Annotated in this window: 91 protein-coding genes and 3 pseudogenes (2 of these 94 running past the window's edge); 40 read left to right on the forward strand and 54 right to left on the reverse strand. The window is 72.1% G+C overall.

The window, feature by feature from the left end:
- Positions 1–597, forward strand: the 3' portion of a protein-coding gene (locus PV682_RS20915) for an IclR family transcriptional regulator (RefSeq protein ID WP_319731983.1). Its footprint begins 201 nt before the window's first position; the window shows 597 of its 798 coding nt (coding positions 202–798); its start codon lies off the left edge, out of view; it ends in the stop codon at positions 595–597.
- Positions 598–654: 57 nt separating this feature from the next.
- Here PV682_RS20915 and PV682_RS20920 read toward each other — a convergent pair whose 3' ends face one another.
- The 6 genes from PV682_RS20920 to PV682_RS20945 all read right to left on the reverse strand — a co-directional run bounded on the left by PV682_RS20920 (position 655) and on the right by PV682_RS20945 (position 5,144).
- Positions 655–1,791 carry an aromatic ring-hydroxylating oxygenase subunit alpha gene (locus PV682_RS20920; protein ID WP_319731986.1) on the reverse strand — a complete coding sequence of 379 codons (1,137 nt, stop codon included), beginning with the start codon at positions 1,789–1,791 and terminating at the stop codon, positions 655–657.
- 34 nt (positions 1,792–1,825) lie between these two features.
- Positions 1,826–2,986, reverse strand: a complete 1,161-nt coding sequence (locus tag PV682_RS20925) for an NAD(P)/FAD-dependent oxidoreductase (protein WP_319731987.1) — start codon at positions 2,984–2,986, stop codon at positions 1,826–1,828.
- Positions 2,983–3,345, reverse strand: coding sequence for a bifunctional 3-phenylpropionate/cinnamic acid dioxygenase ferredoxin subunit (locus tag PV682_RS20930; RefSeq protein WP_319731989.1), 363 nt, complete (start codon positions 3,343–3,345; stop codon positions 2,983–2,985). The genes PV682_RS20925 and PV682_RS20930 overlap by 4 nt, the downstream gene beginning before the upstream one ends.
- 174 nt (positions 3,346–3,519) lie before the next feature.
- Positions 3,520–4,605 (reverse strand): S-(hydroxymethyl)mycothiol dehydrogenase, encoded by a 1,086-nt coding sequence (locus PV682_RS20935; protein ID WP_319731991.1) that lies wholly within the window; start codon positions 4,603–4,605, stop codon positions 3,520–3,522.
- Between the two features lie 141 nt (positions 4,606–4,746).
- Entirely contained in the window at positions 4,747–4,881 is a 135-nt protein-coding gene (locus PV682_RS20940) for a hypothetical protein (RefSeq protein WP_319731993.1), read from the reverse strand.
- Entirely contained in the window at positions 4,878–5,144 is a 267-nt protein-coding gene (locus PV682_RS20945; protein WP_319731995.1) for a hypothetical protein, read from the reverse strand. Before PV682_RS20945 ends, PV682_RS20940 begins: the two co-directional genes overlap by 4 nt.
- 134 nt (positions 5,145–5,278) lie before the next feature.
- On the opposite strand from PV682_RS20945, the gene PV682_RS20950 reads away from it, so the two are divergent.
- Positions 5,279–5,626 (forward strand): hypothetical protein, encoded by a 348-nt coding sequence (locus PV682_RS20950; protein ID WP_055718136.1) that lies wholly within the window; start codon positions 5,279–5,281, stop codon positions 5,624–5,626.
- A 28-nt stretch (positions 5,627–5,654) separates the two neighbouring features.
- Here the strand turns inward: PV682_RS20950 and PV682_RS20955 are convergent, their stop codons facing one another.
- From PV682_RS20955 to PV682_RS20965, 3 genes and pseudogenes are all read right to left on the reverse strand, one after another.
- On the reverse strand, positions 5,655–6,263 hold the full coding sequence (locus tag PV682_RS20955) for an OB-fold nucleic acid binding domain-containing protein (RefSeq protein ID WP_319731997.1): 609 nt from the start codon (positions 6,261–6,263) through the stop codon (positions 5,655–5,657).
- Positions 6,264–6,330: 67 nt separating this feature from the next.
- Positions 6,331–6,513 carry a hypothetical protein gene (locus tag PV682_RS20960; protein WP_319731999.1) on the reverse strand — a complete coding sequence of 61 codons (183 nt, stop codon included), beginning with the start codon at positions 6,511–6,513 and terminating at the stop codon, positions 6,331–6,333.
- 19 nt (positions 6,514–6,532) lie between these two features.
- Positions 6,533–6,799, reverse strand: a pseudogene (locus tag PV682_RS20965) (hypothetical protein); the annotation flags it as partial.
- A 152-nt stretch (positions 6,800–6,951) separates the two neighbouring features.
- Between PV682_RS20965 and PV682_RS20970 the strand changes: the two are divergent.
- On the forward strand, positions 6,952–12,756 hold the full coding sequence (locus PV682_RS20970; protein WP_319732001.1) for a WD40 repeat domain-containing protein: 5,805 nt from the start codon (positions 6,952–6,954) through the stop codon (positions 12,754–12,756).
- A 61-nt stretch (positions 12,757–12,817) separates the two neighbouring features.
- Positions 12,818–13,511: pseudogene (locus PV682_RS20975) on the forward strand (transposase).
- Here PV682_RS20975 and PV682_RS20980 read toward each other — a convergent pair.
- Positions 13,495–13,935: a winged helix-turn-helix transcriptional regulator gene (locus PV682_RS20980; protein ID WP_319732003.1), complete on the reverse strand. Its 441-nt coding sequence runs from the start codon at positions 13,933–13,935 to the stop codon at positions 13,495–13,497. The pseudogene PV682_RS20975 and the gene PV682_RS20980 sit on opposite strands and share 17 nt — an antisense overlap.
- A 102-nt stretch (positions 13,936–14,037) precedes the next feature.
- Here PV682_RS20980 and PV682_RS20985 point away from each other — a divergent pair, with 102 nt between their 5' ends.
- The 3 genes and pseudogenes from PV682_RS20985 (at position 14,038) to PV682_RS20995 (ending at position 15,974) form a co-directional block, all read left to right on the forward strand.
- On the forward strand, positions 14,038–14,889 hold the full coding sequence (locus PV682_RS20985; protein WP_319732005.1) for an alpha/beta fold hydrolase: 852 nt from the start codon (positions 14,038–14,040) through the stop codon (positions 14,887–14,889).
- A 258-nt stretch (positions 14,890–15,147) separates the two neighbouring features.
- A pseudogene (locus PV682_RS20990) lies at positions 15,148–15,558 on the forward strand (transposase); the annotation flags it as partial.
- A 209-nt stretch (positions 15,559–15,767) separates the two neighbouring features.
- Positions 15,768–15,974 (forward strand): antitoxin, encoded by a 207-nt coding sequence (locus tag PV682_RS20995; RefSeq protein ID WP_319732007.1) that lies wholly within the window; start codon positions 15,768–15,770, stop codon positions 15,972–15,974.
- 55 nt (positions 15,975–16,029) lie between these two features.
- Here the strand turns inward: PV682_RS20995 and PV682_RS21000 are convergent, their stop codons facing one another.
- The 4 genes from PV682_RS21000 to PV682_RS21015 are packed head-to-tail and all read right to left on the reverse strand — an operon-like array spanning position 16,030 to position 17,830.
- Complete coding sequence (locus tag PV682_RS21000) at positions 16,030–16,419, reverse strand: roadblock/LC7 domain-containing protein (RefSeq protein WP_319732009.1); 390 nt, start codon at positions 16,417–16,419, stop codon at positions 16,030–16,032.
- Between the two features lie 48 nt (positions 16,420–16,467).
- Positions 16,468–16,680 carry a hypothetical protein gene (locus tag PV682_RS21005; protein WP_319732011.1) on the reverse strand — a complete coding sequence of 71 codons (213 nt, stop codon included), beginning with the start codon at positions 16,678–16,680 and terminating at the stop codon, positions 16,468–16,470.
- Positions 16,677–17,480 (reverse strand): hypothetical protein, encoded by an 804-nt coding sequence (locus PV682_RS21010; RefSeq protein WP_319732013.1) that lies wholly within the window; start codon positions 17,478–17,480, stop codon positions 16,677–16,679. Before PV682_RS21010 ends, PV682_RS21005 begins: the two co-directional genes overlap by 4 nt.
- A complete protein-coding gene (locus PV682_RS21015; protein ID WP_319732017.1) occupies positions 17,477–17,830 on the reverse strand; it encodes a hypothetical protein in 354 nt (117 codons plus the stop codon). Before PV682_RS21015 ends, PV682_RS21010 begins: the two co-directional genes overlap by 4 nt.
- 148 nt (positions 17,831–17,978) lie before the next feature.
- Between PV682_RS21015 and PV682_RS21020 the strand changes: the two genes are divergently transcribed.
- Positions 17,979–18,344 (forward strand): hypothetical protein, encoded by a 366-nt coding sequence (locus PV682_RS21020; RefSeq protein ID WP_319732019.1) that lies wholly within the window; start codon positions 17,979–17,981, stop codon positions 18,342–18,344.
- 159 nt (positions 18,345–18,503) lie between these two features.
- Here PV682_RS21020 and PV682_RS21025 read toward each other — a convergent pair whose 3' ends face one another.
- Positions 18,504–19,550: a glycoside hydrolase family 5 protein gene (locus PV682_RS21025; protein WP_319732020.1), complete on the reverse strand. Its 1,047-nt coding sequence runs from the start codon at positions 19,548–19,550 to the stop codon at positions 18,504–18,506.
- 180 nt (positions 19,551–19,730) lie between these two features.
- Between PV682_RS21025 and PV682_RS21030 the strand changes: the two genes are divergently transcribed.
- Complete coding sequence (locus tag PV682_RS21030; RefSeq protein WP_319732023.1) at positions 19,731–20,648, forward strand: nucleotidyl transferase AbiEii/AbiGii toxin family protein; 918 nt, start codon at positions 19,731–19,733, stop codon at positions 20,646–20,648.
- A gap of 20 nt (positions 20,649–20,668) precedes the next feature.
- Here PV682_RS21030 and PV682_RS21035 read toward each other — a convergent pair whose 3' ends face one another.
- A complete protein-coding gene (locus PV682_RS21035; protein ID WP_319732025.1) occupies positions 20,669–23,830 on the reverse strand; it encodes an AAA family ATPase in 3,162 nt (1,053 codons plus the stop codon).
- A 213-nt stretch (positions 23,831–24,043) separates the two neighbouring features.
- Between PV682_RS21035 and PV682_RS21040 the strand changes: the two genes are divergently transcribed.
- On the forward strand, positions 24,044–27,295 hold the full coding sequence (locus PV682_RS21040; protein WP_319732027.1) for an AAA family ATPase: 3,252 nt from the start codon (positions 24,044–24,046) through the stop codon (positions 27,293–27,295).
- Positions 27,296–28,251: 956 nt separating this feature from the next.
- On the opposite strand, the gene PV682_RS21045 is transcribed toward PV682_RS21040, so the two are convergent.
- The gene (locus PV682_RS21045) at positions 28,252–29,553 is read right to left on the reverse strand and encodes an ROK family transcriptional regulator (RefSeq protein WP_319732029.1); all 1,302 of its coding nucleotides are present in this window, start codon (positions 29,551–29,553) and stop codon (positions 28,252–28,254) included.
- A gap of 253 nt (positions 29,554–29,806) precedes the next feature.
- On the opposite strand from PV682_RS21045, the gene PV682_RS21050 reads away from it, so the two are divergent.
- From PV682_RS21050 to PV682_RS21065, 4 genes are read left to right on the forward strand one after another with little or no spacing between them, the layout of a single operon-like run.
- On the forward strand, positions 29,807–31,186 hold the full coding sequence (locus tag PV682_RS21050) for an extracellular solute-binding protein (RefSeq protein WP_319732030.1): 1,380 nt from the start codon (positions 29,807–29,809) through the stop codon (positions 31,184–31,186).
- Positions 31,183–32,106, forward strand: coding sequence for a carbohydrate ABC transporter permease (locus PV682_RS21055; protein WP_407705710.1), 924 nt, complete (start codon positions 31,183–31,185; stop codon positions 32,104–32,106). The genes PV682_RS21050 and PV682_RS21055 overlap by 4 nt, the downstream gene beginning before the upstream one ends.
- Complete coding sequence (locus tag PV682_RS21060) at positions 32,106–32,993, forward strand: carbohydrate ABC transporter permease (RefSeq protein WP_407705711.1); 888 nt, start codon at positions 32,106–32,108, stop codon at positions 32,991–32,993. Before PV682_RS21055 ends, PV682_RS21060 begins: the two co-directional genes overlap by 1 nt.
- A gap of 40 nt (positions 32,994–33,033) precedes the next feature.
- Positions 33,034–36,087, forward strand: a complete 3,054-nt coding sequence (locus PV682_RS21065; protein WP_319732032.1) for an alpha-mannosidase — start codon at positions 33,034–33,036, stop codon at positions 36,085–36,087.
- Here PV682_RS21065 and PV682_RS21070 read toward each other — a convergent pair.
- The 5 genes from PV682_RS21070 to PV682_RS21090 are packed head-to-tail and all read right to left on the reverse strand — an operon-like array spanning position 36,059 to position 41,153.
- Entirely contained in the window at positions 36,059–36,919 is an 861-nt protein-coding gene (locus PV682_RS21070; RefSeq protein ID WP_319732034.1) for an STM4011 family radical SAM protein, read from the reverse strand. The genes PV682_RS21065 and PV682_RS21070 overlap by 29 nt on opposite strands.
- 8 nt (positions 36,920–36,927) lie before the next feature.
- A complete protein-coding gene (locus tag PV682_RS21075) occupies positions 36,928–38,214 on the reverse strand; it encodes an STM4012 family radical SAM protein (protein ID WP_319732036.1) in 1,287 nt (428 codons plus the stop codon).
- Positions 38,211–39,023 (reverse strand): STM4013/SEN3800 family hydrolase, encoded by an 813-nt coding sequence (locus PV682_RS21080; protein WP_319732190.1) that lies wholly within the window; start codon positions 39,021–39,023, stop codon positions 38,211–38,213. The genes PV682_RS21075 and PV682_RS21080 overlap by 4 nt, the downstream gene beginning before the upstream one ends.
- A gap of 1 nt (position 39,024) precedes the next feature.
- Positions 39,025–40,194, reverse strand: a complete 1,170-nt coding sequence (locus tag PV682_RS21085; protein ID WP_407705712.1) for an STM4014 family protein — start codon at positions 40,192–40,194, stop codon at positions 39,025–39,027.
- A gap of 5 nt (positions 40,195–40,199) precedes the next feature.
- Positions 40,200–41,153 (reverse strand): STM4015 family protein, encoded by a 954-nt coding sequence (locus tag PV682_RS21090; RefSeq protein WP_319732038.1) that lies wholly within the window; start codon positions 41,151–41,153, stop codon positions 40,200–40,202.
- 173 nt (positions 41,154–41,326) lie between these two features.
- Here PV682_RS21090 and PV682_RS21095 point away from each other — a divergent pair, with 173 nt between their 5' ends.
- Both PV682_RS21095 and PV682_RS21100 read left to right on the forward strand, forming a co-directional pair.
- Positions 41,327–41,653, forward strand: a complete 327-nt coding sequence (locus PV682_RS21095) for a hypothetical protein (protein ID WP_319732040.1) — start codon at positions 41,327–41,329, stop codon at positions 41,651–41,653.
- A gap of 12 nt (positions 41,654–41,665) precedes the next feature.
- Positions 41,666–42,769, forward strand: a complete 1,104-nt coding sequence (locus tag PV682_RS21100) for a DUF6745 domain-containing protein (protein WP_319732043.1) — start codon at positions 41,666–41,668, stop codon at positions 42,767–42,769.
- Positions 42,770–42,792: 23 nt separating this feature from the next.
- On the opposite strand, the gene PV682_RS21105 is transcribed toward PV682_RS21100, so the two are convergent.
- Complete coding sequence (locus tag PV682_RS21105; RefSeq protein ID WP_319732045.1) at positions 42,793–43,317, reverse strand: hypothetical protein; 525 nt, start codon at positions 43,315–43,317, stop codon at positions 42,793–42,795.
- 267 nt (positions 43,318–43,584) lie between these two features.
- Between PV682_RS21105 and PV682_RS21110 the strand changes: the two genes are divergently transcribed.
- Positions 43,585–44,511: a GNAT family N-acetyltransferase gene (locus PV682_RS21110; protein ID WP_319732047.1), complete on the forward strand. Its 927-nt coding sequence runs from the start codon at positions 43,585–43,587 to the stop codon at positions 44,509–44,511.
- A 68-nt stretch (positions 44,512–44,579) separates the two neighbouring features.
- On the opposite strand, the gene PV682_RS21115 is transcribed toward PV682_RS21110, so the two are convergent.
- Together PV682_RS21115 and PV682_RS21120 are read right to left on the reverse strand one after the other, a co-directional pair.
- The gene (locus tag PV682_RS21115; RefSeq protein ID WP_319732049.1) at positions 44,580–46,853 is read right to left on the reverse strand and encodes a M4 family metallopeptidase; all 2,274 of its coding nucleotides are present in this window, start codon (positions 46,851–46,853) and stop codon (positions 44,580–44,582) included.
- 214 nt (positions 46,854–47,067) lie between these two features.
- Complete coding sequence (locus PV682_RS21120) at positions 47,068–47,328, reverse strand: hypothetical protein (protein WP_319732195.1); 261 nt, start codon at positions 47,326–47,328, stop codon at positions 47,068–47,070.
- A 165-nt stretch (positions 47,329–47,493) separates the two neighbouring features.
- On the opposite strand from PV682_RS21120, the gene PV682_RS21125 reads away from it, so the two are divergent.
- Entirely contained in the window at positions 47,494–51,159 is a 3,666-nt protein-coding gene (locus PV682_RS21125) for an SdrD B-like domain-containing protein (protein WP_319732051.1), read from the forward strand.
- Positions 51,160–51,223: 64 nt separating this feature from the next.
- Here PV682_RS21125 and PV682_RS21130 read toward each other — a convergent pair whose 3' ends face one another.
- The 6 genes from PV682_RS21130 to PV682_RS21155 form a co-directional block, all read right to left on the reverse strand.
- A complete protein-coding gene (locus PV682_RS21130; protein WP_319732053.1) occupies positions 51,224–53,263 on the reverse strand; it encodes a galactose-binding domain-containing protein in 2,040 nt (679 codons plus the stop codon).
- Between the two features lie 216 nt (positions 53,264–53,479).
- Positions 53,480–55,489: a helix-turn-helix domain-containing protein gene (locus PV682_RS21135; protein ID WP_319732055.1), complete on the reverse strand. Its 2,010-nt coding sequence runs from the start codon at positions 55,487–55,489 to the stop codon at positions 53,480–53,482.
- A gap of 153 nt (positions 55,490–55,642) precedes the next feature.
- Positions 55,643–56,554: a YceI family protein gene (locus PV682_RS21140; protein ID WP_319732057.1), complete on the reverse strand. Its 912-nt coding sequence runs from the start codon at positions 56,552–56,554 to the stop codon at positions 55,643–55,645.
- A gap of 125 nt (positions 56,555–56,679) precedes the next feature.
- The gene (locus PV682_RS21145; RefSeq protein WP_319732059.1) at positions 56,680–57,753 is read right to left on the reverse strand and encodes a maleylacetate reductase; all 1,074 of its coding nucleotides are present in this window, start codon (positions 57,751–57,753) and stop codon (positions 56,680–56,682) included.
- A complete protein-coding gene (locus PV682_RS21150; RefSeq protein ID WP_319732061.1) occupies positions 57,750–58,601 on the reverse strand; it encodes a dioxygenase family protein in 852 nt (283 codons plus the stop codon). Before PV682_RS21150 ends, PV682_RS21145 begins: the two co-directional genes overlap by 4 nt.
- A 9-nt stretch (positions 58,602–58,610) precedes the next feature.
- Positions 58,611–60,353 (reverse strand): FAD-dependent oxidoreductase, encoded by a 1,743-nt coding sequence (locus tag PV682_RS21155; protein ID WP_319732063.1) that lies wholly within the window; start codon positions 60,351–60,353, stop codon positions 58,611–58,613.
- A gap of 338 nt (positions 60,354–60,691) precedes the next feature.
- Here PV682_RS21155 and PV682_RS21160 point away from each other — a divergent pair, with 338 nt between their 5' ends.
- A complete protein-coding gene (locus PV682_RS21160; protein WP_319732065.1) occupies positions 60,692–63,718 on the forward strand; it encodes a beta-N-acetylglucosaminidase domain-containing protein in 3,027 nt (1,008 codons plus the stop codon).
- Between the two features lie 49 nt (positions 63,719–63,767).
- On the opposite strand, the gene PV682_RS21165 is transcribed toward PV682_RS21160, so the two are convergent.
- Entirely contained in the window at positions 63,768–64,556 is a 789-nt protein-coding gene (locus PV682_RS21165) for an SIS domain-containing protein (protein ID WP_319732067.1), read from the reverse strand.
- A gap of 165 nt (positions 64,557–64,721) precedes the next feature.
- On the opposite strand from PV682_RS21165, the gene PV682_RS21170 reads away from it, so the two are divergent.
- The 6 genes from PV682_RS21170 (at position 64,722) to PV682_RS21195 (ending at position 74,219) form a co-directional block, all read left to right on the forward strand.
- Positions 64,722–65,606 carry a MurR/RpiR family transcriptional regulator gene (locus PV682_RS21170; protein WP_010360196.1) on the forward strand — a complete coding sequence of 295 codons (885 nt, stop codon included), beginning with the start codon at positions 64,722–64,724 and terminating at the stop codon, positions 65,604–65,606.
- A 97-nt stretch (positions 65,607–65,703) separates the two neighbouring features.
- Entirely contained in the window at positions 65,704–69,981 is a 4,278-nt protein-coding gene (locus PV682_RS21175) for a glycoside hydrolase family 38 N-terminal domain-containing protein (RefSeq protein ID WP_319732070.1), read from the forward strand.
- A gap of 209 nt (positions 69,982–70,190) precedes the next feature.
- Positions 70,191–70,796, forward strand: coding sequence for a peptidylprolyl isomerase (locus tag PV682_RS21180; RefSeq protein ID WP_407705714.1), 606 nt, complete (start codon positions 70,191–70,193; stop codon positions 70,794–70,796).
- 161 nt (positions 70,797–70,957) lie between these two features.
- Complete coding sequence (locus PV682_RS21185) at positions 70,958–72,331, forward strand: extracellular solute-binding protein (RefSeq protein WP_319732074.1); 1,374 nt, start codon at positions 70,958–70,960, stop codon at positions 72,329–72,331.
- A 2-nt stretch (positions 72,332–72,333) separates the two neighbouring features.
- The gene (locus PV682_RS21190) at positions 72,334–73,344 is read left to right on the forward strand and encodes a carbohydrate ABC transporter permease (protein ID WP_107104108.1); all 1,011 of its coding nucleotides are present in this window, start codon (positions 72,334–72,336) and stop codon (positions 73,342–73,344) included.
- A complete protein-coding gene (locus PV682_RS21195) occupies positions 73,341–74,219 on the forward strand; it encodes a carbohydrate ABC transporter permease (protein ID WP_112476743.1) in 879 nt (292 codons plus the stop codon). The genes PV682_RS21190 and PV682_RS21195 overlap by 4 nt, the downstream gene beginning before the upstream one ends.
- Here PV682_RS21195 and PV682_RS21200 read toward each other — a convergent pair.
- Positions 74,209–76,443: a glycoside hydrolase family 3 N-terminal domain-containing protein gene (locus PV682_RS21200; protein ID WP_319732079.1), complete on the reverse strand. Its 2,235-nt coding sequence runs from the start codon at positions 76,441–76,443 to the stop codon at positions 74,209–74,211. The two genes, PV682_RS21195 and PV682_RS21200, sit on opposite strands and share 11 nt — an antisense overlap.
- A gap of 165 nt (positions 76,444–76,608) precedes the next feature.
- Positions 76,609–78,258, reverse strand: coding sequence for a BadF/BadG/BcrA/BcrD ATPase family protein (locus tag PV682_RS21205; protein ID WP_319732081.1), 1,650 nt, complete (start codon positions 78,256–78,258; stop codon positions 76,609–76,611).
- A gap of 57 nt (positions 78,259–78,315) precedes the next feature.
- Here PV682_RS21205 and PV682_RS21210 point away from each other — a divergent pair, with 57 nt between their 5' ends.
- On the forward strand, positions 78,316–79,578 hold the full coding sequence (locus tag PV682_RS21210; protein ID WP_319732083.1) for a glycoside hydrolase 5 family protein: 1,263 nt from the start codon (positions 78,316–78,318) through the stop codon (positions 79,576–79,578).
- 78 nt (positions 79,579–79,656) lie between these two features.
- On the opposite strand, the gene PV682_RS21215 is transcribed toward PV682_RS21210, so the two are convergent.
- From PV682_RS21215 to PV682_RS21225, 3 genes are all read right to left on the reverse strand, one after another.
- Entirely contained in the window at positions 79,657–81,141 is a 1,485-nt protein-coding gene (locus tag PV682_RS21215) for a glycoside hydrolase family 3 protein (RefSeq protein ID WP_319732084.1), read from the reverse strand.
- 118 nt (positions 81,142–81,259) lie between these two features.
- A complete protein-coding gene (locus PV682_RS21220) occupies positions 81,260–82,168 on the reverse strand; it encodes an LAETG motif-containing sortase-dependent surface protein (protein ID WP_319732086.1) in 909 nt (302 codons plus the stop codon).
- A gap of 233 nt (positions 82,169–82,401) precedes the next feature.
- Entirely contained in the window at positions 82,402–83,835 is a 1,434-nt protein-coding gene (locus PV682_RS21225; RefSeq protein ID WP_319732088.1) for an alpha/beta hydrolase, read from the reverse strand.
- Between the two features lie 180 nt (positions 83,836–84,015).
- Here PV682_RS21225 and PV682_RS21230 point away from each other — a divergent pair, with 180 nt between their 5' ends.
- The 10 genes from PV682_RS21230 to PV682_RS21275 all read left to right on the forward strand — a co-directional run bounded on the left by PV682_RS21230 (position 84,016) and on the right by PV682_RS21275 (position 95,374).
- Positions 84,016–85,266, forward strand: coding sequence for an ATP-grasp domain-containing protein (locus PV682_RS21230; protein ID WP_319732090.1), 1,251 nt, complete (start codon positions 84,016–84,018; stop codon positions 85,264–85,266).
- Complete coding sequence (locus PV682_RS21235; RefSeq protein ID WP_319732092.1) at positions 85,263–86,069, forward strand: Rossmann-like domain-containing protein; 807 nt, start codon at positions 85,263–85,265, stop codon at positions 86,067–86,069. Before PV682_RS21230 ends, PV682_RS21235 begins: the two co-directional genes overlap by 4 nt.
- Positions 86,066–87,148, forward strand: a complete 1,083-nt coding sequence (locus PV682_RS21240; protein WP_319732094.1) for a PLP-dependent cysteine synthase family protein — start codon at positions 86,066–86,068, stop codon at positions 87,146–87,148. The genes PV682_RS21235 and PV682_RS21240 overlap by 4 nt, the downstream gene beginning before the upstream one ends.
- Complete coding sequence (locus tag PV682_RS21245; RefSeq protein WP_319732096.1) at positions 87,145–88,188, forward strand: dipeptide epimerase; 1,044 nt, start codon at positions 87,145–87,147, stop codon at positions 88,186–88,188. Before PV682_RS21240 ends, PV682_RS21245 begins: the two co-directional genes overlap by 4 nt.
- Entirely contained in the window at positions 88,172–89,419 is a 1,248-nt protein-coding gene (locus PV682_RS21250; RefSeq protein ID WP_319732098.1) for an MFS transporter, read from the forward strand. The genes PV682_RS21245 and PV682_RS21250 overlap by 17 nt, the downstream gene beginning before the upstream one ends.
- 3 nt (positions 89,420–89,422) lie before the next feature.
- Positions 89,423–90,199: a class I SAM-dependent methyltransferase gene (locus tag PV682_RS21255; protein WP_319732100.1), complete on the forward strand. Its 777-nt coding sequence runs from the start codon at positions 89,423–89,425 to the stop codon at positions 90,197–90,199.
- A gap of 9 nt (positions 90,200–90,208) precedes the next feature.
- On the forward strand, positions 90,209–91,771 hold the full coding sequence (locus PV682_RS21260) for an ABC transporter substrate-binding protein (RefSeq protein ID WP_319732102.1): 1,563 nt from the start codon (positions 90,209–90,211) through the stop codon (positions 91,769–91,771).
- The gene (locus tag PV682_RS21265; RefSeq protein WP_319732104.1) at positions 91,768–92,721 is read left to right on the forward strand and encodes an ABC transporter permease; all 954 of its coding nucleotides are present in this window, start codon (positions 91,768–91,770) and stop codon (positions 92,719–92,721) included. Before PV682_RS21260 ends, PV682_RS21265 begins: the two co-directional genes overlap by 4 nt.
- Before the next feature lie 77 nt (positions 92,722–92,798).
- Positions 92,799–93,575, forward strand: a complete 777-nt coding sequence (locus PV682_RS21270) for an ABC transporter permease (protein WP_319732197.1) — start codon at positions 92,799–92,801, stop codon at positions 93,573–93,575.
- A gap of 356 nt (positions 93,576–93,931) precedes the next feature.
- Positions 93,932–95,374, forward strand: a complete 1,443-nt coding sequence (locus tag PV682_RS21275; protein WP_319732199.1) for an ABC transporter ATP-binding protein — start codon at positions 93,932–93,934, stop codon at positions 95,372–95,374.
- Here the strand turns inward: PV682_RS21275 and PV682_RS21280 are convergent.
- The 6 genes from PV682_RS21280 to PV682_RS21305 form a co-directional block, all read right to left on the reverse strand.
- The gene (locus PV682_RS21280) at positions 95,328–95,843 is read right to left on the reverse strand and encodes a MarR family winged helix-turn-helix transcriptional regulator (protein ID WP_319732107.1); all 516 of its coding nucleotides are present in this window, start codon (positions 95,841–95,843) and stop codon (positions 95,328–95,330) included. The genes PV682_RS21275 and PV682_RS21280 overlap by 47 nt on opposite strands.
- Positions 95,844–95,909: 66 nt before the next feature.
- Positions 95,910–96,836 carry an ion transporter gene (locus PV682_RS21285; RefSeq protein ID WP_407705715.1) on the reverse strand — a complete coding sequence of 309 codons (927 nt, stop codon included), beginning with the start codon at positions 96,834–96,836 and terminating at the stop codon, positions 95,910–95,912.
- Between the two features lie 164 nt (positions 96,837–97,000).
- Positions 97,001–97,957: a Dyp-type peroxidase gene (locus tag PV682_RS21290; protein WP_319732111.1), complete on the reverse strand. Its 957-nt coding sequence runs from the start codon at positions 97,955–97,957 to the stop codon at positions 97,001–97,003.
- Positions 97,958–98,195: 238 nt separating this feature from the next.
- Complete coding sequence (locus PV682_RS21295; RefSeq protein WP_319732113.1) at positions 98,196–99,149, reverse strand: ankyrin repeat domain-containing protein; 954 nt, start codon at positions 99,147–99,149, stop codon at positions 98,196–98,198.
- 64 nt (positions 99,150–99,213) lie between these two features.
- The gene (locus PV682_RS21300; RefSeq protein ID WP_319732115.1) at positions 99,214–100,053 is read right to left on the reverse strand and encodes an alpha/beta fold hydrolase; all 840 of its coding nucleotides are present in this window, start codon (positions 100,051–100,053) and stop codon (positions 99,214–99,216) included.
- 169 nt (positions 100,054–100,222) lie between these two features.
- A complete protein-coding gene (locus tag PV682_RS21305) occupies positions 100,223–101,125 on the reverse strand; it encodes an AraC family transcriptional regulator (protein WP_319732117.1) in 903 nt (300 codons plus the stop codon).
- Between the two features lie 89 nt (positions 101,126–101,214).
- On the opposite strand from PV682_RS21305, the gene PV682_RS21310 reads away from it, so the two are divergent.
- Together PV682_RS21310 and PV682_RS21315 are read left to right on the forward strand one after the other, a co-directional pair.
- Positions 101,215–102,048 (forward strand): NAD(P)H-binding protein, encoded by an 834-nt coding sequence (locus PV682_RS21310; protein WP_319732119.1) that lies wholly within the window; start codon positions 101,215–101,217, stop codon positions 102,046–102,048.
- Between the two features lie 152 nt (positions 102,049–102,200).
- Positions 102,201–103,109, forward strand: a complete 909-nt coding sequence (locus PV682_RS21315; RefSeq protein WP_319732121.1) for a peptidoglycan-binding domain-containing protein — start codon at positions 102,201–102,203, stop codon at positions 103,107–103,109.
- On the opposite strand, the gene PV682_RS21320 is transcribed toward PV682_RS21315, so the two are convergent.
- The 5 genes from PV682_RS21320 to PV682_RS21340 form a co-directional block, all read right to left on the reverse strand.
- Positions 103,106–104,080 (reverse strand): ABC transporter substrate-binding protein, encoded by a 975-nt coding sequence (locus tag PV682_RS21320; protein ID WP_319732200.1) that lies wholly within the window; start codon positions 104,078–104,080, stop codon positions 103,106–103,108. The two genes, PV682_RS21315 and PV682_RS21320, sit on opposite strands and share 4 nt — an antisense overlap.
- 20 nt (positions 104,081–104,100) lie before the next feature.
- Positions 104,101–104,856: a heme ABC transporter ATP-binding protein gene (locus tag PV682_RS21325; protein WP_319732123.1), complete on the reverse strand. Its 756-nt coding sequence runs from the start codon at positions 104,854–104,856 to the stop codon at positions 104,101–104,103.
- A gap of 5 nt (positions 104,857–104,861) precedes the next feature.
- Entirely contained in the window at positions 104,862–105,902 is a 1,041-nt protein-coding gene (locus PV682_RS21330) for a FecCD family ABC transporter permease (RefSeq protein ID WP_319732125.1), read from the reverse strand.
- A gap of 250 nt (positions 105,903–106,152) precedes the next feature.
- A complete protein-coding gene (locus PV682_RS21335; RefSeq protein WP_319732127.1) occupies positions 106,153–107,133 on the reverse strand; it encodes an RNA polymerase sigma factor in 981 nt (326 codons plus the stop codon).
- Positions 107,133–107,408, reverse strand: coding sequence for a hypothetical protein (locus PV682_RS21340; RefSeq protein WP_319732129.1), 276 nt, complete (start codon positions 107,406–107,408; stop codon positions 107,133–107,135). The genes PV682_RS21335 and PV682_RS21340 overlap by 1 nt, the downstream gene beginning before the upstream one ends.
- Positions 107,409–108,333: 925 nt before the next feature.
- Here PV682_RS21340 and PV682_RS21345 point away from each other — a divergent pair.
- Complete coding sequence (locus PV682_RS21345; protein ID WP_319732202.1) at positions 108,334–108,579, forward strand: hypothetical protein; 246 nt, start codon at positions 108,334–108,336, stop codon at positions 108,577–108,579.
- Here PV682_RS21345 and PV682_RS21350 read toward each other — a convergent pair.
- From PV682_RS21350 to PV682_RS21360, 3 genes are read right to left on the reverse strand one after another with little or no spacing between them, the layout of a single operon-like run.
- The gene (locus PV682_RS21350) at positions 108,491–108,745 is read right to left on the reverse strand and encodes a hypothetical protein (protein WP_319732209.1); all 255 of its coding nucleotides are present in this window, start codon (positions 108,743–108,745) and stop codon (positions 108,491–108,493) included. The two genes, PV682_RS21345 and PV682_RS21350, sit on opposite strands and share 89 nt — an antisense overlap.
- Positions 108,738–109,394 carry a GNAT family N-acetyltransferase gene (locus tag PV682_RS21355; protein ID WP_319732131.1) on the reverse strand — a complete coding sequence of 219 codons (657 nt, stop codon included), beginning with the start codon at positions 109,392–109,394 and terminating at the stop codon, positions 108,738–108,740. Before PV682_RS21355 ends, PV682_RS21350 begins: the two co-directional genes overlap by 8 nt.
- Positions 109,387–110,502, reverse strand: coding sequence for a hypothetical protein (locus PV682_RS21360; protein ID WP_319732133.1), 1,116 nt, complete (start codon positions 110,500–110,502; stop codon positions 109,387–109,389). Before PV682_RS21360 ends, PV682_RS21355 begins: the two co-directional genes overlap by 8 nt.
- Before the next feature lie 93 nt (positions 110,503–110,595).
- On the opposite strand from PV682_RS21360, the gene PV682_RS21365 reads away from it, so the two are divergent.
- Positions 110,596–111,405 carry an alpha/beta fold hydrolase gene (locus tag PV682_RS21365; RefSeq protein ID WP_319732135.1) on the forward strand — a complete coding sequence of 270 codons (810 nt, stop codon included), beginning with the start codon at positions 110,596–110,598 and terminating at the stop codon, positions 111,403–111,405.
- Here the strand turns inward: PV682_RS21365 and PV682_RS21370 are convergent.
- The 3 genes in view from PV682_RS21370 to PV682_RS21380 are tightly spaced (at most 20 nt apart) and all read right to left on the reverse strand, a layout consistent with a single transcriptional unit that may run on beyond the window.
- Positions 111,395–114,196: a DUF5682 family protein gene (locus tag PV682_RS21370; protein ID WP_319732137.1), complete on the reverse strand. Its 2,802-nt coding sequence runs from the start codon at positions 114,194–114,196 to the stop codon at positions 111,395–111,397. The two genes, PV682_RS21365 and PV682_RS21370, sit on opposite strands and share 11 nt — an antisense overlap.
- Complete coding sequence (locus tag PV682_RS21375; protein ID WP_319732139.1) at positions 114,193–115,305, reverse strand: ATP-binding protein; 1,113 nt, start codon at positions 115,303–115,305, stop codon at positions 114,193–114,195. The genes PV682_RS21370 and PV682_RS21375 overlap by 4 nt, the downstream gene beginning before the upstream one ends.
- 20 nt (positions 115,306–115,325) lie before the next feature.
- On the reverse strand, positions 115,326–115,343 hold the final stretch of the coding sequence (locus tag PV682_RS21380) for a vWA domain-containing protein (protein WP_319732141.1). Its footprint extends 1,362 nt past the window's final position; only the last 18 of its 1,380 coding nucleotides appear in the window; its start codon lies beyond the right edge, outside the window; the stop codon is at positions 115,326–115,328.

Consider the following 115,343-nt stretch of genomic DNA (forward strand, 5'->3'; position numbering starts at 1 on the left):
CAGGCCGGTGAGCGCGGCAAGTACCGCCTCGGCTTCGGCATCGTCCGGCTCGCGGGGGCGGTGACCGGGCGCATAGACATCACCCAGCAGGCCCGGCCGATCTGCGAGCGGCTCGCCGAGGAGATCGGCGAGACCGTCAACATCGCGGTGCTCCAGGAGCAGTACGCGATCAACCTGTACCAGGTACGGGGTCCCGGAGCCGTCGCCGTGCACAACTGGGTCGGCCAGCTCACGCCGCTGCACGCGACGTCCAGCGGCAAGGTGCTGCTCGCGGCGCTCCCGGCGACCGAGCGGGCCGCGCTGCTGGCCGAGACCGGGCTCAGGAAGCTCACGCCGCGCACGATCACGGCGAAGACGAAGCTGGAGAAGAACCTCGCCGAGTCCCTGGAGCGCGGCTACGCCTACACGCTGGAGGAGCTGGAGGTCGGGCTGCACGCGATGGCGGCGCCGGTCCGGGGCCGGGACGGCGAGGTGATCGCGGCGCTGAGCGCCTCGGGACCGGCGTACCGCTTCACGGAGGACCGGCTGCACGAGTTCGCGCCGGTGCTGCTGAAGGGGGCGGAGGAGATCAGCCGCCGGATGGGGCATCTGGGCTGAGCCGACTCGGCCGCGAGCAGGCCGAGCCGCCCCCGGCCGCCGCCCGGCCGGCTCCGTTCACCTCTGCTGCGCCGGCTCCCCCAGCCGCTCCAGCACCCAGTCGTGGAACGCCCCGATGTGGTGCTCGCTCGGCACCAGCACGCCCCCCTTCGCGTACATCCGCGAGTGCATACCGGGCTGGGTCCGTTCGCACGCGTCGAAGTCCTGCTGGTTGACGCGGTGGAACAGCTCCACGGACCGGCTGACGTCCTTGCCGGACTCCACGACGTGGGGCAGGTACAGCCAGTCGCACTCGACGATCGTCCGGTCGGCGGCCACCGGGTACATCCGGTGGAAGATCACGTGGTCGGGCACCAGGTTGATGAACACCTGCGGTTTGACGGTGATCGCGTAGTACCGCCGGTCCTGCTCGTCGGCGACCCCGGGGATGCGGTCGAGCCCCTCGGAGCCGTCGACGGTGAACCCCTGGACGTCGTCACCGAACTCGGCGCCGTGCCCCACGTAGTACTGGGCGGCGTACCCGTCGGCGAACTCCGGGAGCACCTCGGTCAATTCGGGGTGGATCGTCGCGCAGTGGTAGCACTCCATGAAGTTCTCGATGATGAGCTTCCAGTTCGCCTGCACGTCGTACACGATCCGCTTGCCGAGCGACAGGTTGGCCATGTCGTAGTGGTCGATGGACTCGGTGTCGCCGAGCCGCTCGACGACCGCGCCCATCACGTCGTCCTCGAAGGACGGCGGGTTCTCGGCGAGGCACACCCACACGTAGCCGAGCCACTCGCGCACGTGCACGCTCACGAGCCCGTACTCGGTCCGCCCGACGTCGGGCATCTTCGTCAGGTTGGGCGCGGCGACGAGCTTGCCGGTGAGGTCGTACGTCCAGGCGTGGTACGGGCACTGGAAGGCGCGCTTGACCTCGCCGGCCTCCTCCGTGCACAGCTTGGCGCCGCGGTGCCGGCAGACGTTGAAGTAGGCGCGGATCGAGTTGTCGCGGGCGCGGGTGACGAGGAGGGACTCGCGGCCCACGTCGACGGTGCGGAACGCGCCCGGTTTGGGCAGGTCGGCCGCGCGCACGACGCAGAACCACATGGTCTCGAAGATGCGCTCCTGCTCCTGGGCGAAGATCCCGGGATCGGTGTAGGAGGAGCCGGGGAGGGTGGCGATGAGGCTGTCCGGCAGGCCGGTCGAGGTCACGGGGCACTCCTCGGGTTGCGTCGGGGAAAGTCGTTCAGGCGGCGGCGAGCTGCTTGCGCCAGCGGGTGAACAGGCGGGGCTGGTTCATCCCGAGGACGGCGACGGGTGTCTCCCCGCGCCGGTAGACGGCGAGGACGTCGCGCGCGTCGGCGCTGCCCGCCTCGACGGTGACACTGTCGGCACCGGCCGCGTGTCCGGCGAACTGGATGCGTACGCCGTACTGGTCGGACCAGAAGTACGGGGGGCGCGGGGTCGCCGGCGGCTCGGCGCCGTCCCCCGCGAGCAGCGCCCTGACGGCGGCGGCCGGGCGTTCCAGCGCGCCGGTCCAGTGCTCCACGCGCCGGTGCCCGCCGCTGCGCGGGTCGTACCAGTTCGCGCAGTCGCCGACCGCGACCACGCCGGGTACGCCGGTCCGGCCGTCCGCGCCGCACTTGACGCCGTTGTCGAGCGGGACGCCCGAGCCGTCGAGCCACTCCACGCAGGGCCGGGCGCCCACGCCGACGACGACGATGTCGGCGGGGAGGCTGCGCCCGTCCTCCAGCAGCACGGCGTCCACGCGCCGTTCGCCGCCGAGCCCCTTGACGCCGGCCCCGCACAGGAGCCGTACGCCGTGGTCGGTGTGCAGGCCGGAGACGACCGCGCCCATGTCGGCGCCGAGGGGGCCGGCGAGCGGGGTGGGGGCGGCCTCGACGACGGTCGCCTCCAGGCCGAGGGCCTGTGCGGTGGAGGCGACCTCGGCGCCGATGAAGCCGCCGCCGATCACCACGAGCCGTCCGCCCGCGGCGAGTTCGGCCTTGAGGGCGCGCGCGTCGTCCAGGGTGCGCAGGGTGTGCACCCCGGCGAGGTTCTCGGCGCCGGGGAGGGCGCGGGCGGCGGCGCCGGTGGCGATGACGACGCCGTCCGCGTTGATCTGGCGGCCGTCCGCGAGCCTCACCTCGCGTGCGCCCGCGTCGAGTCCGGTGGCGCGCGTCCCGAGCAGCCACTCGGCGTCGAGGTCCTCGTCGTCCGTCTCCAGGGCGAGTTCGGCCTCGCCGTACGTGCCGGCGAGGAACTCCTTGGAGAGCGGGGGGCGGTCGTAGGGGCGGTGGATCTCGTCGCCCACGACGATCAGCCGGCCGTCGTACCCCTGGGCGCGCAGCGCGCGGGCCGCCGAGAGGCCGGCCAGCGACGCGCCGACCACGGCGACCGTCCTCACGCGGTCCCCTTGGCGAGCCGGGACGCCATGCAGGGCGGCAGGTTGGGGGCCTCGGTGGAGACCTTCACGTGGATCATGCCGTCCTCGACGACGACCTCGTGGGTGCGGACCGGGAGTTTGGCGGGCGGGGAGTCCACCGCGCCGGTCCTCAGGTCGAACTTCGAGGCATGCAGGGGGCATTCCACCTCGCAGCCCTCCAGCCAGCCGTCCGCGAGCGAGGCGTCCTGGTGGGTGCAGGTGTCGTCGATGGCGAAGACCTCGCCGTCGTCGGTGTGGAACACCGAGACGGGCGGGTCGATGTCGAGCCGGTATGCCTCACCTCGCGGCAGGTCCGCGAGACGGCACGCGGGAATCATCATGACACCTCGGTGCGTATAGCGAAACGGATTGCGGTAAGCGCAACGCCAGTGTGGAGCCGCCCAGAACCGTTGTCAAGGAGTCCAAAGCCGGGGATTCCGGGGCAGCGCGACGCGCCCGCCCCACCCGCGTGAGCAGGCGGAACGGGCGCGTCCGGCAAGGAGTTTGACAGGTCGTCAGAACACGACGACCGACCTCAGGACATCCCCCTGGTGCATCCGGTCGAACGCCTTCTCCACCTCGTCGAGCTGGATCGTCTCGGTGACGAACGCGTCGAGCGGCAAGCGCCCCTGGAGATAGAGGTCGATCAGCATCGGGAAGTCCCGGGACGGCAGACAGTCCCCGTACCACGACGACTTGAGCGAACCGCCGCGCCCGAAGACGTCCAGCAGCGGGAGTTCGAGCTTCATCTCGGGCGTGGGCACACCGACGAGGACGACCGTCCCGGCCAGGTCCCGTCCGTAGAAGGCCTGCCGATACGTCTCCGGCCTGCCGACCGCCTCGATCACCACGTCCGCGCCGAAGCCGCCGGTCAGCTCCTGGATCGCCGTGACGGCGTCCGTGCCGCGGGAGTTGACGGTGTGGGTGGCGCCCAGTTTCGCCGCCGTCTCCAGCTTGGCGTCGTCGATGTCGACGGCGATGACCTTCGCGGCGCCCGCCAGCGAGGCTCCGACGACGGCCGCCGCGCCGACGCCGCCGCAGCCGATCACGGCGACCGTGTCACCGCGTCCGACGTTCCCCGTATTGATGGCGGCGCCGATCCCCGCCATCACGCCGCAGCCCAGGAGCCCTGCCGCCGCCGGGGAAGCCGCCCGGTCGACCTTGGTGCACTGCCCGGCGGCGACGAGGGTCTTCTCCGCGAACGCGCCGATCCCCAGGGCCGGGGCGAGTTCGGTGCCGTCCAGCAGCGTCATCTTCTGCTGGGCGTTGTGCGTGTTGAAGCAGTACTGCGGGCGCCCGCGCAGACAGGCCCGGCAATTCCCGCACACGGCACGCCAGTTGAGGATCACGAAGTCACCGGGGGCGACGTCGGTCACCCCCTCGCCGACCGCCTCGACCACACCGGCCGCCTCGTGCCCGAGGAGGAACGGGAAGTCGTCGTTGATGCCGCCCTCCCGGTAGTGCAGGTCGGTATGACACACCCCGCACGCCTCGACCTTCACCAGCGCCTCCCCCGGACCCGGGTCCGGCACGACGATCGTCTCCAGGGAGACGGGGGCGCCCTTTCCTCGCGCGACGACAGCACGGACCTGGTGAGCCATGACCACTCCCGAGTTCGATGTTGCTCATTGCGGTACGCATCTCATGTAACGCAACACAGCATCGGGGAGCGACCGGGCGCGGTCAAGAAGCGGGACGCGGCGCGTGGCCGGGGAGCGCGGCGAGGCGGTCGGTGCCGGCGATCAGGTGGGGGGCGGACAGTTCCTCGGCCGCCGGGGGCCAACCGCGACGGAGTGCGCGGAGGCGATGCACGTCCACGCGTCCTCGCGCAGCTCGATCGCGGGGGCGTTCGCGAGCAGGCGCTGCGGCAGGATCACGCCGTCGACCTCGCTGTGGCGGTTCGCGCTGTGGTTGACCAGGTCCGGGGTGTCCGCATGGAACCGCAGCCGGGCGCCCGATCGGTCAGCAGCGCGGTCAGTTCTCGGCCCGCCTGCGGGGTCAACTCGTAGGTGTCGCCCACCCGGGTGAGCAGTTCGTCGTCGATGTGCCGCGGCGGGGGCGAGATGTCGGTCAGCGGGCGCGTGAGCGAGGCGTTCGCCGTCGGACGGCCGGGGCTCAGCCGCGTGGCCCCCTTCGTCACGCTGCGTTCGCGCCGGAGTGTGTTCGGCGGCGTGAGAAGGTTCGGGTCCAGGGTTGTGGGACCGGTCGTCGGCGGTGCGGCCGGCGTCGGGTGAACCGGCGTCCACCGGCGTTTCCGATCAGTAGAGTTCGGGCATGCCCGCGCGAGACGAACTCCTCATCGACCTGATCAACCGCACCGAGATGGAGGGCGCCGGCCCGCGACTCACCGTGGTCGCCCACGGCGTCGTCCTCACCGGCCGCCTCACCACCCACCGCACCTGGGCCACCTCCGTCGCCGGCCTCCTCGACGACGACAGCGCGCCGGACGAACACTTCGGTGAGGCCTTCCGCCGCGAGGCCGCCGAGCCCCTCGCGTACCCGCCGGTCTTCCTGCACCTGCACGGCTGCCAGCTGATCTCCGGGTCGAGCAGCCTGCCGGCGGCGCTGGGCGAATATTTCCGAGTGCCGTTGGAGTCGGTGACGGCGTGGAGTGTGCGGTGAGGTGGTGAGGCGGTGACCGTACGCGGTGTCAGGTGACTCGATGACGGCACGGGAGGCCATGCTCCCGTACGGAGTACGGCGTCACCCGGTGCGCCGCGAGGGCGAGTTGGACGCAGGCGCCGGTTCCCCCGTCCTCCGGCAGCAGTTCGAGCCGCCTGCCGAACACGTTCGGCGTCCCGTCCCGCTCCTCGATCCGCCCTTCGACGCCGACGACGTTGTCCTCGGCCAACGCGTGCTGGACGAACTGGCAGGCGGCGGGGAAGAACAGCACCTCGATGCCCGCGTCCCGGTCGGCGAGGGTGACGACCGCCCACGGGTTCCCCTGTCTGGTGACCTTGCGCTGGACACCGGTGATCAGCCCGGCGAGGCGCACCTCCCCCGTCGTGCGGCCGGAGGCGAGGAGGGCGGCGAGGGTGCAGTCGCGGGCGTCGAGGGGATGTGCGGAGACGTACAGGCCGAGCATCTCCCGTTCGAACGCGAGGAGTTGGCGGCGCGGCCACTCCTCGTCGTCAAGGGCGAGGTCGAGCCCGAAGACCGGGGTGTCGTCGCCGGGTGCGCAGTCCGCGAAGAGGTCGTCCTGGCCGTGGCTCGCCGCCTTCTTCACTGGCACGACGGCGTCGACTGCCGTTTCGTGCACGGACGTCAGTCCCTTGCGGGAGTGTCCGAGCGAATCGAGCGCACCCGCTTTGATCAGTGACTCGACGTCAGGGGGGGTTGACGCGTTCGGGGTTGAGGAACCGGTCGAAGAGCAGGCCGTGTTCGAGGGGGCAGCGCTCGGTAATGCGTGTGGCGTAGGCGACGAGGAACCCGGTCGCCGAACCCCGGCCGGGGCCGAGGGGGATGTCCCGTTCCGTTGTGACGACCTGCGTGGTCGAGCGTTGTCTCACTCGGTCGGGCTGGTTCCAGCCCCATCCCGGCGCGGCGTTCGTCGAGTCGGTCGGGATCGGCAACGGGCTGCGGGCGCAGGTTCGAGCCGTCTGGCTCCTGGGTGTACTGCGTTCCGTACACCTGGGGTTCGCCGCCCGCGATCGGAACCCGGTCGGTGAGATGAGCCAAGCGGCGTGCAGGGGCATCCCCACCTGCCGGACCGCTTCCGACGACGCACTCACAGCCGCCGACGGCGAGGACGCCCCACAGGGGCCACCCGCACCCCAGCCGTACCAGCCCGCGCACGGGCGTAGGGAAACGTCACCCGTTTCAGCGATTGTGCTCGGTCTCTGGTGATCGGGATCCTGGTGATGCACGAGCCGCAGGAGGCGTGCAGGGGGCGTGAGCGGGAGAACCGGGGGTGAGCAGCAGTGGACGCACGCAGGATCGAACAGGTCGTGTCCAGGTACAACGCCGTCTTCGAGGTATCGAATCTGAAGATGGGCTACGGCCTCGATGACAACGTTTACCTCGTGGTCGGCGGTACCCCCGACGGCCGTCTGCTGCGGCTGAAGCCGGACGGCACGAAGCAGACGTTCTTCCGGGCGGGAGCCGCCGCGCTGGCCGTCACGGCGAACGCGTCCGGGACGATCGCGATCGCGGAGGCCCATTTCGCACACCGGATCGTGTTCTACGACGACCAGTTCAGGCAGCTCGGCCACTACGACGGCTTCGCCGCCGACAACACGCTCGGCTACAACGCACCCTCCGGCATCGAGGCAGTGCCGTCCGGCTTCTTCTACGCCCTCGACCAGCATCGCCTGCGCGTGGTCAGGCTGACCCCCACCGGCACCCTGGACCGGGAGGTCACTCTCACCGGGCTCCCGGCCGAGGTCAGGTCCACCGGCAGCGCGGTCGGCCTGCGGGTGGCCGAGAGCTCCGCGGACTCCGGGCGTATCTACACGGCCTGGCCGCATGTCACGAACGGCACGCTGGGGTTCGTCTGTGCCAGCGACCTCCGGACAGGTCAGCTCCTCTGGTCCAAACCGGTCAAGGTCTCGGGCGACCTCAACAACAGCTTCGACGTCACCGGGAACGGCGGTCTGTGCGTCGTCAAGAGCACACAGGAACTGGTGATCTACGACGCGGACGGAGGGGAGACACCCGCCCCCCTCGACCTTCCCGCCGACGATCACACGGTGGGGCACCTGCGGCTCCGTGACTTCAAGGACGGCGACCAGCACCGCCTCCGGTACTACGTGAAACGGGACGACGAGCGGTACCTGTTCGAGGTGTACGACGGGAAGACGGGGGCGGCCGAAACCCCGGTGCTCGGCGACGTCGAACTGCTCACCGTGCAGTACGACGCGGACGTGTGGACCGCGGGAAAGCCGATGCCCCTGACCATCACGCACAGCCCGGGCAGCTGGCCGAACCGGCCGCGCTTCCGGGTCTGGCTGCGCCCGCTCGGCGTCCCGGAGTTCACCGAACTCCCGCTGACCGGCGGCGCGGTGACCCCGCCCGCCGACGCCCGGGGCCTGTACCAGGTGCGGGTGTCGCCGGATGTGGCGGGACGGTTGTCGGAGTATGTCGTGGACGGCATGGTCGAGATCCGCCCGGCCGCGCCCACGCCGGGCACGACCGTGCAGGGCTCGCTGTCCCTGATGAGCTGCCGGATCGTCAAGGACCGTGATGGCAAGGAGAGGCCGGTCAACCTCAACCGCCTCCACTACGGCCGCGGCGAGGCCGTCACCCTCCGCGTCGAGGCCCGTATGGGCGCGGGGGTACCGCAGCCGGCCGCCGTGACCGTCGTACTGAAACGGGACGGTGAGCGGCTCCACGAGTGGAACGTCGGCCTGGACCCTGCCGGGCACTTCGGACAGCTGGTCATCGGCGCGGACATCACCGGCACACTGGAACCCGGCCGGCATGTCCTCGACGCCGACCCACCGGCCGGTCTCCTCCTCACCATCGCCCCGCAGTACCTGGAGATCGGGCCGGGCTTCGCCGACCGGCCGGACTACCATCTCACCCTCTACACCGACATCTACGGCCCCAACGGGGCCGGTTTCCCCGCCGACCCCCGTGAACTCCTCATCAACCCCCCCACCAACTTCCCGCCGGCCTTCAGGGACCTCCCGGACGTGGTCCAGGCCCATCTGCACCGGACGCGGACGCTTGGCCTCAACCTCGCCGTCGACCGGCTGGGGGTGCACTGGGGCACCATCACCTTCGCCACCGAGTACGACGCCGATGCGGAGATCGCCGCCCGGCTGAAGGCAAGCCCGGTCGCCGTCCACTACCGCAAGGCCCTCTTCGAGGACGTGGGCCGCCGGACCATCGCCGGATACGGTGCGTACGGCATCGAGGAACAGGGCGTCCTCCACTCCAACGACACCTTCCTGCCGCTGGAATGGCCGGGCAACCACGAGATCCGCACGCTGGAGAGGCTGAAGACCGACCTCGCGACGGGGACCCGCACCCTCGACGCCTACGCGGCGTTCCGCGGCTGGACCTGGGGCGCCAACTGGTGGATCGGCCCGGTGGGCGCGGTCGCCGCGAACGCCGACGAAAAGGCCGAGTACACCACCGCCAGCGAGGCCATCGCCGCCGGCACCAGCACAACCTGGCTGCCCGTCCTCGACACCGTGACCGAGCGCTCGATCACCTTGAAGCCGACGGAGGCCGCCGAGCTCCGCACAGCGCTGAACGAGGCGTCCCCCGGCCGGATCACCGCCGCGACCGCGCCGTACCGGCAGCCGCAGACCGTACCCCCGCTGCTGTTCGCCGAGGTCGACGAGGTCGATCTGCACTACCAGGCCGAGCAGATCCAACTTCCGTTGTCCTCCGCCCACATGGTCGACTTCTACCGGCGGCCGGGCAAACCCGTCTGGGGCCATCCGGAGCTGACCAACGACGACGGCACCGGCGGAATGTTCCTGCCGACGCTCTTCCAGCAGGTGATGCGTGGCCCGAACGGCACCGGCATGGTCACCGACCTGAACGTCCGTCAGATGAAAGGGGTCGTCGCCGCTCCGGAACGCGGCGGCGGCAGCGGCACCCAACCCGGCGAACCGCGCTCCGGCGGGGCGGGCAAGACCTCGGTGCAGCGCGCCGCGTTCGACATGATCGCCCGCCTCGGACCGGCCGTCGCGGGCGCCGACAGCGCCAACCGGGTCGCGATCGTCGTCTCCACCCGCATGCTGCGCCTGGAGACCTTCGAGAGCGGCTGGTTCAGCAGCCTGTACTTCATGCGCCTGTACAGCGCCTGGGCCGCCTGCCTGCACGCGCACCGGCCCGCGTCCTTCGTCTTCACCGAGGACGTCGACGCCGAGGTACTGCGCGGCTACCAGGCCGTCCTGCTCGTGGGCCAGCAGGCCGAGCTGGATCCGCCCCTGGCGGCGGCCCTGAACAAGGCGCGCGAGACCGTCCCGGTGTACGCCGACGACACCTGCCACCCGTCCATCCGCGACGCCTACGGCCGGCTGGGTCTCGCCTTCGACCGGATCAACCGCAAGGACGAACCCGCCTGTCAGAACGACGACACCGCCTACTACCGGATGCGCCGTGCCTTCCTGGACCAGGGCGCCGCCCTCGCCCAGACCCTGAGCGCCGTCACCCCGGTCGCCGAGTGCGACAACCCCGAGGTGCTGCTCAGCGAATGGACGGCCGGGGACATCACCTACATCTGGGCCGTCAACACCACCCGGCCCGACTGGGAACCGGAGATCGCCTGGCGGGTCGGGCTGCTGTGCGCCCAGCACCTGCCCGTGCAGACGCGGCTGACGGTACGGCTGCCCGCACTGCACCAGGTCGTCGACCTGCTCACCGGCAAACCCGTCTCCCTGCTCGGCGGCACCTTCACCGCCGACCTGCGCACCGTACCGGCCCGGCTCTACGCGATCGTCCCACTGCTGCACGACCCGCTGCCCACCGCCTCCGAGGACGGATTCGGCCCGCACGTACGGGACATCGCCGTCTCCGCCGACGGCGACACGGCCGCCCTCAACACCTTCGACTGGGACCACAACCTCTACGGCCTCGACCTCGCCACCGGCCGCACCCGCTGGCGCCGCCGCCTGGGCCACCACTTCGCCTACGCCCCCACCACCCGCCCCGACGGCTTCGTCGTCCAGGGCTTCGACATCAACGCCGCCGAGGGCTACCACCTCTACCAGCTGGACCCCGCCGGACGGCCCCAGCGCCGCTTCGCCCTGTACGGCCTGCCCAAGAAGGCCACCGACTGGTCCAAGAGCGACTGGGGTTACGACTACGGCCTGAACAACTTCGCGTCGGCACCCGGCGGTTCCTGGATCGCCACCTCCGGCGACCTGGGCCTCGCGGTGTGGCGGCGCGAGGTGGACGAGCAGGGGCAGGAGCAGTGGAACGAGAGCTGGGCGGACTCCTGGTGGTCCGAGAACCGCCGCATCCCCCTCCGCCTCCTCGCCCTCGACGACGACACCCTGATCACCTTCGCCGACAACACCGTCAGCGGCCGCTCGGCAGTGAACGGCGCCCTGCTGTGGTCCTTCTCCATCGTCAGGGGCGCCGGTTTCGGCGGGACGTTCGGCGTGGCAGCGGTCAGCGGCGACCGTCGTACGGCGGCGATCACGGCGCAGGCCGACGGCGGCCGGGTCTACGTGATCCGCGACGGCGCCCTGGTCAACACCATCCCCACCGCGGTGAGCGAGCTGTCCCTCTCCGCCGACGGCACCTTCCTCGCCGTCACCACGGGCAACCAGCTGCGGGCCTACGACACCGCGACCGGACTCCTGTGGACCTACACCGGGGACGACTTCCTGCGCCGCCCGCGCGTCTCGCCCGACGGCAGCCGGGTCGCCGTCGGCAGCGAACTCGGCACCCTCGCCGTACTGGAGCGCGATGGCACCCTGCTGACCGCCACCGACCTGCGGGCGCTCCCGGTACCGGCCTGGCTGCCCGACGGCGATCTGCTCGTCGCCACCTGGACGGGCACGGTGCTCCGCTACGACGCCGGCCTCGAAGAACGCTGGCGGACCCGGCTGGTCCCCGAGGAGCAGGACATCCGCCGCAAGCTGACGGCCCCGGACCCGGTGCCGGTGGTGCGCAGGACGGACTGGGGCAACGCGAGATCCGAGCCGCTCGAACTGACCCCCAACCTCGTCGTGGACACCCACGCCTACCTCTTCATGCAGATGACCAGCCCACTCGGCACTTACAACATGGGCCCGAACCAGGAGGACCCGGACCCGCACGCGCCGAGTGTCTTCGCGCCCCTGACCGACGGCAGTGCCGCCCCGCCCGCCCAGCCCTGGCTGAAACGGCCGCTCCTCGCAGGTCTGGCATCGGTCGGCGCGGACCCCCACTTCGAGCTCACCGTGGACACCTTCCGCTACCAGCTGAAGCTGACCGGCGTCACGTTCGCCGAGGACCCCGCACACCCCGAGTCCTGGCTGCGGGACGTCCTGATCCAGTGGTGGGACGCCCGCAACGCCACCTGGCGGGACGGCCCGATGCTGCTGTCCGACCAGGCCCTGCACAGCCACGACCTGGAGCTGTACTCAGGGCGCTTCCGCCTCGTCTCGACCGGCGGCGGTGTCTGGCCGCAGGGCAATCTGAGGCTCGGCGAACTGGTCTTCCACGGCGAGGTGCTCGGCGCGTCGCACCGGGACGTGGTCGAGGACAACGCCGTCGCCGTTCTCTTCGACGACCGTGCGGACGACGTACAGGACCTGCTGGCCCAGCCCAGGAGCGTCGTCGACATCCAGGAGGGCGGCGCCTACTCCGGCACCCGGTGTCTGCGGGTGCCGGTGGCGATGCCGCGGGGCCAGTATCCGATCCGCCACGGCTTCTTCTTCCTGGACACCATGCACGACTGGAACTTCGAGATCGTGGAGCACCCGGCCGCCCCGGGCCAGTACCGCTATCTCCAGTTCGCCTGGAAGGCGCTCAGTGACCACACCACCGGGATCGGCCTGCGCCTCGGCTCCGGAGGCAGCGCGGACGCGGACGGGGGCGGCCACCAGGAGAACCTGCACTACGTGTCCGTCAACGCCGGAGTCTCGCACTTCCCGACCGCGCCACAGGTGACCGAGATCATGATCCCGGAGGAGGAGTTTCCGCACGGCGACTGGAAGCTGGTGCGTATCGATCTGTGGGCGCAGGCCGCCGGCAAGCTGAAGAGGATCACCCAGATCGGTCTGCGCACCGACGGCGGCGGGGCCCTTTTCGACCAGATCCTGCTCGGCCGTACCGAGGCCGACCTGGATGAGTGGCCAGCGTAGGCGGCTTCGGTCCGCCGGGCGTGTATCGAGAGGGATCCTGGCTGTGAGGTGATCTTGATTCGTGGCACGTGGAGATCTGACGGACGAACAATGGACCGCGCTGGAGCCGCTGTTACCGAGGGGCAAGAAGCCCGGTCGGCCGCCGATATGGACCCGGCGGCAGCTGATCGACGGCATACGGTTCCGGGTCCGCACCGGCGTCCTCTGGCGGGCAGATCTTCACCGCCTTCCAGGCGCGGGCGGATGCGAAGGATCCGTTCACCTGGGACATCAACGTCGACTCCACGATCGTGCGGGCCCACCAGCACGCCGCCGGGGCGCGCAAAGGGGGACCTCCAGAAGGAGCCGCCCGGCGGCGTCACCGTCGAGCCGACCGACCACGGGCTCGGACGCTCGCGCGGCGGCCTGACCACCAAGTTGCACCTGTCCGTCGAGCAGGGGCAAAAGCCCATGTCCATCGTGATCACCGCCGGACAGCGCGGCGACTCCCCGCAGTTCGAGGCTGTCCTGTGCCGCATCAGGGTGCCCCGCCCGAGGCGGGTGCGCGCGGACAAGGCGTGCGCTCCCGCAAGAAGCGCGGCTCGCGCGGCGGCCGTCCGCCGAAGTTCGACCGCGAGGACTACATGGCGAGGCATGCCGTCGAGTGCGGCATCAATCGGCTGAAGAGACACCGGGCGGTGGCCACACCGTACGACGAGTTGGCGGTCCGCTACGAGGCGACCGTCCTCGTCGCGGCCCTCAATGAGTGGCTATGACCAGCACATTCGATGGTTGGCGCGACTCGTCGGCGAGCTGGTTGTTGCGGTCGATCTCCTGCATGTGTGTCTCGGCCCAGACCCGCAGGGCGGAGAGTGGCATTTCCAGGGAAAGGCCGAGTTCGGTGAGCCGGTAGTGGACGGCGGGCGGCACGGTGGGTTCCACGCGGCGCGCGACCAGGCCGTCGCGGACCAGGCTCTGCAACGTGGCGGACAGCATCTTCTGTGAGATGCCCGGGATACGGCGCCGCAGTTCCGCGAAGCGGACCTCGCCTGGAGCCTCCTCAGCCAGCACCTTGACCGTCATCGACGTCCACTTGGTGCCGATGCGGTCGAGCAACTGGCGAGTCGGGCAGCGCGGATCCAGCAGATCACCGCGCTCACCGGGCCGCTGGTCACGTCCGCCGGGACTCGACGTGGTCACCCAGAGCTCACCACCTGAAGAGAAAGTGCCGTCTTGGGCGGACCAGGCTAGTTCCCTAGCGTGACCCTGTCACCATTCCTCACCGCACACTGGAGTCCCTCCATGCCCGAGCTGCGACGCGTCCCCGTCAACGGTGTCGAACTGAACGTCGCCCTCACCGGATCGGGCCCGTCCGTCCTGCTGCTGCATGGCTTCCCGCACACCTGGGAGCTGTGGACGGACGTCATGGCCGATCTGTCCGGCCGCTACCGCGTCATCGCGCCGGACCTGCGTGGGTTCGGAGCGAGCAGCCGGGCCGCCTCCGGATACGACGCGGGCACCCTGGCCGAGGACGCCGCGGCGCTTCTCACCACGCTTGGCGTGTCCTCGGCCGCGGTGGTGGGCATCGACGCGGGTACAGCGCCGGCCTTCCTCCTCGCTCTGCGCCGCCCCGGTCTCGTCCGGCGCCTGGTCGTCATGGAGTCCCTGCTGGGCAGCCTGCCCGGCGCCGAGGACTTCCTTGCCGACGGGCCACCGTGGTGGTTCGGCTTCCATTCCGCCGCACCCGGCCTCGCCGAGACCGTACTGGAGGGCCACGAGGCCGCCTACGTCGACTGGTTTCTGCGCGCCGGCACGCTCGGCGACGGGGTGCGCCCCGACGTCCGGGACGCCTTCGTGCGCGCATACACCGGCCGCCAGGCGTTGAGCTGCGCGTTCTCGTACTACCGGGCCCTACCCGAGAGCACGGTACAGATCGAGCAGGCGGTCACCACTGCCCGCCTGACAGTGCCGACGATGGCGCTGGGCGCCCGGCCTGTCGGTGCTGCGCTGGAACGCCAGCTCCGACCGGTCACCGACGATCTCACCGGACACGTCATCGAAGGCTGCGGCCACATCATCCCCCTGCACCGGCCGCACGCCCTGCTCGCACTGCTGCGTCCGTTCCTGGCCGGTGAGGACGCGAGAGTGGCGTGACCGGATCAATTGCCTCAAGAGAAACCGCGCAGTGACCACGCAGGATGACAAGTTGGCGGTCTGCTAAGAGGCGACCATCAACGAGTGGCTACGACCAGCACATTCGATACACGCCCTAGCTTGATCTTTAACCTCGGGCCTCGAACGGCTCGTCGTACTTGATCACTCGCGTCGGTAACTGCCCTATGCGCAGGCGGCCTTCGGCTGACCATGTGCTCCGACCAAGGAATACACGTGATCAGCGTGAAGGCCGTGGGGATGAGTCTGTTGCACCATGCTGTCCGGCAGGAACCGTTCGCGGAACTGTCATGCTTCCGGGGCGAGTTCTACTCCTGTCTGACGAGGCGTTCGGATGCTCTGTTCGAGCTGGCCGACGCCGTGCTGTGTGCGGACGGCCCGGTCCGCTCGCTGGTGGAACTCTCGCTGGTGGGCGAGCATCGCCGCGGACACGGCGGGCTGTATGACGCCCTGGCCGCGGGTCGGATGGACATTGCTCGGCTGCGGCGGGCCCTGGCTGCGGTGCCGCTGCCGAGGGCGGCGGACGGCCGGCTGGTGCTGGCCGCCGACATCACCTGCTGGCTGCGTCCCGACGCGCACACCTCACCGCAGCGGATCCTGTGTCACACCTACGGACGTGGCAAGGACCAGCAGGGCACGATCTGCGGCTGGTGCCGTTGCGCGCTCCGACGCCTGTGTATCCGCACTCGCTGGTGTGGGAGGGCGGGGAATCCGCATCCGGGGCTGGGGGTGCTGCGGGAGTACCTGGCGGCGGTACGAGTGGCGCCGGCCGGGGAGTTGTGGGTGCCTGGCTGGGCGAGGCGTCCGGGGATGGGATCATGAGCAGGTCGTTACTACATCGCTGTAGAGGAGATGTGCGGGTGTTCGAGGGGCTGAAGAACCTCAAGGGACTCAAGGACAAGGTCGAGGAGCTCGCCGGGGAGCACGGGGACAAGATCTCCGCCGGGCTGGAGAAGGCGGGGGACTTCATCGACGACAGGACCGGCGGCAAGCACGGGGACAAGATCGACACGGCGGTCGACAAGGCGCAGGAGTACATCGGGAAGCTGGGCGAGAAGAAGGACTGACGGCCCGTCAGGAGGGCGCCCCCACCGGGTGGTTGACGGTGGGGGCGGTTCGTTGTCAGGCGGGGGTGTCGCTGTCGAGGAGCTTCGCGAGGCTCTCCAGCGTGGGATGGATCTCGCGCTGGAGGCGGGCCACGTCGAGGCCGTCGTCACCGACGATCGTCAGCAGGGCGCGGTCGTTGACGGCGAGGACGACGATGTGCCGGTCGGCGCTGCGGGTGGTGACGTCGCGCAGGCCGGTGCCGCCCGCCTCCTGGGCCATGCGGCGGGCCAGGCTGTAGCTCGCGGCGCTGAGGGCGGCCACGGACTCCGCGTGCACGGCGTCGACGTCGGCGGCGACCAGGAGGCCGTCGACGGTGGAGATCACCGTCTCGGCGACACCCATCACCCCTTCGCGCAGCGCGGCGAGCACCTCGACGAGCGGTTCGGACTGGTGGTCTTCGGACATCGGCGATCCCTGCTGGTGAGCGGACGTGCGGGTGTGCGTGGGGAGAGGTCAGGGCAGGGCCGCGAGACGGTCGCGTACCCGGTACAGGAGGGACGCCTCAGGCCGGTGCTCCTTGAGATCCGGGGGGACGGGGCGGCCGGCCGACGCGCCGGGGCGGCGTACGGGGAGCGGCGGCGGGACGTCGGCGGGCGGGTCGAGTCGGTGTCGCCGGGCGAGCGTGAGGTAGCGCTGTCGGGACTTCCTGCGCCGGCGCGGGTTCACACGGTATCCGATCGGTGAGGGCGGTGCGTCCCCGGTGTGCGGGTCGGGAGGGGGGTGCTTGCGGCCGGGGGGCGGGGTGCGGCGGCGCGTGGTCCCGGGAGGCGAAGTGCCGTGCTGGGGCGGGCCGTTGGTGTCGCATCGGGGTGGATCAGGCCGCGCGTGCGCAGGTGGGCGAGGTCCAGCATCACGGCGTACGTGCCCCGGCCGAGGGCGAAGGCGAGGTCGCGCGGGGTGCGGCGGCCGTTCGCCGCGTCCAGGAGCGCCGTGTGGCGGGCGCCGAGGGTTTCGGGGCGGAGCGTGTCGGTCGCCCGGAGTCTGGTGCGGGCCAACTCGGTGGGTGAGCCCCAGAGTTCGGTGAGGACCGCGAGGCGGCGGGTGGTCTCGGCGGCGACGAGGTGCGGGGCGAAGGCGCGGGCGGCGACGACGTCCGGGGCGGGGTCGCGGACCTCCCAGACGGCGCCGGGGCCCAGGGCGAGCGCGAAGGCTCCGTCGAACAGAGCTGCTGTGCAGGCGACTTCGAACTCCTGCGGGGTCAACACGCCGCGTTCCTGGAGTTGTTGGGTTAAGTCGCCGTGGGCAGCGCGGGCCGCCGTCCAGGAACCGTCGTCCACACGGCCCGACTTGAGGAGGATCGACTCCGCGCTCGGGGCGCCGGGGGTGTCGACGGCGGTCACCAGTCCCGCGCGTACGTGAATCGTGCCACCGGGGGTGCCCGAGACGGTGACCGCGGCGTCGCGGCCCTCGGCGTGCAACGCGGCCAGCAGGGCGGGGAGGTTGCGCGGGGCCGGCGCGGGCGTCATGCGGTCACCTCTGCCGCGTACCGGCCCAAGTGGTGCAGGACCAGGGCGAGGTTGGCCTGGCCGCGCTCCAGCGCGGCCGTCAGGAGCAGGGGGTCGCCCTGGCGCGGCACGGTCGCCACGACCAGCTGGCGGCTGCCGCCCGTGATGACGATGCTCTCCAACTCCCCTTGCGCGCCAGCCGCGTTGAGGCTGTTCTCGACGGACGCGGCGAGGCGGCTGCACTCCACGGCGTCCGAGCCGCCCTCCCCCGCGTCGCCGTACGTCAGTCCCGTGACCGCGTCGATGAGCGAGACACCCGTGACGCCCGGCAGATCCAGGAGGCGCCTCAGGGAGGCTTCGACTGATGACAACGGGACTCCCCTTCACTTTTGCTTCACATCGCAACTGAAGGCACAGTAGTTTAATCCGAAAGGTTCAGGACAGGGCGTCCGTCGCTCATTTTCTGACCCGTCGTCACATCGCCGGACCGCACAGAGTGAACAGAGCGAAGGGCAGCACATGAACATCGAGACAGCGCTCAAGGAAGCGATGACGATCGACGGCGCCCTGGGTGTCGCCCTCGTGGACTACGAGAGCGGGATGTCGCTCGGCGTCCTCGGCGGCGGCCCGGGCCTCGACCTGGAGGTCGCCGCCGCCGGCAACACGGAGGTCGTCCGCGCCAAGACCCGCACCCTCGAACTCCTCGGCATGCAGGACACGGTCGAGGACATCCTCATCACCCTCGGCGCCCAGTACCACCTGATCCGCCCCCTCGTCAGCAGCAGCGGCACCCTGTTCCTGTACCTCGCCCTGGACCGGGGCCGCGGAAACCTGGCCCTGGCGCGGCACGCGCTGAAGCGCATCGAGGGCGAGCTGGAGATCTAGAACCGCCGGGCTCGTCCCGACTCGGCGTCACGGAAGCGACGTTCAGCGCCCGGAGAACCACCGGGTCGCGGCCCCGGTCGTGCCGCCGCGGGAAATGCGCGAGGGCGGAGCCGTCTCGGCCCCGCCCTCGTACGTGTTCCGGTCTGTACGTGTTCCGCTCTAGCGGCCCCACGCCCACTTCAGGCGGTCCGCGCCCGACTTGTTGGTCGTGGCCAGCCAAGGGTTGGCGGCGGGGCCAGTCAGGGTCTGGAGGGAGTACGTGTCGCCCGTGCGCAGGCCGGGCCAGTAGACCGAGCCCATGTGGAGCTCGCGGAAGACGTCCGTGTCGGCCTGGATGAAGGAGATCTCGTTGTTGCCGACGTTGGAGCCGTTGTAGTCGAGGCCGCTGGTCATGGTCGCGCCGAACTCGTCGGCCACCGTGCGGTAGGCGCAGTCGCCGAGGCGGGTCTTGAGGTCGGTGACCCACTCGTCGTAGGTGCGGTTGCCCCAGAAGCCGTAGTGGTGCAGGGACAGGTACGTGCCCTTGAGGCGGGGGTCCGCGCAGACGGAGACGACGCTGTCGTTGTAGCCGCTGCCGCTGACGAAGATCCGGTTGCGCGGGATCTTCGGGAACGTGCCGATCCACTTCGCGGCGAGGTCGGCCCACTCGGTGGGCGTGTAGCCGTGCGGCTCGTTCATCGGCTCGAAGTAGACGAGGCTGTTGTGCTGGAACGCGCTGGTGACGGTCTTCCACATCGGCCAGTACGTCGCCGTGTCGTCGATGAACCCGTCCTTCTGGGTGCCGGAGCCCTCCCAGTAGGAGACGATCACCTTGAAGCCCTGGCGGGTCGCCGCGTCGATGACCGCGCGGTACGAGTGCCAGTAATCGCCGTTGACCGTGTACGGGTTGATCGGGAGGCGCACGGTGTTGGCGCCGAGGTTGGCCCGGAACGCGGAGATGATGCGGGTGGCCTTGTGGTACGTCTGCGCGTACGTGTCCGAGAGCGAGAGCCCCGACAGCTGGACCTCGTCGTTGGCGTAGTTGTCGCGCGGGTCCGCCCAGTTGACGCCCTTGAACTGGCTGGTGTTCGGCGCGGGCGCGGCGTACCGGTCGGCGGCGGACGCCGGGACGCCGGCACCGAGCGCGGCGACACCGGCGAGGGCCACGGCGGTGGCGATCAGCGCACGCGTGCGGGGGCGCCGGGAGTTACGGGAGCGCAGGGGCACGGCAGTACCTTCTTACGGGATGAACGCGGCTCGGCGTCGGCCTTGACCTGGGGTGATCAACGCGGTGTGAGTCTGGGTCGGGGTGCGCGACGTTGTCAAGGATGTCGCGGGGAGATTTCGGAAAGCGCTTACCCTCCTGCGGTGGACCCGTTGTCGGTGGTCGCTGCTAGCGTCCGCGACGTGACACAAAGGGAGCGGCGCATCGCCCTCGACCATGTGCTCGCGCTCATCGCCGAGGCCCCGTGGAGTTCCTCGCTGGTACTGCGCGGGAGCATGACGATGCCGGCCTGGGCCGGGGACGCGGCGCGCCCGCCGGGCGACCTCGACTGGGTCGTCCTGGAGGACGAGGTGGGCGTCGACCCCCTCGACCCGTACCCCTACGCCCGGCACATCGAGGACGTCCAGCAGTGGCCGGAGGCGTTCGCGGGGGCGGCGCGCTACGACCTGTGGCGCGAGGAGGAGTTCGGCACGGGCGGACAGCGGGCCGTCCTGCCGCCCGAGGGGCTGTCCTGGCTCGACTCCGAGGACATCGACCCCAGCCCCCCGTACCAGGACCTGCTGAAGCGGGTCCGGGAGCGGCCGTACGCGGGCGCGGGTGTCGTCCTGGACGCCGCCGGGGCGCGGGACGACGGCCAGTGGACCTACGCCGAGTACGACACCCCCGGCGTCCGCCTCTCGATCCCCTGGCGGCTCGAACACCCCGGCACGCTCACGGGAGTTGCCCAACTCGACTTCGCCCGCGACGAGTCGCTCCCCGAGCCGCCGGTCTGGACGCTGGTCCCCCGCATCACCGACCGCCCACCGACCCCCGTCCGCACGGCGTCCCGCACCCTCTCCCTCGCCTGGAAACTCCGCTGGCTGCACACCGACGCGACAGCCCAAGGGCGGGCCCAGGGCAAGGACTTGTACGACGCGGTGCTCCTCGCGGAGTCCCCGCGCACCCGCCTCTCCGGCCACCTCCTGCGCCGGGTCCTCGGGGAGTTCGATCCGGCGACGGTCACCGGATGGGAGGTGGAGTGGACCGGGGAGTTCGCCCGGCAGGGCACGGCTCGGGAGTGGTCGGGGCGGCTGCGGCGGGCGCTGGAGTCCCGGTTCTGACACACCGTCACACACGCCGGTCAGAACGTCGGGGTGAGGGAGGCGGTGACCAGTTCCGTGCGGGAGCGTTTGCCGGTGCGGGCGAAGAGACGGGACAGGCGGCGGGACACCGCGTCCTCGGTGAGGTGGAGGACGCGGGCGATCTGGCGGGTGGTGAGCTGTTCGGTGAGGAGCGTGGTGAGGAGGCCGTCGTTCTCGGCGGTGGCCCGGCTGCGGCCCGGGACGGTGAGCCCGGCCTCCCGCAGCGCGGTTCTCGTACGGAAGCGCCACAGGGCCGCGCCGGTCCGGCCGAACACCTCGTACGCCTCGTGCAGCAGCGCCGCCGGGACCGCGCCCGCCGTGGCGGCGGTCACCAGGGTGGTCGCCGTCTCGAACGGCAGGCCCCGCTCGCGGGCGAGGTCCACGGCCTCGCGCAGGGCCCGGTGGGCGGTGCCGGGCGCTTCGTCGCGCTGGACGCGGGCCGAGGCGAGGAGGTGCAGGAGGCGGGTGCGGTCGGTGCCGGTCCGGTGGACGAGGTCCGCCAAGTGCCGCACACACTCCGCCGCTTCGCGGTCGCGTCCGGCCTGGGACGTCAACTGGGCCAGCAGGGCCCACAGTTCGTCCGTGCCGTAGGTCTGGTCGTGCGCCCGGGTCCGGTCCAGGCCGGTGCGCAGGGTTCGCTCGGCTCCGGTCAAGTCGCCGAGGGCCATGAGGAGTTCGGCCTCTGTCGCGTGCAGGGAGCACTGGGGCGGGGCGCCCTCGCCGTCCGCGTCCCGCACCAGCTGGAGGGCGGTGGTGACGCGGCCCTGGGCGAGGAGGATCGCCGCCGTCCGCGCGGGGAGCAGGGAGCTGTCCGCCACCGGGGTGGACTGGATCTCGCGGCCGGCCAGGAGCCTGCGGGCCGACTCCAGGGCCTGGTCCCAGTCGCCCGTGAGGTGGTGGTGGAGGAACCGGCTGAGCGGCGGCAGCACGGGCACGGTCAGGCCGGTGGTCGCCAGCAGCGCGGTGGCGCCGGCGAGGTCGTAGCGGGTGAGGAGGTTGTCGACCATGCCGCCGGCCAGCGAATACACCTTGCCCGGGGGGAGTTGGGGTGCCTCGTCGAAGGACAGTGCGCGCCGGTAGGGCTCCGGGCGGCCGAGGCCGAGTTCGGCCATGGCGAGGAAGACGGCGGGTGCGGCGCGGGCTCGGGGGCCGGTGTTCCACACCGCCTCGGTCGTACGGAGCAGGTCCTCCGTCTGCCGCCAGCGCGAGAGGTGGCACAGGGCGAGGGCCCGGCCGGTCACCCTGGCCAGGGCGGGGACCGGCAGGACGTCCCACCAGTGGGCGGTCCCGAGGCGGGACATCGTGGGCCAGTCGCGCTGATTGGCCGTGACCGCCACGATCAGGCACGCGGCCTCCTGAAGGTCGAGGTCGCTCAGCGTCGGCCCCGGGTCGCGCAGCAGGGACTCGGCGGCGGCCCGGGCTGCGGCGTAGTCGCAGGCCAGGTAGGCAGTCGTGCCGTACTGCTGGAGGACGAGGTCGCGGGCGTCGGCGTGCTCGGTCAGGTCACGGGCCGCCCGCAGCCACCGCAGCACACGGCCGTCGTCGATGCCGGGCCGTATCTGCCGGGCGGCGTCCGTCAGTTCGGCCACCGCGCGTTCCCGGTCGACCAGGCTCCCGGCATCCGCGATGCGGTCGGCGCGGTAGGCGGGGGTATCCGTGCCGCCGAGGAGGGCGCCCGCGGCGTCGAGGGGGCCGGGGTCTGCGTGCGGGGCCGAGGTGTCACCGGGTGCCGATCCGGCGTCGCTCCGGAGAAGGCCGGGCTCCGGGGCCGTGCCGTCGGGGTGTCCAGGCTCTGCGTGCTGGGCCGAAGTGCCGCCGCGCGCCGATCCGGCGTCGCTCCGGAGAAGGCCGGGCTCCGGGGCCGTGCCGCCGGGGTGTCCAGGCTCTGCGGGCGGGGCCGAAGTGCCGCCGCGCGCCGATCCGGCGTCGCTCCGGAGAAGGCCGGGCTCCGGGGCCGTGCCGTCGGGGTGTCCAGGCTCTGCGGGCGGGGCCGAAGTGCCGCCGCGCGCCGATCCGGCGTCGGTCCACAGGGCCTCGACCGCGGCGGCGGAGAGCCGGCTGCGTCGTACGGGGCTCAGGCGCTCGCGGACGGCGTGGGCGGTGAGCGGGAGGCGGTAGGGCAGGCCCGGTGCCTCGTCGACGATGCCCGCCTCGGCCAGCCGGCGGGCGCTCTCGTGGACGGCCTCGGTGGACAGGCCGGTGCACTGCGCGGTGAGTTGGAGGGCCGGTTCGCCGAGTGGGCCCAGGATGCTCAGCGCCGCGGCCACCGTGCGCGCGGGCTCGCCGAGCCGGTCCAGGGCCGTGAGGAAGCGGTCGTCGTCCGGCAGCACCGGGACCGTCGCCCTGGAGGGGACGAAGGCGTGGCCGTCGGCGACCCGGATCACGTCCTGGCGCGTCCACGCGGTGAGCAGGGCCTCGACCGCTCCCGGGAGGCCGTGCGTCAACTCGCGTATCTGCCGGGCGAGTTGGGTGTCCGCTTCGGCCTGGAGCCAGCGCGCGACCAGGGCGTCGGTGTCGTGGGGGCCCAGCGGGCCCAGGACCACCGCGTCGGCCGAGGGCGTGTCGAGCACGTGGTGCGGGGCGTCCCCGTCGGCGGGCGCGGGCGTGTCCGGTCCCGCGCCGTCCCGGCAGGCCACCGACACCACCAGCCGTACGCCGGGGACGTCGATCCGGCTCAGCGCGGACAGGGAGCCCCGATCGGCGTACTGGGCGTCGTCGACGAGGACCGTCATCGGCGCGCACCGGGCCAGGACGGCCCGCATCAACGCCTCCGTCGACGCCAGATCCCCCCGGTCCACGGCCGACAACACCTCCGTCGCCGCCCGGTCCCCCCGATCCACCGCCGGCCGGCGCTCCCGCAGCGTCATGACCAGCCGCAGCGCCAGCAGCAACGGCCGGTCCGCGTCGCCGGGCACGCAGTCCACCGCGTACACCGCGCCCCCGCTCGCCCGCAGCCGCTCACCGGCCGTACGCAGGAACGCGCTGCGCCCCACCCCGTGTTCGCCCCGTACGAGAACGAGGCGCGGACCGTCGGGATCGCCCAGCAGGCCGTCGAGCCGCCGCGACTCGCGTTCGCGGCCGAGCAGGCGGTCGTCGGTGCGGTCCATGCGGGCGGGTCTGCCCCAGCGGACCAGTTCGTCGGTGTGCGACCCCACGGTCATCCTCCGGTTTCCGAGACGTGTTGCGAGACGTGTCGCCGAGACGTACGTACGAGACCTGGCTCCCCGTCAGTGAGCAGCCAGCAGTGAGCCGGCAGTGAGCCGACCCTACGAGCCGCGACCGAGAGATGATCATCTTCGTCCGGGCAAAGGGAACGGGAAACGGCCGGGTGTCGTCTTTCCCCCCGGGGTGACCACGAGGAACGGGATGGCAGGGTGCGGGAGCGGCGCGGGGCGGTCGTCGGCCGGGACGGCGACATCGGGACACTGACGGACGCTCTCCGGGCCACCGGCGGCGCGGAGTGTGTCCTGCTCGTCACCGCCGGGACCGGGACGGGCCGGACGACCGTCCTGGAGGAGGCGCGGCGTACGGCGGCCCGGGCCGGGACGGCGGTGGTGCGGGTCGGCCCGAAGGACACGCAGGACACGGACGACGCGATCGCCGTGACCGCGGATCGCGGCCTGGTCCTCACCGACCCGGACGACCGGCTGGCCGGACTGCCGGGGCCCGTGAGATCGCGGTTACGGGCGGCGGGGCGGGTCGGCGGGGCGGAGGGGCTGTCCGCGCTGTCCGGGGCGCTGGCCTCGGCGGCACGCCGGATGCCGCTCGCCCTGGCCGTCGACGACGTCGACCTCCTGCCGCCGCCCGCCGCCGAGGCGCTGGGGCTGCTGCTGCGGGTCTTCCGGCCGTACGGCGTACCCGTCGTGATGACCGCCCGCCGCGCCCAGCCCTCGGTCGCGGCCGACCACGTCCTCGAACTCCCCCCGCTGCGCCCGGCCGACGTCGCCGTACTGGTCGGCCTCCACGTCACCCGGCGGTTCGGGCGCCCGGCCGATCCCGCGCTGGCGGACGCCGTGTCCCGGGCCCTGGGCCGGCTCGCGGGCAACCCGCGGGCCGTCCTGTCCGTCCTCGGCACCCTGGACGAAGGGGACCTGCTGGAACTCGACGGCCTGATGTGCCTCGCCCGCCCCGCGCGCGACCTGCGGCTCGCCACCGAGGACGCGTTCCCCCTCGAGTTCGGCCGGTCCCACGAACCCCCGTACTCCGGGACCGTCGAAGCCGCGATCGTCACCGCCCGCGTACTGGACCACGCCGAGGTGCACGTCGACGACGCGTTCCGCATGACGCCGTCCTCCGGCGCCCGCGCCCTCGAACGCCGGCTCGACCGCCTGATCACGGACGGCATCCTGGCCGCCGACCCCCGGGGCCGCCTGTCCTTCGCCGTCCCCGCCCTCGCTGCGGCCCTGCGGAACCTGCCCCTCGACCGCGACGTCCAGGCCAACTCCGCCCGGTACGTCACCTCGCTGGCCGAACGGATCGGCGCCGGCGTCACCGGCCGCAGCCATCCCCGGCTCGCCGACCGCGTCGCCGCGTCCGGCGCGCGCGTCCCCGACTCCATCGCCGTCCCGCTGCTCCTCGCGGCGGCCCGCGAGGACGCCAGGACCGACTGGCCCCGCTCGGCCCGCGCCTACGCCGCCGCACTCACCCGCCTCGCACCGGACGATCCGCTCACACCGGACGTGCTCCGGGAAGCGAGCGCGCTGAGCCTGCGGCACGGGGACCACGACGGCCTGCTCGCACTCGGGGACCCCCTGCACACCGTCCTCCACATCTCGCCCACACCCGGCCTGGAGAACATCGCCGCCGCACGGGCGTGGGCGGCACTCCATCAACACCGCGCGCTCGACGCCGAGTTCCCCGCCGTAGCCGGCCCGACAACACTCGACGGGCCGCCCCACGCCGAGCTGGACTCACCGCCCACACCCGACCCGGACAACATCGACGCCGCACGGGCAGGGGCACCACTCCACCAACACCGCACGCCCGACGCCGAGTCCCCCACCACAACCGCCCCGCCAACACTCGACGGGCCACCGCACGCCGAGCTGGACTCACCGCCCACACCCACCCCGGACAGCGCCCCCGCCGCGCAAGCGTGGGCTGAGCTCGGCCGACACCGCGCGCCCGAGGCCGACAAGGCTGCCGCCGAGTTTCCCGCCGCAGGCGAACTGGCGGCGCTCGGCGGCCTGTTCGGCATCGGCCCGCTCATGTCCCGAAGGGCGCAGGGCGCCGGCCGACTGCCGGTGGCTGGTCCTGAACGGCGCCTGACTGCCGCTGACCAGATGCCGGGGGCTGGTCCTGGGCGTCCCCTCACGACTGCCGACCCCGCCCCCGGACGTCCCGTCACTGCCGCTCACCACACCCTGTACACCGACCCCGAGCACCCCCGCGCGGCCACCGACCCCACCCCGGAGACTGGCCCCGGACGCCCCCTCCCGGCCGCCCACCCCACCCCGCGCACCGACCACTCCCGCACGCCCCACCCCACGCCTCCCCTCACCCCCCTGCCCTCCCCCGCGGAACTCCGTCTGGTTGCCGCCGCGATGGGTGGGCGGGTCGAACTGGGCCGGGCGCGGCGGGAGTTGGCCGGGGATGCGGTGGATGAGGGGAGTCTGGAGCGGTTGCGGCAGGCGGCTGCTCACGCGGATCTGTCCGGTGCGTTCGCGGCTGTCCTCGGGGACCGGTACGTCACGTCGGCGGACAGCGTCGCCGCGACGTACCGGGGCATGGTGCGCGACCACCTCGCGGGGGACTGGGACGCCGCTCTCGCGGCTGCCCGGCGTATCGAGGTGCGCCAGGCCGGCACCCCCTACCCGGCGCGGGCGCTGGCCGCGGAGATCCACTGTGCGCGCGGAGACCTCGTACACGCCCGTACGTGGCTCGGTCTGGTCCCCGACACCCTCACCCACCCGCTGGCGGGCCGGGCGCGGCTGGCCGTCCGGTACTGGTCGGGCGGGGCGGAGGAGGCGTTGGAGGGGGCCTGGTACGACGCGCGGCGGGCGCGGAAGGACGGGCAACTCGCCGGGGTCGAGCGGCTGTTGCTGGGCATCCTCTCGCTCGCCGCCCTCGACGGCCGGCCGCACCTGGTCCAGCAGGTCGTGGAGGAGCTGGAAACCCTGCACGAGGAGGTGGACGCGCCGCTGACCCACGAGGCCCTCCTCCTGGCGCGCGGCCTGGCCCACCGCGACACGGACAGCGCGCTGGCCGCGTACCGGATGGTCGAGCGGCGGGGCGACGCCGACCTGCGTGTCCTGTGCTGCATGTCCCTGACGCACCTCGCCGACGATCCGCGGCCCTGGCTGGCCGAGGCCGTCCGCGAGGCCCGCCGCCTCGGCCTCGGGGGCCCCTTCCGGACGGCCGCCCACCGCGCCGCGCGCCTGCGCGACATCCCCCTCCCCCGGCTCCGCCGCGCCGACGAGAAGCTGAGCGACGCCGACGGCAGACTCCTGCGCATGGTCAGCGACGGCGCGACCAACCGGCAGATCGCCGCGGACCTCGCGTGCAGCCCCAAGACCGTGGAGCAGCGCCTGGCAAGGCTGTTCCAGCGCACAGGCTCCCGCTCCCGAACCGAACTGGCGGCCTTCTGGCTGACCGAGAACCTCGCCGCAGGCACGGAAGGCGGCTGAACCGGCGAGCACCGGCCGGTGATGCAGGGCCGGTCTTCCGCGCGGCCACACCCCGGACACCGGCAGTTCGCCTGACCCCACGGCACATGGCGCGCGCCGGCCGACGGAACCCCGAACCCCCGCCAGACCCCACCCAGCCGACTTCCGGCACCAGCGCCTCGCCTCATCCGGCGGAGCCCTGATCCGCCCGCCACCCCCTCGCCCGGCACTGCCGTCATCTGCGGGCGCCACTGGCTCGCCTCGACCGACCGCACCCCGAACACCCACCGCCTTCGGGCGCCCGCGCCTCGTCTCACCCGGCGGGGCCCTGATCCGCCCGCCAGGCCCCGCCCTGTGCTGCCCCGGAGCCCTGCCCCGCCGCCCGGCGTTCCCCTCAGCCGCCGGTTCGGCTCCTGTGCGGTCCGGCCGGCGGCGTACGCGTACTCCCCATCGGGTACGGGCAGGTCACGTACCCGGCACACCCCATCCGCCGCGGCACCCCGCCCCGCTCCCCCGCGAAACCCCCACTCCCCGTCAGGACGCTCGCGCCGAACCCCCGCCCGACGCCCGCGTCGTCCCCCTCACAAGAACGCGGATCCGGACCCCCCGTCAGGAGAGTACGGCCGGCGCCCGAGGGGGCCCGCGCCGATCGGTGGGGCCTGGATGATGCGGGCCAGATCGCGCTGTATCCCCTCCGCCTCGGCACGGACCTGGGCCGGTATGTCCCCGCGCTCGGCGACGAGGCGGTCGAAGATGGGGGTGTAACTGAACACGTCGAGTCTGTTTTCCTGCCTGATCGGCCCAGAGCACACGGCTGGGCGGTGTGACGCATACGGTGCTGAGCCTACGGGGTGGATCACCGCCCGCGCCCGCCGCCCTGATCATGTCTACGTCACCCCCACACCCCGGAAGCGCCTGTGACACCCCCGGCCTCCGGCGGGACACCGGGAACCGGAGCGAACGGCGAGCGCTCCTCTTCACGCCTCGCGCAACAGCCTCCACCCCGGCGCGTAGTTCCCGTGCAGTACCAGCGACGCCGCCCCCACCGCCCCCACCGTCTCCCCGATGACGCTGGGCTCGACCGTGATGCCCCGGATCGTGCGGGCGACGGACGTCCGGTTGACGGCGGCCTCGATCTCCTCCCGCATCAGCCCCTCGATGCCCCGCAGCGCTTCGCCGCCGAGGACGATGCGGCCGACGTCGAGGAGGCTCGTCGCCCCGCGCGCGGCCTGCCCGATGCGGCGGGCGGCGCGGCGTACGACGTCGAGGGCCGCGTCGTCGCCGGATCGGGCGGCCTTGCGGAGGGCCTTCCAGTCGAGGTGGACGGAGTCGGGGCCGCCGATGAGGCCGAGGCCGGCGGCGGTGCCCGGGCCGTGGCGGTCGAAGAGGTCCTCGATGATCGCGGCGGGGCTGCAATAGGGGCCGAGGCAGTCGTTGGCGCCGCACTGGCAGACCCGGTCCCCGGGCTCGACCGGCATGTGCCCGAACTCGCCCGCGTTCCCGGAGTCGCCGTGCAGGACGGTGTTGTCGAGGACGATCCCGGCCCCGACGCCGGTCCCGAGGTAGACGAAGAGGAAGCTCCCGGCCCGCTCGGCGCCCCCGATCCACCGTTCCCCTATGGCCGCGGCAGTCGCGTCGTTGTCGAGGGCGACGGGCAGCCCGGTGGCCTCGGCGAACATCTCGGTGAGCGGCACCCGCCCCCACCCGGGAAAGTTGGGCGGCGAGACGACGGCCCCGGTGGTCCCGTCGAGGGGTCCGGGCGCCGCGACGCCGAGCCCGAGGAGCCGCGCGCGGTCGACGCCGGCGCGCTCGACGAGCCGCAGGGCGGCCCGGGAGACGCGGTCCACGATGCCGGCCGGGTCCCAGGGGTCGGTGAGTCTGAGCCGCCGGCTGCCCACGACCTGCCCCGCGAGGTCGACGACGACGATGACGGCGGCGTCGGGATCGAGGTGCACCCCGACCGCGTACGCCCCGTCCGCCCGCAGCGACAGGAGCGTACGGCGCTTGCCCCCGTTGGACGGCGCCTGCCCGGACTCGGCGACGAGCCCGGCGTCGAGGAGCTTGCGGACGACGTTGGAGACGGTCTGGTTGGTGAGGCCGGTCAGCGCGGCGAGTTCGACGCGGCTGATCTCCCCGGACGTCCGGACGGCGTCGAGGACGACGGCCTGGTTGTAGCCACCGACGCGCGGCAGGTTCGTGCCGCTCGGCGTCGTCACCGGACTCCCCTGGGGCACGCGTGCCTCGTCCGTCACACTCTGTGCCCGCGTCTGCTGCGTCACCCGTACCACCTGGACCCCTCACCTCGGCCGGCCGCTCCCCCAGAGCGCGCCGCAGGCCGAAAGTTTACACTCCGGAAGCATTGACTTAATCCATCAATTGGATTTAGCTGACGCCCATCAAATCCGGTCGCACGGGCCGGGTGATGTGGCGCCGAGGCCAGGTCAGAGCGGCGCACACGCTCGTCCTCGTGGCCGGAAAGAGCCGTAGAACATCTCGTCATTCCCCCAGGTTTCGCGTTCCGGAGGAACCACTGTGCGCACGAGAATCGTCACCGCCGCGGCGTTCACCGCCGCCACCGCACTGGCTGTCACCGCCTGTGGTTCGGGGTCGTCAGGCAGTTCGTCCAAGACCGTCAAGGTCGTCTACTGGCAGAACCTAAACAGCACGGTCAAGCTCCAGGCGAACTTCCTCGCGTCCGCCGTGAAGGAGTTCCAGGCGGCCAACCCCGGCACCAAGGTCCAGCTGGTCCCGGTCACCGCCTCCGAGAACGACTACTACACGAAGATCCAGCTCATGATGCGGTCCCCCTCGACCGCCCCGGACCTGGTCTACGAGGACACCGCGCTGATCAACTCCGACATCGCGGGCGGCTACCTCAAGCCCCTCGACTCCTACACCGCGCAGTGGGCCGACTGGTCCCAGTACGCGGCGGCGGCGAAGGGCGCGGTCACGGGCGCAGCCGACGGCAAGGTGTACGGCGTCCCGGACAACACCGACACGCGCGGCATCTGGTACAACAAGCAGCTCTTCCAGAAGGCCGGCATCGCGGTCCCGTGGCAGCCGAAGACCTGGGCGGACGTCCTGACGGCCGCGCGCACGGTCAAGGCGAAGCTCCCCGGCGTCACCCCGCTGAACCTCTACACCGGCCAGGCGGGCGGCGAGGCGTCCTCGATGCAGGGCTTCGAGATGCTCCTGTACGGCACGCAGGCCGCCGGGAACTCGCTGTACAACGCCTCCCAGAAGAAGTGGGTCGTCGGCAGCCAGGGCTTCAAGGACGCCCTCGACTTCGTGCACACCGTCTACAACGACGGCCTCGGCCCGGCCAAGGAGCAGGCGCTCGGCGCCAACTTCGGCACCACGGTCGGCACGGAACTCATCCCGCAGGGCAAGCTCGCGATCGACATCGACGGCTCGTGGATGCCGAACAACTGGGGGACGACGAGCCCGACGCCGTGGAAGGAGTGGAACACGGTGATGGGGACGGCCGCGATGCCGACCCAGAACGGCCAGGCGCCCGGCGCGACCAGCATGTCAGGCGGCTGGGCCTGGTCCATCCCGGCGAAGGCCAAGAACCCCGACCTGGCCTGGAAGTTCCTCTCCGGGACGCTCCAGACGAAGGCCAACTCCGCGAAGTGGAACATCATCAACGCCAGCATCGCCGTGCGGGCCGACGTCGCCGCCGACCCTGAGTACCTGAAGGCCGTCCCGACCAACAAGTTCTTCACCACGCTGGTCGCCGACACCCACTACCGCCCGGGTCTGCCCGAGTACAACCAGGTCTCGACGGCGATCCAGAAGGCGATGGAGTCGGTGACGACGGGACAGGCGTCCGTCGACAAGGCCGCAGACACGTACGACAACGATGTCAAGTCGGCGGTCGGCGGTGACCACACGGTCGAGGGCACCCAGTGACCGCCGTCTCCCCCCTGGCGCCCCGCGAGAAGCGCTCTCGCGGGGCCGCCCCCGCGCCCGTCGTCCGCTCGCTGCTGCGCGGGCTGCCGACCGTCCCGGCGGTGATCCTGCTCGCCGTGTTCCTCGCCGGCCCGATCGCGTACTGCGTCTACTACGCGTTCACGGACATGCAGCTCACCGGCACGTCCGGCACGAACTTCGTCGGCTTCGACAACTTCACCCGCGCGTTCAAGGACGACGACTTCCTCAACGCCGTGAAGCTGACCCTCGTGTTCGTCGTCGGCTCGGCCGTCGTCGGCCAGAACACGCTGGGCCTCGCGCTCGCGCTGATGATGCAGAAGGCCAGCAAGCCGGTCCGCTCCCTCATCAGCGGCGTCGTCATCGCGGCCTGGGTGCTGCCCGAGGTCGTCGCCGGGTACCTGATGTACGCCTTCTTCTTCGACCAGGGCTCGCTGAACTCGCTCCTCGACGCGATCGGCCTGCCCACCCAGAACTGGCTGTACACGATGCCGATCCTGGCGGTGTGCCTGGCCAACGTGTGGCGCGGTACGGCGTTCTCGCTGATGGTGTTCACCGCCGCCATCAACGACGTACCCGCCGAACTCACCGAGGCCGCCGAGATGGACGGCGCGAACGCCTGGCAGCGGCTGTGGCGGGTGACGCTCCCGGTGATCAGGCCGACGATCCTGACGAACCTGATGCTGATCACCCTCCAGACCCTGTCGGTCTTCGGGCTGATCTACACGATGACGCGCGGCGGTCCCGGCAACAAGAGCGAGACCCTGCCGATCTTCATGTACCAACAGGCCTTCCAGAACAGCCTGATCGGGTACGGCACGGCGATCGCGCTGGTGCTGCTCGTGGTCGGCGCCCTGTTCTCGATCGTGTACATCCGCCTGCTCAAGATGGAGGACGACTGATGGCCGCCGCCCTCGCCACCCCGCCCGTCTCGAAAGCCCCCACGGCACCGGCCGCGCCGCGCAAACGCCGTATGAGACCAGGCAAGTTGGCGGTGAACGTCGTCCTGCTCGCGGTGTCCGTCCTGTACGTCCTGCCGCTGCTGTGGATGGTCCTCGCCTCGGTCAGCGACCTCAACACCTTCCGGCTGAAGCTCCCCGACACCCTCACGCTGGACAACTTCGACGCGGTCCTCAACGTCGACACGACCTTCCGCCCGATGCTCAACAGCCTGCTGCTGTGCGGTTTCGGTACGGCGATCACGGTCGCGGCGTCGATCCTGTGCGCGTACCCGCTCTCCCGGTACCGGTCGCGGGTGCGGCGGCCGTTCCTGTACACGATCCTGTTCTCGACGGGACTGCCCATCACCGCCGTGATGATCCCCGTCTACAGCATGTTCGTGCAGGTCAACCTGATCGACTCGATGCCGGGGACGACCCTGTTCCTGGCCGCGTCCTCGCTGCCGTTCGGGATCTGGCTGATGAAGAACTTCATGGACGGCGTGCCGGTCGTCCTGGAGGAGGCCGCGCGGATCGACGGCGCGAACACGATGCAGGTGCTGTGGCGGGTGGTGCTGCCGCTGATGCGGCCCGGGGTCGTCGTGGTCACCATCTTCACGTTCATCGGCATGTGGGGGAACTTCTTCGTCCCCTTCATCCTGCTGCTGTCGCCGGAGAAACTCCCCGCGTCCGTCAGCGTGTTCACCTTCCTCAGCGCCCATGACCAGACGCAGTACGGGCAGTTGTCGGCGTTCTCGATCATCTACTCGCTGCCCGTCGTCATGTTGTACCTGCTGCTGGCCCGCAAGCTGGGCGGCGGGTTCGCGCTCGGCGGCGCGCTCAAGGGCTGAACTCCCCGCTTGAACTCCCCCATTTTCGACGGAGATCCACATGCACAACGACCGTGACGTCACCGAACAGCGGCTGCGCCGGGTGCTGGAGGAACGCATCCGGCCCGCCGTCCACGCCCGCGCGGTCCCCCTGTCGGTCGAGGCGTGGGACGTGCCGGGCGAACCGGTGCCGGTCGGCGAGGGGCTCGCCGCTCCCTTCCGTCCGGTGCAGGTCGGCGACCCGTGGGGGCCCGCCTGGACGACGAGCTGGTTCAAGGTGACGGGGACCGTACCGGCCGAGTGGGCGGGCCTGCCGGTGGAGGCGGTCCTCGACCTCGGGTTCGGCACGCACTCGGCCGGCTTCTCCGCCGAGGGCCTCGTCTACCGGGCCGACGGCACCGCCGTGAAGGCCCTCAACCCGCGCAACACCTGGCTCCCGGTCACCGAAGAGGCTCTCGGCGGCGAGGAGTTCACCGTCTTCATCGAGGCCGCCGCCAACCCGGTCGTCATGCACACCGGCCAGGACCAGGTGCAGTTCGTCCCCGTCTCGGTCGGCGGCCCGGCCCCCTGGCTCGGCGACCCGGCGGCCGACCCGGGCGCCCCGGTCTACCGGCTGCGCCGCATGGACCTGGCCGTCGTCGACCGCGAAGTCCACGAACTCACCCAGGACTTCGACGTCCTCGGCCAGCTCATGCACGAGCTCTCCCCGGACGACCCGCGCCGCTGGCAGATCCTGCGCGCGATCGAACTCGCCCTGGACGCCATCGACTTGCGGGACATCAGCGGTACGGCGGCGCAGGCCCGCGCCGCGCTCGCCCCCGCCCTCGCCTCCCCCGCGCACGCGGGCGCCCACCGCGTCACCGCCGTCGGCCACGCGCACATCGACACGGCGTGGCTGTGGCCGCTGCGCGAGACGGTCCGCAAGGTGGCCCGCACGGTCTCCAACGTCACCCAACTCATGGACGACCACCCCGAGTTCAGGTTCGTCATGTCCCAGGCCCAGCAGCTCGCCTGGCTCAAGGAGCACCGGCCCGAGGTGTACGCCCGCGCCCAGGAGAAGGCGAAGACGGGCCAGTTCCTGCCGACCGGCAGCCTCTGGGTCGAGCCGGACACCAACATCAGCGGCGGCGAGGCGCTGGTGCGGCAGTTCGTGCACGGAAAGCGGTTCTACCTCGACGAGTTCGGTGTCGAGACCGAGGACATGTGGCTGCCGGACACCTTCGGCTACAACGCGGCCCTCCCCCAGATCATGAAGCTGGCCGGGGTGAAGTGGTTCCTCACGCAGAAGATCTCCTGGAACACGACGAACAAGTTCCCGCACCACACGTTCTGGTGGGAGGGCATCGACGGCACCCGCATCTTCAGCCACTTCCCGCCGGTCGACTCCTACAACGGCGACCTCTCCGGCGCCCAGGTCGCCCACAGCGTCCGCAACTTCCAGGACAAGGCGCGCGCCAACCACTCCCTGATCCCCTTCGGCTACGGCGACGGCGGCGGCGGTCCCACCCGCGAGATGCTGTCCCGCGCCGAGCGCATGAAGGACCTGGAGGGCGCGCCGCGCGTCGAGATGGCGGGCCCGCTGGAGTTCTTCCGCACGGCGCACGCCGAGTACGAGGCGAACGGGGGCGCGCCCGTCTGGTCCGGTGAGCTGTACCTGGAGTTCCACCGGGGCACGCTCACCAGCCAGCTGGCGACCAAGCAGGGCAACCGGCGCAGCGAACACCTGCTGCGGGAGGCCGAGTTGTGGGCGGCCACCGCGACCGTCCGCCACAACGCGCCGTATCCGTACGAGGAGTTGGACCGGCTGTGGAAGACGGTGCTGCTGCATCAGTTCCACGACATCCTGCCGGGGACGTCGATCGCGTGGGTGCACCGGGAGGCCGAGGAGACGTACGCGCGGGTCGCGGGCGAGCTGAACGGGCTGATCGGGTCGGCGCTGGGGGCGCTGGCCGGGGAGGGTGCGGGGACGGTCGTGTTCAACGCGGCTCCGCATGCGCGGGGCGGGGTGGCGGCGTTCGGGGCGGCGCCTCGGGAAGGGCTGCCGGAGGCACCCGTAAGGCCGGAGTCTGCTGATCAGACGTTCGTCCTCGACAACGGCGTCGTCCGCGTCACCATCGACTCCCGTGGCCTCGTCACCTCCGCCTACGACCTCGAAGCCGACCGCGAGGCCCTCGCGCCCGGCGCGGTCGGCAACCTCCTCCAGCTCCACCAGGACTTCCCGAACCAGTGGGACGCCTGGGACCTGGACGTCTTCTACCGCAACTCCGTCCGCGACCTCACCGAGGCCGAGTTGGTCACGGCGACCGAGGACGGCGTCCACGTGGTCCGCGTGTTCGGTGACTCGCGGATCGAGCAGACGCTGACCCTGCCCGCCGGTTCGCGCCGGCTGTCGGTCGACACGGTCGTCGACTGGCACGAGCGGGAGAAGGTCCTCAAGGCCGCGTTCCCCCTGGACGTCCGCGCCGCGCACTCCACCGCCGAGATCCCCTTCGGCCACGTGGAGCGCCCGACCCACACCAACACCACGTGGGACGCCGCCAAGTTCGAGATCTGCGCGCACCGCTACCTGCACGTCGGCGAGCGCGACTGGGGCGCGGCCCTGGTCAACGACTCCTCGTACGGCCACGACGTCACCCGTGACGTCCGCGCCGACGGCGGCACGACGACCACAGTCCGCCTCACCCTGCTGCGCGCGGCCCTCTTCCCCGACCCCGACCAGGACCAGGGCACGCACCGCCTGTCCTACGGCCTGCTGATCGGCGCGCAAGTCGCGGACGCGGTGCGCGAGGGGTACCGCGTCAACCTGCACGAGCGGACCGTCCCCGGTTCCGCGACGGTCGCCCCGCTGGTCGCCGTCGATGACGACGGTGTCGTGATCGAGGCGGTCAAGCTCGCCGACGACCGCAGCGGCGACGTCATCGTCCGCCTCTTCGAGTCCCGGGGCACGCGCGCCCGCGCCACCCTCACGGCCGGTTTCCCGCTCGCCTCGGCGACCGTGACCGACCTGCTGGAACGCCCGCTGGAGGGCGAGTCGGCGGAGCACTCCGGCGACGCGGTGCGGTTCTCGCTGCGGCCGTTCCAGATCCTCACCCTGCGGCTCGCGCGGCAGCCGTAGGGATACGTTCCAGGACCCCTCCCGCGAACACGTCGTACAGCGGGAGGGTCTCCAGGTGGACGTACCCGATGTGGCAGTCGCACACGGCGAGCGGGCAGGCGCGCGGCTGCAACGCGGCCCGGTAGGAGCCGTCGTAGAGGTTGCCGAGTTCGGCGCGGACGAAGTGGCAGCGCCGGACCGTCCCCTCGCCGTCCACCGAGATCACCGACTCGCCGGTGCGGCACGGGAGTCCGGCGCTGGGGTGCGGGTGGCGGCTGTACGGGAAGAGGGGGTCGAGGGCGGTCCAGTCGGCGGCACAGGCGTCGTCGTAGGTGTGGCCCTCGGCGGCGTTCACCCACAGGTAGACGTGGTCGGGGAGGGCGGCGCGCAACTGCCGTGCCGCGTCGAGGTGTTCGGGCAGGCCGACGATGCCGACGCTGTAGCGGATCCCCTTCGCCGCGAGGTCGTGGCACTTCGCGAGGAAGCGGTCGTACGGGGTCTGGCCGGGGTGGTAGGTGCACCACAGGGCGAGGGTGTCGGGGTCGGCGTCGGTCAGCCAGTCGGTGCGGCAGCTGAGGTTGGTCTGGACGGCGACGCGGCGGATGTGCGGGAGGTGGGAGAGGCCGGCCAGCGCGCGGCGGTACCAGGAGCGGGTGAGGGCCTCGCCCCAGGGGGTGAAGAGGATGCTCAGGCGGTCGTCGGTCTGGTGCTGGGCCCACTCGGTGAAGCGGTCCAACGCGGCGCGGTCCGCGCGGAGTTGGGCCGTGCTGTCGCGGCGCTTGGCGAACGGGCAGTAGGGGCAGTCGTAGTCGCAGGAGGCGAGCGGGCCCCGGTAGAGCAGGGTGAGGTCCATCGCGGGGGCTACTTCCTCTCGTAGGCGGCCATGCGGTGGCGTACCGCCGGGGAGAAGAGTTCGGGCCCGATCGCGTCGGAGTGCGCGAGGCCCTCGGGGGTGAGTTTCAGCCGGCCGTCCGTCTCCGTCAGCCAGCCGCGTTCGGCCATGCGCGTCAACTCCGGCCCGAAGTGCTCCCGTTGTCCTTCCGCGGGCAGCCCCTCGGCCTGGAGGAGGGATTGCAGGAGGTAGCGGCGGCGGCGCTCGTCGTCGTCCATCGCGAAGCCGGTCTCCGCGTGCGCGAAGTCCTCGGTGGCCACGTAGTCGTCGATGATCCCGCGTATCTCGCTCATCCCCACCGCGTAGTCGAAGGAGTAGTGCACCTCCCGCGTGTACGACCGCGCCCCGCACCCGAGTCCGACCATCCCGTCCGTCTGGCAGGCGTAGTCGTCGGCGCCCTGGTCCGGGGCGTCCGCGCGGCGGAACATCCGCATCGAGTGCTGGACGTACCCCCGCGCGAGGAGGTGGTCGCGGCCCGACCGGTAGAGCCGCAGCCGCTGCTGGTCCCACGCCGGGTCGGGGGCGTCGGGCGCGCGGCGGCCCAGCCCTGTGCCGGGGCGGACGTACAGGGGGTAGAGGTACAGCTCCTCGGGGTCCCAAGCGAGCGCCGCGTCGAGGGAGTTCAGCCAGCTCGCGTCCGTCTGGCCGTCGATGCCGTAGATGAGGTCGATGTTGAGGACGGGGATGCGGGCGTCTCTGATCCTGCCGAGCGCCGCCTCGACGTCCGCGCGTTTCTGCGGGCGGACGGCGGCTCGCGCCTCGGTGTCGTCGAAGCTCTGGACGCCGAGGCTGAGGCGGGTGGCGCCCCGGTCGGCGAGGACCTGGAGGCGGTCGGCGGTGGCGGTCGCGGGGGACGCCTCGACGGAGAGGGGGATGGCCTTCAGGTCGGCGCCCATGCGGAGTTCGGCGAGGTCGCAGAGGCGGTCGAGTTCGGCGGCGGTCAGGAAGGTGGGGGTGCCGCCGCCGAACGCCGCTGTGGCGAAGCGGGGTTCGGTGAGGGCGTCGCGGGCCGCCCTCGCCTGGCGTTCGAGCGCGTCGAGGTAGGCGGTGGTGAGGCCGTCGGGGGCGCCGATGCGGGTGAAGAGGTTGCAGAAGCCGCAGCGGACTTCGCAGAAGGGGATGTGGAAGTACAGGGAGAGAGCGTTCGTCGGTTCGTCCGCCCAGAGCTTGGTGAGGGGCGGGCGGGCGTCGAGTTTCCGGTACGCCGTCTTGTGGGGGTAGGCGTACACGTACGACTGGTAGGGGCTCGTGGTCACGCTGTCTCCCCCTGGTTCAGGACGAATTGGGCGTAGGGCACCGTCCACACCGAGGGGTGGCCCAGGCGGTGGCCGGTGTAGCCGTCGTCGCCGTAGGCGGTGCCGTGGTCGGAGCAGACGATCGTGAAGCAGGGGCGGCGGCTGCTCGCGGCGGTGAAGAGGCGGCCGATGTGCCGGTCGACGTACTCCAGGGCGGCGGCGTGGGTGGCGCGGGTGTCTCCGGCCTCGCGGGTGGCGCCGGGGAGGTGGAACCAGTTGGGCTGGTGCAGGGCCGAGACGTTCACGAAGAGGAACAGGCGCTGGTCCTGCGGGAGTCCGGCGACGACCTGTTCGGCGCGGGTGACCTGGTTCTCGAAGGAGTGGGGTGAGGTGACGCCGAACTCGGGTTCCCAGTGGGCCTCCTGGAAGAGGCCGGGCAGGACCGTGCCGAGCGGGCCCCGGAGGTTGAAGAAGCCGACGCCGCCGACGCACACCGTGCGGTAGCCCTCGTTCGCCAGGCCGGAGACCAGGTCGGGGGTGTCGTACACGAAAGTGCCGTCGGCCGTCGTCTCGCTGCCCGCGAAGCGTGCCGCGAACAGGCGCGGGTGCGGGCCCGGGGCGGCCAGGGTGGGCAGGAAGCCCGCGAAGATGGCCTGGTGGGAGGCGTAGGTGAAGCTTCCGGGGGCGTGGCGTTGCTCCCAGCGGCCGTCGGGGAGGTGGCGGGCGAGGTTCGGGATGCGGCCCTCGGCGGCGAGTTCGGCGGCGACGTCGTACCGCAGGGTGTCGAGGGTGACGAGGAGGAGGTCGTGGCTGCCGACGATCCTCGTCATGTCAGGCGTGTGCATGGGTGGTTCTTCCGTGGTTCCGGGCGGGGTTCGCGGTGAGCCGTCGAGCGTGGGCCGGTGCGGCGCGGATCTGGGCCGCGTACGTGTCGAGGCCCTCCGCGCCGCTGCCGGGCAGGCCCGTGAGACCGGGGAGGAGGTCGCCGAAGGCGTTGACCTCGCCGACGACGGCGCCGCGCCAGCCGACCGCCGGCAGCAGGTCGACGCCGACGCACAGCGTGCGCGGGAAGCAGGCGGCGGCCTGTTCGGCCGCCCCGAGGACGTCGCTCCAGCGCGCCCCCGCCTGCTCGACCGCCGCGCGCGCCTCGTCGAGGTCGCCTCGGCGACCGCCCAGGTGCAGGTTGGTGAGCGGGGAGCCGCTGGTGCGGACCACCGCGTGCGTGACGCGTCCGGCGACGACCACGGCCCGCAGGTCCGCCGCGCGGGCCCGCTGGGACGCCTTGGGGAACCAGCGCTCCAGGTGGAGGCGGTCCGGGGCGAGCCGGTCGACGATCGCGGCGATCTCGCGTTCGCTGTCGTAGCGGCGGACCTTGAGGGAGTTGAACAGCCGCCCGTCCGGGGCGCGTTCGACGGACGTGGTCGCGCGGATCCGGCCGCCGCCCGCCGTCTCGATCGCGAGGACGCCGGACGCGGAGGAGCCGTGCGCGGGCTTCACGAAGAGCCTCGGCATGCGGTGCTCGCGCATCAGGGCGCGGACGTCGTCCCAGCCGGTGACGTCGGTGGCGGGCGAGTACGGGACGGGGACGCCGGCCGCCGTCAGGCGTGCGTGGCAGCGGCGTTTGTCGAACAGCACCGCCAGGTCGTCGGGGTCGTGGAGGCGGGTGCCGCCGCGCAGGGTGGCCAAGGCGGCGAGGAAGGCGTCGTACCAGCGGGCAGAGCCTTCGACCCGGGTGGGGTCGTCGGCGGCGCGCAGGGCGCGGTCGACGCGGGGGTTCTCGCCGGGTGAGTCGAGGCGGACGAGTTCGCCGGGGGTGAAGTCGGCGCCGCCCGCCGTGAGGACGTCCGCCCAGGCCAGGATGCGCGGGGCCGGGAGGCCGGCCGCGCGGGCCGCGTCGGTGAAGAGGGTGACGCGGCGGTTCTCGGGGTTGCCGACGACCGTGAACGCGGGCGCGCGGGCCTCTTCGGGGGCGGGCGGCATCGGTGCGGGGGCGGGCGGCATCGGTGTCACTCCCCCACGGCCACGTAACGCCACACCTCGTCGTCGTCCTCTTCCTCCTCCGCGTCGTCGCCGTCGAGGAAGAGGTCGACGCCGGCCGGGGCCAGGATGCCGGTGAGGCGTTCGCGCACGGGGTCGGTGAGGTAGTTGTAGTGCAGGTCGAGCGTCTTGAGGTGGGTGAGGGGCTGGCCGGTGAGGAGGGCGGCGGCGCCGTCGTCGGTGAGGATGCCCATCGACAGGTCGAGGGTCTCCAGGCGGGCGACGACCGGGGCTGCGGCGACGGCCGCGGCGACCTGGTCCTGCATCTCGCTGTTGCGCAGGGCGAGGTGGCGCAGGCTCGGCAGGCGGGCGCCGGACAGGATCGGCTCCAGGTCGGCGATCTCGGCGTCGCCGCCGTAGTCGGGGGTGCCGAGCCACAGGTCGAGGTGGACCAGGGCCGGGAGGTCGCAGGCGGCGACCCCGCGCACCACGGCGGCGGGCAGGCCGCCGGACTCCATGGTCAGGCGGCGCAGCGCGCGGTGCGCCACGGCGTCGAGGGACAGGCCCTGTCCGCCGCGCGTGCCCAGTTCCTCCAGCTCCGGGAACGCGGTCAGGAGCGGGGTGACGTCCGTCTGGTTGATCCAGGAGATCTCGCACTCCTCCGACGTCATGTCCCCGAGGAACAGCGCGCGCAGCGCGGGGAGCCGGTCCTTGGCGGCGATGATCGCCTCGATGACGGCCGCCGGGTCCGTCTCGTACGCCTCCTCCCAGGCGCCGACCACGATCGCCTTCACCTGTGTGCTGTCGACGCTGTCGAGGAAGCGGGCGAAGGCGTCCGTCCACTCGTGGTCGTGGTCGTACACGTGGCTGGCGACGCGCCAGGCGACGGAGTCCGCGGCGGGCTGACGCCTGTTGTCCTTGGGGTGCGGCGCCGCGTGCACCGGCAGCTCGTGGAAGGTCTTCAGGTGCTCGTGGACGGTCATGCGGCTGCTCCATGCTCGCGGCGGGTGTGGCCTGTTGCCGCAAGTTGTACCAACCGCCACTGACAGCGCGGTGCCGGGGGCGGGTTCGGGGGCGTTGTCAGTGGTGGGTCGTACGGTCGTGGTCATGAGGGCGGCGCGAGGTGTGCCGCGGTCGAGTTGGAGGGGGTGTGTCCATGTACCGGCAGGGAGACGTGCTGATCGTGTCCGTCGCCGAGGAGGCCGTTCCGGGGCATGTGGAGCGGGCGCCGAGAGAGGCGCGGGACGGGCGGGGGCGGCTGGTGCTGGCGCTGGGCGAGGTGACCGGGCATGCGCACGCGGTGGTGGGTCCGGGTGAACTCGTGCGGGAGCCGGAGCCGTTGGGGCCGATGCTGCTGCATGTGCCCAAGGGCGGGCGGGTGCTGCACGAGGAGCACGCGACGATCGTGCTCCCGGCGGGGTGGTACCGGGTGGTGCGGCAGCGGGAGTACGTGCCCGGGTCGGTGCGGATCGTGGCGGACTGAGGGGTTTCGAGGATGAACGTGAACGAGTGGCGTGCCTGCGCGGCGTCGGCGGTGCCGGCGGACCGGGAGCGGGCCGAGGCGGGTGTCCGGCTCGCCTACCGGCGGGCGGGGCTGGCCGGGCCGGAGCGGATCCTGTGGGCGGGCTCGCCCCTGGAGGGCGTGGCCGTGGTCGGCTCGCTGACCGACCCCGGGGCCAGTGTCCGCGAGGCGGTGCGCAGTGAGCCGTGGGCGGTGGAACGGCGGCGGCTGCACGCCGAGTTGGGCCCCGAGGGCTGGTCCGCGCACTGGTCCGCGACCGGTGGCCGGCTCTGGGAGCTGACCCAGTCGCTGGTGGACCGCATCCGGGACGGCGTCCTGGAGGAGGTCGGCCGGGAGCGGGCGGGCCGGGCTCGGCTGATCCTGCTGGACGCGCTGCTGGGGCAGCACGACGCGCCGTGGCTGGCGGCGTTCGCGGGCGGGGTCACGGGGGCGACGGAAGAAGCCGGGGGCGCGCCGAGGCGTGAGGGCGCCGGGGCGGCCGGGGCGACGGCACCTGCGGAGCACCGGTCCGAGGCCGAACGCCCTGCCGCCGAGGGGCCGTTGGACGGGCTCGTCGAGGTCTGTCGCAGCGCCGGCTGGTGGTGGGCCTTCGAGAAGGTCGCCGTCGTGTGCGAGCGGCCCGTCGAGCTGCACCGTGACGAGGCGGGGCGGCTCGACCGGGGGGACGGTCCGGCACTGGCGTTCCCCGACGGGTTCGCGCTGTGCGCGTGGCGGGGGATGCCGGTGCCGCCGGGCTTCCTCGACGAGCTGCGGACCCTGGTGCCGCAGCGCATCCAGGCCGAGGAGAACGCCGAACTGCGGCGCGTGATGCTGGAGTTCTACGGGTACGAGCGGTATCTCGCCGACTCGGGGGCGCGGCCGGTCCACCGGGATCAGACCGGTGTCCTGTGGCGGATCGAGATGGGGATCGACGAGCCCGTGGTGATGGTCGAGGTCGTCAACTCCACGCCGGAGCCGGACGGTTCGCGGAACGTGTACTGGCTGCGGGTGCCGCCGGGTACGCGCACCGCGCGCGAGGGGGTGGCCTGGACGTTCGGCCTGTCCGCGGACGCGTACGCGCCGCTCCAGGAGACCTGACCACCCCCCACCACCGGGCCGGGTCAGCTCAGGCCGAGGTTCGACAGCGCCGTCGTCCAGTCCGAGGCGATCGCGTTCTGCGCGTCGGTCAGGCTGACCTGGCCCGCGCAGACGGCCTTCTTGAGCCTGTTCTCGACGGTGTCCTTGTTACCGGCGGTCTTGTCGCCGTACTCGGGCTCCGGCCACAGGTTCTCGGGGTCCTTGGGGGCGCCGCCGAGTTCGAGGGGGATGAAGTGGTCCTCCTCGTAGTCGGAGGTGCTGGTGTCGCTGTAGCCGTACTCGACGATCTGCTGCTTCTTCAGGGCGGTCGTGTACGAGCTGGAGGGGCGGACGGTCGCGGTCCACCCGGAGACGCAGATGGTGGAGCCGATGGTGTCCTGCGTGACATCGGGGTTGAGGGTGCCGGGCTGGCAGGAGGGGTCGGGGAGGGGAAGGTACGACTGGCTGCACGACTGCGCGTGCGCCGTACCGGCCGTGAACGTGAGTCCGGCGGCGGCGAGGGCGAAGGCGGAGAGGGCGGTCACCACGGGGCGAGTGGTACGGGACATCTGGAGGTCTCCCGACGAAGGCCCGGCAACGGTCCGGGCGGTCGCGCACATGACAGCACTCGGAGGTTCTACGCGGATAGACGCCTTTACCGAACCCAGCCCACCTTGCCCGACGACTTGCCCCCGCCGTGCCCCACGCTGGCAACTCCATTGCCACGCCTTGGAGTTCGAGTCGCCGAAAGTTCACCTGCGACACCGCGGCGCCCGGGCCGGCTCCCCGCGCGAAATTCGTTTGCGGCCCCCGCCCCGCCCCCGGACCCTGGCAGCATGCCGTACCTCATACGCCCGGCCACCCTCGAAGACGCCCCCGAGATCACCGGCCTCCTCAACGCGATCGACGTGATCGAGGTCGGTCGGCCCGAGACGGATCAGCACACCGTCGAGGCCGACCTCAAGCACCCCGACACCGACCTGGCCCACGACTCGTGGCTCGCCTTCGACGGTGAACGCCTCGTCGTGTACGGCCTGTTGTGGGACGAGTCGCAGGGCGAGCGGATCGACATCGACCACTATGTCCTCCCCGAGCACCAGGAGGCCGGCCGGAGCGTCCTGGCCGCGATGGAGGCGAGGGCCCTGGAGAAGGCCCGCGCCAACGGGGCCGAGCGGGCCGTCGTCCACCTCTACCTCAACGTCCGCGCGACGCTCGACCAGGACGTGCTGACGGCTCGCGGCTGGGACGTCGTACGCCGGTACCACGTCCTGCACCGGCCCGTCTCTCCCGGGCAGGACCACCCCGTCGAGCTCCCCGGCGGCGTACGGCTGCGGGCCTGCGGCGGCGAGGCGGACCGGCGCCTCGTCCACGCGCTCTACCTGGCCACGTTCGCCGAGCACTTCGACTTCCAGCCGCGGACGTACGAGCAGTGGTTCCACGACATCGACGGCGAGCGGGTCGACTGGTCGCTGGTGTGGATCGCCGGCACGGACCAGGGCGGCGACGCCGGTTTCCTGATCGCCCGCAACGACCGTACGGCGATGGGCTGGATCCGCAGCATCGGCGTCCTGCGCGAAGCGCGCGGCCAAGGGCTCGCGGGACTGCTCCTGCGCCACGCGTTCGCGACGTTCGCCGCACTGGGCCGCGACACGGTGGGCCTGGGCGTGGACACCGACAACACGACGGGCGCACCGGCGCTGTACGCGCGCCACGGGATGACGGTGCACTTCGCGGTGGACACCTGGGAGGTCACCCTTACCTGAACCCGCCCGGGGACACCGATACGCCCGGCCCCTCCGAGAAGGGGCCGGGCGCGGTCACTTCAAGGACGTCACGGTGTGATCTGCCACCGCTGGATGTACCCGACGTCGATCGACGCCCGGTCCTGGACCCGCAGCTTCCACGTCCCGTTGACCGTCTCGGACGACGCGTCGACGGTGAACGTCTGGTCGACGTTGTCCGCGGAGCCGCCGGCGCGGTTCAGCAGGGAGTAGACCGTGCCGTCGGGGGCGACGAGGTCGACGGTGAGGTCACCCCGGTAGGTGTGGACGATGTTGACGTACACCTCGGTCGTGGCGGAGGCGTTCCCGGCCCGGCCGGTGATGGTGACCGGGGACTCGACGGCGGCCCCGTTGTCGGGGATGTCGACGCGGGTCGAGCTGGCGTAGATGTTGGCGACGCGCCAGCTGAAGGTCTGGGAGACGGACGCGCCGGTGCCGTCGGTGACCTTGACGGTGACGTCGCTGGTGCCGAGGGTCGTCGGGACGCCGGAGATGAGGCCGGTGGGGCTGATGGAGAGCCCGGCGGGCAGCCCGGTGGCCTCGTAGGTGAGCGCGGACCCGGTGTTGGTGGTGTACGCGTCGACCTGGAGGGAGACGCTCTGTCCGACCCCGGAGACCTGCGCGGGGATCGGCGCGACGTTGACGCCGAGGGCGATGCGGCTGCCGACGTTGATCCCGGCCCAGGCGTCGGCGACGGCGAGGTAGGTCGGGCTGTAGGCGCCGAAGAGGTCGGTGGCCGCCGACAGCGTGGCGGCGCGCGCGCCCGCGTAGTTCGTGGAGGACGTCATGTACGTCGTCAGCGCCCGGTACCAGATCTTCGCGGCGTTCTGGATGCCGATGCCGGTGACCGGCTTGCCGTCGGAGGTGGGGCTGTCGTAGGAGACGCCGTTGATGGTCTTGGCGCCGCTGCCCTCGCTCAGCAGGTAGAAGAAGTGGTTGGCGGGCCCTGAGGAGTAGTGGACGTCGACGCCGCCGAGGGCGGAGCTCCAGTAGTCGTGCGAGGAGCCGTCCTTGGAGGGCTTGTCCATGTACCGCAGCGGTGTGCCGTCGCCGTTGATGTTGATCTTCTCGCCGACGAGGTAGTCACCGGGGTCGGCGGGGAGGTTCTCGTAGAACTCGACGGCGGCGGCGAAGATGTCGGAGGTCGCCTCGTTGAGGCCGCCGGACTCACCGGAGTAGTCGAGGTTCGCGGTGGCGGCGGTGACGCCGTGGGTCATCTCGTGCGCGGCGACGTCGAGGGAGGTGAGCGGGTTGTTGTTGCCCGCGCCGTCGCCGTACGTCATGCAGAAGCAGGAGTCCTGCCAGAACGCGTTGACGTAGGAGCTGCCGTAGTGGGCGCGGCTGTAGGCGGCGACGCCGTCGTTGCGGATGCCGTTGCGGCCGAAGACCTCTTTGTAGTAGTCCCAGGTGGCCGCCGCGCCGAACGCGACGTCCACACCGGCGGTCTGCCGGTTGCTCGGCAGCCCGTTGCCCCAGACGTCGTCGGCGTCGGTGAAGAGGGTGCCGGTGCCGGAGGTGCCCTGATTGAGGTCGTAGGTGCGGTGGCCGGCGCGGTCGCCGTCGACGAGCTGGTACGTCGATCCGGACAGCGTCGAGCCGAGCGGGACCGTGCCGTTGTACTGGCCGGTGCCGGTGCCGGTGTGGACCTCCTCCTCGGCGACGAGCTGCTTGCCGGAGGCCGCGTCGGTGACGACGCGCAGCTCGCTGGGGGTCCCGTCGGCCTGGGTGCCGTGGACGGTGGTCTCCCAGGCGAGGACCGGCCTGCCCTCGCCGGCCCAGACGACGAGCCGGGGCGCCTTCTCGGTCTCGCCCTTGGCCACGTCGGCGTTCTTCGCAGCGCCGAGCGCCTTGCCCGCGGCGGTCGCGGCGGAGATCTTCGGGGTGAGGGTGGGGACGGCGAGCTTCGCCTCGTACGCCTTGGACGTCGTCGTACGGCCGCTGGTCGCGGTGTGCACGACGAGGTCGCCGCCGAGGACGGGCAGGCCGGCGTAGGTGCGCTCGTAGCGGGTGTGGACGGTGCCGTCGGCATCCTTGATGACGTCGCGGACGACGAGTTTCTCCTGGGCGCCGAGGGCGAGGCTGCGGGCGGTGGTCGCGGCCGAGGCGGTGGCGCTCTTGAGGAGGCTCGTGCGCTGAGCGGGTGTCAGGGCGAGCTGCGCGGCACCCGCGCGGGGTATCGCGCTGATCTTCTTCGGGCCGGTGGCGTCGGGCGCGGCCGTGGCGCCGCCGGTCTGGGTGCCGACGGCCAGCAGGGCGCCGGCGGCGGTGAGGGCGAGCAGAGCAGCGCGTCTGCGCTGGGGGAGGAGTCGGGGTCGCCGAGGCAAAGGGGTCTCCTTCTGCGGTCGGCCTCTGGTCGAGAGGCCGTGGCGGACGGAACGCAGGTGGGGGGTGTCGCCTGATGCGGACGTGAAGAAACGGTGAACGCGAGACAGAAGACTGACACCGAGTGCCACTCATTGTCATGAGTGCATCAAATCAACGGCTTGAACTGGCCCTTGCCTACTGGGAGTTCAGGCTTTCAAGAGCGAGTTTTCGGACTCACCGCACCCCGGGAAGATCCCCCCGCCACTCCAGCCGCCGCCCCTCCCCCACGTACACCGACCGCCCTCCCGGCCCATACCGCCCTATCTCCGTGGCCAGCGCCACCTCCCCCGCAGCCTCCGCCCGCTCCGTCACGTCCAGCAGCAGCCCGTCCAGCGGGCCGCCCACCAGTTCGGCGTAACGCCTGCCCTGCCGAGGCCCCGCGTCCTCGTGGTCCGCGCCGTAGACCCTGCCGCGCATGAACTCCGTCTCGTCCATGGTCATCAGCCTGCCACCCGGCACTGACAACGCCCCCGCGACGGCCTTCCGGTGACGGTCACTCCGATGCCCGGCCCTCACCTGCCCGAATTGATCATATTCGCCCTTTATGTGCCTATATGGGGTGAGTGGTTCTTCATGAGACTCCATGAGACGAGGAGCAGCATGCGCAAGGAAACACTGCGGAGACGGGTCCGGCGGCGGATCGCCGTCGGCCTCGTGCTGGCCGTGTGCACGGCCGGCGCACCCGTCGCCCAGGCAGCGTCCACCGCCTCGGGCCCGGCGCGGGCCAAGGGCGCCGGCGACGGCACGGTGACCGTACGGGTCGTCACCGAGGTGAACGCCGACGGCGCGTACGACAGCGCCCTGGAGCCCGGCATGGCGGGCGTGACCGTCACCCTGACGGACGACGCGGGCCAGAAGCTGACGGCGACGACCGACGCGGACGGGCTCGCGACCTTCACCCCGGCGTCCTCGGCGCTGACCGGAGGCAAGTACCGGATCGAGGTGCGGAACCCCGACACGGCCACCTACCAGCCGGCGATCGCGGGCCTCGGCACGGGCGCCGACGTGATCCGCTCGAACACCGGGTTCGTGGACGTCTCGGGCGGCACGGACGCCACGTACACCACCGGCTTCTGGGAGCCGGACGTCTACTACCCCGAGACCCCGACGCTGGTCACGGCGGGCCTCGCCAAGGGTGACGCGACCGGCATGCAGGGCCTGATGCAGTTCGACGGCAACCTCACGAACACCTCGCCCGGCGGCACGGTCACCCAGCTCACCGACAACACCAAGCAGCAGGCCGTCTTCGGCATCGGCACCGACCGCTCCGGCAACGTCTTCATGGGCACCTCGGTGAAGCGGCACACCGAGTACGGCCCGGCCGGACCCGTCAACGCGATCTACCGCTACAACAGCACCAGCACGGCGGTGACGACGTTCACCACCCTGCCCGGCGCCCTCACCCCGCACGACGCGACCGGCAACTACCTCCACGACGACGTCATCTACAGCAAGGTCGGCCGCGAGGGCCTCGGCGACGTCGACGTCTCCGGCGACGGCAAGACGCTGTACGCCGTCAACCTGAACGACTCGAAGCTGTACACCGTGCCGATCAACGGCACCGGCGACGACGTCAAGGCCGGTACGCCGGCCTCGTACGACATCCCGAAGCCGGCGTCCTGCGTCGGCGACTGGCACCCGTACGGCATCGGCGTGCGCGGCAAGCGCGTGCTGGTCGGCGGGGTGTGCGGCGCCGAGTCGACCGTCACCCCGACGCTGGCGTGGGGCGACCCCTCCCAGCTGAGCGCGCACGTCTCCGAGTTCAAGGGCGGCTCGTTCAGCGAACTGACCTCGTACGCGCTGAACTTCGACCGGGGCTGCGCCTACCGCTTCCTCGGCGCGTCGGGCTACCGCTGCGACGACACGACGACGGTCGGCCAGCAGATGAGCGCCGACTGGGAGGCGTGGAACGAGCGGGTGCCGGTGCGTGAGGAGCACACGTTCGTCGCCGCGCCGCAGCCCATGCTGTCCAACATCGAGATCGCCGACAACGGCGACCTGATCATGGCCTTCCGCGACCGCTTCGCGGACATGCAGGGCAACCGTACCTACTCCTACGGCTCGACGACGGCCCAGGTCGCGTCGGTGGCCGCCGGCGACGTGCTGCGGGCGTGCGTGTCGGGGTCGACGTACACGCTGGAGAACAACGGCTCCTGCGGGTCGTTCACGGGTGCCAGCCCGAACAACCAGCAGGGTCCGGGCAACGGCGAGTTCTACGACGACACGACCGTCCTGTCCGACGCCCACCACGACCAGATCACCGAGGGCGGCACCGCGCTCCAGCCCTACCGCAAGAAGCTGTGGACGACCGCCTTCGACCCGTGGACGAACCAGGCGTACGAGCAGGGCGTCCGCGAGTGGGTCGCCGACGGCTCGGTGCCCACCACCAGGAAGCGGGCGGACGACAGCGGCTCGATCATCGGCAACCTGCTGATCAAGTCGACCTGGACCGACGGCTCGAACCTCTTCGGCAAGGGCAACGGCCTCGCCGACCTGGAGCTGATCAGCGCCCCGCCGCCGGTCCAGATCGGCAACCGGGTCTGGTACGACACGGACGGCGACGGCGTCCAGGACCCGTCCGAGCCGCCGATCCCGGGCGTCGTCGTCACCCTGACGGCCCCGGACGGCAAGAAGCTCACCGCGACGACCGACGCCAACGGCGAGTACTACATCGGCACCCCGCAGGGCCTGGAGCCGAACACGTCGTACGACGTCACCTTCGACCGCTCCAAGGCCGACACCTCCGGCCTGCCCGGCACCCCCGCCCCCAAGGACCTCCAGTTCACGAAGGCGAACGCGGGCAGCGACACACACATCAACTCCAAGCCGGACAGCGCCGGAAAGACGACGGTGGCCGTCGGTGACCCCGGCTACACCAACCACGACGTCGACGCGGGCCTGACGCCGCTCAACAAGCTGGGCGACTACGTCTGGTACGACGAGAACGGCGACGGCATCCAGGACCCGACGGAGAAACCGGCCTCCGGGATCACCGTCAAGCTGATCGACCCGGCGACCGGCCAGACGATCAAGACCACGACGACCGGCACCGACGGCAAATACCTCTTCGACCAGCTGCCCGACGGCAAGTACAAGGTCTGCTTCGACAAGCCGGCCGGCTACCAGTGGACCAAGCAGAACGCGGGCGCGACCGGCGACGACTCGGTCGTCGACCCGTCGACCGGCTGCTCCGCCGAGGTCACCCTGGGCCCGGCCAACCGCTCGGACCTCACCCTGGACGCGGGCCTCACGCCGCTGAACAAGGTCGGCGACTACGTCTGGTACGACGCGAACAGCAACGGCATCCAGGACCCGGGCGAGAAGCCGGCGTCCGGGGTCCCGGTCAAGCTGATCGACGCGACGACCGGCAAGACCGTCAAGACCACGACGACCGGCACCGACGGCAAGTACCTCTTCGAGGACCTGCCCGACGGTTCGTACAAGGTCTGCTTCACGGCACCGGCCGGCTACCAGTTCACGAAGCAGAACGCCGGGGCGTCCGGCAACGACTCGGTCGTGGACCCGAAGACCGGGTGCTCGGCGCCGGTCACGCTGGGCCCGCTGAACCGGACGGACCTCACGCTCGACGCGGGGCTCACGCCGCTCAACAAGCTGGGCGACTACGTCTGGTACGACGACAACGCGAACGGCATCCAGGACAAGGGCGAGAAGCCCACCCCCGGGGTCACCGTGAAGCTCATCGACCCGGCGACCGGCAAGACGCTCAGGACGACCAAGACGGACGCGCAGGGGAAGTACCTCTTCGACAACCTGCCCGACGGCTCGTACAAGGTCTGCTTCGTCAAGCCGACCGGCTACCAGTGGACGAAGCAGAACGCGGGCGGGGTCGGCAACGACTCGGTCGTCAACCAGAAGACCGGCTGCTCGAACCCGGTGACGCTGGGTCCCGGCAACCGGGCGAACCTCACCCTGGACGCCGGGCTCGTCAAGGAGTTGGGGGTGACGGTCCAGACCGTCGACGCCAAGACCGGTACGCCGCTGGGCAGTACGGTCGTCCAGCTGTGGCGGGTCGTGGGCGGCAAGAAGACGCTCGTCGGTGACTGCTCGACACCGGTCAACGGCAAGTGCTTCTTCGGGCCGCTGCCGCCCGGCACGTACTACGCGGTCGTCAAGGACGTCCCCGAGGGCTACGACATGCCGTCGAACCCGACGACGAAGACGTACCAACTGACCGTGAAGAACGACGGGTTGGTCATCAGGATCCCGATTCCGCGCGGGGAGCCGTGCAAGGGGAAGAAGTGCTGATCTTCTAGTCAGCGGCCGGGGCCGTGCACTCCTTACGGGGTGCACGGCCCTGATGCTTCGTCAACTAACTGCTGTAGACGCCGACTTCGCGGAGCGAGTACCCCCACTCGGTCCCCCGCTGCACGCCCTGGACGCGGACGTACCGCGCCGGGGTCGCCGTGAAGCGGGCCGTGTCGAGGCCGCCGTCACCGGCCGAAGTCGACCAGGCCGTACGCCAGTTCGCGCCGTCCGTGGAGACGTCGATGCGGTACGCCTTGCCGTACGCCCGCTCCCAGTCCAGCGTCACCCGGCCCACCAGCTGTGTAGTGCCGAGGTCGGTCTGCCAGGACTGCACGTCGCTCCAGTCGCTCGCCCAGCGCGTGGAGTTGTCGCCGTCGTTCGCCCGGCCGGGCTGGTAGCTGGTGAACGGGTTGGACTCCGAGGAGCTGGCGCTCGCGGTGCCGGTGCGGGCGAGGTTCACGCCCGCCCGGTGGTCCTCGGTGGCGCCCCAGGTGCCGAGGTAGGACTCGGCGCCCCGGAAGAGGTCGCCCACGGCGTCCTGGCCGCCGGCCCTGCGGATGTCCTCGATCCAGTCGGGGATCAGCCCGGCGTGCGCGGCGCCGTCGGTGTTGATGTCGAACGTGCGCTGCCCGCTGGTCTGCCGGTCGATGACCGAGCCGCCGTCGACGCTGGTGAAGGGGTACGTCACCTTCGTCGTCGTCTCGCCGCGCGGGCCGGGGTGCTCGCCGACGCCGTTGAAGTCGGTGCCGAAGCCGTAGCCGACGCCGTACTTCTCGCGCAGCGCGTCCGTGCGGGCGGCCTCCTTCACGAACTCCTCGGTGCCGTGCATGTACTGCGCGACGAAGCCGCCGAGCGAGTAGACCCGCTCGGTCCACTTGAGGTCCATCCAGCTGTGCGAGGACAGCACGCCGGGGTAGGACGCGGCCTCGAACATGTCGAGCACCCGGCCGGTGGCCTTGACGCTCATGTGGTCGATCTCCAGCATCATCTTGCGCTGCATCATGCCGCGTACGGCGTACTCGCCGAGTTCGGTCAACCCCCGTTTGTTGCACTGGGCGTTGTCCTCGTACACGGGCACCTCGACGCCGTCCGGCAGTTCCTCCTCGGCCTTGGAGGCGGCGCCGCCGATGGGGTTGTCGTGCATCGCGGTCGTGCACTTCTCGGTCTGCCAGAACGTGCCGGTCGACAGGAACTGGCCGACGTTGATGGCGGTGCCGAGGCCGCCCTCGTCGAAGCGGACGCCGCACAGCGCGTTGTCGAACTTGTGGCACAGGAACATGGAGCGCACGCCGAGCGCGTACAGCTCGTCGAGGCCCTTGTCGATGTCGGCCCGGGAGCACTGGGCGACGTCCAGGATCTGCTTGCAGCCGAACGGCTCCGAGGTCTCGACGCCCAGGATCACCGCCAGCTTGCCCTGTTCGATCACCTTCCGCGCCTGCTCGCTGTCGGTGACGACGCGGAACCAGCCCTTGCCGGTGCCGCCGTACTGCCGGTCGATGTACGCCTGGAGGTCGTACGTCAGCTTCGCCTGGAGGCGGATCGACGTCATCTCGTCGCAGGAGCGGTCCTTGAAGAAGTACACCGAGCAGATCACGCCGTTGGTGACCAGGTCATTCACCAGGACGCGCTGGCCGCCGCGCCAGGCGCGCTCCACCCAGGCGTAGTAGTTCGCCTGGTGCGTCATCGAGTCGTACGCGGGCCAGTCCTTGAAGGTCGGCCAGCCGGTCGGGTCGTGCTTGCCGTCGCCGCCGTGGGTGATGTAGTCGAAGATCGCGAGGGTGCCGTCCGGGTAGTGCTCCGGGCAGTCCTTCAGCGCGTCCGCCACGCCGGCCTCCGAGAAGACCTTGCCGCAGATCAGCCGGCCGCCGAACGCCTCGTTGGAGAAGAGGTGGTTGTGGGCGTCGACGAAGCCGCGTACCTCTCCGGCCGCGTTCGTGCCGGTGAAGGGCTCGCCGGTGACGTTGATCCGGGAGTCGGGGGTGGGGCGGGCGGTGGGAGTCCACCAGTCCGTGGCGGCCGAACTCGGGGTGGGAACCAGAGCAGTTGTGAGCAGCAACAGCAGGAGGGTGAGCAAAGTGACGCGTCTGCGTCCGGCCGTGGTCATGTGGCGGTCCCTCGGGTCGGCGGGGGCGCGCGCGGTCGATGAGCCGGGGTGTGCGGCGTTGGCCGGGGTGTGCGGCGTTCCCCTCACCGTTCCACGGAATTGTCATGACCGTCGCAAGATCTTCACGGACGAGGATCGGGGTGGAGCCGGTGCGCAGTCAAGAGTTGGGAAAGACCGACTGGTCGGAATCGCTTCCGGATGCCGGGAGTTGCTCGGCTACCCTCGGTAACTCCGCAGCTTTCTATAGAGAGTTGCCCGCCCGATACCCAGCGCCGACGCCGCTCGCGCCTTGTTGCCGCCGTGCCGTTTCAGCGCCTGGAGGATCGCCGTGCGCTCCGCGTCCTCCATCGGGCTGAGGGGGCGGTGCGCGGGGCCTTCCCTTACGGCGTCGGGGAGTTCGGCCCTGCGGACCGGGCCCGTGAGGCGGCGGCCCTGTGCCAACGCGTGCACGACGTGCGTGAGTTCGGTGAGGTTGCCCGGCCAGGGGTGGCGTTCCAGCGCCCGCAGGGCGTCCAGGGACCACGTCAGCGGGGGCTGTCCGGCCGGGGGCTTCGGGGCGAGCGTCCTCAGCAACTCCGCGATGTCCTCCGGGCGTTCACGCAGGGCGGGGAGCGTGATCGTGCGGGCCGCCAGGACGTCCAGGAGGCGCTGGAGGCAGGGGCCCGGGGGCGTGCCGGGGGTGTACGTGACGTACAGCTGGGCCGTGGGGTGGGTATCCAGGAGGGAGTTGAGGGTCGCGATGTCCGGTGGGGCGAGGCGTTCCGCGTGGCGGAGGATCAGAGGGTGACCTGCCGTCAGGTGGTCGACCGCGTCGCCGAGTTCGGACTCGGCCGCGTCCACCGTCCTTGCGTGCGGGGTGAGTTCGCGGGCCAGGGTGGTCTTGCCGGTGCCCCGTTCGCCGGTGATCAGCAACGGGGGGCGGGTGCGGCAGGGTTCGGCACCGTTCTGGACCGGGGCCGGGTTCAGGACGGCGACCACTCCCACGGTCGCCTCGCCCTGCCGTACCGGCGTGAGCTCGACCCTCCGTCCGGCCACCGTGAGCTGCCTCGCCTCCGGGTCCTTCAGCGCGGCCCGTTCGAGCCGGTGCAGGTCCTCCGGCGTGAGCGCCCTCGCCGCCAGGTCGTCGACCAGCCTGCTGTGTCCCCCGAACGCCGCGACCGGGCGATCGCCGGTCCGGGCGGAGAGGTAGGCGTCCAGGAGGAGGCGTTCGGGGGTGGCGGAGCGGGCGAGAAGCTCGGCTTCGACGGCTGCGGCGACGGCTTCGGCCAGGGCGGCGGAGGGGTGGTGGGACGGGGTGGGGTGGGCGGCCGAGGGGGGAGGGCCGGCGGGGTCGGAGGAGGCGGGGTGGGCGGCCGGGGGGCGAGAGCCGGCCGGGTCGGACGAGGCGGAGTCGACACCCGAGGGGCGAGAGCCGACGAGGTCGGACGAGGCGGGGTGAGCGCCCGAGGAGCGAGAGCCGGCCAGGCCGGACGAGGCGGAGTCGACACCCGAGGAGCGAGAGCCGGCCAGGCCGGACGAGGCGGAGTCGACACCCGAGGAGCGAGAGCCGGCCAGGCCGGACGAGGCGGAGTGAGCGCCCGCACGGCGAGAACCGGCCCGGTCAGAGGGGCCGTCCGAGGGGCAGAGGTCGGGGAGGTGGGGGTCCGGGAGCTGGGCCGGGTTGGAAGACCGGGGCGGCGAAGGGTGGGCGTCGGGGGTCTGGCCCATGCAGCCCTCGCACAGCCGGGTCGTGACGGTGACCGTGCCGACCGGCCGGGTGGCGCCCGGCGCGCGGACGGGTGCGCTGACGGCGGACGTCTCCTGCCAGTCGTCCAGGAAGTGCTCGGGCCCGTGGACCTCGGCGCGGCGCCCGGTCCGCAGCGCGGTGGCGGCGCTGTTGGGGCCGACGCGCTCCTCGGAGAGGTCCGCGCGCGGACGCCCGTGCGGATGGACGCCCCCGCTCCACAGCACCCTCAGCCGCGCGTCGGTGAACACGAGCGCCGACCGCCCGTCCAACGCGGAGGCGAGCCGCTCCAGCACCGGCCGGGCCGCCTCCAGCACGGGCGCCGCCCCCACGACCGGCGCCGCTTCCCCGCCGGCGTCCCGCCGTACCCCATGGAACCTGGCCCGCCGCCAGGCCGCCACGACCTCCTCCGGCACCCCCTCGGGCACCGTCCCGCCCGCCAGGAACCGCTCCCGGGCATGGCGAAGTCGGGTAAGGGCCGGAAGCTGTTCTGCGATCGTCATGGCACCTCTCACCGTACCGGGAACGGTTGAAGAGGCAACCAAAGCCCTCACCTCCACCGCGCCCCGGCCCCACGACAGCCCCTCGCACCTCGAAGCCTCACCCTGCGGGACAGGCTCCCCCGGCGTCGGGGGAACTCGTCCGGGCCGGGGCCCTTACTCCGGCGGCGTAGGCATGTCCGGTGAGCGGTACATCGCCTGGACGTCCAGTTCCAGCTGGACCGTGGGGCCGACCACCGCGATGCCCCGGGCCAGCATCGAGCGCCAGTTGAGGGTGTAGTCCTCGCGGTGGAGTTCGGCCGTGGCGAGGGCGGCGCAGCGGAGTTCCTCGCCGTAGCCGCCGTTGACCGTGCCGAGGTACGTCGTGTCGAGGGACACGGAGCGGCTCACGCCGTGCATCGTGAGGGTGCCCTGGAGGGTCCACTTGCTGCCGCCGCGGTAGGCGAAGCGGGTGCTGCGGAAGTCGACGTACGGAAAGCGCTCGACGTCGAGGAAGTCCGCCGAACGCAGGTGGTTGTCACGGGTGTTGTTGCCCGTGTTGATGCTGTCCGCGTGGATGCGGACATGGACGCTGGAGTCGCTCATGTCCGGCGCGACGCGTATCGCGCCGTCGAACCGCTCGAACCGGCCGTGCACGTGCGCCATGCCGACGTGCTTGGCGATGAAGCGGATCGCGGTGTGCGGCGGGTCGAACGCCCAGCCGCCGGGCGGCGGGAGCGGGAGCTGGCGGGCCGGCTGGAGCCGGACCAGGCCGGGCGCGGGGCTGTGGCCGCCGAGCACGTCGACGGTCTCCCGGTGCGGGTTCAGCCCCTCCGCGATCGCCAGCATGCTGTACCGGCCGGGCGGCAGGACGGCGACGAAGAACCCGTACGGGTCCGTGATGCCGCGCGCGGCCACCTGGTGCGTGTCGAGCGCGGTGATCGTCACCTCGACCGCGCCCATCGGCTGGTCCACGGGGTCGACGATCGTCCACCCGACCGAGCCCGCGCCCGCGGGCAGCGCCAGCCGCAGCCCGGTATCGGCCGCCGCGCCCTTGTCCCGTCGGCGCCGGAGCAGTCCGAGGGCCATGTTGTGTCACCTTCCTGAGTTCCTGAATATGATCCGCGAGCGCCGGTACGGCCCTCACGGTCGGGCGGGTGGGGTTCCCGGACCGGCGAACTCGGTTTCCCTGTACGCCGGTTGCGTGGACCCCGTCACCGTCCCCTCGGTTCCCGCCCTGCGAACGCGTCGCGCAGCACCCCCAGCACGCCGTCCGCCGTGACCTGGCGCGGATTCGGGTAGGCCGTCCCCACGGCCAGCTCCACCGCGCGCCCCAGGTCCCCCTCGGCCAGCCCGAGTTCACCCAACGACCGGGGTGCCCCGAGCCGCCCGCACAGCTCCCGCAGCGCCCCCACCGGTTCCGCCGAGCCCAGCGCCCGCCCGAGCCGCGTCAACGCGTCCGGCGCGGCAGGGGAGTTGAAGGCGAGGACGTACGGCAGCAGCACCGTGTGCGTCTCGGCGTGCGGCAGCCCGAAGGTGCCGCCCAGGACGTGCGCCAGTTTGTGATGCAGGCCCATGATGGTCGACCCCAGCACCGCCCCGCACAGCCAGGCCCCGTACAGGGCCCGGCCCCGGGCCGCCAAGTCGCCGGGCGCAGAGGCCAGTTCGGGAAGCGCGCCCGCCATCGCCCGCGCGCCCTCCTCCGCCATCAGCTGGAGCAGCGGCGACACCCCCGGCGAGTACAGCCCCTCGGCGGCATGCGCGATCGCGTTGACGCCGCTGGTCACCGACAGGTCCACCGGCATGCCGACGGTCAGGTCGGGGTCGTACACGACACTGCGCGGCAGCACCGCCGGATCGCGGCCCGTACGCTTCACCCCGTCCTCGGTGAGCCCCCACACGGGCGTCATCTCCGAGCCGGAGTACGTGGTCGGTACGGCGATCAGCGGCAGCCCGGCGCGCAGCGCGAGCGCCTTGCCGAGCCCGATCGCGGAGCCGCCGCCCACGGCCACGCACCCGTCGGCGCGCAGCTCTCCGGCCAACTCCACGGCCCGCTCGGCGACTTCGACGGGAACGTGCATCCGGGCCGCCGCGTGCACTCCCACGCACACCGTCCCGAGCGCCCGCGCGACCCCCTGCGCGACCTGCGCGCCACGCGCCCCGCTCACCACCAGCACCCGTTCCAGGCCCAGCCGTTCGGCCTCCCCCGGCACGGCGCTCGTCGACGCGCCGGACCGCAGCACCACCCGCGACCCCGGCACGTCGTGCACGAACTCCACGCCGGTCACCGGGGGTTGAGGACGAGGTCGAAGCGGGCGTGCCGGAAGGGGTGCGCGACGCCGAACTCCCGTGCCAGGGCGGGGTCGTCGGTCGTGGCGAAGTCCTGCACGAGGCTCTCCTTCACCGCGAACACGGCGTCGGAGTCGAGGTATCGGCCGCCCGCGACGAAGATGTGCGTGGTGACCGGCGTGTGCTGCGGCGCGGACGCGATGAAGTGGATGTGCGCGGGCCGGTACGGGTGTCGCCCGGTCGCCCGCAGCAGGTCGCCCACGGGGCCGTCGGTGGGGATCGGGTACGCGTCCGGCACGCAGGTCCGGAACCAGAACCGTCCCTCGCCGTCGGCGGTGAACAGCCCGCGTCCGTTGCCCGGGGGCTGGACGTCGGGCTGCTGGACGTCGTAGAAGCCCTCGGCGTTCGCCTGCCATACGTCGAGCACCGCGCCCGGCAGGGGAGTTCCGTCGCCGGACAGCACCCGGCCGCTCACCACGCACGGTTCGCCGGTGCCCGACAGGTCGATGTCCGCGCCGAGTTCACGCACCGGGGACTCGGTCATGTGGAACGGCCCGAGGACCGTCGACTCGGTGCCGGGGCCGGTGTCGCCGTTCACGGTCTCGACCAGCATCGACACGCCGAGCACGTCGGACAGCAGGATGAACTCCTGCCGCGTGTCGGTGCACGTCTGCCCGGTCGCGGTGAGGAAGCCGATCGCCCGCTCCCACTCCTCGCCGGTCAGCCCCGTCTCGCGGACGAAGTCGTGCAGGTGCCGGGTGAGGGAGCCGAGCAGCTCGCGCAGCCGGGGGTCGGGGGTGTCCGCAAAGCTGGCGACCACCGACTCCGTCAGATCCTGTGTACTCATACGACTCCCTCAGCCCCGCCCGAGCACCCGCCCGAGCGCCTCCGACAACCGGCGTCCAGCATCCTTCGCCGCTCCCGCGTACCGGTACGCGACATACCCGTCGGGCCGCACGAGGAGGACGCCCGCGTCGGAGACCTCCCGCAGCCGAGCCCAGTCGCCGTACGGGTCGTCGTACTCCTGACCAGGGCCGATGACCACGGACGGCACGCCGAGCGCGTCGGCGGCGCGGACCCAGTCCTCGCCGCCGATGCCGGTCAGAACCGTGAAGCGGCCCTTGCCGACCGTGTCCAGCGTGGACAGGGTGCGCGTCCCGGAGGTGATCCAGGCGTGCGGGAGCTTGGCGCCGGGGCGGGACGACGGCTGGTGGTAGAGCTCCGGGTCGCGGTCGAAGCCGGGGTCGGGCGTGCCGTCCGGGACGACCGCGTCGGAGGCGTACCGCTGGTTCAGGTCGACGCCGTGCGCGTTGAACTCGTACGCCTTGAAGGCGATCGCCTCCCGCAGCTTCTCCCGGCACTTCTCCGCCGCCGCTCCGGCGTCCTTGCGGTCGGCGATGTTGGCGCGCAGTTGGGCGGGGGTCTGCGGGGCGAGGAGGTCGAGGGCCTCGAAGACGGGAGCGGTCTCGCCGATCGACTGGTTCGCGCGGGTGACGATCTGCCGCCCCACGGGGGCGCGTTCGGCGCTGTAGGTGTCGAGCAGCCGCGGGCTCGCCGTCCCTTCCAGGACCAGCTTCAGCTTCCACGCCAGGTTGTACGCGTCCTGGATCGACGTGTTGGAGCCGAGGCCGTTGGACGGCGGGTGGCGGTGCACGGCGTCCCCGGCGCAGAAGACACGCCCGTTGGAGTAGGTCTCGGCGTACAGGTCGTTGACGGTCCACGCGGACGACGACTTGATCGTCACCGGGATCTCGTCGTCCCCGATCAGCTTCCGTACGACCGACTCCGCGTACTCCGTGGTCAGGTCGGGGGCGCCCGCGTCCACGTCGTACCCCCACACGATCAGCCACTCGTGCCAGGGCCGTACACACCGCACCAGCCCCGCCCCGATGCCACCGACGGTCGCGCCCGGCGTGAGGACCCAGTACAGGGTGGACGGGCGGTGCGCGGTGTACTTGGTCAGGTCCGCGTCGAAGACGATGTTGATGCTGCCGGCCACGCCCATGCGGCCGACCGTCGGCAGCCCGGCGTCCTCGGCGACCTGCGAACGGCCGCCGTCCGCGCCGATCAGGTACTTCGCGCGGATCGTGTACTCGTCGCCGCGCACCCGGTCCTCGACGGTCACCGTCACGCCGAACTCGTCCTGCGTGAACGACTTGTAGACCGTGCTGTACCGGAACACGGTGCCGCGCGCTATCGCCGCGTCCACCAGGACCGGTTCCATCAGATGCTGCGGCATGTCGCACATCCGCGTGGGGCTCGCGAGGTCGTGCTCGGCCTGTACGCGGGGGTCGTTGCCCCACGACCGCAGCCGGCCCAGCTCCTCACCGGCGAGGCTCGTGCAGAACGTCGTGTTCCCCATGAGGTGTTGGGGCGTCGCCTGCGCGACGACCTGCTCCTCGACGCCGAGGTCCCGCAGCACCTCCATCGTCCGCTGGTTCGTGATGTGCGCACGCGGCGTGTCCGCGAGGCTCCCGTACCGCGTGACGACCATGTTCGCCACCCCGTACGTACTCAGCGCCAACGCCGCCGAGGCACCTGCGGGGCCACTGCCAACGATCAGGACGTCGGTCACGACATCGGGCTCGACGGTGTGCACGGGAACGCTCCGGGGAAGTGAGGGGAACCTTCCATGATCATGAACCGGAGGGGGCGGGGGTGGGTGTCTCACTTCGAGACAGTGCGGCGGGTTTGGGACGTCGTCCTGCGGGCGCGGCCTCGCTCGGCCGGCAGTCGGCCTTTACGCCTCCTCGATCTCCGTGACCTCTCCCGAGGCCGGCGACAGGGAGGTGGGCGGCATTGGGGGCATGATCTCAGCCCACCCGTTAGTTGCGTACGTTAAGCAACCCGCACCTTGGAGGCACAGAAGGGCTCGTTCACCCCCTTGCGCCGCGCGCCCCCATTGAATGATCCATTCAATCTCACTACCATGCGCCGATGGATTCATTCACCCATGCGCTACGCAGGCGACTCCCCCTCGCCCTGCTGCTGGCCCTCGGGCTGACTCTTCCCGCCTCTCCCCCCACCTCCGCCGCCCCGGCGGCCCCGCGACCCCAGGTCTGGCCCACTCCGCAGCACATGACGGTGGGCCGAGGGTCGGTCACCGTTCCCCGTCGGGTCGTCGAGGTTCTCGGCGAGAAGACCGACCCGAGCGCCCGCAGGGTCGTCGAGGCGGCGCTGCGCGACGCGGGCGCGGACGAGATCGTGACCGTCGCGGCGGGGCACCTCCCCCCGCCGGCGGCGCTGACCGTCTACGTGGGCGGCCCCACGGAGAACGCGGACACGGCCCGCGCCCTGCGCCACCTGCACGCCCCCGCCCCCACGGGCCTCCCCGCGGAGGGGTACGTACTCGCCTCGGGCAGACGCACCCTCGCACTCTCCGGCGTCGACACCACGGGCACCTTCTACGCCGCTCAGACCCTCCGCCAGCTCCTGACAGGACGTCAACTTCCGGACGTCACGGTGAAGGACTGGCCCACGACGAGGCTCAGGGGCGTGATCGAGGGCTTCTACGGCACCCCGTGGTCGCACGCGGCGCGCCTGGCCCAACTCGACTTCTACGGCCGCACGAAGCAGAACGTGTACGTCTACTCCCCCAAGAACGACGCCTACTTGAGGGCACGCTGGCGGGACGAGTACCCGCCCGCGGCGCTCGCGACCCTCAAGGAACTGGTGGACAGGGCGGCGCAGAACCACGTCCGCTTCACCTACGCCCTCTCCCCGGGCCTGTCGGTCTGCTACTCCTCGCCGGACGACATCGCGGCGCTGGTACGGAAGTTCGCGTCGCTGTACGACATCGGCGTGCGCTCGTTCGCGATCCCGCTGGACGACATCAGCTACACGAAGTGGAACTGCGCCGCCGACGAGACCAGGTTCGGTACGGGCGGCGCGGCGGCGGGCACGGCCCAGTCGTATCTGCTCAACGAGGCGTGGACGGCGTTCAGCGAGGGCCGCTCGGGGCTCGGCCCGCTGGAGATGGTCCCCACCGAGTACTCCGACCTCGCCGACAGCCCGTACAAGACGGCGCTGCGTGAGCGGCTGGGCAAGGACGTCGTCGTGGAGTGGACCGGCACCGCCACGATTCCCCCGGTGATCACCACCGCCCAGACCGAGCGGGCCCGCGAGGTGTACGGGCATCCCATCCTGATCTGGGACAACTACCCGGTGAACGACTACGTCACCAGCCGTCTCCTCCTCGGCCCCTACAACGGCCGCGAACCCGGCGTGCCGACCGCCGCCGTCGGTGTGACCGCCAACCCGATGGTGCAGGCGGAGGCCAGCAAACTGGCCCTGTTCACCTCGGCGGACTACCTCTGGAACCCGCACGCGTACGACCCCCACCAGGCGTTCCTCGCCTCGGTCCGCGACCTCGCCGGCCCGGCGGCGGAGAAGTGGCTGCGGATCTTCGCGGAGAACCAGTACTCCTCGGCGCTGAACACCACCGAGTCCCCCACCCTGACGAAGCTGATCGCGGACTTCCGCGCGTCCGGCGACGAGAAGCCCCTGCGCGCCTACTTCACGGCCATGACGCAAACCCCCGCCCAGTTGCGCGCCCACCTCGCCAACCCCGGTTTCCTCAAGGAGAGTTCGGCCTGGCTGGACAAGCTGGGTTCGTACGGCGGCGCCGGACTCACCGCCCTCGACCTGCTGCTGGCGCACCAACAGGGCGACACCGAAGCCGTCTCCCGCCTCTGGAACCGCCTCCAGTCCGAACGCAAGGCCCTCGACGCGGTCCCCCAGCAGATCTCCCCCGGCGTCATGGACCAGTTCCTGTTCCGCACGTCCCTGGAGAACGCCCCCGCCCCCGGCCCGGACGCCACCTTCACCCCGACGTCCCTCACCCTGAAACCCGGCGAGAAGGCCACGGTCAAGCTCAGCTTCTCCCAATCGGGCCCCGCACAGTGGCAGTTGACGGTCCCAGAGGGTCTCACCGCGACCCCCACCACCGGCACAGCCACCACAGCCACCATCACCCTCACAGCCGCCCCCGACGCCACACCCGGCGTACGCCCCCTCACCGTCACCGGCGCCCTCCCCCGCACCCTCCCCGTCCAGATCACCGACGGCGCCGGCACCTTGCGCGCCCTCACCGCCAACTTCAGCGGCGCCTCGGTCAGTTCGATCGACCTCTCGACCGGCACCGGCACCGAGATCAAGACCGGCGCCAACCCCGGTGACGTGACGACGAGTTCGGACGGCCGCACGGCGTACGCGGCGAACCAGGGCGCCAACACGGTCAGCGTCATCGACGTGTCCACGGGCACGGTCACGGCGACGGTCCCCGTCGGCAGGGTCCCGGCGGGCCTCGCCCTGACGCCCGACGGCAAGACCCTCTGGGTCGCCAACTACACGGACGCCACGGTCCAGCCGATCGACACGGCGACACTCGAGCCGGGTGCGCCGATCAAGGTCGGCAGGGGCCCCGAGAACCTCACGGTCACTCCGGACGGCAAGACCCTCTACGTCCCGAACATCAACAGCAACACGGTCACCCCGGTGGACCTGGCGACGAACAAGGCGGGTACGGCGATCCCGGTCGGCCCCCGCCCCTTCAACGTGGTCGCGGCGCCCGACAGCAGGACGGTGTACGTCTCCAACTCGGGCGGCTCGTCGATCACCCCGATCGACACGGCGACGAACGACACCAAGCCGACGTACCTGGTCACCGGCCAGGCGTACGGCCTGACGATCACCCCGGACGGCCGCACCCTCTGGGTCACCGCCAGCACGGGCACCACGGCGACCCCGGTCGACACGGTGACGGGCGCCCCGGGCGCCCCGGTGACGGTGGGCAGGTCGGCCTTCGACGCGGCGCCGAGCTGGAACGGTGACACGGTCTATGTGACGACGGCCGACGAGAACCGGCTCGTGCCGCTGGACACGGGGACGGGCAAGCCCGGAACGCCGCTGCCGACGGGGGCGTACCCGTTGGCGGCGGCGGTGACGGGGGTGCCGGTGAAGTAGCGAAGAGGGGTTGCCGTCCGCAGGGACGGCAACCCCTCTTTCCCGGACGTCAGCTCGCGGTGCGGCGGATCCGTCCCTCGTACTTCTTCTCCAGCAGCAGGTTGCCCTCGAAGCCGCCCGGGACGTTCGCCGACACGTACACCGGCGGCCGGTCCCCGGACTCGATCAGCTGGCCCGCCGCCTCGGCCACGGCCATCTGCACCAGCATCACCCCGGTCAGCGTGGACAGCGCGCACACCGCGCCGCCGTCCGGCAGCGGCAGCAGCGCGTCCCCGGGAGGTGCCGCGTTGTCGAGCACGACGTCCGCCAGGTCGGCCAGCTTCCTGCCGCTGGGGTGCTTGGCCGGGACGGCGCGGGTGTGGGCGAGGGACGTGATCGCGAGGAGCTTGTGCCCGTGTTCCTTCGCCTGGAGGGCCATCTCGACGATGACGTTGTTGACGCCGGAGTTGGAGACGACGACGAAGAGGTCCTGCGGCCGGGGCGCGGCGAGGTCGTACAGGCGGGCGGCGACGCCGGGCTCGCGTTCGAGGAGCGGGTCGTCGAGGGCGCTGGGCGCGTCGCCGCCGAAGAGGACGAGGTCGGGGACCTGGAGCCGGTTGGTGGGGACGAACCCGCCCGCGCGGCCCGCGAGTTCGAGGACGAGGGCCTGGGAGTGGCCGGTGCCGAACGCCTGGATCACCCCGTCGTCGCGGACGCACTGGGCGATGAGGGCGGCGGCCCGGGACACGTCGTCCCGGGATGTCTCGACGAGGCGGGAGAGGACGTCGAGTCCCTCCTTGGCGAAGCGTTCCGCGCGCACTGACTCGTTGGCGGACTCGTTGGCGGACTCGACGGTCACCTGGCACTCCCCACTGGATTGATGGCTCAAACCACCCTGCTTTAGCAAACAGGTGAATCAATAAATCACACAGACCGGCTCACCGGCAACGAGGCACACACCTGGCGGCACACTCGGTCCTGGTATTCATCCGACCAGTCAGTCGGTGGCTGATACCTTCTCTTCATGCCCACGACCGACGTCACCACACTGATCCGCACCGAGTTGCCGAGGCTGGCCGGCTCCCTGAGGAAGGTCGGTGAGCTGATCCTGGAGGACCCGGCCGCCGTCACGCACTGCTCGGCGGCGGAGCTGGGCCGGCGCACCGGCACCTCGCAGGCGACGGTGACCCGCTTCTGCCGGGCGATCGGCCTGGACTCCTACCAGCACCTGCTGATCGAACTGGCGCAGGAGCGCGGCCGGGGCGAGGCCTCGGACTGGGGGACGGCGGAGATCGGCCCGGACATCTCGCCGGACGACAGCCTGGAGCGGGTCGTGCAGGTGGTCGGCAGCGCCGACCTGCGGGCGATCCAGCAGACGGTGGACCGCATCGACCTGGACGCCCTGGAGCGCGGCGCGCAGGCGCTGGCCAGGGCGCGCAGGATCGACGTGTACGGCGTCGGCGGCAGCGGCGCGGTCGCGCAGGAGACGGAGACGCGGCTGTTCAGGATCGGCTGCGCGGTGCGCGGCTGGACGGAGGTGCACGGCGCGGCGACCTCGGCGGCGCTGCTGACCCCGGCGGACGTGGCGATCGGCATCTCGCACTCGGGGTCGACGCGCGAGACGCTGGAGCCGTTCGAGATGGCCAAGGAGCGGGGCGCGACGACGATCGCGCTGACCACGGACCCGCGCTCGCCGCTGGCCCGCGCGGCCGACGTACGGCTGATCTCGGCCACCTCGGAGACCAGCTTCCGCACCGGCTCGATCGGCGGCCGGCACTCGGTGCTGATGATCGTGGACTGCCTGTACGTGCGGGTCGCGCAGCTCTCGTACCAGCGGGCCAGCGCCTCCCTCGCGCTGACCGACCACATCACCCCGCAGCACGCGGTGAAGGCGCGCCGGGCCCGCTGATCATGCATGGATCAACCAACCTCGATGGTCGGAAATGGTTGATTGAACCACCGCTCGGTGCCACTATGAGGCTCCCCCGACCTCCCGTAGGAGCCCCATGCGTGTCATCTCCGTCGAGTCGACCGAGCTGTTCACCGGCACGGCCGAGCATCCGCACCAGGTGGTGGCCGTCGAACTCGGGCACGACCCCGGCCGGCAGGTCCGGCTGACGCTGACGGGCGACGGCGTCCACGGCGTCCACGGCGTCGACGAGCCGCTCGTCACCGTCGGCGAGGACGGCACGGTCCGCGCCGAGATATCCGTGACGTCCGAGGGGCTCGCACCCGGCGACCGGCGCGAGATCACGGTCACCGCCGAGGACGACGGCACCAGCGTCCGGCACACCGCCGAGTTCACCGCCGCCGAGCCCGGCTGGACGATGTTCATGGTCAGCCACTTCCACTACGACCCCGTCTGGTGGAACACGCAGGCCGCCTACACGGAGACCTGGGACGTCGCCGACGACGCCGCCAGCGGCCTCCCGGCGCGCACCTTCGACTCGCGCGGCCAGTCCGGCATGAGCCTGGTGCGCGCCCACTGCGACCTCGCGCGGCGCGACCCGGCGTACACGTTCGTCCTCGCCGAGGTCGACTACCTCAAGCCGTACTGGGACTCCTTCCCCGAAGAACGGGCGTTCCTGCGGGAGTTGATCCGCACCGGCCGCGTCGAGATCATGGGCGGCACCTACAACGAGCCCAACACCAACCTGACCGGCGCCGAGGCGACCGTACGCAACGCGCTGTACGGCGACGGGTTCCAGCGCGGGATCATGGGCGCGGAGCCGGACACCGCCTGGCAGTTGGACGCGTTCGGGCACGACCCGCAGTTCCCGGGCCTGATGGCGGACGCGGACATCTCCACCAGCTCCTGGGCGCGCGGCCCCTTCCACCAGTGGGGCCCGACCCTGTCGGTGTTCGGCGAGGAGCCCCGCGACCCGCAACGCATGCAGTTCCAGGCCGAGTTCAACTGGATCGCCCCCTCCGGCCGCGGCCTGCTGACGGCGTACATGGTCAACCACTACGGCGCCGGCTGGGCCATCGACAACGCGCCCACCCTCCCCGAGGCCGAACAGGCCGCGCTGAAGCTGTTCAAGGGGCTGAAGAAGGTCGCGCTCACGAAGAACGTGATGCTGCCGGTCGGCGGTGACTACGCGCCGCCGTGCCGCTGGGTGATGGGCATCCACCGGGACTGGAACGCCCGTTACGTCTGGCCGAGGTTCGTCAGCGCGATCCCCCGCGACTTCTTCGCCGCCGTACGCGCCGAGCTGGAGACGGAAGGCCGCGTCGCCTCGCCGCAGACGCGGGACATGAACCCGATCTACACCGGCAAGGACGTCTCGTACATCGACACCAAACAGGCCCAGCGGTACGGCGAATCGCTGCTGTCGGACGCGGAGTCCTGGGCGACGCTCGCCTCCCTGGTGGCCGGCCGCGCCTACCCGGACGCGGCGCTCGACAAGGCGTGGCGCCAGCTGATCTACGGCGCGCACCACGACGCGATCACCGGCTCCGAGTCGGACCAGGTGTACGTCGATCTCCTCACCGGCTGGCGGGAGTTGTACGACCTGGCACGCGACGTCCACGCGGACGCGACCGACGCGCTGGCCTCCCGGGTCGTCTCGCTGCCCGGCGGCGCCCCGGACCTGGTCGTGTTCAACTCGGCGACCTGGCAACGGCGTGACACCCTCACGGTCGACGACCCGGGCCTGGTCCCGCTGGACGTCACCGGCCTGCCGCTGCCCGCCGTGCGCGAGGACGGCCGGCTGACCGTCGTCGTGCCGGAGGTGCCCGGCATGGGGCTCAAGGCCCTGTCGCTGGCGGAGGGTTCGGTGCCGGGGTGGACGCGCGGCGAGGGGACGACGATCCGCAACGCGTACTACCAGGTCACCGTCGACCCCGCGCGGGGCGGTGCAATCAGCAGTCTGCGCGCGCTCGACGAGAACGCGGACGGCCGGGAGCTGCTGCGGGACGGCGACATCGGCAACGAGCTCGTCGTCCAGGAGGAGTTCGCGCGCCACCCCCGGTTCGGCGAGGGCCCCTGGCACCTCACGCCGACCGGAACGACCGCCGCGCGCAGCGGACTTGTCGCGGCCGACATCGATGTCGAGCACTCCCCCGCCGGCTCCCGCATCACCGTGCGCGGCGACCTCGGGCTCTTCCGGTACACGCAGCGCATCACGCTGTGGGCCGGGGTGGACCGGCTCGACGTGTCGACGACCCTCGACGGGTACGACGGCGCCGACCGGCTGATCCGGGTGCGGTGGCCGTCGGACGTGCGGGGCGGGCTGCCGGTGCACGAGGTCGCGGACGCGGTGATCGGGCGCGGGTTCGGGTTCGTGGAGGTCGACAGCGAGCGGTTCCCGTGGACGCTGGACAACCCGGCCAACACGTGGTTCGGGCTCGGCTCGACGGCACGGGTCGCCGTGCACGCCACGGACGGCTCGCCGCTGGGCGAACGGGCCATCGGGGTCGCCGAGTTGATCTACCCCGACTGGGGCAGCGCCGGTGAGCTGGGGACTCCGCTCGCGGCGGCCCTCGTGCGCGTGGGGGTCACGGCGACCTCGACGATCGCGGGCGGGCAGCGGTACGGGGATCTGGAGGTCGACTCCAACCTGCCGGACATCCGGATCGCGGTCGGCGGGCCCGAGCGCAACGCGCTGGTCGCCGAGGCGCTCGGCTGGGACCCGGCCGCCGCGCGCGAACTGCGGCGCCAGCTCGCCGAGTCGGGGCTCGCGGCCGTGTGGGTCGCGCCGCGTGCCTCGCTGCGCGAGGAGTGGGTGCCCGGCGCGGACCTGCGGGACCTGGAGCGGCTGCCGCTGCTGGTCGTCGCGGGCGTGGACGCCGGGCAGGACGCGAAGGCCGTCGACGCGCTGATCACGGACCTGGAGGACGCCGTCGTGCACGCCACGGCGGCCGGCGGCGGGGAGGCGCTGCCGCCCGGGGACGCGTGGGACGGGCGGAGCTTCGCCGTCCTGAACCGGGGGACGCCGGGGTGTGTCGTCACCGCCTCGGGCGACCTCTACATGTCGCTGATGCGGTCCTGCACGGGCTGGCCGTCCGGGATCTGGGTCGACCCGCCGCGCCGGACCGCGCCCGACGGGTCCGGGTTCCAGCTCCAGCACTGGTCGCACACGTTCGAGTACGCGGTCCTCGCGGGCGCCGGGGACTGGCGCGAGCAGCGGCTCCCGCAGGCCGGGCACGCGTTCAACCGGCCGCTGACCGGGCGGGTCCGCGAGGGAGCCGAGGTCGTCACCGGGCTGCCCCGGGCGGCGACGCTGTTCGCCGTCGAGCCGGAGGGGCGGGTGGTGGTGGACGCCCTCAAGGCCGCCGGGTCGCCGCTGGCCCGGGGCGGGTCGCGGGCCGCCGATCCCGGGCGGGGCGTGGTCGTGCGGGTGCACGAGGTGGAGGGGCGGCCGGTGCGGGCCCGGGTGACGGGGCCCGTGGAGTGGGCGTCCGCCGTCCGGTCCGATGTGCTGGAGCGGGCCGGGGAGGAGCTGGAGGCCGACGGGGGTGTCGGGTTCGGTCTCGGCGGGTTCGAGGTGGGGACGGTCATGGCGGTGCCCGGGGCGACCGCCGTACCGTGCACGGGGGTCGAGCCGGTCGCCGGGCACGAGCCGGCGCAGCCCGTCTACACGCGGTACTGGCTCCACAACTCCGGCCCCGCGCCGCGCGGCAACTTCCCCGTCGCCCTCTACCTCTCCCCCACCGCCCTCACCGCCTGCGGCCCGGTCACGGCGACGGTCCGCGTCTCCTCGGAACTGACCGACGCGCCGGCCTCCGGCACCGTACGGCTGCTGCCGCCGGACGGCTGGACCGCCTCCCCGCCCGTCGTCCCCTACGACCTGGCGCCGGGCGGCTTCAGCCTCGCGGAGGTCACCGTCGTACCGCCCCCGGACGCGGCTCCCGGCCGGCACTGGCTCGCCGGGCGGCTGTCGTACGGCGGGCAGGTGTACGAGGACGTCGTCGCCCTCGACGTGCCGGGCGAGGTGCCTGCGGGCGAGCCCGACGGGCGGACCGGGCCGACGCTCGTCACGTCCCTCGGCGTGGAGCGGGTCCGGGTGCGGCGGGGTGAGCGGGCGACCGTGCCGGTGCGGCTGCGCAACACGACACGGGGGACCGTGAACGGGCAGCTGTGGGCGGTGTCGGCGTGGGGGACCTGGGCGGGGGTGTCGCCGGGGTTGCAGGGGTTCTCGGTGCCTGCCGGGGAGAGCGTGGAGGCGGGGATCGAGGTCGACGCGTCGGCCGTGGCGCCGGGGGCGTACTGGCTGATGGCCAAGGTGGGGTGGCACGGGTGTGTCGCGTACACGGAGGCCGTTGTGGTGGAGGTGACGGAGTGAGCGGGGAGGTTGTGGCGTCGGGGGCTGCGGGCTCGGGGGCTGCGGGCTCGGGGGCCGGGCCGGAAGCCGGTGCGCGGCCCGCCGTGCCGTCCCGGGGCACCCCAGCCGTCACACCAGCCCCTGCCCACGCCCCGCACCCACACCCACACCCACACCCACACCCACACCCACACCCACACGATCATCACCACCCGCCCCTCGCCGCCACCATTGGCGGAAGCGGCGTTCCGGTCTCCCGGGTGGACGCCGTGCTCGACGCCGTTCCCGCGCGGGAGCGGGTCGCGCGGCCCGAGGGGCTGGCGCGGGACGAGCGGCAGCGGAGGCGGTGGGCGACTCAGGTGGTCGTCGTCGACGAGTTGGCGCGGCGGGCGTGTGCCGCGCGGGGGCTGGCGCCGCCGCCCGAGCTGGTGCCGGGGCGGGTGCTCGGGGTGTCCGGGACGGATGTCGCGGATCTGGGGAGCATCGTCGCCGTGGCGCTCGCGCACTCCGCCGCCGCGCGGGCGCTGCTGGCGGCGCTGGAGGGGGAGCAGCGGGTGGGGGAGGCGGACGTGCGGGAGTACTACGAGCGCAATCCGGACCGGTTCTTGACGCCGGAGGCGCTGCGGCGGGGTGTCGACCCGTTCCGGGGTGCGAAGGCGCGGGATCTCGTGCCGTACGCGCGCGTGCGGGACGGCGTCGAGGGCGAGTTGCGGCGGGCCCGGGGGCGGCAGGCGTTCTTCGACTGGCTGGACCGGGAGCGGGCCGGTGTGGAGTACACGCACGGTCACGAGCACCCCGGCGATCCGGCGCATCCGGACCACGAGCACCGGCACTGACCTCGGCGTTCGCGGCGCGGCGCGGGCCTCGCCGCGAACGCCCCGGTAACGCACGGAACCGAAACGCAACACGCAAACCATTGACCTCCGATGAATTCTGGTCCACCTTTTCATCATTCGGAGTCCAACTTGGTGATTTGAACCAGCAGGAAGGCCCAGGCATGCGCGCGAGAACACTGACCGGAACCATGGCGGGCGTCATCGTCCTCGCCCTGACTGCGGCAGGCTGCGGCCTCTCCGGCGGCGGCTCGGACGACGGCGGCGCCAAGGCGGGCGGCTGTAGCGTCGACAAGGCGAACGTCGGTTCCGGAAAGCTCTCCGGTGACGTGAAGGGTGGGATCACCTTCCAGACCACGAACCTGAAGAAGGACTTCTCGAAGTACTTCGACGGCGTGATCGCGGCCTTCGAGAAGGCCAACCCCGGCGCGAAGGTCAAGTGGATCGACGACCCGGGCGACTCGACGTTCACCCAGCGCCTGGTGTCGGACGCGCAGGCGTGCACGCTCCCGGACGTCGTCAACATCAACGTCAACACGGCCGAGGCCCTCACCAAGACGGGCTACCTGCTGAACCTGGACCAGAAGGCACCGGACGCCGGGAAGCCGTTCGTCCCGGGCCTGTGGGACTCCAGCACGTACACCGACGCGGCCGGCCAGAAGGTGCACAGCGTCCTGCCCTGGTACTCCGGTGGCATCGTGCAGACCTTCAACACCGAGCTGATGAAGAAGGCCGGCCTCGACCCGGCGAAACCTCCGACGACCATCCTGGGCCTGTTCGCCGACGCGGAGAAGATCGCGAAGGCGTCGGACGGCGACTACTACGCCTTCCTCGCCAACCCGCAGCTCCGCATCCCCGCCGACTGGCAGCAGATGGGCATCAAGATCTTCTCCGCCGACGGCAAGAAGTTCACGTTCGCCGACGACCCGAAGACCGTCCAGTGGGTCGAGGGCATGACGAAGCTCTACAAGGCCGGCGCGATGCCGCGCGACTCGATCTCCTCGAACCAGGACCCGTCCACGGTCTACGGCCAGGGCAAGCTGGTGTTCGGCGCGTCGAACCCCAACTACCTGCGGTTCATCGAGCAGAACAACCCGACGGTCTACAAGAAGACCGGCGTGGCCCGCTACATGCTGGACAGCCTCGGCCACACGGTCGGCGCCCCGCAGTACATCGGCGTCGCCTCCACCAGCAAGCACGCGGCGACCGCGCTGGCCTTCGCGCAGTTCCTGACGAACGCGCAGAACCAGCTCACCTGGGCGAAGGACCCGAACGTCGTCATCTTCCCCTCGACGACCGCTTCCCTGGACGACCCGTTCTTCCAGTCGGTCAAGGGCGACGACCCCTTCACCGAGGCCCGCAAGATCGTCGCCGGCGACCGCAAGACCGCCACGGCCGACGAAGTCGCCCTCACGCCGGGCGAGTTGAACGCGGCGACCGCTCAGGTGCAGCTCGCGATGCAGGGCAAGAAGAGCGCCCAGGACGCCCTGAACGACGCGCAGAAGAAGATGAACGAGCTGATCGCGCAGGGCGGCTGAGCATGGCGTCCAAGACCCTGACCCCGGTGCCCGTCGCGGCACCGGGCCGTCCGGCCGCCGAACGCCCCTCCGGGGTACGGCGGTTGCTGCGGTGGCTGAAGCCCGGTCCCACCGCCGAGGCGGGCGGCGCCGCGCTGTACCGCCGCTGGTGGCTGCCGTGGCTGTGGATGTCCCCGGCGATCCTCGGCGTCACCGTGTTCGGCGTGTACCCGTTCCTGAACACGCTGCTGCTGTCCTTCACGGACGCCAAGCCCCTCGGCGGCGCGGCGAACTTCGTGGGCCTGGACAACTACACGCGGATGCTGGACGACCCGGACTTCTGGCTCGCCACCCGCAACAGCCTGCTGTACGCGATCATCGTCGTGCCGCTGATGGTGCTGCTGCCACTGATGCTGGCCGTCCTGGTGGAGAAGAACCTCCCCGGCATCGGCTTCTTCCGGTCCGCGTTCTACACCCCGGTCCTCGCCTCCAGCGTGGTCGTCGGCCTGAGCTGGCAGTGGCTGCTGTCGGACCAGGGCCTGGTCAACACGTGGCTGGAGAAAGGCCACGTGATCAAGTCGGCGATCCCGTTCCTGTCCGACTCGTGGCTGATCCTGTTCTCCGCGATGGGCCTGACGATCTGGAAGGGCCTCGGCTGGTACATGATCTTCTACCTGGCCGCGCTCGGGAACGTCCCCAAGGAGCTCCACGAGGCCGCCTCCGTGGACGGCGCGGGCGCGATCCGCCGGTTCTGGAACGTCACCGTGCCCGGGGTGCGCACCTCGATGATGCTCGTCGGCACGCTCACCGGGATCGGCTCGCTGCGGGTGTTCACCGAGATCTACATGCTCGGCGGCTCGACCGGCGGCCCCGGCGGCGCCGACCGCACGCTCCCCTTCTACATCCGGGACGTCGCCCTCGACCCGCTCACCGGCAACGCCGGGTACGGGTCGGCCGTCAGCGTCGCCCTGTTCGTACTGACCCTCGGCCTCACGCTGCTGTCGCAGCGCCTCACGAAGGAGGACGAGTCATGACGACGGCTGTCCAGAAGCGCAGACGGCTCATGCCGCGTTGGCGGGACTACGGCCGCCCGCGCGAACTCGTCGTCCGCTACCTGCTGCTGCTCTTCGTCCTCGGCATCACCATCGGCCCCCTCGTGTGGCAGTTGCTGTCGTCCCTGAAGGGCGCGGGCGAGGACGTCTTCGGCGCGGGCGCCTCCCTCATCCCCCGGCACCCCACACTCAACGCCTACAAGCAGGTCTTCGACCAGGTCCCCGTGTGGACGTACATCCGCAACAGCCTGATCATCGTCGTCCTGTCGGTCGGCAGCCAGCTCCTGTTCTCCACCCTCGCCGGCTACATGCTCTCCAAGCCGGGCTGGAAGGGCAGCAAGCTGGTGTGGATCCTGCTGATGGCGTCCATGATGTTCCCGTTCGAGTCCATCATGGTGTCGCTGTTCCTGAGCATCCGCGACCTCGGGCTCGTCGACAACCTCGTCGGCGTGTGGCTGCCCGGCTTCGTCGGCGCGATCAACGTCCTCATCATGCGCGCCGCGTTCCTCGCGGTGCCGCGCGAGATCGAGGACGCGGCGATGCTGGACGGCGCGGGTGAGTGGAAGCGGTTCCGGTACCTGTACCTGCCGTCCGCCTACGGGGCGATCCTCGTCGTCACCATCAACACGTTCATCAGCGCCTGGGACGACTTCCTGTGGCCGCTGATCGTGCTGCGCACCGAGGACCACTTCACACTGACGCTCGGCCTGTCCCGGCTCCAGTCCTCGTCGTTCGGGTACGACCAGCGGCTGGTGATGGCGGGTTCCGTGATCTCCGTGATCCCGGTGCTCGTGCTGTTCGTCATCACCCAGCGCTGGTTCTACAAGGGGGTCTCGTCGGGGGCGGTCAAACTCTGACGATCAGGGGTACGGCCGTCAGGGCCTCCCGCGCGCAGGCCGCGACCCTCACCTCGATCTCGTCCGGTACGAACGCCTCCAAGTCGGCGCCGACCAGCTTCAGTTGGTCGGCGCCGAGCTGTACCGAGACCGTGCGGGTCTCGCCGGGGGCCAGCTCGACCCCCTGGAACCCCCGGAGTTCGAGGGTGCGCGGCCAAACGGGCGTGCGCAGCGGGCGGATGTAGAGCTGGACCACCGAACGGCCCGGCCTGGTTCCGGTGTTGGTGACGTCCACGTCGACGGCGTCGCCGTTGCGCCTCGGGGTTCCGTACGCGAACGTCGTGTACGCCAGCCCGTGGCCGAAGGCGTACAGCGGGTCCGCCTCCTCGTCGACGTATCTGCCGTACTCCGTCTCCTTGTGGTTGTAGTAGACGGGGAGTTGGGCCGCCGAGCGGGGGACCGAGACCGGGAGGCGGCCCCGGGGTCCGGTGCGGCCGAGGAGGACTTCGGCGAGCGCGTCGCCTCCCCAGGGGCCCGGGTACCAGGCGGTGAGGACGGCGCCGGCGCGGTCCGCCTCCGGGAGCGCGTGGGGGCGGCCCTGGATCAGGACCACTGCCGTGGGGGTGCCGGTGGCGATCACCGCGTCCAGCAAGGCGTGTTGGGCCGGGCCGAGGCGGAGCGCCGCGAGGTCGGCTCCCTCTCCGCACGTCATGTCGTCCCGCGTGGACAGGGCCGCGCCGTTCGCGTCGAACTCCGTGTCCCGGGTGCGGGCGCTGCTGCCGCCCAGGACGAGGACGGCGAGGTCGGAGGCGGCTGCCGTGGCCACCGCCTCGGGGATGTGCCGTCGGTCGTCGCCGGTCAGGGCACAGCCCCGGGCGTGGCGGACGTCCAGGGTGGGCGGGGCCAGTTCGCGCAGGGCGTCCAGGACTGTGGCGCCTTCGCGCTGGGGGGCCGTGTAGTCGCCGAGCTGGTGGGTCGTGGTGGCCGCGTGGGGGCCGATGACCGCGAGCCTGCGGGTGGCCGGCGGTACCGGGAGGACGCCGTCGTTCCGCAGGAGGGTGACCGAGGCCCGGGCCACCTCCGTGCTCAGGTCCCGGCCTTCGGGGAGGGGGGTCCGCCTCGTGTACGGGTTCTCGAAGAGGCCCAGGCGGAACTTCAGGGCCAACACCCTTGCCACGGCGCTGTCCAGGGTGGCCTCGGTGACCAGTCCCCGCTCCACCGCCTCCTCCAGGTGCGTGAAGCCCTCGTCCCAAAGGCTCATGTCCACACCGGCGTTGAGGGCGAGGGCCCCCGCGGTGAGGCTGTCGCCGGTGATGCGGGCGAGGCGGTCCACGGCCAGGCCGTCCGCCATGACGAGGCCCTCGAATCCCCACGTCTCCCTCAACAGGCCGGTGAGCAGAGGTCTGTTGCCTGTGCAGGGGAGGCCGTTGACCTCGTTGTACGCGGACATCACCGCGGCGGCGCCCGCGTCGACGCCCGCTCGTGCCGCCGGGAGGTGGATCTCGTGCAGCTCTCTCGGGCCCAGTTCCGTCTCGGCGGAGTTCCTGCCGCCGGTGGTGGCGCCCTGGCCCGCGAAGTGCTTGAGGACCACGGGGGCCTTGTCCGCGGCGAAGTGGCCGGCCCGGGTGCCCTGCGCTCCGTGGACCAGGGCTTCGGTGAGGCGGGCCGACAGGTGGGGGTCCTCGCCGAAGCATTCCTCCGTGCGGCCCCAGCGGGGGTCGCGTGCGATGTCCAGCGCGGACACCAGGGCCACGTGGCCGCCCCTGGCCCTCAGTTCCGCCGCCGCGTGCGCCGCCGCTCGTTCGTACAGCTCCGGGTCCCAGGTGGCCCCTACGCCCAGGTTCACCGGGAAGACCGTGCCGTCCAGGGCCATGTGGCCGTGCGGGACCTCCTCGACGAACAGGGCGGGGATGCCCAGGCGGCTCTTCGTGAGCACATGCCGCTGCACCATGTCGGCCAGGTCCGCGCTCGTCCTCGCGTCCGGGCCGTTGTCGTGGGTCACCCCTGACCAGGGGTCCGCCCGCATCAGGCCGTACAGGGCACCCAGCCCCTGCCAGCGGGTGGTCTCCTCGTCCAGGGCTTCCGTGAGGGCGAAGTCACCGGCCGGGGTTCGGGTGTAGGCGTGCCAGCCGTACATGCGCTGGTTGAGCTGGCCGACCTTCTCTTTGAGCGTCATGCGGGAGAGGAGGTCGGCCACTCGGGAGGGGGTGGGGGCGGTGGGGTCCTGGTAGAGCGGGGTGGGCATGGGGGTCCTTCGGGTGGGCGGGGGTGCGGTTGATCGGCGTGGTTCGGTTCGGTGGTGCGGCCTGGTTCGGGCGGTGGGGGTGAGGGCGGTGCGGATTCGGCTGTTCGCGTACCTCGTCCGGCAGCCCTGTCCTTCGTGGCCGGGGCGCCGGACGGCGTACGCCTTTCAGCGCGCCGCCGCGATCCGTGCCAGCGCCACCGCGCCGGCCGAGCCGTCCACCACCGGGGAGACCGTGAGGCCGAGGGGGGCGAGGTGTTCGGTGAGGGGGGCCAGGAGAGGGCCGTCGGGGGCCAGGAGGCCGCCGGTCACCACCAGCGGTTCGCCCGGTTCGGGCGCGAGGGCCAGCACCGTTTCCACCAGCGCGGCAGCCGCCTCGTCGAGGATCTGCCGGGCCACCTCGTCACCCTCGCCCGCGGCCCGGGTGACCAGAGGCGCGTGCGCGGCCAGGTCGGTGGGGCGGCGTTCCATCACGGCGGGGAGGAGGTGGGCCCGGTACGCGGCTCGCTGGGCGAGACTCCAGCGGTACGGGTCCGGCGCGGGCGCTTCTGCCGGCTGCCGGGCGGCGTCGTCCACACCGTCGCGGCGGCAGGGCGACGGCTGCGCACCGGCACTCCCCTCACCCGACGTGCGGACACCGCACCGCCCGCCCCCTGCCCCAAGGCCCACCGCCCGCTCCTCCCCCTCCGCCTCACTCCTCGCGGAACCGCCCAGCGGTACGCCTCGCGCAGCACCCGCCCCCTGTCCACTTACCTGCTCCGAACCGGCCTCTCCGGCTCGCCGCCCCGCCTCAGCACTCTCCGGGCCCAAGTCGACGTCCCGTACTCCCGGGACCTGTGCACCAGACCCGCTCGTCCCGTCCCCTGACCGCACCTCCCGGTCCGCCAAGGGCGGCAGCACCCCCTCCGGGACGCCGAGTGCCCGGCCGACCGTCGTCACCAGGGACGTCGGGCGCCCCCGGCCGTCCGCTGCTCTCAGTGCCGCGCGTACCGCTCTCCGGCCGATCCAGAAGCCGCTGCCGTCGTCGCCGAGGAGCCAGCCGTCTCCGCCGGAGGTCGCCACGAGGACGCGGTCCCGGACGCGGGCCGCGACCGAGCCTGTGCCCGCGATCAGGGCGAGGCCGGCGGCGGGGTGGCCGGGTGCTCCGGCGAACGCAGCCTCGATGTCGCTGTGGATGGTGATCGGGGGGAGGGGGATGCCGAGGCGTTCGAGCGCGGCGGTGAGGGCGGCGCGGGCACGGAGACGACCGGGTTCCTCGTCCGCGCCGTTCCCGCCTGCCGCCGTCCCGCCGGGCCCGCCTTCCGCGCCGTCGTCGCCGGACTCCCCCACCTCGTCGTTCCCGCGCCCCTCCGTCCCGCCGGGCCTACCCGCCGCGCCATCGCCGCCGGACTCCCCCACCTCGTCGTTCCCGCGCCCCATCGCCCCGCTCCGCCGATCCGCGGCCCCACCCGATTCCCGCGCCGCGCCCTTCCCGCTCACCGGCGCTTCGCCGGGCCTTCCGGGCTCGCCGCTCCCCCGCGCCGCCCCCGCGTCTCCGCCCTCCGCCTCGTCCGCCCGCACGCTCGCCGCCCCCGCGAACCCGCCCGCCGCCGCCACGATCCTCCCCGGCGCGACCCCCCGTACCGCCTCCCCGATCGCCTCCGCCAGGTGCTCGGTGACCACCTCGACCGGCACGGTCAGCGCGTTGCCGGGGCCGGAGGCGCCCTCGCCGAGGACGCGTCCGGTCGCCGCGTCCGCGAGGACCGCGCGCGTGCGCGTGCCCCCCGCGTCGACGCCGAGGACGTACGCGGGGCCGTCACAGACAAAGGTTTGGTTCAAATCACTATTCATCGGTACCCATGGTGGTTGATACATTCGCCGCAGACAAGGTCCGAAGTGGATCCGCGACCCGAGGAGAACGCCATCAGCACGCCCCCGCCCGCTCCGGAACTCCGCTTCGGCGTCAACTACACCCCACGCCGGGGCTGGTTCCACGCCTGGCACGACTTCGACGCGCAGAACGCCCGCGAGGACCTCGCCCAGATCGCCGCGCTGGGCCTGGACCACGTCCGCGTCTTCCACCTGTGGCCCCTGCTCCAGCCGAACCGCACGTACATCCGCCCGGCGGCGGTGGACCAGCTGGTCCGCCTGGTGGACCTCGCGGCGGAGGTGGACCTCGACGTCATGGTGGACGGCGTACAGGGCCACCTGTCGAGCTTCGACTTCTACCCGGAGTGGACCCGCAGCTGGCACCACTGCAACGTCTTCACCGACCCGGAGGCGATCGAGGCCCAGGCGAACCTCCTGCGCACCCTCGGCAGCGCCCTGGCCGGCCGCCCCAACCTCATCGGCCTCCAGCTCGGCAACGAGCTGAACAACCTGGTCGAGCACAACCCGGTCACCGCGACCGAGGTGGACCACTACCTCGACACCCTGCTCACGGCGTCCCGCGAGGGCCTGGGCGCCGCCGGCCTGGTCACGCACTCGGCGTACGACGCGGCCTGGTACGGCGACGACCACCCGTTCACCCCGGAGGCGTCGGCCCGCAAGGGCGACCTGACGACGGTCCACCCCTGGGTCTTCTCCGGCGACTGCGCCCGCCGCTACGGCCCACGCTCCCCCCAGGTCCACCACCTGGCGGAGTACGGCACGGAACTGGCCAAGGCGTACGCGACGGACCCCGCCCGCGAGGTCTGGGTCCAGGAGACCGGCGCCCCCGAACCCCACATCCCCGCCCCGGACGCCCCGCTCTTCGCCCGCGAGACCCTCCTCAACGCGGCGAGCTGCGCGAACCTCTGGGGCGTGACGTGGTGGTGCTCCCACGACGTGGACCGCGGCCTGGCGGACTACCCCGAACTCGAGTACACGCTGGGCCTGTTCGACTCGAAGGGCAAGCCGAAGCCGATCGCGGAGGCGATCGAGGAGACGATCACCGAAGTCCGCACGCTGCCCCTGACCCCGTCGCCGCGAGAAACGGCCCTGGTCCTGGACTGCACCCCGTCGACGCGCTCGACGTCGGGTCCGGGGGGCGCCTTCTTCGAAGCGTGGATGACCCTGCGGGCGGATGGCGCCCGCCCGGCAGTGGTCCTGGCCGAACACGCGGGTGACGCGGCCTACTTGGCGGCAAGGGGAGTGACGGAGCTGATCAACCCGGAGTGAGTGGTTGCCTTTTGGGGGCGCGCACTCCTACCGCCAGGAGCGCGCCCTCCTACCGCCAGGGGCGCGCACCCCGCACCCCTACCGCACCCCGCCGCGCCCCACCACAACCTCCGCCAGCGCCCGGAGATTGACCCTCCCCCGCCCATAGGACAGCACAGCCCCCTCGTCCCCCGCCCCGGGCAACCCGGTAGCGACCGACACCGCGTCCGGCCGAGCGGCCAGCAGAGCCCCCCGCACCCACTCCTGCCAGGGATACAGCTCCGCGTCACAAGTCCCCACCACCAACGCCCGCCCCTCGGCGGCCTTCAGCACCTCGGCCACCACCGCTTCCCCGTCCTCCGGTTCCCCGGCGACAGCCACCCCGTCGGCGGTCGGATCGGCCTCCCGCACCGCGCTCACCAGGCTCTCCCCGCCCCAGTTCAGAGCGGGATGCGGCCGAGGAAACAGATCCACGACGTACGCGCCCTCGACCGGGGACACCGACTCCCCCTTCTGGACGGCCCGTCGAGCGGCCACCAGCCCCGCGTCCCAGGTGGCGATCTCCCCCGGCGCAACAGGCACCCCGTACCGCGAGACAAGCCCCCGCACGCGCGACGCGGCCTCGTACACCCGCTCTTCGCTCAACGACCCGTCGGCCAGCGCCCCCAGTACGGCGTCCCGGCAGGCGAGGGTCGTGGCCAACTCGGGTACGGCCACGATGACTTGATCGGCCCCGGCCGCCAGAGCCAGCCGGGCCCCCGCGGCCTCCCCGTACCGGTCGGCGATGGCCTTCATCTCCAGCGCGTCGCTGACCAGCACCCCCTCGAACCCGAGCTCTCCCCGCAGCAACTCCCCGAGCACGTACGGGCTGAGCGTCGCGGGCAGCGCGGCGTCCAGCGCGGGGAACACGACATGCGCGCTCATCAGCATCGGCACCCCCGCCTCGATGGCGGCCCTGAACGGCGCGAGGTCCAGCTCTTCGTACGCCCGGGGATCGACGGCGAGTTCGTAGTGGCTGTCGGTGACGGTTCCTCCGTGCCCGGGGAAGTGCTTCGCGCAGGAGGCCACCCCCCGGGCCCCGGTCGCCGAGATCCAGGCCCGCAGGTGCCGGGAGACCAGCTCGGGGTCGCCGCCGAAGGCCCGCGTACGGACGATGGGGTTCTCCCCGCGATGCTGGAGGTCGGCGACGGGTGCGTACGAGGCGCTGATCCCGAGGCTCGCGAGGTGCGCGGCGAGGGCGTCGGCGCAGTCGGCGGTCAAGGAGGGGTCGTCGACGACGCCGAGGGCGTAGTTCCCGGGCACCTCGGGCGCCCCGGCGGTGACGAGGTGCCCGATTCCCCCGCCTTCGTTGTCGATGCCGATCAGCAGATCGCCCCGCAGCGCGCGCAGCGCGGAGGTCAGCGCGCGCACCTGGTCGGCGTCCCGGATGTTGCGGGTGAACAGGATGACCCCGCCGAGCCCGCGCTCGATCAGTTTCTTGAGGTCGTCGGGCACGGTGGTCGTACCGGCGAATCCGGCGACGAGGCAGCGGTGGGCGGCCTCGTCGAGGGCGGCGGGGAGAGCGGGGCTCGCAAGAGGGGTCACCCCCGGAATCCTCTGGCTCACAGAACCGAAAGTCAACAGAGGATCGGATTTACTCATTCAAGAGAAGGGGGCCTCTCCGCGGACCGGCCGGAGAGGCCCCTCGCTTCACCTCACGCGCCTACTCGGCCGCGCCCTTCTTCCGCGACCGGTTCGCGAAGAACACCGCGCCCGCCCCGATCGCGACGACCGCGGCGGCACCGCCCGCGATCGGCCCGACCGGCGTGCTCGACCCGGTCTCGGCCAGCGGCGGCGTCGACTCGCTCGGCGACGGCGTGGGCGTCGGGGTGGCCGGCGGCGTCGAGGCCAGCGGCGGCACGTCCGGCGTGGTCGGCGGGGTCTCGGAGACCGGCGTGGTCGGCGGCGCGGCGGGCGGCGTCGTCTCCGGGGCGGGCGGCGGGGTGGTCTCGCCGGCCGGGGGCGTGCTGGGCGGGGTGCTCGGCTGCGACGGCGGCGTCGACGGCGCGCACTCCTTGTCGCCGCCGTTCCACGCGGCTATCAGGTGGTTCGGCGTGACGACGTTCCCGGGCTGGTAGGGCGCGGGGCCGTGGCCCTCGCCGGTGCCGCCGTCGTAGGTGACGTCGTCGCCGTAGAGGTCGATCTGGCCGTAGCAGTCCGGCGTCTTCACGCTCAGCTTCTGCCAGGTGCGGCCGGATCCGTCCTGGCCGGCGACGTCGTCCTTGCCGAGGTAGACGGTGGCCTTCTCGACGAGGGTCTGCTTGCCGGAGGTGGCCCAGCTCGGGCCTTCCGTCGTGTACTCGGCGAGCGAGACGGGGTACTTGCAGTCCGCGCCGACCTGCTGGCCGGGCGCGAGCCGGACCTCGACCTTGTCGAGGCCGGAGTTCCAGGTGCGGAAGCCGCCGGTGGAGGTCCAGTCGCCGCCTTCGAGGCGGTACTGGATGGTGGCCGAGGAGCAGCCGGCGCCGGTCGTGGCGCTCGCCTCGGTGGCCGCGAGGAGGGGCGCGGCGGAGGCTGCGAAGGCGGTCGCTGCGAGCAGCGCCAGGCTTCTTGAGTACTGCGTACGGGACAAAGTGAGCCTCTGTGCAGTCGTTCGTGTGGGAGGTGGTTCTCGATGCGAGGGCTCGACGCGGGCGGAGGCGTCCGCGGACAGGCGTCGAGGCGGACAGGCGTAGAAGGTCTCTCGCAACGCCTCGACCGCTGCTGCGCGCGCGGTGAGGTTGGTTGAATGATGATTCACTTTCACAACTTCCGTCAATTCAGTGCCACTTACCGCTACGTAAAATGGGTGTCAACCCTCAGCCGTCAGCTCACGGCGGGCAGCCCCGGCCCGGCGCACCGGACGTCCGCCGGGGGTACGTCGCCGTCCAGGAGGTACGCGGCCACCGCCTCGTCGACGCACGCGTTGCCCCGGCTCGCGAACACGCCGTGCGAGTAGTCGTCGTCGAGGGTGACGATCCGCGAGCCCGGCAGGAGGCGGCGCAGGGCGTGGGCGCCCTCAGCGGGGGTGACGGGGTCGTGCGCGGAGGCGACGAGCAGCAGGGGCGGGGCGTCGGGGCTGCCGAGCGGTGTGCGGTGGGCGGGGCGGTGGTGCCAGTACGCGCAGGCCGCCGCTTCCAGGCCGGTGAGGACGGGGGCGGGGGCGAGGCGGTGCAGGTGGTGCCGGTCGGCGAGGATCCGCGCGGGGGTGGGGGCGGGGCCGTCGGCGCACTTCACGATCCGGTTGGCGGCTTCGTAGGTGCGTGAGGCGGGGCTGTCGAAGGGGGCGGGGAGGCGCAGACCGCCGGTGGAGCCGTCGCGGAGGTAGGCGCGCAGGCCGTCGGCGAGGGGGGCCCAGCGCTCGGTGCGGCCGAGGGCGCGGTAGACGACGCGGTCGAAGGAGGCGGGGCCGTACTCCTCGAACCCTCCCCGCGCCCGCAGATACGCCCGGCGGACCGCGCCCGCCGTGTCGCCCAGTCCGAACCGATCGTCGTGCGCCGCGGCCCACCCGAAGAACGTCTCCCGCTGCCGCAGCAGCGCCCGCGCCTGGCGCACGTCGAAGTCGTGCCAGTCCCACGGGCCGACCACGCTGTCCAGCACCATCCGCCCGGTCCGCGCGGGGAACAGCGCGGTGTAGGCGGCGCCCAGGTAGCTCCCGTAGGAGACGCCGAGGAAGTTCGTCACCGGCTCGCCGAGCGCGGAGCGGATCGCGTCCATGTCGTGCGCGGTCTCCTCGGTGGAGAGGTACGGCAGGGCGTTGCCGGCGCAGTCGTCGGCGAGGGCCTTCAGGGACGCCAGGTAGGCGCGGCCTTCGGGGTCGGGGGCCGGGGTGTCGAACAGGCCGCCCATGTCGCCGCAGTCGGCGGGCGCGCTGTCGCCCACGCCGCGCGGGTCGAAGCCGATCACGTCGTAGGCGCGGCGGACGCTCTCGGGGAGCTTGGCCCGTTTGGTGACGGCGTACGGCAGCCCGGAGCCGCCGGGGCCGCCGGGGTTGACGAGCAGGACGCCCCGGCGTTCGGCGGGTGAGCCCGAGGCGGGGACGCGGGAGACGGCGATGTCGATATGGGGACCGTCGGGGCGGCGGTGGTCGAGGGGCACGCTCAGGTGTCCGCACTCGACGCGGTCGGGCGCGGGCGGCACGGGGACGGAGTCGGGGCAGGGGCCGAAGCGCAGGGGTTCGGCGGCGGACGCGGGCGAGAGCGGCAGGTGCAGGAGCGCGGTGGCGGCGAGCAGTGCGGCGCAGCGCGGCAGGAAGGTCAAGGGAATCCCTTCGGATGACCATCGGAGAGCCATGGGAGAGCCACCGGAGAACCATCGGTGAACCTGGTGACAATGAAAATGATTATCGATAACGTGTCCACGTCACAACCGGACCGCCTTCCCCGAAGGCGCGCTCCGGCCTGCGCCGAGAACTCAACTCCTGTCCCTGAAAGGGGAGTCGTGGCTCATCTGCTGGTGGTCGAGAGCTGGGTCGGTTCGATGAGCAGACTGCTGCCGAGAGCGATCCGCGAGAGCGGGCACACGTTCACCTTCCTCACCCGCGATCTGCACCACTACCTGCGCTCGGCGCCCGAGGGCACGGCACACCCGCTGCTCGGAGCGAGCAACGTCGTCACCGCCGACACGAACGACACGGACACCCTGCTGCCCCGGGTGGCCGGCCTGCACGGCGTGTTCGGCTTCGACGGCGTCGTCACGTCCTGCGACTACTACCTCCCGACGGTCGCCCGCATCGCCGCCCGCCTGGACCTCCCGGGCCCGGGCGCGCAGGCCGTGGAGAACGCGTGCCGCAAGGACGCCACCCGCCGCGTCCTCACCGAGGCCGGCGTTCCCGGCCCGCGTTTCGCCGTCCGCACCGAGTGGGCCGAACTCGCGGACGCGGCGCGGGAGATCGGCTACCCGCTGGTCGTGAAGCCGGTCGACCTGTGCGCCGGGATGTTCGTCCGGCGCGTCGACGACGAGGCCCAACTCGCGGACGCCTTCCGCGCGTTGTCGGCATTCCCGGTCAACGCCCGCGGCCAGCGCCGCGATCCGGCCGTCCTCCTCGAAGAGCTGCTGGACGGCCCCGAGGTGAGCGTGGAGACGGTGTCGCACGCGGGGACGGTCCACGTGATCGGCGTGACCGACAAGAGCATCGGCGGACAGCCGGCGTTCATCGAGACGGGCCACATGTTCCCGGCCGCCCTCTCCCCGGCGGACACCGAGGCCGCCGAGCACACCGCGCTGGCCGCCCTGAAGGCGCTGGGCCTGGTGGACGGCGTCGTCGCGCACACGGAGGTCAAGCTGACCTCCTCGGGCCCCCGGATCGTCGAGGTCAACCCGCGTCCGGCGGGCAACCGCATCACCGAACTGGTCCGCCACGTCACCGGGATCGACCTGGCCGCCGCGTTCGTGGACGTCGCCCTCGGCCTCGCCCCCGACCTGGCCCGCAAGGACACCGGCCTGGCCAGCGCCGCGATCGGCTTCGTCGTCCCCGAGACCTCCGGCACCCTCGAAGCCCTGGACGGCGGCGGCCTCCCCGGCGACCTCCTGGAGGTCCAGCTCGCCGAGCCGGGACGGCAGGTGAAGGCGGCCGGCAGCAACAACGAGTACCTCGGCCACGTCATGGCGGGCGACCCGCACGGCCCCGGCGCCCGCGACCGCGTCGAGTCGGCGCTCGCCACTCTCCGCGCCGGGCTGGTGATCCGGTGACCGCCCTGACCAAGACCTCCTTCGACACCCTCCTGCGCCAGGCCCTCGACGGCCGCCTCGGCCCCGACCCGGCAGGCGTACGCGTCGCCGTCGCCTTCCGCACCCAGCAGGCCGTACGGCACGACGGGCGCGGCACCGGCTACCGCAACGAGGTGCTGAGCCTGCGCATCGGCGAGGCCGTCGGGTCCTGCGCGGTCGAACCGGGCGCGCTCCCCGAGGAGGCGCTGGACGACTGTGTCGGCGCAGACGTCGCCCAGCTCCTCCAGCACCCCCTGCTCCCGGTGCGCGTCGCCGCACTGGACGCCTACCTCATGCACGCCGTCCCGCACGGCGGCGAGCCGGTCGCGCTGCCCGCCGGGACGTCCCTGGAGAAGTCCCGGGTGCGCGCACAGGCCGTCGTCGAACTGCTCGACGTGCCCGAAGGGTCGACGGTCCTGGTCGTCGGGGTCGTCAACTCCCTGCTGGAGGCGCTGCGTTCACGCGGCCTGCGGTATGTGGCGTGCGATCTGAAGGGCGGTACGACGGAGTGGGGCGAGCCGGTCGCCGTCGACGCCCTCGCGGCCCTGGACGGGTGCGACGCGCTGCTGGTGTCCGGGATGACGCTGGGCAACGGCACGTTCGACGCGCTGCGGGAGCGGGCCGGCGGGCGTCCGCTCGTCCTGTTCGCCCAGACCGGCAGCGCGGTCCTGCCGCACTTCCTCGGGCACGGGGTGAGCGCGGTGTGCGCGGAGCCGTACCCGTTCTTCTGGCTGGACGGCGGTCCCGGGACCGTCCACCGCTACCGTGCCGGAGGCGTGCGATGACCACGACCGCGGCCGAACGCGCCGTAGCCCGCCCGGAGTTGCTCGGCCTCCTCGGCCGCACCCCCATCGCGCGGATCACCGCGGGACTGCCCGGACCGCAGCCCGGGTTCTGGGCCAAGCTGGAGGGGCTCGGCGCCGGCGGGATGAAGGCGCGGGCGGCCGTGTCGATGCTGCTCGGCGCCCGGGAGCGGGGTGAACTCCGGCCCGGCGCACCGGTCGTCGAGTCCACCTCGGGCACGCTCGGCATCGGGCTCGCGTTCGCCGGGCAGGCGCTCGGGCATCCGGTGGTCCTCGTCGGGGACCGCGAACTGGAGCCGTCCATGCGGCAGTTGCTGCGCGCGTACGGCGTCCGCCTCGACCTCGTGGAGCGTCCGGCGCCGGTCGGCGGCTGGCAGGCGGCCCGACTGGCCCGGCTGCGCGAGCTGTTGGCCGCCCTGCCGGGCGCGTACTGGCCCGACCAGTACAACAACCCCGACAACACGGCCGGTTACGCCTCCCTGGCCGCCGAACTCGCCGTGCAGCTCGACCACCTGGACATCCTGGTGTGCAGCGTCGGCACGGGCGGGCACAGCGCCGGGGTCATCGGGCCGCTGCGCCGCCACTGGCCCCGGCTGCGCCTGATCGGCGTGGACTCGACGGGTTCCACGATCTTCGGGCAGCCCGCCAGGCCCCGGCTGATGCGCGGCCTCGGCAGCAGCATCCACCCGCGCAACGTCGCCTACGACGCGTTCGACGAGGTCCACTGGATCGGCCCCGCCGAGGCCGTGGACGCCTGCCGCAGGCTGGCCCGGGAGAGCTTCGTGAGCGGCGGCTGGAGCACGGGCGCGGTCGCGCGCGTCGCCGCCTGGGCGGCCCGCGTCCACCCGGGCGCGGTCGTCGCGACCGTCTTCCCCGACGGCCCCCACCGCTACCTGGACTCCGTCTTCGACGACGACTTCGCCACCGCCCACGGCCTGGCCCCCGCCACGGCGGCCACCCGCCCGGTCGAGATCCCGCACCCCAGCGCCGCCGAGGCCACCGGCTGGGCCCGCTGCACCCGCGTCACCGATCCGCTGAACTCCCAGGAAAGGACCCCGTGAAGGCCACCCTGCGCACCGTACGCCTCGACCTCGCCGAGCCGCTGCGCATCTCCCGCTCCACCATGTCCGCCCGCGACGCCGTCTGGCTCACGATCGAGGACCCCGACGGCACCCGCGGCCACGGCGAGGCCGTCAGCAGCGTGTACTACGACCTGGACGCCGAGACCCTGACCCGGCACCTGTCGGCCGTGGACCTGACCCGCTACCCGGACCCCGAAACAGCCCTGTACGACGGCGAGTTGACCGGCCCCGACACGCCGCCGGCGGTCACGGCGGCCGTCGAGTCGGCGCTGCTGGACCTCGTCGGCAAGCGGGCCGGGAAGCCGGTGCACGCCCTGCTGGGCTCCCCCGCGGCGCCGGTCGCCGCGACCGCGCGGACCATCGGCATCACCTCGCTCGCGAAGGCCGCCGCCGAGGCCCGCAAGCTCGCGGCCTGCGGTTTCCGAGTCATCAAGATCAAGGCCGGGGCGGCCGATGAGGCCGTGGAGCGCGTCCGGGTGATCCGCGACGCGGCGCCCGAGGCGCGGCTCCTGCTCGATCCCAACGGGGCCTGGAGCGTGGCGGAGGCGCGTCACCTGCTCCCCCGGTTCGCCGAACTCGGCGTCGAAGCCGTGGAACAGCCGGTGGCGCCCGGCGACCCCGAGGGGCTCGCGGCGCTTGCCGCTGAATCGCCGCTGCCGGTGATCGCCGACGAGGACGCCGTACGCATCGAGGACGTCCGGCGCCTCGCCGGGCGCGTCCAGGGCGTCAACGTCAAGCTCGCCAAGTGCGGCGGCGTCCACAACGCCCTGCGGATCGCGGAGTTGATCGAGGGCAGCGGGACCGCGCTGATGCTGGGGTGCCTGACCGCGAGCAGTCTGGGGATCGCGCCCGCCGTGCATCTCGCCGACCGGGCACGCTGGGTGGACCTGGACGGGCATCTGCTGCTGGCCCGCGATCCCTGGTCGGGGATCGGGGGCGACGACGGGTACGTGCGCACGAGCGGGCTGCCCGGGCTCGGGGTGCGGTTCGGGGGTGTGTCGCGTGCGCACGTGGCGTGAGATGCGGCAGTTCCCGCTCGCCGTACAGCTGTTGCTGGTCAACCAGTTCGGCGTCAACACCGGTTTCTATCTGCTGATCCCCTATCTCGCGACGCACCTCGGGGAGAACCTGGGGCTGTCGGCCGCCGTCGTCGGGGTCGTCCTCGGGGTGCGCAACCTCAGCCAGCAGGGGCTGTTCATCATCGGCGGGTCCGCGTCCGACCGGCTCGGGGCGCGCGGGGTCATCATCGCCGGGTGCGCGCTGCGGACCGTCGGGTTCGCGCTGTTCGCGCTCGGGGACAGCCTGCCGGTGCTGCTGGCCGCGTCGGTGCTGAGCGGGTTCGCGGGGGCACTGTTCAACCCGGCCGTGCGGGCGTACGTCTCGCAGGAGTCGGGGGAGCGCAAGGCGGAGGCGTTCGCGCTGTTCAACGTGTTCGCGACGGCCGGAGCGCTGGTCGGGCCGCTGCTGGGGAGCGCGCTGCTGCTGGTGGACTTCCGTACGTCGGCGCTGACGGCCGCCGCGATCTTCGCGGCCCTGACCATCGCCCAGGCGCTCGTGCTGCCCGCCCGCGAGGTCGCGCCGAGCAAGGGCACCGTCCTCGGGGACTGGCGCGAGGTGCTGGGCCAACGCGCCTTCCTGGCCTTCGCGTTGGCGATGGTCGGCATGTTCACCCTGGAGAACCAGCTCTACCTGCTGCTGCCCGACGGCGCTCGCCGGGCCACCGGCTGGGACGGGGCCGCCGGGATCGTCTTCCTCGTCGGCACCCTCGCCAACCTCGCGCTGCAACTGCGGATCACCGCCGCCCTCAAGGAGCGCGGGAACAGGGCGCGGTGGATCGCCGTCGGGCTCGGCGTGATGGCCGCCGGCTTCCTGCCGCCCGCCGTCGTCGCCGGGGTCTCCGACGGACCGACCGCCCTGCGGGTGCTGCCCGTTCTCGCCGGGACACTGCTGCTGTACCTCGGCGTGATGGTCGCCCAGCCGTTCGTCATGGAGCTCATCCCCCGGTTCGGCAGGCCCGAGCTGACCGGCACGTACTTCGGGATCTTCTACGTCGTCTCCGGTATCGCGGCGGCCGTCGGCAACGCGGTCGTCGGGTGGGCGATGGACACCGGGGAGCGCGGCGACGCGGCCTGGCTGCCGTGGGTGTGCTGCGCGGCGTTCGGGCTGCTGTCGGCGGCCGGGGTGGCCTGGCTGCACCGGCTGGGCTCACTGCCGTCCGAGGCGCGCGCGGTCGCCGCGACGGGGGTGTGAACCATGTCCAACCTCCTCACGGACAACCCCGCCCTGTACGAGGCCCGCTTCCCCGACGCCGAACGGCTCGCCGGGCGCTGGGCCGAGGACTGCCTGCGCCGGTACGACGCGGGCGCGCGCGTCCTCGACCTGGGCTGCGGCACCGGGCGCGACGCCGCGTACCTGCACGGCACCGGCCGTACCGTCACCGGGGCCGACCTGTCGGAGGCGATGCTCGCGCATGCGCGATCCGTCCATCCCGGGCCCACCTACGTCACGGCCGACCTGCACGGATTCGACCTGGGCGCAGGCGAGTTCGACGCCGTGCTGTGCCTGGACAGCGCGCTGCTGTACTGCCACACCGACGACCAGCTCGACGCCTGTCTGCGGTCGGTGCGGCGGGCGCTCGCGCCCGGTGGGCTGCTGGTCGCGGAGATGCGCAACGGGGCGTACTTCCTGGGCCGGACGGACCTGTTGGACACGCCGGGCGTGAACTCCTTCGTCTGGCAGGGGGTTTCGTACCGGTCGACGACCACGCTCACCGTGGACCGCACGGCTCAGCTGCTGCGCCGGACGCGGGTCTGGGAGACCGAGGACGGTCCGGTCGAACAGCGGTCGGCGTGGCGGCTGTTGTTCCCGCTGGAACTGCGGCACCGGCTGGCCTCGCACGGGTTCGAGGTGCTGGAACTGCACGACGGACCCGGTCCGCGTACCGAACCTCCGTGGCGGGAGGGGCTGTTGCCGGGGTCTGCGGCGGATGCCGACCGGCTGCATGTGATTGCTCGACTCACTACTTCTTGAGGATGTCCGATGCGTTTTTCTTTGGGTCGCCGGGGTTTTCTGGCGGCGGGGGCGGCTTCGCTGGGTGCGCTGGCGGTGAGCGGGTGCGGTGACTCCGGCGACGGGGGCGGCGCGTCCGGTGGTGACACGCCAAGGCGCGGTGGCCGGCTGCGGGCCGCCTTCGCGGGCGGCGGCGCGAGCGAGAACCTCGACCCGCACCTCGCGAACCTCTTCGGCGACGTCGCCCGCGCCAAGGCGCAGTACGACAAGCTCGCCGACTACGGCCCGAACCTCGCGGCCGTACCCCGGCTCGCGGCGAAGTGGGAGCCGAACAAGACCCTCGACCGGTGGCAAGTGACCCTGCGCGAGGCCGAGTTCCACGACGGGAGGCCCGTCACCGCGCAGGACGTGCTCTACAGCTACCGCCGGATCGCCGACCCGGCGAAGGCGTTCCGCGCCAAGGCGTCCCTGGAGCCCATCGACCTCAAGGCGAGCCGGGCCACGGGGACGCGGACGATCGAGTTCGTGCTGAAGCGGCCGACCGCCGAATTCCCCAACGTGCTGGCCGCGTTCGGCGCGTACATCGTGCCCGACAAGGCGGCCGACTCCGACTTCGGCAAGAAGCCGGTCGGCTCCGGCCCGTTCAGGTTCGTGTCGTTCGCGCCGGGCCGCTCGGCGGTCTTCCGCCGCAACGACGCCTACTGGGAGGGCGCCCCGCACCTCGACGAGCTGGAGTTCGTCGTCGCGAACGAGGAATCGGCGCGCGTCAACGCCCTGTTGGGCGGCCAGATCGAGTACGCGCACGAGCTGAACCCGACGACCGCCCGCGCCCACGAGGGACGCGGGCAGATCGAGATCGTGCGGCTGCGCGGCAGCGCCATGCAGGCGTTCGCGATGAAGACCGACCGGCCGCCGTTCGACGACCCGCGCGTACGGCAGGCGTTCTTCCTCATCGCCGACCGGCAGGAACTCGTGGACGGCGCGCTGTCGGGCGCGGGCGTCGTCGGCAACGACCTGTTCGGCAAGGGGTACGAGTACTACGCGGCCGACCTCCCGCAGCGCGCCCAGGACCTGGCGAAGGCGCGGGCGCTGCTGAAGGCGGCCGGCGCCTCGGACCTCAAGGTCACGCTGGACACCTCGGAGGTCGCCGCCGGGTTCACGGAGGCCGCCGGGATCTTCCGCGACCAGGCGAAGAAAGCCGGGGTCACGGTCGAGGTGCGGGTCGGCAGCAAGGACTCGTACTGGAGCGACATCCTCGACTCCGGTGTCCTCGCCTGCTACCGCTCGGGCGCGATGCCGATCGAGGCGCACATCTCGCAGCGGCTGCTGACGGACTCGACCACCAACGCGACGCACTGGCGGCACAAGGACTTCGACGCGCTGTACCAGCAGGCGCAGTCGACGCCCGACGCGACCCAGCGGGCCGCCGTGTACGGGCGGATGCAGCGGCGGCTGTACACCGAGGGCGGGTTCCTGGTGTGGGGGTTCGCGGACTGGATCATCGGAACGGGCCGCCAGGTCAAGGGAGTCGAGAAGGCGGCTCCCGCCAACACGCTGGGCTGGGCGCGGTTCGACAAGGTGTGGCTCGCGTGAGTTTTCTCGGCTCGTTCGTCGTCCGGCGGCTGCTGCTCGGCGTCGCGCAGACCGTGGCCGTGGTGCTGCTGGTCTTCGCGCTCGCCGAGGCGCTGCCGGGCGACGCGGCGGTCGCCCTCGCGGGCGATCAGCCCGATCCGGCGCGGATCGCCGCGATCCGGGAGGCGATGCACCTCGACCAGCCCGCCGGGGAACGGCTGCTGACCTGGGCGGGCGGTCTGCTGCACGGGGATCTGGGCACGTCCCTGGTCTCCGGGCGGCCGGTCTCCCTGTACCTCTCCGAGGGCTTCGGTCCGACGCTGCTGCTCGCCTCGCTGACATTGCTGCTGCTGATCCCGGCCGGGTTCGGGCTGGGGGTGCTGATGGCCCGTCACGAAGGCGGCTGGATCGACCGGTTGGCCAGCGCGGTGACCCTCGGGGTGTACGCCGTACCGGAGTTCGCGCTCGGGGTGCTTCTCGTGACGGTGTTCGCGCTGCGCCTCGACTGGCTGCCGCCGACCGCTGTCGGGTACGGGACCGAACTCCTCGCGCATCCCGCCGTGCTGGTGCTGCCGGTGCTCGTTCTGCTGGCCCGGCCGGTGTGTTCGCTGTCGCGGCTCGTGCGGGCCGGGATGGTCGAGGCGCTGGCCTCGCCGTACGTGGCGCAGGCCCGGCGGTACGGGGTGCCGGAGGCGCGGGTGCGGTATCTGCACGCGCTGCCCAACGCGCTCGCGCCGGCCGTGCAGCAACTGGCGCGCACCGTCGACTGGTTGCTGTGCGGGGTGATCGTCGTGGAGGCGTTGTTCGTGATTCCGGGGCTGGGGACGGTGCTGCTGAACGCCGTGTCCGAGCGGGACGTGCCGGTCGTGCAGGGGCTCGCGGTGGTGTTCGGGGTGCTGACGGTCGTACTGAATCTGGGGGCTGATCTGGTGGCGCATCGGTTCGCACCTCGGGCGGAGGTGGCCGCGTGAAGGGGCGGTTCGGCCTTGCGGGGCGCCGGTTCGGCTTCGGGGGGCGGTTCGGCTTCGGGGGGCGGCGGCGGTTCGTCCTGGGCGTGGTGGTCGTCGCGGTGCCGCTGCTGCTGGCGCTGCTCGGGCCGGTGTTCGCGGGTGAACCCGGGCCCCGGGGAACCTCGTTCACGCTGGGGGGCGGTCACTGGCTGGGCACCGACTTCGTGGGGCGGGACGTCGTCCAGCAGATCCTGCACGGCGGGCGGCCGGTGGTCGTGACGGCGCTCGCGGCGACCGCGCTGGCCTATCTCGTCGCGCTGCCCGTCGGGTTGTGCTGTGCGCTGACGCATCGGCGGTGGCTGGAGGAGGTGTTGATGCGTCCGCTGGACGTACTCCTCGCGGTGCCTTCGCTGTTGCTGATCCTGCTCGTCGCGGCCGTGTTCTCGCCGGGGCCGGTCGGGCTCGCGCTGCTGGTGGCGGCGGTGAACGTGCCGGACGCCGCACGCATCGTCCGGGCCGCCGCCGGGGAGGCCGCGTCGCGCCCGGCCGTCGAGGCGCTGCGGATGCAGGGCGAGGGGTGGTGGCGGATCGCCGTCGGAACCGTCGCACGCTCAGGCGTACGGACGCTGGCCGCCGACGCGGGGACCCGGCTCACCGGGGTGCTGTACCTGGTGGCCACCGCCGCGTTCCTCGGCGTCGGGGTCGAGCCGGACGCGGCGGACTGGGCGGTGATGGTCGACCGGAACCGGACGGGGCTGTTCGTGCAGCCGTGGGCGGTGGTGGTACCGGCGCTGCTGATCGTGGCGCTGACGACGGGGACGAATCTGCTGTTCGACGCGGCGTTGGGCCGTAAGAAGGGGACAACGGTCTCATGAGTGGTGCGGGTGGGAGCGGCGGGGCTGTTGCGGACGGGGACGGTGGGGCGGCTCGGATTCCGGACGCGGGCGGCGGGGCCTCGCGGGGTCCGGGCGGAGGTGCTGGGCTCGGGCGCGTTCCCGGCGTAGACGGCGGAATCTTCCACGCTGCCGACGGCGGCGGAGCCGGACGTCCCCTCAGCGGGCGTAGCAAGGCTGGGCAGGTCCCCGACGGAGGTGGCGGGCTCGCGCGCGGTGCGGCCGGAGGCGGCGGGGCCCGGCGTACGCCGGAGAGAGATGCCGAGCCCCCACGCGTCCCAGCCGGAGACGGCCCCGCCGGGCACGTCGTCGCCGAACTCCGTGATCTCCGCGTCGAGATCGGCGGCCGGGCCATCGTCGACGGGGTCAGTCTCCGGGTGGCTGCCGGGCGCGTCACCGCGCTGGTGGGTGCGTCGGGGAGCGGCAAGACCACGACGGGGCTCGCACTGCTCGGGGAGTTCCCGGCCGGTGCCGTCGTGACCGGCGAGGCGCGGGCCGCCGAGCGGGTCGGGTACGTGCCGCAGCATCCGGCCGCCGTCCTCAACCCCGCCCGCCGGGTCTCGGCGCTGCTGACGGACATCGCCCGCACCCGGCCCCGCACGGAGCGCCGGGGACTGCTGGCGGGCGCACTCGCCGACGCCCAGGTCCCCGAACCCCTGCTGCGCCGCTTCCCCCACCAGCTCTCCGGCGGCCAGCAGCAGCGCGTCACCCTCGCGCAGGCCCTCCTGCTCGGTGCCCAGGTCGTCGTGGCGGACGAACCGACCACCGGGCAGGACGCGTTGACGAAGAGCCGGGTGGTGGAGGAGCTCTCCGCGCTGGCCGCGCGCGGCATCGCGGTGGTCCTCCTCAGCCACGACCTGGACGTCGTCCGGGCCCTCGCCGACGAGGTCCACGTCATGCGCGCGGGCCGCGTCGTCGAGTCGGGCCCCGTGGACCGCCTCCGCCTCACCCCGCAGCACCCGTGGACCCGCGAACTCTTCGACGCGGCACGCCCGTTCACGGCACCGGACACGACCCCCGGCGAACAGGTGCTGCACATCGAGAACGTGACGGCCCGTCACCGCCGCACCCCGGTCGTCCACATCCCCCGCCTCACCCTGCATCAGGGCGAATGCCTTGCCGTGGTGGGCCGTTCGGGCAGCGGCAAGACGACCCTGGCCCGCGCCCTGGCCGGCCTGCACCGCACCTACGACGGTGAGGTCACCCTCGACGGCACCCCTCTCCCCCGCAGCCTCCGCGACCGGACCCGCGCCCAACTCGCGGCCGTGCAGTACGTGTTCCAGGACGCGCGCTCGGCGTTCGACGAGCACCGCACGATCCTGGACCAGGTCTCCCGCACGGCGATCCGCCTGCGCGGCCTGCCCGCACCGGCCGCACAGGAGGAGGCCCGCGACGCCCTGACGACCCTCGGTCTCACCGAGTCCCTGTGGGCCCGCCTCCCCGCCGCCCTGTCCGGCGGCGAACTCCAACGCGCCGCGCTGGCCCGCGCGTTGCTCGCCCGCCCCCGTGTCCTGCTGTGCGACGAGATCACCTCGGCCCTGGACCCGGTGACCCGCCGCACGATCCTCGACACCCTCACCGCGCTCCTGCGCACCCGCCCCGACCTGACCCTCGTCCTGATCACCCACGACCTCGACACGGCCGCCCTCGCCCACCGCGTCGCGGTCCTGGACGCGGGCGAACTCGTCGAGGAGGGCCCGGCGGACGACATCCTCACCCGCCCGGCCCATCCCTTCACGGCCGCCCTGACCCGGACGACGGCCCGGTTGCAGGAGATGTGAGCACCCCTGCCGGGTCACCGGCGTTGCGGATCATCCGCCGGAGCACCTTGACGGCCGTGACGTAGTCGGCGTCGTCGATGCCCTCGTGCAGGCGCGCGCGGACGGCGGGCGCGTGCCGCTTGACCTCCGTACGGGCCTCCTCGCCCGCCTCCGTGATCCACAGCCGGCCGTCGCCGTCGCGGGTGATCCAGCCCTTGGCCAGGAGGGTCTGTGCCTCGGTGGACAGGTCGTCCTCGGGGCGGAGGTAGGTGGCCATGGCCTCCTTCAGCTCCGGGACCGTCCTGCCGTGGCCGTCGGGCGAGAGGTCGAGCGGGGAGAGGTTGCGCAGGATCCAGAACTGCGGCTGGGAGGTGCCGAGTTCGGCCATGTGCGCGCGGATGCGGGCGATGGTCGCCTCGTGGGCGAGGCCGGTCCAGTACGCGACGGGCTGCGCGGCGAGGTCGGTGTCGGTGAGGTGCTGGGCGGTCATGCCGGGTTCCCCCTGGGTGTGGTCGGTGCGACACCCGGGACGGTAGAACCTCGACTTAAGTCGAGGTCAAGGTCCGGGTCTGCCCGCACCCGCGAGGTCCCGTTCGAGGTCGTCCAGGGCCTGGCGGGCCGCGCTGATGCGGGCCCGCAGGAGGTCGTTCTCCGCCGTGCCGGGGCCCGGGGACACCGGTCCGAGGGGTTCCCGGGGCTCCCGCGCCGCCTCCCGTCCCGTCTCCCCCACCGCCTCGCGTTCCATCTCCCGCGCCTCGTCCAACGACGTGATCACCACCCCGATCAACACATTGACCAGCACGAACGACGCCAGCAGGACGTACGAGGCGTAGTAGACGAGGCTCCAGCGGGAGATCTCCAGGCCGCTGTGGACCGCGTCCCCGATGCCGTCCAGCGTCATCAGCAGGAAGAGCGTGAGGACGGCCCGCCCGATGGAGCCGTAGTGCTGCGGGTCCTCGCGGCTGAAGAAGACCCAGCCGACCATCGCGTACACGTACAGCAGCAGCGCCCCGACCAGCAGGAAGCTCAGCGTGCCGGGCAGGCTGCGGATCACCGCGACCAGCATGACCCGCAGCTGCGGCAGGAACCGCGCGCTGCGCAGGACCCGCGCGAGGCGCAGCAGGCGCAGGATCGTGGTGTTCTCGCGGACCACCGGGAGGAAGGTCGTGAGGATGACCGCGAGGTCGAAGAGGTTCCAGGGGTCCTTGAAGAAGTCCCGGGGCCGGTCGGCGTGCGCGCCGAGCCGGACGAGGAGTTCGACGGTGAAGACGGCGAGGCAGAGGTGTTCGGCGAACCGTAACCCCGTGTGCCAGCGGGCGACGAGACCGGCGTAGGTCTCCACGCCGAGCAGCGCCGCGTTGAGGAGGATCACCGCGAAGACGGTGAGGGCGAACCACCGGGACTCGGTGACCGCGCGGCAGCGGTCGGCCAGCTCCTGGCGGGCGGGGTTCATCGGCGCCACCTCGATCGCCGGGTCGTGCATGTGCGGCATCCTGCTGTCCTGGCTCCTTCGTCACGCGTGCGAGAGGGCACACCCGGTCAACCCGCCCCGGACGAGAGCGGGTTGAGTGATCACCCCGGGATACTTCTACAGGACAGCTCTTCTACAGGACAGTAGAGAGGTGCCGCCTCGCCGGACCGCACGCCTCAGCGCGCCGCCAGTCTCCTGAGGAAGTCCGTCGGCGGTACGAAGAACATCGTGCCGGTCACCGCCTCGGAGAAGTCCAGGATCGGATCGGGCCCGGTGTCCTGCGTGCCGAGGAACATCCGGCGCAGCATGGTCTCCGGGACCTCGGGATCGGCCGCGTAGGCGATGAAGTACGTCCCGAACTCGCCGTGTCCGGGCCGCCCGAACGGCATCGCGGCGCGCAGGATCCGCCGCTCCTCGCCGTCGTCCCCGGTCAGCGTGTTGACGTCGACGTGGGAACCGGGGCGCTCCAGCTCGATGTTGGTCGCCTTGGTCCGCCCGATCACGCCCTCCTGCTCCTCGGTGGCGAGCTTCTCCCACGCCTCGACGTCGTGCAGGTACTTCTGGACGAGGGCGTACGACCCGCCCGCGAACGCCGGGTCCTCGGCGCCGACGAGCGCGGTCTCGGCGGCGGTCCGGCCGACCGGGTTCTCCGTGCCGTCCACGAAGCCGAGGAGGTTGCGGGCGTCGAAGTAGGAGAACGCGTGCACCTCGTCCTGGAGGACGGCGACCCCGCGCAGCCGCTTCACGATCTCCGTGGCGAGCGCGAAGCACAGGTCGGGGCGGGTGGCGCGGAGGTGGAACAGGAGGTCGCCCGGGGTGGCGACGGCCCGGTGCCGGGGGCCGTCGAGGGGCCGGAACGGGTGCAGGGCGGCGGGGCGTTCGCCGCCTGCGCAGATCCGGTCCCAGCCGTCGGCGCCGATGCCCGCGACGCACGACAGCTGTCCGTCGGGGTGCCCGAAGCCGATCGACCTGACCAGTCCGGCGAGCCCGGCGAGCAGGTCCCTGGCCACGGGTTCGCCGCCGGGTTCGACGGTGAGGACGAGGAAGACAGCGGCGGAGGCCGGTGTCCCGACGACGGGCTGTGCCCGCTCCTCGGTCGGCCGGTGCTCCGAAGCAGACCAGGACGACGACATGGCTCCCCTCCCTGCGGATCCCCGCCGGATCCGGTGACGCGTGGCTGTGCTGGTGTCCGGGCCCCGGCGCCTTCGGCCGGGCGGACCGCCCCCGTGACCCTGCCCGGCGGACCGGCCCCCGAAGCGCGGTCCCGGAGTGACGGCTTCCACCCTCGGCCCTGGCCCGCCCGGCGCCAACGGCGCCCATGGGTCGCACGGTTGCCCGGAGGGCGCCCGCCGGGGCAGTGGCCCGGCTCGTTCACTCCTTCCAGTAGTCCCGCTCCGGCAGCCGCACCCACCGGTCCGGCTGTCCCGTGAACGCCTTCGCGTCGACCGGCCGCAGGCCCGCCCACGCGCAGGCGTACGCCATCGGCTCCAGCGCGTAGAGGTAGCCCATGAGCACCTCGTCGGCGCTCTGCCCGACGTCGGTCCCTCCGCCGGGGTGCAGGTCCCATTCCTCCACCACGCCGTCCCTAACGACGCACCCCTGGTTGCCGCTCTTGGGGTTGGCGTACACCCCGTACGCACGCGTCCCGGCGGTCAGCCGCTTCATCACTCCGGGCGTCTGCGGCCCGTACCCCCACGGCTGGGCGACGACACACCCGCCGGGCACCGTCGTCACGCCGACGGTCAGCAGGCTCTCGTCCATGTCGACGTCGTACGGCGCCTCCAGCAGCTCCTTGAGGTCCTCGGGGTCGACCTCGCCGCCCTCCAGGCGCCGTACGGCCTCGTCGGCGTCGATGCCCGCGACGCAGGCGACGCCCATGCCGTCGTGGTAGAACTCCCCCAGCGCTGCCAGGAGCCGGGCCGCCTCCTCCGCGACCGAGCGCTCGGCGTCCGTCAACCCGGGCTGTCCCCCGGGCCGTTCGAAGAGGTCCGGCGTCGGTCCCGCGAGGGCGAGGCGGCCCGGGGACCAGCCGCCGAGCTGAGGCAGCCAGGGGTCGGCTCCGGCGGCGACGAGCGCTCGGGCGTGCTCGACGCGCCGGGACTCGACCGCCTCCCACAGCGCGGTCCTGCCCTCCCACAGGGCGTCCACATCAGCGACGCGCCCCGCGAGTTCGGCAACGACCTCGGGCGAGCCGGAGACGGCCGCCCGGTGCAGGGGCAGTCCGCCGCTCCACGCCTCGGGGTCCGCGCCCGCGTCGAGCCGGGCGCTGATGTCCCCGTGGTCCGTCCAGTCCCACCCCATGCCCACCCAGTTCCCGCCGGTCATGCCGCGCCCCTCGCTCGTCGATCACCACTGCCCCCACCTTCGCAGACGCCACTGACAACGCCCCCTACTCCCGCAGGAACCCGCCCACGACCTGCGCAAACGCCTCCGGCTCATCCAGCCAGGGGAAGTGCCCGGCGCCCGCCAGCACCACCGTCTCCGCCCCCGGCAGCAGCCCAGCGAACTCGCGCACCACCCCCGGCGGAGCCACCACGTCGACCTCCCCCGCGACCACCAGCACCGGCACCCCGACCCGGCCGAGCGCCTCGCGCGTACGCGCGGGTTCGTACGCCCCGTCACCGCCGTACGCCGCGAGGATCACCGGATCCAGTGACTCCCCGGCGTGATGCGCACGCGCCCGCGCGTCCCAGCGTCCGTACGACAACGGCGTGACGGCCTCCCACGCGTCCGCGTCGCCCCGGCCCGCGCAGATCGACGACAGGGCCGCGTACGCCGACGGGAACCAGGGTTCGCCGTCCCGCAGCCGTGCGACGGCCAGCCGTTGCTCCCCGGTGATCTCCAGGCCGACGGCCCTGGTGCTGGGGGTGATGAGCGCGAGCCGGGCGAGCCGCTGCGGGTGGCGTTCGGCGTACAGGGCCGCGAGGTTCGCGCCCGCGCAGTGGGCCAGCAGATTCACCCTTTCGAGACCCAGGTGGACGCGGAGCGCCTCGACGTCGTCGACCATGCGGTCGCAGCGGTACGAGGCGGGGTCGGCCGGGGTGGCCGAGCGGCCGGTGCCCCTGAGGTCGAGGCGGATCAGCCGGTGCCGGTCGGTGAGGCCGCCGAGGCCGGCCAGATAGGCGGAGTCGGTGGGGCCGCCGGGGAGGCAGACCAGGGGGTCGCCGGTGCCGGTGGAGTGGAGGGCGAGGGGGGTGCCGTCGAGGGCGGGGAAAATGTCGTACGCCATGAGGTCCGAGCCTTTCGGTGTGCCGTATCAGGGCACACCGAGCGCTTGACCTGGGTCAGCCGCGTCGTCCGGACTCGTCCGGGGTGAGTGCCCTGCCTGCTCCTGCGGTGATGGGACTCACCTCCTCGGTCGGTGTCGACGGGCGCGAGGAACCACGCCTGCGATGAGATTACCAGCCCGCACCCGCCTCCTCCGCCGTACCCGCCCCTCGCTCCGGTCCAGCCCCCTCCGCCGCACCCGCACCGCCCTTCGCGCCCGCCGAGCCCTCCCGCACCCCCGCAGACCTCCGGTACACGCTCGGGCTCACCCCGTACGCCCTCTTGAACGCGGCGCTGAACCCGAACGCGTCCGCGTACCCCACCCTCCGCGCCACCGCCCCGACCGTCTCCCGCGACCCGGTGAGCAGGTCGGCCGCGAGGCTCATCCGCCAGGACGTCAGGTAGGTCAGCGGCGGGGTCCCGACCAGCCGCGTGAACCGGTCGGCGAGCGTCGTGCGGGACACGCCCGCCTCGGCGGCGAGGCCGACGAGCGTCCAGGCGCGCTCGGGTGCCTCGTGCATGACCCGCAGGACCGGTCCGACGACCTCGTCGCCGAGCGCCCCGAACCACCCCGGCGGCAGGTTCCCCGGCCGGTCGAACCACCCCCGCAGCGCGCACACCAGCAGCCAGTCCAGCAGCCGGTCCTGTACGACGGGCCGGCCGCTGTCCCCCGACCCGGCGAGGAAGTCCAGCAGGGGCGCGCACCCCTCGTCGCCCGGCACCACCATCACCTCGGGCAGCACGCCGGCCAGCCGCCGCCCGACGGCACCCGGGGCGTCGTACACCCCCGTGAGCAGGACCGCGGGCTCCGCCTCGGACAGCAGCCGGACGGCGCCGGGCCCGCGCACGACGACGGTGTCACCGGCCCGCACCCGCTCCCCCGGGTCCAGGCTCCCCGTACCGCTCAACACCGCGCACAGCGTCAGGGAGTTGTCGCCGCCCAGCGGTACCGACCAGGGCGGTGTGAGGTCGGTGCGGCGCAGCCCGGCACCGTCCGCGCGCACGCCTTGCAGCAGATCGTCGAACGGATCCATGCCGACACCCTAGTGGCCCGGACGATCACGCAATTCCGCCGGACGTTCAGCCATGTCCCCCGGTTTGACAGGCCAGTTGACTGCGTGGCATGACGAACTGCACAGACGCGGTACTGGTACTGGGAGCGACGGGGAAGGTGGGCCGGCGCCTCGTTCCGGCGTTGCGGGCGGCCGGGCGGGAGGTGAAGGCGGCCTCGCGGACCGGCGCGGTGCGGTTCGACTGGGCCGAACAGGGCACGTGGGCGGGGGCGTTGGCGGGGGTCGGCGCCGTGCATCTGCTCGCGCCGGAGGATCCCGGGCTCGCCCAGCCCTTCGTGGAGCAGGCGGTCGGCGCCGGGGTGCGCCGGTTCGTGGCGCTCTCGGGGCGTGGCGTCGACAGGGTCGCGCCGGACACGTTCCGGGGAATGGCCGCCGCGGAGAAGGCCGTTCGGGAGTCCGGCGTCGAGTGGACGGTCCTGCGGCCCAACAACTTCCACCAGAACTTCGACGAGGACCTGTGGCAGGCCCCGCTGCGCGCCGGGCGCCTGGCCCTGCCGGCCGGTGACGTCCCCGAACCCTTCGTGGACGTACGGGACATCGCGGAGGTGGCCGCCGCGCTGCTGACGTCCGACGGGCTCCAGGGCGAGGTGTACGACCTGTCGGGTGCGCGGGCGCTGACGTTCGCCGAGGCGGTCGCGGAGATCGCCCGGGCCGCCGAACACCCCATTGCTTACGAGGAGTTGACGCCTGAGGAGTACCGTTCCGAGTTGCTGGGCCAGGGGTTCCCGAAGGAGGCGGCGCATGAGCTGAACGCCTTGTTCGCGGCGATGCGCGCCGGGCACTCCGCCGTGCCGACGGACACGGTGGCGCGGATTCTCGGGCGGGAGCCGGTCTCCTTCACCGAGTACGCCGAGCGCGCGGCGGCGTCCGGCGCCTGGCGGTAGCGCCGGACCGGCCCCCGACGGCTCCCGCCGCCCGGCATGGCGGGAGCCGCCAATCCCAACTCCCGTATCCCGCCCTCCACTTGTGGAGACCCGTGAAGGTTGAAAGGGGGACTTCCGCATAGGATCGGAGATCTCGTGGAGAGGGACCAGGCGTGAGCGAACACAACGACAGGGCGGCGTTCGGGGGCGAGGACGGATCGGCCCGGGGACTCGCCCCGGCATCCGGCCCGGGGCACGCACCCGGCGCGGCCCCGGAGTCCGCCGCGGAATCCACCCTGGAGTACCCCTCGGGCCTCGTCCCGGGTTCCGGGGGAAGCCCCGCCCCGGGCACAGCCCCCGGTGGGACCCCCGCGCCCGGCCAGGTGCCGTCGTACGACTTCATGCCCGCGCCCGGCCCGGGCCCCGGCCTCTTCCCGGAGCCCGCCCCCGAGCCGGACCCGGACGACCCCGAACTCGGCCCGGACACCGACGAGAAGCCCCCGGCCAAGCGCAGCCGCATAGCCATCGTCACCGTCACCGCGGCCACCTTCGCCGTGACGGCCGGCATCCTCGTCGGCGTCTCGATGTACCAGACCCCGACCCGCGGCGACCACCTCCAGGACGACCTGCGCGCGGGCGTCCCCGACCAGGTCTCGGCCAGCGCGGAGCAGTCGCCCGGCGCCTCACGGAGCCCCTCGGACTCCGCGAGCCCCTCGGCCTCGGAGTCGCCCTCGCAGAGCACCAGCGCCTCCCCCACCGACTCGCCGTCCGCCTCCCCCACGGCGTCCCCGACGGCGGACCCGGCCGCGCCCCCGACGGCCGCACCGGACCCCACCCCCACCCAGGCCGACGACGCCCCGCGCGTCCTGCGCCTCGGCGACACCGGCCCCCAGGTCCGGGAGCTCCAGCTCCGCCTCAAGCAGCTCGGCCGGTACGACGGCGAGGCGACCGGCGTCTACGACGAGAACGTCCAAAGCGCCGTACGCACCTACCAGTTCACCCGCCTGATCCTCTCGGACGAGTCCGGCGTGTACGGCGCGACGACCCGCCAGTCCCTGGAGTCGGAGACGCAGCGGCCCTAGGAGACGGTCTTCAGGTACGCGGCGAGCCGGGCGATGGCCGACGGGTTGCGGGGGCTCTCGACCAGGTCGACGTAGTCGAGGACGAAGATCCGCTTGTTCCTGACCGCCGCGACGTTCTTCAACGGGGCGTACGACAGAAGGAAGTCGCGCTTCTGCTCGGCGCTGACGTCCCCGTAGTCGCAGATCACGATGACGTCCGGGTCACGTGCGACGACGGTCTCCCAGCCGACGGTCGTCCAGGAGTCGTCGACGTCGTGCGTGACGTTCTCGCCGCCGGCCGCGCTGATGATCTGGTCCGGGGCCGCGTACTTCCCGGAGGTGAACGGCGCGTCCTGGCCGCTGTCGTAGAGGAACACCTTGGGCCGCTTGGCGGGTGCCTTGACCTGGGCTATCTCCTTCTTGAAGGAGGCGATCAGGGTGGCCGCGCGCTGCTCGACGCCGAAGAGCTGCCCGAGAGTGGTGAGGTCGGTGTAGAGCGCCTCCAGCGGCGGCATGATGCCCCGCGAGGTCTCGGTACGGCCGTTGCGGCACGACTCGGTGAGGATGTACGACGGGACGCCGAGCTTGGCGAGGGCGTCGGGGGTGAAGCCGCTGTCCTCGCGGAAGCCGTAGTTCCACCCGGCGAAGACCAGGTCGGCGCGGGCGTCGAGGACGTTCTCCTTCGTCAGCTGTTCCTTGGAGAGCCACGTGACCTTCCGGTATCCGTCCTTCCACGGCACGCCGCTCAGGTCCCCCTTGTCGTCGGGCATCGCGAACCCGGCCATCCGGTCCTCGAGTCCGAGCGCGAACATCAGCTCGGTGATCCCGACGTCGTTGGTGACGACGCGTTCGGGTACGTGGTCGAAGGTGACCTTCTTGCCGCAGTTGGTGATGGTGACCGACTTGTCCTGCGGAGCGGACGCGGTCTTCTCCACGGAGGCCCCGCAGCCGGTGACGGTCAGGCACAGGGCGACGGCGGCGAGTTGACGCAGGGAGGGCACAGGGGGTTCCTTTACAGGCGGTCGAAGAGGAGTTGCACGGCGCCGGTGGCGGGGTGGCGCACGGGGTGGGCCTTGACGCCGAACACCTCGGCGAGCAGGGCGGGTCGGAGGACGTCCGCCGGAGTCCCGGACGCGACGACGCGGCCCGCGTCCAGGACGTACAGCCGATCGCAGTACGCCGCCGCGAGGTTGAGGTCGTGCAGCGCGGCCAGGACGGTGAGCCCGGCGTCGCGGACGAGGGCCAGGACGTCCAACTGGTGGGCGATGTCGAGGTGGTTGGTGGGTTCGTCGAGGACCAGGACCCGGGGCTGCTGGGCCAACGCCCGGGCGATCAGGACGCGTTGGCGTTCGCCGCCGGACAGGGCGAGGAAGCCCCGGTCGGCGAGGTGGCCGACGCCGGTCGCCGCCATGGCCTCTGCGCAGATCTTCATGTCCTCGGCGTGGCCGCGCCGTTCGTGCGGGAGGCGGCCCATCTGGACGACCTCGGTGACGGTGAAGTCGAACTCGGCGCCGGACTCCTGCGGAAGCGCGGCCAGCACCCGGGCGGCGGCGCGCGGCGCCATCGTCCGCAGATCCTCGCCGTCGAGCCGTACAGTCCCCGCTGCGGGCCGCAGGGCCTGGTAGACGCACCTCAACAGGGTTGATTTCCCGCTGCCGTTGGGGCCGACGAGGCCGACGACCTCGCCGGGTCCCGCGGTGAGCCGTATGTCGTCCACGAGGCGCACGCCCGCCGCCTCCACGCTCACGCCGTCCACGTCGAGCCGCATGCCGGTCACCACTTTCCGCCGAACGCGTGGCCGCCGCGCCGCATCAGCAGCAGGAACGCGGGGACCCCGACGACGGCCGTGATCACGCCGACGGGGAGTTCGGCGGGTGCGAGGAGCAGGCGGGACAGGATGTCCGCCCAGACGAGCAGGACGGCCCCGGCGAGCGGGGCGAGCGCGAGGACACGGCGGTGGTCGGCGCCGACGGCCATCCGCACGAGGTGCGGGACCATGAGCCCGACGAACCCGATCGCGCCACTGACGGCGACCAGCGTGCCCGTCACGGCGGCCGTCACGAGGAACAGCTCCCGCCGCAGCCGCTCCGGCCGCACCCCGAGGGAGGCCGCCGTCTCGTCGCCCATCGCGATCGCGTTCAACGCCCCGGCCCGGCGCCTGAGCCACGTCCACCCCGCTACGACGGTGACGGCGGCGATCGGCACCTGCGCCCACGTCGCCCCGCCGAGGCTCCCGAGCAGCCACATCATCGCCGAGCGCGCCGCCTCGCCCCGCGCGGCGCTGAACACCATCACGGTCGTGATCGCCTCGAACCCGTACGCCAGCGCCGTACCCGTCAGGATCAGGCGCAGCGGCGTGAGGCCGCGCGGGGTGCGGGCGACGGCGTAGACGAGGGCCATCGCGGCGAGCGCCGAGCCGAACGCGGAGACCGACAGGGCCCAGACGCCGAGCCCGGCGAAGGCGCCCATCAGGATGACGGCGTTGGCGCCGACGGCCGCGCCGGAGGAGATGCCGAGGACGAAGGGGTCGGCGAGGGCGTTGCGGACCATGGCCTGCACGGCGACGCCGACGGAGGCGAGACCGGCGCCGGCGAGCGCGCCGAGGACGACGCGGGGCAGGCGGATCTCCCAGACGATGGTGTAGTCGGCGGCGTCCCGCGCGGAAACGGTTCCGCCGGTCAGGCCGGCCCACAGGAGCTTCAGCGAGTCGGCGGCGCCGATGCCGGAGGCGCCGAGGACGACACCCGCGAGTAGGGAGATCAGTAGGAGCAGGGTGAGGGCAACGGTCAGCAGGGCGAGGGGGGTTCGGCGCACCGGCGGTCCTTCGGCTGAGGCCGCCGGAGGGACGTCACGCGGGAGACACGCCTTGCGGTCCCCTCTCGCAGTCCACGGCGAGCGGTCGTACGGGTCGCGTGCCGGCCGTGGGCGATCGGGCTCGCGCGGAAGCGTTTCCGCGTTCCGCGCACACCGTTGCGGGTCAGCGCCGGATTCTCACCGGACTTCCCCCGCGGGAGGCATGCGGAGCCTAACAAACCGGTCCGGCGCTTCCGTCCGGGGCCGCCTGTCAGTCCAGGTAGTCCCGCAGCGCCTGCGACCTGGAGGGGTGGCGCAGCTTCGACATCGTCTTCGACTCGATCTGCCGGATCCGCTCCCGCGTCACGCCGTACACGAGCCCGATCTCCTCCAGCGTGCGCGGCCTGCCGCCGAACAGGCCGTAGCGCAGCGCGATGATCCCCGCCTCGCGGGCGGTCATCTCCGCGAGCATCGCACGCAGGGTCTGCTGGAGGAGGCCGAAGGCGACCTGTTCGACCGGGGAGGGTACGTCCGCGTCGACGATCAGGTCGCCGAACTCGGTGCCGGAGTCGTCCGCGAGAGTGGTGTCCAGGGAGACGGGTTCCCGTGTGTAGCCGTCGAGTTCGGTGAGGCGTTCCACCGGTACGTCGGCCTTCTGGGCGAGTTGGGCGGGGGTGGGTTCCATTCCGGTGTCGTGGATGATCTCGCGGCGGACCCGGGCGATGCGGTTGATGATCTCGACCGTGTGGACGGGGACGCGGATCGTGCGGCCCTGGTCGGCCAGGGCCCGGCTGACGGCCTGCTTGATCCACCAGGTCGCGTACGTGGAGAACTTGAAGCCCTTCGCGTAGTCGAACTTCTCCACCGCCCGGATGAGCCCGGTGTTGCCCTCCTGGATCAGGTCGAGGAAGGCGAGGCCGCGGCCGGTGTAACGCTTCGCGACGGAGACGACGAGGCGCAGATTGGCCTCGACGAGGTGCGTCTTGGCGCGCCGGCCGTCCTCGGCGAGAAGAGCCAACTCCCTTGCTTCGTGGGCGGTTTCCGCTGCCAGGAGGTGTTCCGCGTACAGCCCCGCCTCGATGCGTTTCCCGAGGTCGACCTCCTGTTCAGCGGTGAGCAGGCGGACGCGGGAGATGAGGCGGAGGTAGTCCTTGACGGGGTCGTCGGAAGCTCCGGCGGTCGTGAGACGGGGTACGGGAGCGTCGTCGTCCTCATCCTCCGGGGCCCGCTGTTCCAGGTCGAGCAGGGTCATCACGCCTCCGAGGGGGAGTGCGGGAAACGGCCGGGGTGGGGGGCGACCTGTTCCGGGGTGCCGTCGAGGACGAAGAGGCTGCATCCCCTCACCCTGCGCGCGAGTCCGACACGCTGCGCCTCGCCGCCGGACAGGGTGGTCGCGGACCGCCCCAACGAGAGGACATCCGCGCTGGACCTGCCCCGGCAACTCACCTCCAGCGTCGCCCTGTTGTACCGCGCTCTCGCGCACGGCACGTACACGCCCGGCAGAAAGTTCGCCTCCCCCCTGATCATGCCGTCCCCCCGACAGCTCCCACACCGCCCGCAAAGTCGACGCGGAGGGCGCCGTCGGCGGATGCCGGGTTTGATCGCGAGACGGCCCTCGGGCTCCTCCGGCAACCTGCCGACGATCTGCTGCGGCGTCTGCCGCCGCACCTGCTCCCCGCGCTCCGCGACCGCCCCGACCATCGACCTCGGATTCCCGCTGGCCCCCTTCTGTCCAATCACGGCATAGCGCCGCCGCCCCTTCACGAAAATAGCATCGAAGACCAGACTGGATTTCCCCGCCCCGGAAACCCTCGTGAACACCGTCAGCGCATTCCTGGGCAGCTCCGCGGAAACATCCCGAAGATTATTCTGCCGGACACCTTTGACGACGAGACAATTTCGCACGGGGCAACGGTAACACCGCCGGAGAGCGAGCCCGGGGCCTCATTTCGGGGACTCAGAGTGTGGGATAAATCGCGCTTGACAAGAACTCCGAAATCGTGAGCAACGAATTCAAAATATCGCCGTCGAGATACTTGCCAAACAGCAAAAACCGTGCCCCCTGACACCGGCATGCGAAGCTGCATCACCCGATCCCGGCTGACCCGGAACTGAACGCCTTCCTGAAACCCCCCACCCCCGGCCAACACCTCACCGGCCACATCGCCTCCATCGAGCCCCTTGGCATCTTCGTCGCCCTGGACGACGGCCCTCGCCACCCCACGTACCCCGGCGTCGGCTTCATCACCCACCCCGACTCTCCTGGTACCGCTTCGACTCCCCTTCGGACATCGTCACCCTCGACACCCACGTGACCTGTGAGTTCCTCCGCCGCGACACCTGGAACGCCGAGGCCCGCCTGTCCCTGCGCGCCCTCTCCCCGGACCCCGTCCGACTTTTCCCCGACACCGACCCGGTGAGCCGGGTTGTACGGGCCCGGGTGACCAAGGTGGTGCCGTTCGGGGCGTTCGTCGAGGTCACACGGGGCGTCGAGGGGCTGCTGCGGGAGTTCGGCCTGGAGAAGGGGCAAGAGGTGGAAGTCGTGGTAACGGAGGTCGACCGGGAGCGGCGGCGGGCCAGCGTTGCCGGTGCGGGTGGGAACGTACGCGTCAGCGGACGGAGCTGTTCCACTGGTCGAGGTTCAGCACCACAGGCTCCCCCGTGGTCTTGCTGTAACGACGCCGCACCAGAATGCTGAACCCCAGCTCGTGCAGGGCGATTTCAGCGGCGTGAGTGTTGCGCGGATCTTGCCCCTTCCACGCGTTGCGCACGAGCAGGATCGCGAGGCCCTCGATCCGACATGCCCAGCCCCAGCAGCCTATCCACCTTTCAGCCGCCAAGTACCCACAATCCACCTCACTCAAGGCGCACACTCACCTGCTCCCCCACCTCCCGGAACCCCAGCTTCCCCGCCACCCTGCGCGACGCCCCCACCCGTGCCCGCCACTGCGGCAGCAGCCCCGCCTCCAGCGCGTGCCGTACCGCAGCGCCGGCCGCCTCGGTGGCAAGGCCCCGCCCCCGGGCCTCCGGTGCGGTGAGGACGCAGAGGTGGGCGACCGCGGTGGGCCAGAGCTGGTACCCGGCGGCGGCGAGGATCCCGTGGCCGTCGTGGGTGGCGAACACGGGTGAGTCGGTGTCGGCGAGGCCGCTCTCGGCGGCGTCCTTGTCGCCCACGGCGTCCAGGAGGGCGCGGACCGCTTCGGGGGACGCGGACGCGCTTGTGGTGCCCCGGAGGCCGCCGGGCGGCAAGTAGCCGAGCGTTGCCGGTCCCAGCACCTCGTCTCCCGCCCGCCGCAGCGCCTCGAAGTCACCCGGTACCCGTCGCGCCGTGTCCTCGTCCGGCGCTGTGATGAGGACCGTGTCCCCGATCCGCACCGCCCCGACCCAGGACGGCGGACACAGCCGGGAACCCGGCGAGACGACCACCCGCACCCCGCCGTCGGGCGGAAAGCGGGCCCCCGCCAGTTCCTCCCACAGCTCCCGCACCCGGCCGGGCAGCGCGTCTTCAGGCATCCCCGGACCGTACCCACCGCACCACAGCCGCCGCGGCGACCCGCGCACCGCCGCTCCCGAAGCGGTCCAGCAGCCCGGTGGCCCGCCCCTTGCCCATCCCGGCGACGGCGTCCGCGACCCGGAGGGCGAACCGTCCGTCAGGGTCTGCGCTCAACTCCCGCAGCGCGGAGGTCAGCACGCCGGCCATCTCCGGCGCCCCGTCCCCGAAGTCGACGGCGAGCCCGAAGTCGGACCAGTCGACGAGCCCGTCGCAGTAACCGTGCGCGGCGACGACGTCGGCTTGCTGAGCCTGGGTCGTGTTGGTGGCCGGAAGGAGCACGGTGGGCACTCCGGTCGCGGCGGCGTCGTAGATGTTGCCGAGCCCGGGCGTCATGAAGGCGTACGGCGCTTCGCGCAGGAGGTCGAGCACCTCGCCGCGGCGGTACGTCCCGACGCTCACCCCGCTCACGGTGGAGGCCAGTTCACGCGCGATGCCCTCGCTGGTCACGACGAGGACGGAGCACGACGCCGGTACGGCGCTCCGGACGCCTTCGACGACGAGCCGCGCGTACGCCTCGACCTCGCCGGTCTCCCAGAACGGATTGCACAACCCCCCGAGATTCACGACGACTTGACCCCCACCGCCGCCCCACCCGCCGCCGGGCTCCACCAACGGCGGCACGACGACACTCCGCGCCCCCGCCAACTCCGGCTCCCCGGCGACCCGTTCGCGCACCCCGAAGAAATCCTGCGCGAGGTACAGCACGCTCTCGTCCCGCACGACGGGCCACACCCAGGGCCAGAACCAGGCCAGCGCGTCGTACACGGCGACACGGAACCCCGCCTGACGGGCCATCAGCCCGAACGCGAAGTCCATGGACGTGAGGACCGCGTCGTACTCCCCGGCGAGCCCGCGCAGCCGGTCGAGGCAGGCCGCTTCGGAGAGGCCGGTGACGTCATGGACGGCCGTGTACGGCGGCCGGTGCTGGAGATCGAGCGTGTGGCCGCCCCCGACGTACCCCAACTCGGCGCCGCACGCGAGGAGTTCCTCGGCGAGCACCGCCGAGGCGGCGGCCGGCCCGAAGCCGAAGGCCTCGGCGTTGAGAAGGATGCGCGGTCCGTCGCCCATCGGGTCCCCCTACCTCATCACGCACGCCACCCGTACGCTGAGTACGCGTGCAGTAACTTTACGTCGAGCGACGGCACTTCACTGGGGGAGTCGATGAATTCACCCGCACGAGCAGGCACCCTCCCGGCCCCGGGGGCGACGCTCTACTACGAGGTGCGCGGCACCGAGGGCCCGCCCCTCCTCCTGCTCGCGGGCGGCAACTCGGACGCGGCGGTGTTCACGGCCCTCGCGGACGACCTGGCGAAGGACCACCGGGTCATCTCCTGCGACCCGCGCGGCAATTCACGCAGCGCCCTCACCGGCCCACCGGTGGACCAGCGGATCGAGGAGCACGGCGAGGACATCGCCCGCCTCCTCGACCACCTCGTACCGGACGAGCGCGTACGGATCTTCGGCAGCTGCTCGGGCGCGCTGGCGGCCCTGCACTTCGCGGCCCTGCACCCGAACCGCGTCGCGGCCCTGATCGTCCACGAGCCGCCCTCGCTGCGGCTGTTGCCGGACGCGGACGACTTCCTCGCCCTGGTCGACAGGGTCCGCGAGACGCTCCACGGGGAGGGCGAGGCCGCCGCGATGCGGGTGCTGGCGGACGCCCTCTTCGGCGGACGGCCGGCCCCCGACCTCCCGGAGGCGCACGACAACACGCGCTTCTTCCTCGCCCACATGCTGCACCCCTCCTCCACCCATCTCCCCGACCTCGCCGCGACCGCCCCGATCACCGGCCGCCTGTCGATCGCGGGCGGCGAGGGCTCCCGCGACCAGGGCATCCACCGCCCGGCCCTGGAACTCGCCGCGCGACTCGGCCTGGAGCTGGAGGAGTTCCCGGGCGGTCACGTCGGATACGCCCGGTATCCCCAGGAGTTCGCGGACCGGCTGAGGCCGCTCATGACGGACCTCAGCGGCTGAGCAGCACCTCCAACTCCCGTGCGGTGTCGGGGTGTCGGCCCAGCAGCGCCGCTCCCCGCACCTCCTCCGCCCGCCAGGGATCACCGCACCCGAGTAGTCCGGCCAGCGCGTCGCAGGTCGCCTGGTGGGCGGCGAGGAGCGTCGACGTCGCCGCCCGCCGCGCCGACGGCACCGCCTGCTCCTCCCGCCACGGCGGCGTCCACGCGTCCAGCGCGGGCAGCCGCGCCGGGAAGAGCCGGTCGGCCTCGCGGATGAGCAGCGGGGCGAGTTCGGCGCCGCTCGCGCGCAGGGTCGTCACCAGCGTCGGCAGCCACGGCAGCAGCACCGGGTCGGGCAGCCGCGCGAACGCGTGGGACACGGCCTCGACGACGAAGTCCGCGAGCTGCGGCACCGGTTCGAGGGCGTGCAGGAAGCCGCTGAGGTAGCGCGGGTAGGCGGGGACGACGAGCGGGCTGGACAGCAACGCGTCGCAACGCGCGGAGAGTTCGGCACGCGGGAGGGTGCCGAGGTGGGTCTGCGCCGCCCACAGCAGGGCCGTCTTCGCGGAGTCCTCGGGATGCGACTGCCCCACGGCGAGTTCGAGTTGCGTACGGTCGCAGCCCAGGGACAGCGCGAGGCTCTCCATGCTGAACAGGAAGCCCAGCATCGCGGCGACCTGCCGTACCGTCGCGTCCTCGTCGGTGAACGCGGTCGGCAGCAGCGTGCAGTAGTGGGCGTAACCGGTCTTGACGAACGACTCGATCCACGCGGGCAGCGTCGGTTCGCCGGTCCGGTAGTACGCGAGCAGGCGGCGTACCCGGCGCAGCACCTCCGGCGCGCCGTCGACGCCGCGCTCCCGGGAGAGCACCTCCAGCGCGTGCGCGCCGAGTTCGTCGGCGAGGCGGCGGCTGCGCAGGTAGAGCGTGGCGTCCTCGACGGCTTCGAGGACGGTCGCGGCGGTGGCCTGCGGGGCGTACGCGGTGCGGCGCAGCCGCTGTTCCAGGACCTGTTCGACGCTGACGCCCTCGTAGCCGAGCTCGATCAGCTCGCGCTGGTGGGTGCCGAGCGCGAGGTCCCAGGACTCCTGGATCGACTGCTCGCCGAGCGTCCGCTCCCCCATGATCGGCCGCGCGGCGCCCCGCGGGAGCAGCTTGCGCAGGATCCACAGCACGTCGGAGCAGGCGGCCAGTTCGGGCCGGCCGGCGATGTCCAGCAGGGCGCGCTGGACGCCGCGTTGCTGGAGTTTCAGGTTCAGCGGTACGAGCCTGTCGTGCACGTCGCGGGCGAGCGGCGGCAGCGCGTCGTACCCGACCTGTCCGATCCGGTCGCCGCCCATCATGATCTCGACGAGCCTGCCGACGTCCCGCCGCCCCGGCACCGCGTCCTTCTCGATGCAGGTGACGGCCGCGTCCTGGAAGTCGTACGGCGTCGGCTTGGCCCGGTCGCGCATCCCCGCGAGGAGGATCGACGTCTCGAACACGGCGATGGCGTCGGCGGTCGAGGCGAGGTACCCGTTGCGGCGCGCGGCGTGCACGATGTCGACGGACCAGCCGAGGAGTTCGGCCTCGTCGAGCCGGTCGAGGACGGGGGGCCGCTGGAGGAAGCCGGTGAGGCGGTCGGGGGCGGGGGCGGCCGAGGCGGCGGGGGAGGGCGCGGTAGCGGGCTGTACGACCGTCCCTGCGGGGTTCGTCGCCCCGGTCTTCTTCCCCCGGCCCTTCCCCGCCCCCGCCTGCCCCGCCAGCCGGTACGGCTTCACGCGGCTGCGTCTGAGGTTCTTCGCCCACTCCGTCGCCGCGATGGACACCGACCCGGACGCGAGCCCGAACTGTGCCTCGATGGCCGTGTTGCTGGACGGGATCAGGCCGTGCCGCCACTTCGTGGCGCTGGGCGGCGTGATGGTGAACGTGTCGCTGCCGGCGATCCCGAACTCGGCGACGCGGCTGGCCGCGTGGAACGCGCCGCACACGTACAGGCAGTCGGCGGGGTCGGCGCCGCTCGCCGCGAGGTGTTCGCGCATCCGCGTCCACATGTACCGCTCGCGGTCCTCGTCGATCCGGACGCGCCGGGTGTCGCCGGGGGCGAGGCGGCGGAAGAGACTGCCGATGAGGAGCATGACCTGGCGGTAGGTGTCGTGGTCGCCGTCACCGAGGGGCACTTCGACGTACTGGTGCCACCACTCGGACCAGTGCCGCACCCGCCCGTGCCGCAGGAGGTGTTCCTCCAGCTCGCCGAACCGGGGCCGCAGATCACCGATCTCGACGCCGACGGCGTCCCCGTGCAGCGCGGACTCCTCGTCGCCCGGCGCGGGTTCGGCGGCGCGCGGGGTCTCCCACTGGAAGACGTGGTCGGAGGAGCGGTCGACGAGGACGAGTTCGACGCCGGGCGTGTCGAGGGCGTAGGCGATGGCCTGGTACTCGGCGGACGCCTCGGTGATCGGGGCGACGACGGACAGGGGCGCCCAGTCGAGGGGGAAGCCCTCTATCTCGCCGGCGAACGCCTGGACGGCGACGGGGAGGCGGCAGTTGCGCAGCTCGGTGAGGAGCGGCGCCATGTCCTCGCACAACTCCAGGTAGATCACCCGGGGTTGCTTCTCGCGCAGGCGGCGGGCCATGGCGAGCGCGGAGGCCGGGGAGTGGTGGCAGACGGGGAAGATCTCCAGGGGTTCGCGTATCGCGCGGTCGACGTCGTCGACGATGCCGCGCAGGATGCCTTCGAGGGCGTCGGGGCCGTCGGCGAACGTCTGGGCGGCGTCGTCGAGTTGGGCGCGCAGCGCGTCGAAGGGGCCGTGGGGGTGCGGGGCGGGGCCGCTCATGACAGCGTCGCGATCGCCGCACGGCCGCCTTCGAGGAACTCCGGCCAGGAGCCGCCCTCTTCCTTGCCGCGCGGCTCGACGACGCCGTGCAGGTACTTGTTGAGGATCGCGAGGTCCTCGGGCGCGCGCCGGGCCAGCGAGCCGACGAGGGACGACGCCAGCGTGTGCGCGGTGAGGGCCTGCCGGCCGAAGAAGTTGCTGTGCAGGATCGCGTCCTCCAGGACGCCGATCTGCTCGGCGGTGGACAGCGCCGACTCCAGCTTCTCGTCGTCGCTCGCGGCGGCGGCCGAGGAGGCCCGCAGGTCGGCGAAGCTCTGGAGCAGGACGTCCAGCAGCGTGGGCGGGACGTCGAGTTCGATCTGGTGGCGCCTGAGGAGTTCCTCGGTGCGGAAGCGGACGATCTCCGCCTCGCTCTTCTTGTTCGTGACGACCGGGATGCGCACGAAGTTGAAGCGCCGCTTCAGCGCGGACGACAGGTCGTTGACGCCCCGGTCGCGGCTGTTGGCGGTGGCGATGACCGAGAAGCCGGGTTTCGCGAACACGATGTTGTCGCTGTCGAGTTCGGGTACGGAGATGTACTTCTCGGAGAGGATCGAGATCAGCGCGTCCTGGACGTCGCTGGTGGAGCGGGTCAGCTCCTCGACGCGGCCGATCGCGCCGGACTCCATCGCGGTCATGATCGGCGAGGGGATCATCGACTCGCGGGACTGGCCCTTGGCGATGACCTGGGAGACGTTCCACGAGTACTTGATGTGGTCCTCGGTGGTCCCGGCGGTGCCCTGGACGACGAGGGTGGAGTTGCGGCAGATCGCGGCGGCGAGGAGTTCGGCGAGCCAGCTCTTGCCGGTGCCGGGGTCGCCGATGAGCAGGAGGCCGCGGTCGGAGGCGAGGGTGACGATCGCCCGCTCGACGATGGCGCGGTCACCGAACCACTTCTGGGAGATCTCGCGGTCCAGTCCGTCGGCCCGCTCGGAGCCGAGGACGAACAGGCGGATCATCTTGGGCGACAGGCGCCAGGTGAACGGCTTGGGGCTGTCGTCGACCGACTCCAGCCAGTCCAGCTCCTCGGCGTACTTGAGTTCGGCGGGGGCGCGCAACAGGTCGGACATGTGAGGGCCTTTCTGGCTGGTCAGGTGAGGAAGTTCTT

Source organism: Streptomyces niveiscabiei, from assembly GCF_033794345.1.
Lineage (GTDB): Bacteria > Actinomycetota > Actinomycetes > Streptomycetales > Streptomycetaceae > Streptomyces > Streptomyces niveiscabiei.

Excerpts from the sequence above, each read along its gene's own strand:
- PV682_RS20930 (WP_319731989.1), bottom strand. The coding sequence starts at position 3,345 with ATGATGATTCCCGCGTGCCGTCTCGCGGACCTGCCGCGAGGTGAGGCA.
- PV682_RS20935 (WP_319731991.1), bottom strand. The coding sequence starts at position 4,605 with ATGGCTCACCAGGTCCGTGCTGTCGTCGCGCGAGGAAAGGGCGCCCCC.
- PV682_RS20950 (WP_055718136.1), top strand. The coding sequence starts at position 5,279 with ATGCCCGCGCGAGACGAACTCCTCATCGACCTGATCAACCGCACCGAG.
- PV682_RS20985 (WP_319732005.1), top strand. The coding sequence starts at position 14,038 with ATGCCCGAGCTGCGACGCGTCCCCGTCAACGGTGTCGAACTGAACGTC.
- PV682_RS21000 (WP_319732009.1), bottom strand. The coding sequence starts at position 16,419 with ATGTCCGAAGACCACCAGTCCGAACCGCTCGTCGAGGTGCTCGCCGCG.
- PV682_RS21010 (WP_319732013.1), bottom strand. The coding sequence starts at position 17,480 with ATGACGCCCGCGCCGGCCCCGCGCAACCTCCCCGCCCTGCTGGCCGCG.
- PV682_RS21020 (WP_319732019.1), top strand. The coding sequence starts at position 17,979 with ATGAACATCGAGACAGCGCTCAAGGAAGCGATGACGATCGACGGCGCC.
- PV682_RS21035 (WP_319732025.1), bottom strand. The coding sequence starts at position 23,830 with ATGACCGTGGGGTCGCACACCGACGAACTGGTCCGCTGGGGCAGACCC.
- PV682_RS21060 (WP_407705711.1), top strand. The coding sequence starts at position 32,106 with ATGGCCGCCGCCCTCGCCACCCCGCCCGTCTCGAAAGCCCCCACGGCA.
- PV682_RS21065 (WP_319732032.1), top strand. The coding sequence starts at position 33,034 with ATGCACAACGACCGTGACGTCACCGAACAGCGGCTGCGCCGGGTGCTG.
- PV682_RS21070 (WP_319732034.1), bottom strand. The coding sequence starts at position 36,919 with ATGGACCTCACCCTGCTCTACCGGGGCCCGCTCGCCTCCTGCGACTAC.
- PV682_RS21080 (WP_319732190.1), bottom strand. The coding sequence starts at position 39,023 with ATGACGAGGATCGTCGGCAGCCACGACCTCCTCCTCGTCACCCTCGAC.
- PV682_RS21085 (WP_407705712.1), bottom strand. The coding sequence starts at position 40,194 with ATGCCGCCCGCCCCCGCACCGATGCCGCCCGCCCCCGAAGAGGCCCGC.
- PV682_RS21090 (WP_319732038.1), bottom strand. The coding sequence starts at position 41,153 with ATGACCGTCCACGAGCACCTGAAGACCTTCCACGAGCTGCCGGTGCAC.
- PV682_RS21095 (WP_319732040.1), top strand. The coding sequence starts at position 41,327 with ATGTACCGGCAGGGAGACGTGCTGATCGTGTCCGTCGCCGAGGAGGCC.
- PV682_RS21100 (WP_319732043.1), top strand. The coding sequence starts at position 41,666 with ATGAACGTGAACGAGTGGCGTGCCTGCGCGGCGTCGGCGGTGCCGGCG.
- PV682_RS21105 (WP_319732045.1), bottom strand. The coding sequence starts at position 43,317 with ATGTCCCGTACCACTCGCCCCGTGGTGACCGCCCTCTCCGCCTTCGCC.
- PV682_RS21110 (WP_319732047.1), top strand. The coding sequence starts at position 43,585 with ATGCCGTACCTCATACGCCCGGCCACCCTCGAAGACGCCCCCGAGATC.
- PV682_RS21120 (WP_319732195.1), bottom strand. The coding sequence starts at position 47,328 with ATGGACGAGACGGAGTTCATGCGCGGCAGGGTCTACGGCGCGGACCAC.
- PV682_RS21125 (WP_319732051.1), top strand. The coding sequence starts at position 47,494 with ATGCGCAAGGAAACACTGCGGAGACGGGTCCGGCGGCGGATCGCCGTC.
- PV682_RS21130 (WP_319732053.1), bottom strand. The coding sequence starts at position 53,263 with ATGACCACGGCCGGACGCAGACGCGTCACTTTGCTCACCCTCCTGCTG.
- PV682_RS21135 (WP_319732055.1), bottom strand. The coding sequence starts at position 55,489 with ATGACGATCGCAGAACAGCTTCCGGCCCTTACCCGACTTCGCCATGCC.
- PV682_RS21140 (WP_319732057.1), bottom strand. The coding sequence starts at position 56,554 with ATGGCCCTCGGACTGCTCCGGCGCCGACGGGACAAGGGCGCGGCGGCC.
- PV682_RS21150 (WP_319732061.1), bottom strand. The coding sequence starts at position 58,601 with ATGAGTACACAGGATCTGACGGAGTCGGTGGTCGCCAGCTTTGCGGAC.
- PV682_RS21160 (WP_319732065.1), top strand. The coding sequence starts at position 60,692 with ATGGATTCATTCACCCATGCGCTACGCAGGCGACTCCCCCTCGCCCTG.
- PV682_RS21170 (WP_010360196.1), top strand. The coding sequence starts at position 64,722 with ATGCCCACGACCGACGTCACCACACTGATCCGCACCGAGTTGCCGAGG.
- PV682_RS21175 (WP_319732070.1), top strand. The coding sequence starts at position 65,704 with ATGCGTGTCATCTCCGTCGAGTCGACCGAGCTGTTCACCGGCACGGCC.
- PV682_RS21185 (WP_319732074.1), top strand. The coding sequence starts at position 70,958 with ATGCGCGCGAGAACACTGACCGGAACCATGGCGGGCGTCATCGTCCTC.
- PV682_RS21190 (WP_107104108.1), top strand. The coding sequence starts at position 72,334 with ATGGCGTCCAAGACCCTGACCCCGGTGCCCGTCGCGGCACCGGGCCGT.
- PV682_RS21195 (WP_112476743.1), top strand. The coding sequence starts at position 73,341 with ATGACGACGGCTGTCCAGAAGCGCAGACGGCTCATGCCGCGTTGGCGG.
- PV682_RS21200 (WP_319732079.1), bottom strand. The coding sequence starts at position 76,443 with ATGCCCACCCCGCTCTACCAGGACCCCACCGCCCCCACCCCCTCCCGA.
- PV682_RS21240 (WP_319732094.1), top strand. The coding sequence starts at position 86,066 with ATGACCACGACCGCGGCCGAACGCGCCGTAGCCCGCCCGGAGTTGCTC.
- PV682_RS21255 (WP_319732100.1), top strand. The coding sequence starts at position 89,423 with ATGTCCAACCTCCTCACGGACAACCCCGCCCTGTACGAGGCCCGCTTC.
- PV682_RS21260 (WP_319732102.1), top strand. The coding sequence starts at position 90,209 with ATGCGTTTTTCTTTGGGTCGCCGGGGTTTTCTGGCGGCGGGGGCGGCT.
- PV682_RS21280 (WP_319732107.1), bottom strand. The coding sequence starts at position 95,843 with ATGACCGCCCAGCACCTCACCGACACCGACCTCGCCGCGCAGCCCGTC.
- PV682_RS21285 (WP_407705715.1), bottom strand. The coding sequence starts at position 96,836 with ATGCACGACCCGGCGATCGAGGTGGCGCCGATGAACCCCGCCCGCCAG.
- PV682_RS21290 (WP_319732111.1), bottom strand. The coding sequence starts at position 97,957 with ATGTCGTCGTCCTGGTCTGCTTCGGAGCACCGGCCGACCGAGGAGCGG.
- PV682_RS21295 (WP_319732113.1), bottom strand. The coding sequence starts at position 99,149 with ATGACCGGCGGGAACTGGGTGGGCATGGGGTGGGACTGGACGGACCAC.
- PV682_RS21300 (WP_319732115.1), bottom strand. The coding sequence starts at position 100,053 with ATGGCGTACGACATTTTCCCCGCCCTCGACGGCACCCCCCTCGCCCTC.
- PV682_RS21305 (WP_319732117.1), bottom strand. The coding sequence starts at position 101,125 with ATGGATCCGTTCGACGATCTGCTGCAAGGCGTGCGCGCGGACGGTGCC.
- PV682_RS21310 (WP_319732119.1), top strand. The coding sequence starts at position 101,215 with ATGACGAACTGCACAGACGCGGTACTGGTACTGGGAGCGACGGGGAAG.
- PV682_RS21325 (WP_319732123.1), bottom strand. The coding sequence starts at position 104,856 with ATGCGGCTCGACGTGGACGGCGTGAGCGTGGAGGCGGCGGGCGTGCGC.
- PV682_RS21335 (WP_319732127.1), bottom strand. The coding sequence starts at position 107,133 with ATGACCCTGCTCGACCTGGAACAGCGGGCCCCGGAGGATGAGGACGAC.
- PV682_RS21340 (WP_319732129.1), bottom strand. The coding sequence starts at position 107,408 with ATGATCAGGGGGGAGGCGAACTTTCTGCCGGGCGTGTACGTGCCGTGC.
- PV682_RS21355 (WP_319732131.1), bottom strand. The coding sequence starts at position 109,394 with ATGCCTGAAGACGCGCTGCCCGGCCGGGTGCGGGAGCTGTGGGAGGAA.
- PV682_RS21360 (WP_319732133.1), bottom strand. The coding sequence starts at position 110,502 with ATGGGCGACGGACCGCGCATCCTTCTCAACGCCGAGGCCTTCGGCTTC.
- PV682_RS21365 (WP_319732135.1), top strand. The coding sequence starts at position 110,596 with ATGAATTCACCCGCACGAGCAGGCACCCTCCCGGCCCCGGGGGCGACG.
- PV682_RS21370 (WP_319732137.1), bottom strand. The coding sequence starts at position 114,196 with ATGAGCGGCCCCGCCCCGCACCCCCACGGCCCCTTCGACGCGCTGCGC.
- PV682_RS21375 (WP_319732139.1), bottom strand. The coding sequence starts at position 115,305 with ATGTCCGACCTGTTGCGCGCCCCCGCCGAACTCAAGTACGCCGAGGAG.